The following is a 115343-nucleotide window of genomic DNA, read 5'->3' as shown; positions in this document are numbered from 1 at the left end:
TTCTCGATCGCCGGGAAGCTGGCGATACTGAACCTGTGGGTGCGTTCGCCGCACGCGTCGATTCGGGTGTCCGCCCGCCTCGGCGGCGACCAGGGCGAGACCGAACCGGTGCTCGGCGCCGTCGCCGCAGGCGCGGAGTGGCAGCGCCTCGGGCACGAACCGGCGGACGCGATCGCCGACGCCGAGGTGCTGGGTCTGAAGATCCGGCTCACCGAGGTCGTCAAGCGAGAGGGCGAGGTCATGATCCTGCTGGACGACCTGACCGCCCGCACCGCGCTGTGACGATAGGTATTTCACCCGCCTGAGCGTGCGGGCGGAAACCTGGCGCGGAAAAGTGGACAGCCCCCGGCGTGCACGCACGCCGGGGGGCTGTTCTTTCGAACGCGGTGAGCCGAAGCTCAGCCGCGAAGGGGGTGGGTGCGGTCCAGGTCGAGATTCAGCTCGACCACGTCGACGCGCGGCTCCCCGAGGAACCCGAGGGTCCTGTCCTCGGTATGCGCCTCGACCAGCATGCGCACCTCCGCTTCGGAAATGTTGCGCTCCTCGGCGATCCGCGGGACCTGAAGCTCCGCGTAGGCGGGGGAGATGTGCGGATCGAGGCCGCTGCCGCTCGCGGTAACCGCGTCGGCGGGGACCACCGGAACGGCGGGGGCGTCGCCGCGGATCGGCACGAGACGGCCGACCGAGTAGTCCACGCCGGGCTCGGCGCACTGGACCCGCACTCCGAGATAGGCGTCGAGGAAGGGCGCGGCCGGGCATGCCTGGTTCACGCTGATCACCTGCACCGGCCGTGAGACCTCGCCGTCGGCGTCGCGCGGGCCGATCACCGAGAGCACCGCGCCGACACCGTCTTTCGTGCAGAACGGGCGGGAGCCGTCGACCCCCTCACGGTCGCCGATCTCCTTGCTTCGCGCGCACACGGCGGTCAGCAGGCTCGCCCGTCCCTCGGGATCGAAGACGTTCTGATCCACGATGTCCTCGGGCCCGAGGTTGCTCGCCGCCGTGGACAGCGGGTCGTAGCCGTCCCCGGCGGCCGAGGGGCGGCTCTGGAAGTACTGAACGAGCGCGTTGCCGTCGGCGTCGGTGAACGACTGGCCGATCAGGCTGCTGCCCACCACCGTTCCGTCCGACGTGAGCAGTGAGCCGTCGGCCTTCTCGTTCAGCCCCGGCAGTTGGCCGACCGCGAAAACCGCCAGCGGATAGACGATTCCGGTGATCGCGGTCAGCACGAGCAGGGCACGCAGCGCGGCAAGGTGCTGGCGGATCCAAGTGGACATACGCATGTCAGGACATCCCGGGGAGGAGGTGGACGACGAGATCGATGAGCTTGATGCCGACGAACGGCGCGACGATGCCGCCGAGGCCGTACACGGTCAGGTTGCGGCTCAACAGTTTCGACGCGTGCGACGGGCGGTAGCGCACGCCGCGCAACGCCAGCGGGATCAGCGCCACGATGACGATCGCGTTGAAGATCACCGCGGACAGGATCGCCGATTGCGGACTGGCCAGCCGCATGACATTGAGCAGGTCCAGGCCGGGGAACAGCCCGACGAACAGCGCCGGGATGATGGCGAAGTACTTGGCGATGTCGTTGGCGATGGAGAACGTGGTCAGCGCGCCCCGGGTGATGAGCAGCTGCTTGCCGATCTCCACGATCTCGATGAGCTTGGTCGGATCGGAGTCCAGATCGACCATGTTGCCCGCTTCTTTGGCCGCGGAGGTGCCGGTATTCATCGCGACGCCGACGTCGGCTTGGGCCAAGGCGGGAGCGTCGTTGGTGCCGTCGCCGGTCATGGCGACCAGACGTCCGCCGTCCTGTTCCTTCTTGATCAGGGCGAGCTTGTCCTCGGGAGTGGCCTCGGCGAGGAAGTCGTCGACGCCCGCCTCGTCCGCGATCGCTTTGGCGGTCAACGGATTGTCGCCGGTGATCATGACGGTGCGGATGCCCATCCTGCGCATCTCGTCGAAGCGCTCCCGCATGCCTTGCTTCACCACGTCTTTGAGGTGGATGACGCCGAGCAGTCGTGCGGTGCCGTCCTTGATCTCGCCGACGACCAGCGGGGTACCGCCGGAGGCGGCGATACCGTCGACGGTGATGCCGACCTCCTCGGGCACCGAACCGCCCTTGCCGCGCACCCATTCGGTCACCGCGCTCGCCGCGCCCTTGCGCAGCTGGTGTCCATCGGCGAGGTCGACGCCCGACATGCGGGTCTGCGCGGTGAATTCCACCCAGGTCGCGCCGGTCAGCTCGCCGGGGGTGCGCTCGCGCTTGCCGTAGGCCTGCTTGGCGTACACCACGATCGAACGGCCTTCGGGTGTTTCGTCCGCGAGACTGGACAACTGCGCGGCGTCGGCCACTTCGTCATCCGAAATACCGGGCATCGGAAGGAATTCCGAGGCCTGCCGGTTGCCGAGGGTGATGGTTCCGGTCTTGTCGAGCAGCAGCGTGTTCACGTCGCCGGCGGCCTCGACCGCGCGGCCGGACATGGCGAGCACGTTGCGCTGCACCAGCCGGTCCATGCCCGCGATGCCGATCGCCGACAGCAATGCGCCGATGGTGGTCGGAATCAGGCAGACCAGCAGCGCGACCATGACGATCCCGGTGATGCCGTCGGCGTTCAGCGCCGCCGTGTCGGGCACGCCAGGGTTGTTCGCCTTCGAGAAGATGGCCAGCGGCTGCAAGGTGGCGACGGCGAACACGAAGATGATCGTGAGCGCGGCGAGCAGGATGTTCAGCGCGATCTCGTTCGGCGTCTTCTGCCTGCTCGCGCCCTCGACCAGGGCGATCATCTTGTCGATGAAGCTCTGGCCCGGCTCCTGAGTGATCCGGACGACGATCCGGTCCGAGAGCACGGTGGTGCCGCCGGTCACCGCGGAGCGGTCGCCACCGGATTCTCTGATGACCGGGGCGGATTCGCCGGTGATGGCCGATTCGTCCACCGAGGCAATGCCTTCCACGACATCACCGTCGCCCGGGATGACCTGTCCCGCCTCGACCACCACGTAGTCGCCCCGGCGCAGTTCCGTTGCGGCGACCCGCTCTTCGACCACCCGAGCGCCGGGCGACCAGTCGGCGAGGCGCCGCGCCACCGTATCGGTCTTGGCCTTGCGCAGCGTGTCGGCCTGCGCCTTGCCGCGTCCCTCGGCGACCGCCTCGGCCAGGTTGGCGAACAGCACGGTGAGCCACAGCCAGACCACGATGGCCCAGGCGAACACGCTCGGATCGGCGATCGCGAGCACGGTCGACCAGACCGCGCCGATCTCCACGATCAGCATCACCGGATTGCGCCACAGCGTGCGCGGGTCCAGCTTGCGTACGGCGTCGGGCAGCGAGGTCAGCAGCAGGGCGGGGTCGAGCACGCCGCGGGCGACCTTGTGGTCGCCGCGTTCCGGCGCGGTGCCGGGCCGGGCGGCGGGTTCGGTTGCGGTACCGATCATGTCAGTCGATTCCTTCGGCGAGCGGCCCGAGCGCGAGCGCGGGCAGGAAGGTGAGCGCGACCAGGATCACGGTCACGCCGACCACCAGCCCGACGAACTGCGGGCGATGGGTCGGCAGCGTGCCGATCGAGGCGGGCGTGGTGCCCTGCTTGGCGAGTGATCCGGCGAGCGCGAGCACGAAGATGATCGGCAGGAACCGGCCGAGCACCATGGCCAGACCGAGTGCGGTGTTGTACCACTCGGTGTTGCCGGTGAGGCCCGCGAAGGCGGAGCCGTTGTTGTTGGCGGCCGAGCTGAACGCGTACAGCACCTCCGACAGGCCGTGCGGCCCGCCGTTCAGCATGCTCGCGCGCTGGCCGGGCAGCGCCATGGCGATCGCGGTGAACGTCAGCACCAGCAGCGGGCTGATGAGGAAATACGAAGCGGCCAGCTTGATTTCGCGCGGCGTGATCTTCTTGCCCAGGTACTCCGGGGTGCGTCCGACCATGAGGCCGGCGACGAAGACGGTGATCACCGCGAGGATCAACATGCCGTACAGGCCGGAGCCGACGCCGCCGGGCGCGACCTCGCCTAGTTGCATGTCGAACATCGTCATCAGGCCGCCGAGGCTGGTGTAGGAATCGTGGAAGGAGTCCACCGCGCCGGTGGAGGTGAGCGTGGTCGCGGCCGCGAAGGTGGCCGAATTCGACACGCCGAAGCGAGTTTCCACGCCCTCGGTGGCGGCTCCGATGGCCGTCGGCACGGTCCCGTGGTTCTGCAACTGGAAGAGATTCGTCAGCGCGATGCTCGTCAGCGCGATCGTGCCCATCACCGCCACGATCGCGTAGCCCTGCTTGGTGCTGCCGACCATGCGGCCGAAGGTGCGCGGCAGCGAGGAGGCGATGACCAGGATCAGGAAGATCTCGATCCAGTTCGTCCAAGTCGTCGGATTCTCGAACGGGTGGGCGGAGTTGGCGTTGTAGAAGCCGCCGCCGTTGGTGCCGAGTTCCTTGATGACCTCCTGGCTGGCGACCGGGCCGCCGGTGATCGTCTGCTGCGCGCCCGCGATCGTCTGGGCGACCTGATCGTGCAGCTGGAAGTTCTGGATGACGCCGCCCGCCACCAGCACGATCGCGAACACGAACGCGATCGGCAGCAGGATGCGCAGCGTGCCGCGCACCAGGTCGACCCAGAAGTTGCCGAGGTCGCCGGTGTGCCTGCGGGCGAACCCGCGCACCAGCGCGATCGCGACCGCCATGCCCACCGCCGCCGAGACGAAGTTCTGCACCGCGAGCCCGGCCATCTGCACCAAGTGGCCCTGGGTGGTCTCGCCGGAATAGTTCTGCCAGTTGGTGTTCGTCACGAAGCTGACGGCGGTGTTCCAGGCCAGCGCCGGGGTCATCTCGGTGGCGGGATCGTTCAGGTGCAGCGGCAGTCTGCCCTGGATCAACTGGAAGAAGAACAGGAACAGGATGCTGACCGCCGAGAACGCGAGCACACTGCGGGCGTAGACGGCCCACGTCTGCTCGACCTCCGGTTGCGCGCCGATGGCGCGGTAGACGAGCCGCTCCGCGCGGGAGTGCTTGGCGCTGCTGTAGACGCGGTACATGTAGTCGCCGAGCGGGATGTGCACCAGGGCCAGCGCGAGAACCAGGGACGCCACGAAGACGATCCCCGCGGTTGTCGTGTTCACCTAGAACCTCTCGGGGAAGAGCAGGGCCGCGACCATGTAGACGGCCACGGAAACGGCGAGCGCGAGACCGATCAGGTTCGCGGTCACAGCTTCTCCACCCCTCGTTGCACCAGACCCAGCAGTGCGAACACCGCGACCGTGAGCGCCGTGAACACCACGACAGACATGACTTTTCGACCTCCTTGCGGCTCCCGGATGCGGAGCGCACAGCGAGTCAAGCGCCCATTCGGGGGCGTGGCCGCTTCCCTGACGAGTTCTTAGCGCCTCTTGGCGCGCCATTGACGGTCCGTTAACGGGTCGGGCGCGCGGTGGCCGCGCGGGCGGGACACCGGTCTCGGGCACGAGCCGGACCGGTGTCGTGTCTCCCGCGCAGGGTGCGCACAAGGAGGACGTCAAGGACCGGGGCGGGACCGTCAATAGACCGTAAAGATCCGCCACTGGCGTCCGTGGCGGCGGTATTCCTGGTGGGGCCGGTCGGGCGGTGTATCCGCGCGACCGACGCCTTGCTCACCGTGTGGAAAGGTTCGATATGTCCCCCGTCACCGTCGCGGTGCTGCTCGGATTCGTGTGCTGCGCGCTGGTCATTCGCGTGTTCTCGCTGCGCGCAACGGAGTCGCGGCCGGTGACCGTCGCGTCGCCGAGTGCTCGGCAGGGAGACGCCGCGCCGGGCTTCGATGCGTGAAGGCCGGTGCAGCACGCCGCCTGATCAGAGGGATTCGCGGCGTGGATGCTGGAAAGCGCGATGATGGACGTGTGAAGCGCGGTCAACTACGGATCTACCTCGGTGCGGCGCCCGGTGTCGGCAAGACCTACGCCATGTTGGGCGAGGCCCACCGGCGGCTGGAGCGTGGTCGCGACGTGGTGGCGGCGGTGGTGGAGACGTACGGCCGGGCCAAGACCGAGAAGTTGCTGGCGGGTATCGAGCGGATTCCGCCGAAGATCATCGAGTACCGCGGCGCGCGGTTCCCGGAACTGGATGTGGACGCGGTGCTGCGGCGCGCGCCCGCGGTCGTGCTGGTGGACGAACTCGCGCACACCAACACGCCGGGCAGCGCCAATCAGAAGCGATGGCAGGACGTCGAGGAGTTGCTCGACGCGGGCATCGACGTCATCTCGACGGTCAACGTCCAGCATCTCGAGAGCCTCAACGACGTCGTCGAGCGGATCACCGGGATCACGCAGCGCGAGACGGTGCCGGACGCCGTGGTCCGCGACGCCGAACAGGTCGAACTGGTGGACATCACACCGGAGGCATTGCGGCGCAGGCTTTCCCACGGCAACGTCTACGCGGCCGACAAGGTGGACGCCGCGCTGCGCAACTACTTCCGTCCGGGCAATCTGACCGCGCTGCGCGAACTCGCGCTGCTGTGGCTGGCCGACCAGGTCGACGCCGCACTGGCGAAATACCGCGCCGACCACCACATCACCGAGCTGTGGGAGGCGCGCGAGCGCGTGGTGGTCGCGGTGACCGGCGGCCCGGAGTCGGAGACGATCGTGCGCCGGGCGAGCCGGATCGCGACGAAGTCCAGCGCCGATCTCGTCGTCGTGCACGTGGTGCGCGGGGATGGGCTGGCGGGCGTGTCGACCGAGCGGCTGGCTCGGCTGCGCGAACTCGCAGGCAGCCTGGACGCCTCGCTGCACACCGTCACCGGTGACGACGTGCCTGGCACGCTGCTGGAATTCGCCCGCGAGGTGAATGCGACCCAGCTGGTGCTCGGCACCTCACGCCGTTCCCGGTGGGCGCGCATCTTCGACGAGGGCATCGGCTCGGCCGTCGTGCAGCGCTCGGGGAAGATCGACGTGCACATGGTCACCCACGAGGAGGCCCACCGCGGTCTGCGCTGGCGTGCTCTGGTGCCGCGCCAACCGGCGCTCGCCTGGCCCGCCGCGATCCTGGTCCCGATTCTCGTGTGCGTGCTCAGCGCCGTGGCGCTGGACGGCTACCTCCAGTTGGGCGGGCTGAGCGCCGTGTTCTTCATCGGGGTCGTCGCGGTCGCGCTGCTCGGCGGCGTGCTGCCCGCCGCGTTCTCGGCGCTGCTGTCGGGATTGCTGCTGAACTGGTTCTTCACCGATCCGCGCTACAGCCTGACCATCGCCGAACCGGACAACTTCGTCACCGTGGTGGTGATGCTGTTCGTCGCGCTCGCGGTGGCCGCGTTGGTGGACGTCGCCGCCAAGCGAACGCGACAGTCGCGCAAGGCGTCTCGGGAGGCCGAGCTGTTGACCATGTTCGCCGGTGCGGTATTGCACGGGGCCGATCTGCCGAATCTGCTCGAGCAGGTGCGTGAGACGTTCGGGCTGCGGGCGGTGAGCATGGTGTGCGCGGGAACCGTCGTCGCGCGGGTCGGTATGGAGCCGCCGGAGCGGCCGGGCGCCGCCGACACCGTCATCGAGGCGGGGGACGGCACCAGCCTGCTGTTGCTGGCCGGGCACCCGCTCGACGCCGCCGACCTGCCGGTGCTCACCGCGGTGGCCAACCAGGCGGCGGGTCTGGTGCGCCAGGCCAGGCTGGCCGAGGAGGCGAGCGCCGCGGCGGCGCTGCTCGAGGCCGACCGCTTGCGCCGCGCGCTGCTCTCGGCGGTGAGCCACGATCTGCGGACGCCGCTGGCGGGCGCCAAGGCCGCGGTGTCCAGCCTGCGCAGCGACGACATCGAGTTCTCGCCGGAGGACACCACCGAATTGCTGGAGACCATCGAGGAATCGGTGGACCAGCTGACCGCGCTGGTGGGCAACCTCCTCGATTCCTCGCGACTGGCCGTCGGCGTGGTGAGCCCGCAGCTGCGACAGGTGTACATGGACGAGGTGGCGCACCGCGCCTTGGTGAGCGTCGGGATGGGCGCGCGCGGCCTGCGCCGCGCAGCGTTGAATCGGGTGGAGGTATCCGTCGACGAGGTGTCGGTGCTGGCCGACGCGGGGCTGCTGGAGCGCGTGCTGGCCAATTTGATCGACAACGCGATTCGCCACTCACCGCCCGACACCCACGTCCGGGTCACCGCCGAACACGATGGCGACCACGTCGCGATCGCGGTGGTCGACCGCGGACCCGGCGTGCCGCCCGGCGCGGAGGAACAGCTCTTCGAGCCGTTCCAGCGGCTGGGCGACCGGGACAACACCACCGGCGTCGGGCTCGGTCTCTCGGTGGTGCGCGGCTTCGTCGAGGCGATGGGCGGCGTCGTGCACGCCGAACCCACACCGGGCGGCGGACTGACGATGCTGGTCGACCTGCCCGCCGCGGAGTCGGCCGTCGCCGTGGGGAGTGCAGCTCTCGAAGCGTCGGACGTCGGCGACCAGGGCGGTGCGGCGGGCGACGGGGACGGGTCCGGCGAAGCGTCGGAGCAGAGTCGCGACCGGGCGTCGGCGGGCCGCGACACTACGCCCGCGGTGGACGGGGGCATCGCGCCCGAGGCGGGCTCGGGCGTCGTGCCTGCGACGAGCGGAGGGACCGGGGCGAGCGCGCGGCGCGCCTCCGACGCCGGGATCGGGCGTGTGTCGTCCGGCGCGGCTTCGGGGGAGCGCGTCGGTGCGGGGGACGATGGCAGAAATAGCAGGGACGGCGAGGACGCGGCGCGGACCGGGGGCGCGCACGGATGACGAGGGTGGTGGAAGGTGTCGAATCCGACGGGGCTGCAAGGGAATTCGTGGTGAACGAGGACAGGCCGGAAGCCGGAGCCGCGCAGGCTCCGTCGATCAGGGTGCTCGTGGTCGACGACGAACCGCAGATCGTGCGCGCGCTGCGGATCAACCTGTCGGTGCGCGGATACGAGGTGATCACCGCGGGAACCGGAGCGGCGGCGCTGCGCGCGGCCGCGGACAAACATCCCGACGTGGTGATCCTCGATCTCGGCCTGCCGGATATGGACGGCATCGAGGTGCTGGGCGGACTGCGCGGCTGGACCAGCGCGCCGGTGATCGTGCTCTCGGCGCGCACCGACTCCACCGACAAGGTGGAGGCGCTCGACGCGGGCGCCGACGACTACGTGACCAAGCCGTTCGGCATGGACGAGCTGCTGGCCCGGCTGCGCGCGGCCGTGCGCCGCGGGGCGACCGACGGCGAGACGTCCGATCCGGTGGTGGTGACCGATTCGTTCACCGTCGACCTGACCGCCAAGAAGGTCACCAAGAACGGCGAGCCCGTCCATCTCACCCCGACCGAGTGGGGGATGCTCGAGATGCTGGTCCGCAACAAGGGCAAGCTCGTCGGCCGCAAGGAATTGCTGCGCGAGGTCTGGGGTCCGTCCTACGCGACCGAAACCCATTATCTGCGGGTCTATCTCGCGCAATTGCGGCGCAAGCTGGAGGACGATCCCGCACGTCCGCGGCACCTGCTGACCGAGGCGGGCATGGGGTACCGCTTCCAGGTCTGACCGCGTCCGGCAGCGACGGCCGGGAGTGTGGCCGGGGTCGCAGCCAGGAATGGTGTCCGCCCGAGCGATGTTGGCAGGCGTGAGCCGTTCCCGACGAAGATGGCAGGATCGAACCCATGGCTGAACCAACCGTTGCCCCTGCGACCGCCACTACGGCATCGACCACCGCGGAGCCGACCACCCTCTGGGTCGAGCGCACCGGCACCCGTGCCTACACCGGCCGCAGCTCCCGCGGCGCCGAGGTGCTGATCGGATCGCAGGGCGTGCCCGGTGTGTTCACCCCCGGCGAGCTGCTGAAGATCGCGCTGGCCGCCTGCTCCGGGCTGAGCGCGGACTTCCCGCTCTCGCGCAAACTGGGCGACAACTTCGACGCGACCATCCGCGTCTCCGGCGACGCCGACCGGGAGAACGAGGTCTACCCGCAGCTCGACGAGGTGTTCGAGCTCGACCTGAGCGAACTGGACGAGCAGGCGCGCGAGCGGCTGCTGGTCACCGTGCAGCGCGCCATCGACAAGGTGTGCACCGTCGGCCGCACGCTGAAGGCGGGCAGCAAGGTCACCCTCTCCTTCGACGTCGACTCCTGAGGACGAAGTCCGCTCGCTGTGGTGGCAGCGCGGACAAGCTCTGACGACATCCCGGACGCCCGGCCGCGATGATGCGCCGCCGGGCGTTCGCCACGTCCTGCCCCCTGCGCCGCGCGCGGCGGCGGGTACGGCATTCTGATCGGATGACTGAAACTCCGCACGGCGCGGCCGCATCCACCGACCGGGTCCGGCTCGGCGCCTGGGTGCACGGCACGGTGCAGGGCGTCGGTTTCCGCTGGTGGACGCGGGCGCGGGCGCTGGAGCTCGGTCTGGTCGGATCCGCGCGCAACACCAGCGACGGCCGAGTGCACGTGATCGCGGAGGGCAGCCGCGCGGCGTGCGAGCGGTTGCTGGAACTGCTGCGATCGGGCGATACTCCTGGTCGGGTGACCTTGGTTGTGGAAAGCTGGGAGCCCCCGCGGGGAGATTCGACCGGATTCGAGGAGCGCTAGTGGTGGGTCCGAAGGGCATGGGGAGGGATCGGTGAGCACGCGGAATTCGGGCGACGGGGACCAACAGCGTCCCGACGAGCCCGCCAAGGAACCGGAGTGGACCACCCCCCAGCTGAACGTGCCCGAGCCGCCGGACCTACCGAGCCCGCAGGAACCACCGCCGCCCCTCGGTCCGCGGCCGGGCAGCATCCAGCGACAGGAGCCTGGCGTCACCCAGCCGCGCCCGCCGACCGTGGCCGAGGCGCGAGCCAGGGACAAGGCTCGCAAGCGCGCCGCCGACGCGCAGCGCGCGGCGCAGGCGGCGGCCGACGCCAAGAAACGCACCCGCAACCGGGTGCTGATCGGCGGCATCGCCATCGTGGGCGTCGCGGGACTCGTCGGCGGCGGATATCTGGCGTACCGGGCGCTCACCGCGCCGGACGAGGTCACCGCCTACTGCGTGCAGACCGAGAACGGCCAGGAGCTCGTCGTCGAGGACAAGTACTGCGGGCCGGGCCAGGCGGGTTTCGTCGACGACAGCGGCGGCTCGCACAGCCACGCGGGCCCGATCATCATCTACGGCGGCGGTCCGCAGTACCGCTACTACTACGGCGGCAGCAACACCGTCGGCAAGCCGCCCGTCGGCGGCTCCACCCTGAAACCCAAGGGCGCCCAGATCACCACCAAGTCCGGCACCACCATCCAGCGCGGCGGGCTCGGTAGCAAGAGCACCGGCGGCGGTGGTTCCTGATGCGTCGCGTCCGCGGCACACCGCGCCAGGATTGGCAGCGAATCATCGAGGGGCAGGGCCTGGTCTACGGCGCACCGGGCCGTGACGCGAGCGGTCTGCCGCGCCCGTACTGGGACGAGTCGGTGCACTACGAGTTCGACATGCCGGAGATCCTCGCGCTCGAGGCCGATGTCGAACTGCTGCACTCGATGTGCCTGAACGCCGTCGAACACGTCGTGCTCACCGAGCGGTTCCGGGATTTCGGTCTGCCGGAATGGAGTTGGGCGCCGATCGCCGAATCCTGGCGGCGCGGCGACCCGCACGTGTACGGCCGCTTCGACCTGCGCTACGACGCGCGCCGCCCGGCGAAACTGCTGGAGTACAACGCCGATACGCCGACCTCGCTGCTGGAGGCGGCGATCGTGCAGTGGCACTGGCTGACAGCGCTGTACCCCGACGACGACCAGTGGAACTCCTTGCACGAGAAGCTGGTCGAGCGCTGGGGCGTGCTGCGCGACACGTTGCCCTCGCCGCAGCTGCATTTCACCTGGTCCTCGGCCGACGCCACCGGCGAGGACAACGTCACGACGGCCTACATGCAGGAGACCGCCGCGGAGGCGGGCTTCGACACCATCGCGCTGCCCATCGAGGAAATCGGATTCGACACGGAGCTGGAGCGTTTCGTCGATCTGGCCGAGGCGCCGATCGAGTCGATCTTCAAGCTCTACCCGTGGGAGTGGGTGCTCGACGACGATTTCGGCAAGCGCGTGGTGCAGAGCCTGCCGCAGACCATGTGGATCGAGCCGCTGTGGAAGACGCTGCTCAGCAACAAGGCGATCCTCGCGATTCTGTGGGAGATGTATCCCGGGCACCCGAACCTGCTGCCCGCTTATCTCGATCAGCCCAACGAGCTCACCGAGTACATCCGCAAACCCAAGCTCGGCCGCGAGGGCGCCAACATGACCATCGTGGGCGCGGGCTTGGAGACCGCCACCGGCGGCGTCTACGGCGCAGAGGGTTTCGTGTACCAATTGCTCGACCCGCTCCCGGAATTCGACGAGATGCGGCCCGTGCTCGGCGCCTGGATCGTCGGCGACACCGCCGCGGGACTCGGCATCAGGGAGACCGCGGGACTGATCACCGACGACGGCGCGGCGTTCGTTCCGCACCGCATACCCACCGAATAGACCGGTGCGCGAGCACCACCGACCACCACACCAGCACCGAACCTTTCCGGAAGGACCACGATGACCGCAGTCGCCCTCGAATCGGGGTACTGGAGCGCGCTCGGCGAAGGCGTAGGGGCGATCGTCCTCTACGCCCTGGTCGGCCTCGTGCTCATGCTCGTCGGCTTCTACGCCATCGACCTGACCACACCGGGCGCCCTGCGCGGGCTGGTGGCCGAGGGCAAGCCCAACGCGATCATCGTCACGGCGGCGGGCATGCTCAGCATGGCGTTCATCGTCGTGCTCGCCATCTACTCGTCCGGCGGCAAGCTGGCCGAAGGGCTGATCGCCTCGCTGGTGTTCGGTCTGGTCGGCATTGTCGCCCAGGTCGTTTCGGTGCGGGTGGTCGAACGCGTCCTCGGCATCGATATCGGCGCCGCGCTGCACTCGGAGACCTTCACCACCGAGGTGCTCGTGGTCGCGGCCGCCCACTTCGCGCTCGGCCTGGTCGTGGCCGTCGCCATTCTCTGACCGGCGGGCGGCGCGGTTCGTTCCCGGAGCCCGCGCCGCGCTCAGTGGCCGCGGGCGATCCAGTCCGCCAGCGCGGGCTTCTCGGCGCCGATGGTGGTGCCCTCGCCGTGCCCGGTGTGCACCGTCGTCTCCTCGGGCAGCGTGAGCAGCCGGTCCCGAATGGAATCGATGATGGTGTCGAAGTCGGAATAGGAGCGGCCGGTCGCGCCGGGGCCGCCTGCGAAGAGCGTGTCGCCGGTGCACAGCGCGTGCAGGTCCGGCAGGTACAGGCAGACCGAGCCGGGCGAGTGTCCCGGCGTGTGCAGGATCTCGATCTCGGTGCCCGCCACCGAGATACGGGTGGTGTCGGCGAGCGAGCGATAGCCCGCGTCCGGATGGGTCATCCGCCACAGCGGATCGTCCGCGGGATGCAGCAGGACGGGCGCGTCGAATCGATCGCCGAGTTCCGGCGCGACGGTGACGTGGTCGTTGTGGCCGTGCGTGCACAGCACCGCGACGACGTGCCGCCCGCCGACCGCGTCCGCGATGGCGTCGGCGTCGTGCGCCGCGTCCACCACCAGCACCTCGCGGTCGTCGCCGACGAGCCAGACGTTGTTGTCGACCGCCCATGTCCCGCCGTCGAGGGAGAAGGTCCCCGAGGTGACCACCCGGTCGATGCGCGCGCTCACCAGACCACCACCGAGCGCAGCACCTCGCCCGCGTGCATGGCGGTGAAGGCCCGCTCCACCTCGTCGAGCGCGATCCGCTCGGTGACGAAGCGGTCCAGCGGCAGCCTGCCCTGCCGGTGCAGGTCGACGAGCATCGGGAAGTCGCGCTCCGGCAGGCAGTCGCCGTACCAGGAGGATTTCAGCGCGCCGCCGCGGGAGAACAGGTCGATCAGCGGCATCTCGATCGTCATGTCGGGCGTGGGGACGCCGACCAGCACCACGGTGCCCGCCAGATCGCGGCCGTAGAAGGCCTGCTTCCAGGTCTCCGGACGGCCGACCGCGTCGATCACCACGTCGGCGCCGAAGCCGTCGGTGAGCTCCTGGATGCGAGCGACCACGTCCTCCGCGCTCGCGTCGACGGTGTGAGTGGCCCCGAACTCGGTGGCCCAGGCCAGTTTCCGTGGGTCGCGATCGATCGCGATGATGGTGCGAGCCCCGGCCAGCCGGGCGCCTGCGATGGCGGCGTCGCCGACCCCGCCGCAGCCGATCACCGCGACGGTGTCGCCGCGTGAGACGTTGCCGGTGTTCAACGCGGCGCCGATGCCCGCCATCACGCCGCAGCCGAGCAGGCCCGCGACGGCCGGATCCGCCTCGGGATCGACCTTGGTGCACTGTCTTTCGTGCACCAGCGTTTTGTCGGCGAAGGCGCCGATGCCGAGCGCCGGGCTGAGCTCGGTGCCGTCGGTGAGGGTCATCTTCTTGCTCGCGTTGTCGCTCGCGAAGCAGTACCAGGGGCGCCCGCGCTTGCAGGCGCGGCATTCGCCGCAGATGGCGCGCCAGTTCAGCACCACGAAATCGCCCGGAGCCACGTGCGTGACCGCGGCGCCGACCGTCTCCACCACGCCCGCGGCCTCGTGGCCGAGCAGGAACGGGAACTCGTCGTTGATGCCGCCCTCGCGATAGTGCAGATCGGTGTGGCAGACGCCGCAGGCCTGCACCCGCACGACGACATCGTGCGGACCGGGATCGGGGATGACGATGTCGACCAGTTCGACCGGAGCGCCGATGGCTCGGGCGATGACGCCGCGCACGGTTTCGGACACGAAATCCTCCTCGAAGCTCGCATGCCGCCGTCGGCACCCGAACCATCTTGCCGTGCCGCGCGGCGCGCGGGGGCGCTGTCGGGCGAAGTCGGGCCGGAGCCCGCGCGTACCCAACAGGTAGGCGACGCGCCGTGCGGGGTTGACATTCCACATTGGAGGGTGCACGATTAGCGAATATTCCACTGTGGAGGGTGGAATCGTCGATAGGAACTGGCATGGACATCTCGACCGGTACCCGCGCCTCCGACGCCGAACGCGACCAGATCGTGCGGCTGCTCGGCAGGCACATGGCCGACGGCCGCATCGACTTGGCCGAATACGACCAGCGGGTCGCGCGCGTCTACGGCACCGCCACCCGCGACGACCTGCAATTGGTGCTCTCCGACCTGCCGAAGCTGTCGAAAGAGGCCGCCGCGCAACCGAAGCCACGCCCGCGCATCCCCATGTGGCAGCGCATCGAGGGCAGCAGCTGGCTCGGCGTCAGCATCCTGGTGCTCGTCATCTGGGCCGCCATCTCGATCGGCGTCGGCGAATTCACCTACCCGTGGCCGGTCTGGGTCATCGGCCCGTGGGGCGCGGTCCTGGCCTTCCGCATGCTCACCGGCTGGGAATCGGGACGCGGCGGCAAGCGGGCGGGGTAGTCGGCTTCCGTCCGAACCGATCGCGGGCAAGTGCGCGGAGAGAGCTGAACTGCCCGGGTGAAGCGCTGCTTACCGGTAGCGGTGCGCGCGGCGCTCGGACGTCGGCGGTGGATAGCTGCGCTCGGGTGGTTCCGAGGTGTGTCGGTCTTCGGAGGTCGCCTCGTAAGCGGCCGCCGCGGCGGGTCTACGCCGCGGGGGGACGCTTCGGTCGGAGGCCGCCTCGTAGGCGACTGCCGCCGCGGGCATGCGCTTCGGCGGTGCGGCGGACGGGGTCGAAGCGGCCGCCGTATGACGGCTCTGCGGCGCCGCGCCGCGATCGCGCGACGGTAGGTCCGCGGCGGATGGACGACCGTTCCGTTCCGGTGCGATCGGGTCGACGGGTACGGAGGGCGGCGCGTCCAGCGGGCGCGACCGGCGAGCGGCGCGTTCGGGTGCCCGCCTTTCGGCTGCCGGTTCCTCGGCTGGGCGCGGAGGTTCGTGGGCGGAGCGCGTGCGCCGGGTTGCCGACCGCTCCGGAGCGTCTGTGGTGCGGCTGCGCCGGGGCAGCGCGGGGCGGTGGTCCGCAGGTTCGGCTTCCGGTGTGGCGCGGCGGGATTCAGTGTCCTTCGCGGACTGCCGTGATTCGGTGACCTGGGTGGACCGCCGTGATTCGGTGACCTGGGCGGACCGCCGAGATTCGGTGACCGGGACGGACCGCCGGGATTCGGTGACTTGCGCTGACTGACGGGATTCGGTGACCGCGGCGGACCGCCGAGATTCGGTGACCTGCGCTGACCGTCGGGAGGCGGGGGCCGATGCCGCGCGACGGGACGCGACGGCGCTCCCGTCGGCCCGCGGGGCGACCGTCTCGCGGGCCGTTGCGGGTCGTGCCCGCTCCGGCGCCGCCTCGTCCGTCGCACGGGTAACTCCGGCGCGGGGGAGCGCCGCGGAACGGTCGGCCTCGGGCACGCGCCGCATGCCGACACGGAAGATCGGCAGTTTGGTGGTGACGCGGCTCGGGTGATCCCCCTTCTCGCGATAGGCGGCGGCGATGCCGTGCGCGCGCAGCCAGGCGCCGGGGTCGTCCCTGATCTCCGGCCCCGCCTCGAGAACGACGTCTTCGAGGAGTTCGATCAGATCGCTCTCGCTGTCGCCGCCCAGCGCCGCGCGGATGGCGGAGAACGTTTCGGGCCGGAAGGTCCAGGACCATTCGTGGCCGGGGTGCCGCCCGTCGTGGTCGTGGCCGTGCAGCACGAGGTTGCCCGACTTGGCGATGCGAGCGCGCACCGTGCGCCCGTCGGACTCGATGCGGCACTCGTTCGGCGGCTCCGCCCGGCGGGCCTCGTCGGCGGCGGGTTCGAGATCCTCTTCGTCTTCCAGTTCTTCGGCGCGGACGATCTCGAACCAGGCCACGACCATGGCGGCGACGCCCAGCGCGGCGGCGATCGCCAGCTCGATCCAGACGTCGGCCGGGATGACCCGCCTGGTGCGTTCGCACGCGTGCAGGAACAGCAGACAGCCGACGACGAGCGCGCCGATCCGGGCAAGCCGGAGAGCCGTGCCGGTGTCGACCGAAGGTGCGCGCATCCGCTGATAGCTCCCGAACAAGACTTGCCGCTGCCGAATCAGACAGGATCGTAAGCGCAGGAGCCCTCCGGTGGGAGACCGTAAGCGCCAGGGACGACAGGCGGTCGCTAGCCCGGCGGATGCCGGTCGATTACCAGCTCTCGGCAGCTAGGCTCGGGTCCAGATCCGCCCAAGCGGCCTCGCGCCCCTTGTGATGCGGCGCGATGTGGCCGATCCGGGTGCGACCGGCCCGGAGGCGACCAGGTGCGATGGTGCCGGAACGCGCCTGTGGCAAACCTCGAGCACATCGAAATGCGAAACATCGCCTGCCGACTCGTTAACCTGGATCGCACCGGTCGCCTCGAAGCCCACCCGCGACGCGGTGCGCCGCCCGCCGACGAACCCAGCCGCGACCGGCGGATACCATGGCTGGTCGCCCCGCGGGGACGCGTCCGACCACCGCGCACGGAAAGGTCGTCGAATTTGCACCTGAAGAGTTTGACGTTGAAGGGCTTCAAGTCCTTCGCGTCCGCGACGACGCTGCGCTTCGAACCCGGTATCACCTGTGTGGTCGGCCCGAACGGTTCCGGCAAGTCCAACGTCGTCGACGCGCTCACCTGGGTGATGGGCGAGCAAGGTGCGAAGGCGCTGCGCGGCGGCAAGATGCAGGACGTCATCTTCGCGGGCACGACGGGACGGGCTCCGCTCGGCCGCGCCGAGGTCACCCTGACCATCGACAACTCCGACGGCGCGCTGCCCATCGACTACGCCGAGGTCTCGATCACCCGGCGCATGTTCCGTGACGGCGCGGGCGAATACGAGATCAACGGCAGTTCCTGCCGTCTGATGGACGTGCAGGAACTGCTCAGCGACTCCGGCATCGGCCGGGAGATGCACGTCATCGTCGGACAGGGCCAGCTCTCCGCGATCCTGGAATCGCGCCCCGAGGACCGCCGCGCCTTCGTCGAAGAGGCGGCGGGCGTGCTGAAACACCGCAAGCGCAAGGAGAAGGCGGTCCGCAAGCTGGACGCGATGCAGGCCAACCTGGCGCGCCTGACCGACCTCACCACCGAACTGCGCCGCCAGCTCAAACCGCTGGGCAGGCAGGCCGAGGTGGCCAGGCGCGCGGCGACCGTGCAGGCCGACCTGCGCGACGCACGCCTGCGGCTGGCGGCCGACGACCTGGTGACCCGCCGCGGCGAGCTGGAGAGCCAGCAGAGCAAAGAGGCCTACGCCCGCGAACAGCAGATCACCGTGCAGACCGAGCTGGACGCCGCGAACGCCGCGCTGGCGCAGCAGGAATTCCAGCTGTCCAAGCTCACTCCGAGCGCGGAGGCCGCGGCCCAGATCTGGTTCCAGCTCTCCGCGCTGGCCGAGCGGGTGAACGCGACCATCCGCATCGCGAGCGACCGGGCCCGCCATCTCGACACCGAGACGCCGGTCGGCACCGGCCGCGACCCCGATCAGCTCGAGGCCGAGGCCGATCGCGTCGAGGCCGAGGAGGCCGAGCTGCGCGAGGCGGTCGAGATCGCGGTGGAGACCTTGGAGGCGGCCAGGGATCAGCTGGCCGAACGGGAGCACGCCGCGAAGGCCGCCGAACAGGCGCACCTGGCCGCCGTCCGTGCGATCGCCGACCGGCGCGAGGGTCTGGCCAGGCTCTCCGGCCAGGTCGACACGCTGCGGACCAGGGCGCAGTCGGTGGACGCGGAGATCGCCCGGCTGTCGGTGGCGATCGCCGAGGCCAGGCACCGCGGCGAGGCCGCGCAGGCCGAATTCGACAGCGTGCAGGACGAACTCGGCGAACTCGACGCGGGGGAGGAAGGGCTCGACGCCCAGCACGAGCACGCCGTGCAGGCGCTGGAGCTGGCCGACCAGCGGGTCACCGAGCTGCGCGAACAGGATCGCGACGCGGGCAAGCGGGTGGCCTCGCTGTCCGCGCGTATCGAGGCGCTCGGCATGGGCCTGGCCCGCCGCGACGGCGCCGCCTGGCTGGTGGAGAACCGCGCGGACGGACTGCTCGGCCCGCTGTCGGGGCTGCTGCGGGTGCACACCGGGTTCGAGGCCGTCGTCGCGGCGGCGCTCGGCCCGCTCGCCGACGCGGTGGCCGCCGACACCGAGGATGCCGCGCACGCGGCGGTGCGCGCGCTCAAAGCGGCCGACGGCGGCCGCGCCGCATTCGTTTTCGGCGCCGCGGAATCCGCGCGCTCGACCGGCGATCCGCTGCCGGGTTCGGCCCGGTGGCTGGCCGACGTGGTGGAATGCCCGGAGTCGGTGCGGGCGGCCATCGGCGCGCTCACCGCGGGTATCGCGGTGGTCGACGACCTCACGGCCGCGACCGAACTCGTCGCGGCCCGCCCCGAGCTGCGGGTGGTCACCCGCGACGGCGATCTCACCGGCACCGGCTGGCTGCTCGGCGGATCCGACCGCGCCCCCAGCCAATTGGAGATCCAGGCCGATATCGACGCGGCCGAATCTCAGCTGGTCGCGGCGCAGCGGCGCGCGGAGCAGCTGGAGGCGGCGCTCTCCGGCGCGCTGGCCGAACAGGCCGACCGCAAGGAGGCGGTGGACCACGCGCTGCTCTCGCTGCACGAATCCGATCAGGCGCTGATGGCCATCTACGACCGGCTCGGCAGGCTCGGCCAGGCGGCCCGCGCGGCACAGGCCGACAGCGACCGGCTCGCCGCTCAGCGCACCGAGGCGGAATCCGGGCGCGAGGAGGCGCTCGCCGCGCTGGCCGAGCTCGAGGACCGGCTGCGGCACGCGGAACTCGAACAATCCGAGATCGACGCCGACGGCCTCGGCGCGGCGGGCACCGAGACCGCCGGCCGTGACCGCGAGGAGGCGGCCGCCGCCTTGGCCGAGGCCCGCTCCATGGAGGTGGAGGCCAGGCTCGCCGTGCGCACCGCCGAGGAACGCGCGGAATCGGTTCGCGGCAAAGCGGATTCGCTGCGCCGCGCGGCCCGCGCCGAACGCGAGGCGCGGGCCCGCGCCGAACGCGCGCAGGCCGCGCGACGGCAAGCCGCGGCGGTCGCCGCCGCCGTCGCCGAGTCGGGCGCGCGGGTGGCGGGCGAGCTGGAGCGGGTGGTGGCCGAGGCGAGCACCCGCCGCGACGACCTGGTGCGCCGCCGCACCGAATGCGCGGCGCAGGTAGACCAGGTCAAGGAGCGGGCGCGCGCGCTGAGCACCCAGCTGGCCCAGCTCACCGACGCGGTGCATCGGGACGAGGTGGCCAAGGCGCAGGCCGCACTGCGGATCGAGCAGCTCGAGGCGACCATCGGAGAACAGTTCGGCATCGCGCTGAACGACCTGATCGCGGAGTACGGTCCCGACGTGCCGCTGCCGCCCTCGCCGCTGGAATGGGCGGAGTACGAGCAGGCCAAGGAGCGCGGCGAACAGGTCAGCGCGCCGCAGCCGATGCCCTACGATCGGGCCGGTCAGGAACGCCGCGCCAAACGCGCCGAGAAGGACCTGACCACCCTCGGCAAGGTGAACCCGCTGGCGCTGGAGGAGTTCGCGGCGCTGGAAGAGCGGTACAACTTCCTGTCCACGCAGCTCGAGGACGTCAAGAGCGCGCGCAAGGACCTGCTCGACGTGGTCGCCGAGGTGGACGCGCGCATCCTGCAGGTCTTCACCGAGGCATACGCCGACGTCGAGCGCGAGTTCGTCGAGGTGTTCGCCAAGCTGTTCCCCGGCGGCGAGGGCAGGTTGCTGCTCACCGATCCGTCCGACATGCTCACCACCGGTATCGAGGTGGAGGCTCGCCCGCCGGGCAAGAAGGTCAAGCGCCTGTCGCTGCTGTCCGGCGGCGAGAAATCGCTGACCGCGGTCGCCCTGCTGGTCGCCATCTTCCGCGCCCGCCCCTCGCCCTTCTACGTCATGGACGAGGTGGAGGCCGCGCTGGACGACACCAACCTGCGCAGGCTGATCGGGCTGTTCGAGCAGCTGCGCGAGAAGAGCCAGCTGATCGTCATCACGCACCAGAAGCCGACCATGGAGATCGCCGACGCGCTGTACGGCGTGAGCATGCGCGGCGACGGCATCACCCAGGTCATCTCGCAGCGATTGCGCGGCGAGAACCTCGCGCCCGCAACGGCTTAGGCGTACCTCCGCATCCGCTGCGGCCGTGCGCGGCTCGAAGAGGGACCGGCGTCCGGCAGCATTGGTCCAGGTGTACCTAAGCGCGGACCCCGGTCTCGATCACCTCGTGGACCGGGCGGCGTGGGGTGGACGGCAGCGGAGCGACACTGGCCGGCATGAAGCCGAGCCGGATCATCGCCTGCGGATGGGCGCAGTCGTGCAGCACGTCGGCGCGGATGGCGGAGCGCAATTCGGCCACGCCGAGCGGTTCGGTCTGCAGGCAGCTGGCCATGCCGAGGCTGGTCGCGGTGAGCAGCAGGGCGCTGGCGGCCTCACCCGCCCGCAGTTCGGTGCGGCGATCGTCGTCGGCCGTGCCGATCACCAGCCATTCCGAGCCGTCGGTCTCGAAGGAGGTATCGGCGAGTTCCGGCTCGAGGAAGGCGCGCTGCGAGATGTGGTCATCGGGACGCGGTCGCGGGGTGTTGGCCGCGGGCACGCCGTCCGCGGTGCCGTGCCTGCCGCTCCACGCGGCGAGCTCGGCGAGATAGGCGCGATCGTGAGCGTGCCGACCGGCCGCCGTGCGCGTCACCTGGCCGAGGGGCGTGCGCAGCGGCGGCGGGACCACCCGCGCCACCGCGCCGAACGGCACTGCGCGCTGCGCGACCTGGCGCAAGCGGCCGTACGGGACCCTACGGTCGCAGTAGTGCCTGCGATCGGATTGACGGTGCGCGATGGCGGCCCCGAGATCGATGTCGTCGCGGGTCGGGCTGTCCGTGTCCACCGAGATGCGGGCCAGATGATCGTGGTCGGCCGGATCGGGCAGGTAGTCGACCTCTGCGCTCCAGCCGTGCACCGCGAGCGCGACGCGCAGGTGGTGCAGCGCGGCGCCACAGCTGAGCAGCAGCGCGCGGCCGGTCGGGTCGGTCGACGGCAACCTACGGCGCGGGTCGGCGTACAGGTCGACGGATCGTTCGGATATTCGCCACCGCCACGGCTGGGTGTTGTGCACCGACGGTGCGCGGACCGCCATCGCCACGGCGTTTTCGAAGACCTCCGCGGTGGGTTGCCGCTGCTCCATGAATTCGGGTGATCCTTCCGGGGGGCCGGCGGCGATCGTGGCGCCGCGATATTTCCGGTTCGAAGCAATCTTCCCTGTTGACGACAGCCCGCACAGCCGAACAATTTCTCCGGGAGATATGTCACAAAGCTATGGACGTCAGCGGGCCCGTGCGGGCGCGAGCAGCCTGACCACCCCGGATTCCAGGTCGACCAGCGGATCGTCGCCCGCCTGCCGGTCGTCGAGCTTGGCGACCGCTACCCATTCTTTGCGTTCGTGGATGTGCTTGCGCGAGGGCCCGAAGATCTCGTCGATCTCGGCGCCGACCGGATCCCGTCGCTTGCGTGCGGTCCACCGCTCGAAGAGATTCACCGCATCCAGCGTATGGTCACCGGGCTCGATCCGCCGCAGCGAATCGGTGCGGCTGCCAGATGTGCCCGGCGGTGGCCGGGACGGCGCTGCCGAACTGGACGTCCGCGAAATGGCAGCCGTAGCCGAGGGTGCCGGGCGCGGCGAGTTCCTCGACGAGACCGTGCCGCACGTCCGCCGACCGCACCGGGTCGCGGTCGGCCACGGCCGAGAGCTCCGGGTAAGCGATCTGCAGCGACGAGTGCAGCGCGTCGCCGAACGCGACGAGCCGGTGCTCGCCCGTGCCGATGACGAACCCGGTGTGGCCGGTGGTGTGCCCTGGCAGCGCCAGCACCCGCACGCCGGGAAAGACCTCGTCGCCCTCGGCGACGGTGCGGATCTGGTGGGCGAACACGTCGAGCATCTCGGCGGTGGTGCCGTTGGCAGCGGCGAGGTCGCGGTGATGCCACTCGACTTCGGAGATCAGGACCCGCGCGTGCGCGAACGGTGTCCGGCGCGCACCGGGCGCCGCCTGCCAGAGCCAGCCGAAATGGTCGGCGTGCAGGTGGGTGACGGCGACGGTCTCGATCTCCGCTGGTTCGCGGCCGACCCGGGCGAGGTTGTCGAGCAGCGCGCCGCCGCGCAAGATCCCGACCCCGGTACGGAACGTCAGCGGGCCGAATCCGGCATCGATCAGCATGGCCCGCTCGCCGTATTCGATCAGCAGTCCGCCGACGCCGGCGACGAAGGAGTCGGCGTCGAGGTATTCGCTGTGCCTGCTCCAGAACCCGTCGGGCGCGGTGGGCAGCCAGGCTCGCGCGTTCATGGTGGTCAGGCCGTCGGGTAGGTAGGTGACTTGTAGAGCGCCGACCTGCACGGTGCGGAGTGAGGCGGGTTGGATCAAACGCTCGGCGACAGAGAAGGTCATCACGACTCGGCTTTCACGGGCGTCGGTGTGGGAGGTGCTCGTGACTCTATCGACGTTTCCGCGTCGCGTCGCGGTGAACGAACATCGAATAGGACTGTCGGAGAACGCTTCTCACATCGTCGCGGGCGGACCGCCGAAGTGCTGCGCCTTCGCGGGCGGGAAGGTGCGAATTTTCCCGTGGCGCCGCCTAGCCGATGATCGGCGAGGCGGCGCCGAGTTCGCCCGTGTGCCGAGTTCGCCCGTGTGCCGAGTTCGCCCGTGTGCCGAGTTCGCCCGTGTGCCGAGTTCGCCCGTGTGCCGAGTTCGCCCGTGTGCCGAGTTCGCCCGTGTGCCGAGTTCGCCCGTGTGGCGTGATGGTCCGAGTATCCCGGTCGTACCGGACGCCGAAGCCCGGCGGATCAGCGTGCGGCGCTGGCCTTCTGGGCGTCGAGCAGCGCCCCGATCCGGTCGGCCCCGCCGGATGCGAGCCAGGTGTCGAGGGTCCACAGCCCCGGGTGGAGTTCGCGCAGCGCGGGAAGGTCGGCGTGCCAACCGCCGGTCTCGCGCGTCACCCGCCAGACGTTGACGATCTCGGGGCCGATCGCCTCCGCCTCGGCCTCGCTCACCTCTTCGTACCGCACCGGATGTCCGGTGGCGCGAGCGATCGCCGCCGCGGCGGCGACGGGAGTGACCGCGTCGCCTGCCAATTCGAGGATCTGGCCGTGGAATCGGTCCGGATCTGCGAAGGCCAGCGCGGCGAAGACCGCGATATCGTCGACCGCGATCATCTGCAGCGGCCGGTCGGCGGGGAACAGATGGCGGTGCACGCCGTGCGCGATGCCGTCCACCGGAGAACCCTGGAGCAGGTAGTTCTCCATGAAACGGACCGGCCGCAGGACGGTGTAGCGCAGGCCGCTGGCGACCAAAGCCTCCTCGATGCGCTGTTTGCCGTGCGCGCCCCACGCGATGTCGTCGCCCAGCGAGCCGACGCCGGTGAAGACGACGTGGTCGACACCCGCGGTGCGCGCGGCCTCGATCAGCGCGATGCCACGCCGGGCCTCCAGGTCGCCGTCCCAGCCCGCGACGCGGTAAGTCGCTGGGGGAACGGCGAATACGCCGCGGGCTCCGGTCGCCGCGGCGAGCAGGGTGTCGGGCGCGTCGAAGTCGCCGATCGCCAGTTCGGCGCCTGCCGCTGCCAGCGCTCGCGCGGCGGGCGCGTCGGGGTCGCGCACCAGGACGCGCACCGGGATGCCGTCGGCCCGGAGCCTGCGGGCGGTCACGCCGCCCTGCTTTCCGGTGCCGCCGGTGACGAGGATCGGGTCGTGCTGAGAGGACATGTTCGCCTTCTTCTGGTGAATCGTCTCGATAGAATCGGGTCGGTCGACCCGTTTTCGGACGTTACGGGTGGCCCCACCCGGTTGGCCAGGCCATATATGGAAGGTGCGTAACGAAATGACGGTCCCCGTGGCACCCTCGACCCTCGCGGCGCGGGCCGACGCACAGCGCAATCGCGCGCTCGTGCTCGCCGCCGCGCAGCGGGCTTTCGCCGAGCGCGGACTCGCGGTGTCCCTCGCCGAGGTCGCGCGCCGAGCCGGTGTCGGCGCGGGCACGGTCTATCGGCACTTCCCGACGAAATCCGATCTGCTGGAAGCGGTTATGCAGCAGCGGGTGGACCGGCTGGCCCGGCTCGCCGCCGCGCAGGTGGGTGCGCGGGATCCGGGCGCGGCGTTCTTCGAGTTCTGCGTGGATGTGGTGTTGTCCACGCCGCGTAACCAGGCGCTGTGCGAGGTGGTGCAGTCCGACGACGGGTGGCCGCGCACGCTGATGCGCGGTGCGGGACTGCGATTCCACCGCGCGCTCGAGGCGCTGCTGCTCGCGGCGCAGCGGCAGGGCGCGGTCCGCGCCGACATCGTGCTGGCCGACGTGCTCGACGTCTTCACCGGATGCGTTGCCATCCAACGGAACAGGCCCGCGGGGAGTGAACTCGCGCGCGCCGCGGTGATCCTGCTCGACGCGCTGCGCGCCACCCCCGGCGGCACGAGCGTAACGAAACTCCGCGCTGTCCCGGATTCGCGTGACGAAACAGAGGCTCATAACGAAACTGCCGGGGGTTCGCGCTGCCCGGTCTGCGGCTCGGCACTGGCCGCACCCGGGACCGGTCGTCCCCGTCGCTACTGCTCGGCGGCTTGCCGTCAGAAGGCGCACCGTTCCCGTGCCGCCGCCCGCGCCATGGGCTGAACTGGCCGCGACATCGCACCGCGCGAATCGTGCGATGCCGAAGTCCGCGACGACCGATGGCGGTCGAAGCACAGGATGTCGGTGGCGTCACCCGGCATCGTGATCGACGCGGTGGCGCGATACCGGCGCGGATTGCCGAGCGCCCACCAGGCGGGGCTCGGCGCGGAAACAGCCCGGCCGCGAGAGACATTCGGGCCGACGGTGGCTGCGGTTGCCGTTCACCGCCGATCGATCAGGAACGGGTAGCCGCGATCGGACGCGTGGTGCGAGGAAGGACCGGGATAGCCCCGGGCAGGCCTACAGCAGATCGCTCACATCGTCGGGGACGTCGACGGCGTACTTGCGCAGGATGTCCATCGAGATCACTTCCAGGGCGTTCTCGTGGGTGGCCGCGAGCACCACGGGTGCGGCGACGCCGTCCTCGTGGGCGTGCAGCCAGCGCACCGCCACCACGCACCACCGGTCACCCGGCTGCAGGCCGGGGAAGTTGTTCTCCGGGCGCGGCGTACTGAGGTCGTTGCCGATGGACGCCTGATGTTCGAGGAACTCGGCCGTGACGACGGTGCACACGGTATGGCTGCCCAGATCCTCCGGCCCGGTGCTGCAGCAGCCGTCCCGGTAGAAACCGGTCAGAGGATCGGTGCCGCACTCTTCCAGCGGCCCCCCAAGCACGTTTCGATCGGTCACGTCGCCGATCCTATTGTCAGTTCGCGAGAAGTTCCGCAGGACAAGAAATCTCGGGGGCTGTGTCTCGGTCTCGCGCGTGGCGTGATAAGGCGCGGTTGCGCCGCTGCTCCGGCCGGGTGCGGGTGTCCGGAGGACCGGGTGCGACCGCGCCGGTCGCGTGCCGCCGCCTTCGCTCCCGCCGTGTGCGGACCGTGGCGGGACCATCTCGGGCCGCGCGTGTAATGGGATGGTCGCGCCGGTGATCGGACTCACATGGCGCGTCGGCGCGAGCCCGGCGTGGGCGCGGTCGGCGGACCGCGCCTATCAGCGGCGATGCGACGTTCTGCAAGGATGGTCGGCGTGAGTTCCGAAGTCTGGATTCTGATAGCCGCGATCGCCGCCCTGCTACTGGTGGCGTTCGTCGGCGGATTCGTGCTGCACAGGCGCCGCCGCGTCTCGATCACGGCGTCGGCGCCGGAGAAGGAGCTGACCGATCGGTCGGGCGGCTACACGGCGGCGGGCGGGTTCAACTTCAGTCAGGGCGGCGCGGCGACCGCGACACGCCCGGAACCGAGCCCGCAACCGAACCTGGAACGGACCGACACCGAGGGGCAACCGCACGTCGGTGACGACGCGGCCGTCCCGCGCGACGCCCCGCGGCGCGGCATCACCAATGTGGCGCTGCCGGACGCCGACGTCCTCGCGGAACCCGAGGGACCGACGGCCGAGCCGGTCGAATCGGCGCAGGACGGCACGTCCGCCGCGACGCAGGCCGCTCCGGAATCGCAGGCTCCCGCCGATCCGGAGACCCTCGCCGATACGCAAGCGACCGACCAGGCCCCGGCCGACCAGCTCCCCGTCGACGAGCCGGCGACTTCGGTCGAGCCGCCCGCACCGTCCGACACGGCGGTCGCCGAGCCCGAGACGACCGTCGGACCGGCCCCGGTCGTGCCCGACACCGCGGCCGCCGCCGAGACCGCTCCCGCACTCGAGGAGATCGAGCCCACCGCGGGCCGCCTGGTCCGTCTGCGCGGCCGACTATCCCGTTCGCAGAACGCGGTCGGCAAGAGCTTGCTCGGACTGCTCGGCGGCGGCGACCTGGACGAGGACTCCTGGGAAGAGATCGAGGACACCCTCGTCCTCGCCGATCTCGGCACCGCGAGCACCAGCGCCGTGGTCGGCCGCCTGCGCGAGGAGATGGCCGCGCGCAGCGTGCGCACCACCGACCAGGCCCGCGCCGTGCTGCGCGACGTGCTGGTCGAGGCGCTGCGTCCCGAGCTGGACCGTTCCATCCGCGCGCTGCCGCACGCCGACCATCCGTCGATTTTGCTGGTCGTCGGCGTCAACGGCACCGGGAAGACCACCACCACCGGCAAGCTGGCCAGGGTCCTGGTCGCCGACGGCCGCCGGGTGCTGCTCGGCGCGGCCGACACCTTCCGTGCCGCGGCCGCCGACCAGTTGCAGACCTGGGGCGAGCGGGTCGGCGCGGAGACGGTGCGCGGCAAGGAGGGCGCCGACCCGGCCGCGGTCGCGTTCGACGCGGTCAGCGCGGGCATCGAGCGCGGTGTCGACGTGGTGCTCGTCGACACCGCGGGCCGCCTGCACACCAAGACCGGCCTGATGGACGAGCTCGGCAAGGTCAAGCGCGTCGTGGAGAAGAAGGCCGAGGTCGACGAGGTCCTGCTGGTGCTGGACGCCACCGTCGGGCAGAACGGCCTGATGCAGGCGCGGGTGTTCGCCGAGGTCGTCGACATCAGCGGCGTGGTGCTGACCAAGCTGGACGGGACCGCCAAGGGCGGCATCGTCTTCCAGGTGCAGCACGAGCTCGGCGTGCCGGTGAAACTGGTCGGTCTCGGCGAAGGCGCGGACGATCTGGCGCCGTTCGAGCCCGGCGCCTTCGTGGACGCGCTCCTCGGCTGAGCCCGGTTTCGGCATCACGTCGGACGGCCGAGCGGACACCGCTCGGCCGTCCGACATTTGCGCATCGATAGCGGACGATCGAGGTCCGAGTCCGCTTTCAGGCCGCTTTCACGCCCTTTCTCTCGAGCATTCCGCCACCGATCTCGAGAGTTCCGCCGCGCAGGTCGGTGAACGGAAAGTTTGCGGTGTCCTACTCGCAGGTAACCGGTCGCCGCGGTGCGCCGACACAAACCTCACACCAGGCGGGAAACGTGTGGTGTACACCACGAAACGTGGTAGCAACACAACGGCGCTATCCGTTCACGCAGGCGCAACACGACAGCTCAACGGATGAAACACCGAATGGCGACCCTTCTGTGCAGGTCCATTTGCCGAAGGCGGCTGGGCCCGAGATGAGGAGGACATTAAGGTGGCATTTCCCGTAATCGGCGCGCCGGACGCCGGTGACACCGCATGGATGCTGGCGAGTTCAGCACTCGTGCTTCTGATGACACCCGGACTCGCGTTCTTCTACGGCGGCATGGTCCGCAGCAAGAACGTGCTGAACATGATCATGATGAGCATCAGCGCCATGGGACTGGTAACGATCCTGTGGTCGCTGTACGGCTTCTCCATGACCTTCGGTGAGGACAAAGCGAACCTCATCGGTGACCCGGGACAGTATTTCGGCCTGAAGAGCGTTTTCGGCGGTAGCTACCTTGCCTCCACCGACCCGGCGGCCCCGGCCGCGGTTCCCCTGAACGGAACCATTCCGCTGTCGGTGTTCGTCGCGTTCCAGCTCATGTTCGCGATCATCACCGTTGCACTCATCTCGGGCGCGGTCGCCGACCGCTTGAAGTTCGGCTCCTGGCTGGCGTTCGCCGGTATCTGGGTCACCGTCGTGTACTTCCCGGTCGCGCACTGGGTCTTTGCCTTCGATGGCTACACCGGTGAAGAGGGCGGCTGGATCGCCAACAACCTGAAGGCCATCGACTTCGCCGGTGGTACCGCGGTCCACATCAACGCCGGCGCCGCCGGTCTGGTGCTCGCGATCGTGCTCGGCAAGCGCAAGGGCTGGCCGGGCACGCCGTTCCGCCCGCACAACCTGCCGTTCGTCATGCTCGGCGCCGGTCTGCTGTGGTTCGGCTGGTACGGCTTCAACGCCGGTTCGGCGGTCGGCTCCAACGGCATCGCGGGCGCGACCTTCCTGACCACCACCATCGCCACCGCCGCCGCCATGCTGGCCTGGCTCCTGGTGGAGAAGATCCGCGACGGCCACCCCACCTCGCTGGGTGCGGCCTCGGGCATCGTCGCCGGTCTGGTGGCCATCACCCCGGCCTGTTCCTCGGTGAACGTCGTCGGCGCGCTGGCCATCGGCGTGGTCGCGGGTGCGCTGTGCGCCCTCGCGGTCGGCCTGAAGTTCAAGTTCGGCTTCGACGACTCGCTCGACGTGGTCGGCGTGCACCTGGTCGGCGGTCTCGTCGGCACCCTGATGGTGGGCCTGGTCGCCGCGCCCGAAGCTCCGGCGGCGGTCGAAGGCTTGTTCTACGGTGGTGGGATCGAGCAGTTGAAGCTGCAGGCTGTCGGTGCGTTCACCGTGCTTGCGTACTCCCTGGTCGCGACGGCGGTGATCGCTTACATCGTGAAGTTCACGATCGGTCTGCGCGCGACGGACGAGGGCGAGTCGGTGGGCCTGGACGAGTCCGAGCACGCGGAAACCGCATACGATTTCGCTGCTGTGGGTGGCACGGCACGCTCGCTCGTCAAGGAGGCATGACGACATGAAACTGATCACCGCAATCGTCAAACCGTTCACGCTCGAGGACGTCAAGTCCGGGCTCGAGCAGGCTGGCGTGCTCGGCATGACCGTCAGCGAGGTGCAGGGTTACGGGCGGCAGAAGGGCCACACCGAGGTCTACCGCGGCGCCGAGTACTCGGTGGACTTCGTGCCGAAGGTGCGCGTCGAGGTCGTCGTGGACGACGCGTCGGTCGACAAGGTCGTCGAGGTGATCGTCGAGGCCTCGCGCACCGGCAAGATCGGTGACGGCAAGGTCTGGGTCACTCCGGTGGAGTCGATCATCCGCGTGCGGACCGGCGAACGCGGTACCGACGCGCTGTAACCGCGGCGTGAGCATCGGGCCCGGAGGCGGTAGCGCAGCGTGACCACGAAGGGCCCGTGAGCGGCGCGCATGCGATACGGGACAACGAGCGGCGGCCCCGCTCCCACCGGAGACCGGTAGGGGCGGGGCCGCACGCATTGAATTGGGCGGTGGGTTGTGGGCAGCAGTAGCGGAAACGGCAAGCAGGACAACGGCGAACGGGTCTCCAACGGGGCGGCCGATCTGGTCGCCGCGCGAGATCAGCTGCTCGACGGCGGCATGCCGCGCAATCCGCGATTGGACGCCGAGTCCCTCCGGTCGGCGCTGGTCGACCTCTTCGAACTGTGGCTCACCAGCAAGGGCGCCGAGCTGGGTATCACCGCCGACAGCGGTCTCGCGGTGGTGGCGGTCGGCGGGCTCGGGCGCAGGGAGATGCTGCCCTACTCGGATCTGGATCTGGTGTTGTTGCACGACGACGTCGATCCGGCCAGGGTGGCCGAGGTCGCCGACCAGCTCTGGTATCCGCTCTGGGACGCCCACATCAAACTCGACCACAGCGTGCGGACCGTCCCCCAAGCGCTGCGGGTCGCCAACGACGATCTGATCGCGGCCCTCGGCATGCTCGAGGCCCGGCACATCGTCGGCGACGTGGAGTTGAGCAACCTGCTGATCGGCGGGGTGCGCCGCGAGTGGCGCACCGGAATCCGCAACCGCTTCGACGAGCTGATCGCCCAGGCACAGGCCCGCTGGCAGCGCAGCGGCGAGATCGCGCACCGCGCCGAGCCCGATCTGAAGAACGGCCGCGGCGGGCTGCGCGACATCCAACTGCTGGACGCGCTGGCCGTCGCCCAGCTGACCGACGCCATGCCGGGGCTGGGTCCTGATGTGCCCGGCGGCGGCGTGAAACAAGCGCAGCGTCGTTTGCTCGACGTTCGCACCGAGCTGCACCGTGTCGCGGGACGATCCCGCGATCAGCTGCGCGCGCAGGACGCCGACGAGATCGGCGCCGCCCTGCGCATCGGCGATCGGTTCGATCTCGCTCGCACGCTGAGCGATTCGGCGCGGACGGTCAGCTACTCCGTCGACGTCGGACTGCGCACGGCCGCCAACGCGCTGCCGCGCCGCGGCCTCGCTCGACTGCGCCGCATGCCCGTGCGACGACCACTCGATGAGGGGGTGGTCGAACACGCGGGCGAGGTGGTGCTGGCCAGAGACGCGCGGCCGCAACGCGATCCGGGGCTCATCCTGCGGGTTGCCGCCGCATCGGCGCAGACCGGGCTGCCGATGTCGGCCACTACGCTGAACCGCCTCTCCGAGGACGCGCCCGAGCTGCGCGAGCCGTGGCCGAAGGACGCGCTCAACGATCTGCTCGTGTTGCTCGGCGCCGGGCGCGGCACCATCGACGCGATCGAGGCGCTGGATCGCACCGGGCTGTGGGGCAGGCTGCTGCCGGAATGGGGCGCGGTGCGTGATCTGCCGCCGCGCGACGCCTTGCACACCTGGACCGTCGACCGTCATCTGATGGAGAGCGTCGCGTACGCGAGCGCGCTCAGCACGCGGGTGGCCCGCCCCGACCTGCTCCTGCTCGGCGCGCTGCTGCACGACATCGGCAAGGGCCGCGCCGGCGATCACAGCGTGGTCGGCGCCGAGCTGGCCACCCACATCGGCCGCAGGCTCGGGCTGTGGCCCTCCGACGTGCGCACGCTCAGCGCCGTGGTCCGCCACCACCTGCTGCTCCCGGAGACCGCGACCCGCCGCGACCTCGCGGACCCGGACACGGTGCAGCTCGTCGTCGACGCGCTCGACGGCGACGTGCAGCTGCTGGAACTGCTGCACACGCTGGCCGAGGCCGACTCGCTGGCCACCGGCCCCGGCGTCTGGGGCGACTGGAAGGCCTCGCTCATCGGCGATCTGGTGCGGCGCTGCCGCACGGTCATGGCGGGCTTCGAACTGCCGACCCCCGAGCCCATCGCGCCGGAGTTGCTGGCCAAGGCGGCGGCGGGCGGCGTTCACGTCGACCTGAAGCCAGGCGAGGGCAAGTACACCTATGTGGTGACGGTGATCGCGCCGGACACGCCCGGTTTGCTCTCCGACGCCGCGGGCGTGCTCGCGCTGCATTCGCTGCGGGTGCTCTCCGCCTCGCTCGGCGGCGAGGGCGCGTCGGCCGTCAACACCTTCGTGGTCTCGCCCAAGTTCGGCGACCCGCCGGACGCGGGTTTGCTGCGCCAGGAACTGATCAGGGCCATCGCCGGGGACCTCGATCTGCCCGCGCTGCTCGCCAAGCGCGAACGCGAGGCGAGCGGAGTGGGCCCGAGCCCGTACGCCCAGGCCCAGCCGCGGATGATCTGGTCGTCGACCTCGACGCCGGGCCAGGTGATCCTGGAGCTGCGCGCCGAGGATCGCGTGGGGCTGCTGAGCCGGTTGGCCGCGGCGTTCGCGGGCTGCGGAGCGAACGTGCGCTGGGCGAAGGTGGTCACCATGGGTTCGGCCGTGGTCGACTCGTTCTGCCTCGAGCTGGGTGGCGAAGACGCGCCGCAGCGCCGCGACGCCATCGAGAAGGCGGTGCTGGACGTGGTGCCGCGACCCGCGCCGAAGACGCCGGACCCGGCGCTTCCCGACAACGTTTCCTGAGCCGCGACGGGCCGTGCCTCGGCGCGGACGACGGCGTTGCACGCGATTTGCTGGATCTTCGCTCCGTGCGCCGTGACGCACCCTACTATCAGAGCGTCTGGCTATCGCGAGCACGAGGGGAGCAGGTCGGTGGCAATTGAGGTTGTTTCGGCTTCGATGATGACGAGCGACGAGACCACGCACATGGCGCGGTGTGTCGGCGGAGATCGATGGGTCGTTTCCTGGTTGCCCGGCCGGACCTTGACCGGACGGCAGGCCGTGACCGCGATGACCATCGCCTCCACGGTTTCCACCACGCCCGACGCGCCGGAGGGCGCGGACTGGGCGATGCTCGACGATCTGGCGCTCGAGCTCGGACTGACCGGCCGGGAGGCCGCGTACATGGTCCGGCTGGAGAACCACGACTACCGCAAGACTTCCAAACCACGCCGTCGCGCACTCGAATAAATACCGCGCTCCGCTCGAAGGACGCACCGCCTGCGCGAACACGCAGGCGATCCCATTACGCTGGGAGGAAGTTGACGTCACTCGAGATCAGGAGCGCGATCGGTGTTCGAATCCCTGTCCGACCGGCTTACCGGTGCCCTCAAGGATCTGCGTGGTAAGGGGCGTCTGTCACCGGCCGACATCGACGCCACGTGCCGTGAGATCCGCTTGGCGCTGCTCGAGGCCGACGTCGCGCTGCCCGTGGTGCGCGGTTTCATCGCCAAGATCAAGGAGCGCGCCAAGGGCGCCGAGGTCTCCGGGGCGCTGAATCCGGCCCAGCAGGTCGTCAAGATCGTCAACGAGGAACTGATCGGCATCCTCGGCGGCGAGACCAGGCGGCTGAACCTGGCCAAGAACCCGCCGACGGTGATCATGCTCGCCGGTCTGCAGGGCTCCGGTAAGACCACGCTGGCGGGCAAGCTCGCGAAATGGCTGAAGGGACAAGGACATCAGCCGCTGCTGGTGGCCTGTGACCTACAGCGCCCCGGCGCCGTCACCCAGCTGCAGGTGGTCGGCGAGCGCGCGGGCGCGCCGGTGTTCGCCCCGCATCCCGGCACCTCCGTCGGCGGTGGCGACAACCCGCTCGGCATCTCCGCCGCCGACCCGATCGAGGTCGCGCGCGCCGGTGTCGAGGAGGCGCGCGTCAAGCAGTACGACGTGGTCATCGTCGACACCGCCGGTCGCCTCGGCATCGATCAGGAGCTGATGCGCCAGGCCGCGGGCATCCGCGACGCGGTGCAGCCGGACGAGACGCTGTTCGTGCTCGACGCCATGATCGGTCAGGACGCCGTCAACACGGCCGAGGCGTTCCGCGACGGCGTCGGGTTCACCGGCGTCGTGCTCACCAAGCTCGACGGCGACGCGCGTGGTGGCGCGGCCCTTTCGGTCCGCAACGTCACCGGCGAGCCGATCATGTTCGCCTCCAGCGGCGAGAAGCTGGAGGACTTCGACGTCTTCCACCCCGACCGCATGGCCAGCCGCATCCTCGGCATGGGCGACGTGCTCACCCTGATCGAGCAGGCCGAGCAGGTCTACGACGCGCAGCAGGCCGAGGAGGCCGCGCGCAAGATCGGCAGCGGCGAGCTCACCCTCGAGGACTTCCTCGAGCAGATGCTGGCGATCCGCAAGATGGGCCCGATCGGCAACCTGCTCGGCATGCTGCCCGGCGCGGGCCAGATGAAAGACGTGCTCGCCCAGGTCGACGACAAGCAGCTGGACCGGGTGCAGGCCATCATCCGCGGCATGACCCCGGCCGAGCGGGACAACCCGAAGATCATCAACGCCTCCCGCCGACTGCGCATCGCCAACGGCTCCGGCGTCGCGGTCTCCGAGGTCAACCAGCTCGTCGACCGCTTCTTCGAGGCCAAGAAGATGATGGCCATGATGGGCCGCCAGATGGGCCTGCCCGGCGCGCGGCGCGGCGGCAGCAAGAAGGGCAAGAAAGGCAAGAAGGGCGGACGCGGCCCGACCCCGCCGAAGGTGCGCGGCGGTCTGCCCGGCATGCCCATGCCGGGGATGCCGGGAATGCCCGCGGGCATGCCCGACCTGTCGAACATGCCCGCCGGGCTCAACGAATTGCCGCCTGGCCTCGACGGTTTCGACCTGTCCAAGCTCAAGTTCCCCAAGAAGTAGGCGTACGCGCTCTCGACGGGCGACGGCTCGAAGGTAGGTTGGGAGACCAGCCGAGCAGGTCCAGGAGGTCGCTGTGCATCTACGCGGGGTGGTTCTGCCGGACGACGAGGTGCGCGATCTCTGGGTGCACGACGGGCTGGTGTCCTTCGAGCCGGTGTCCGGCGCCGAAACCCTGTGTGACACAGGGTGGATCGTGCCCGGCCTGGTGGACGCGCACTGCCATGTCGGTATCCGCTACGGCGGTGGCCACGAGGACCGCGAAGGCGCGATCGCCCAGGCGGTGACCGAACGCGACGCCGGTGCGCTGCTGCTCCGCGACGCCGGGTCGCCGATCGATACCCGCTTCGTCGACGAGCACGACGAGCTGCCGAAGATCATCCGGGCGGGCAGGCACATCGCGCGGCCCAAGCGCTACATCCGCGAGCTCGGCATCGAACTCGACGACGAGCGCGACCTTCCGGAGATCGTGGCCGAGCAGGCGCGGCTCGGGGACGGCTGGGTGAAGATCGTCGGCGATTGGATCGACCGCTCCGTCGGCGACCTGCGTCCGCTGTGGAGCGACGCCGTCCTGAAGGAGGCCATCGACGCCGCGCACGCCAACGGCGCCAGGGTCACCGCGCACGTGTTCGGCGAGGACGCTCTGCCCGGCCTGATCGACGCGGGCATCGATTGCCTCGAGCACGGCACCGGGCTCACCGACGAGACCATCGAGATGATGGTCGAACACGGCACCGCGCTGGTCCCGACCCTGATCAACATCGACACCTTCCCGTCCATCGCCGACGGTGCGGGCAAATTCCCTGTCTACGCCGCCCACATGCGCGACCTGCACCGCCGCGTGCGCCGCACCGTCGCCGACGCGTACGACGCGGGCGTGCCCCTCTACACGGGCACCGACGCGGGCGGTTCCATCCGGCACGGCCGCATCGCCGACGAGATCATCGCCCTCACCGGCGCGGGCCTGTCCTCGCACGACGCGCTCGGCGCCGCCTCGTGGAACGCGCGCACCTGGCTCGACCGCCCGGGCATCGAGCACGGCGCCCCCGCCGACTTCGTCGTCTACCGCGACGACCCGCGCACCGAACCCGCGACCCTCGGCACCCCCGAATACGTCGTCCTGCGCGGCCGCGTCCACCGCTCCGCGGGCCCCGTCACCGGCCACCGCTGACCACGATCCAGCCGATTCGCGCGCTGGCCGATGAATCGGAGGCCGGGGCGTCGTCGGTAGTCGAGAAGGGCTTTTCGCACTAGGGAGGTCGGCGGATGCGGGATCTGGTGGTGACGGAGAACATCACGGTGGATGGGGTGATCGATGCGACGGAGGGGTGGTTCACGGTCGGCAACGATGCGGTGGACGATCGATCCGACATCCTGGCCGAGCTGATGACCCACACCGCGGCTTGCGATGCGGTGCTGTTCGGGCGTGTCACCTTCGAGGACATGCGCGGGTACTGGCCGGAGCAGACCGACGATCGGACCGGCATCACCGACGACCTGAACACGATGGCGAAATACGTGGTGTCGCGCTCGATGGGCGACCCGGGATGGCAGAACTCGACCGTGCTGCGCGGCCTCGACGAGGTGCGCGCGCTCAAGGAACGGCCGGGGAAGGACATCGTCAGCACCGGAAGCATCGACCTGGTGCACCAGCTGATCGACGCCGGTCTCGTCGACGAGTACCGGTTGTTCGTCTATCCCGTGGTGCTCGGCCGCGGCGCCCGGCTCTTCGCCGAGGGCGCGAAGATTCCGGCACTGCGACTGGTCGAGAGCAAGCCGTTCCGTTCCGGTGTGGTGCTGCTGCGCTATCGCCCCGCCTGATCAGCGGTACGGTCGCGTCACCGAGGTCGAGAGGCGATTTCGGGCGGGGCGGCCCGGTCTGGCAGAATGGACCACCGTCCTTCCGGACAGTGTCAGCCCGTCTCCGGTTACGTACCGCGCGGCGGTCACACACTTCAAGCGCAAAACCGGGCTCGCAGACCGTGCGAGTCGCTGAATTGCGCCGTGACCAACTATCTGAAAGAGGCAGATCAGCATGGCTGTTCGCATCAAGCTCACCCGCATGGGCAAGATCCGCAACCCGCAGTACCGCGTCGTCGTCGCGGACGCCCGCACCCGTCGTGACGGCCGGGCCATCGAGTCCATCGGCAAGTACCACCCGAAGGAAGAGCCGTCGCTGATCGAGATCGACTCTGAGCGCGTGCAGTACTGGCTGGGTGTCGGCGCGCAGCCGACCGAGCCGGTGCAGCGCCTCCTGGAGATCACCGGTGACTGGCAGAAGTTCAAGGGCCTGCCGGGCACCGAAGGCACGCTGAAGGTGAAGCCGGCCAAGCCGTCCAAGCTGGACCTGTTCAACGCCGCGCTCGCCGCCGCCGAGAACGAGCCGGTCGCCGAGGCCGTCACCCCGAAGAAGAAGGCCAAGAAGGACGAGGCCGAGGCCGAAGCCGCCACCGAGGCTGCCGAGTAATCGTGAGCGAGCGCAGCGAGCGAACCATCGACACAGCGCGCACCGCGCTCGCGACGGAGCCGAGCGCTAGCGAGGTGGAGTCGTGAGCGCGGTCGTGGCTGATGCCGTCGAGCACCTGGTGCGCGGCATCGTCGCCAATCCCGATGACGTCCGCGTCGAGCTGATCACCGGCCGCCGCGGGCGCACCGTCGAGGTGCACGTCCACCCCGAGGACCTGGGCAAGGTGATCGGCCGTGGCGGACGCACCGCGACTGCGCTGCGCACCCTCGTCGCAGGCATCGGCGGCCGTGGCATCCGGGTCGACGTGGTCGACACCGATCAGTAGATGGAACTCGTCGTAGGGCGGGTCGCCAAGTCGCACGGCGTGCGCGGCGAACTCGTCGTCGAGATCCGCACCGACGAACCCGAAGAGCGTTTCGCGGTGGGCGCCACCTTGCGTGGCCGCCTGCCGCGCTCGACGGAGGTTCGCGACTTCACCGTGGAGTCGGCCCGCGAGCACTCGGGCCGGCTCCTCGTGTTTCTCGCCGGGATCGCCGACCGCACCGCCGCCGACGCGCTGCGCGGGACGCTGTTCCTGGTGGACAGCGAAGATCTGCCGCCCTCGGACGATCCGGACGAGTTCTACGACCACGAGCTGGAGGGCCTCACCGTCCAGCTCACCGACGGCGCCGTCGTCGGAACGGTCACCGAGGTGCTGCATTCGGCCGCGGGAGAACTGCTTTCGGTGCGCGCCGCCGACGACGGGCGGGAGATCCTGATCCCGTTCGTCACCGCGATCGTGCCCACGGTGTCGATTGCCGACCGGCTGGTGGTCATCGATCCGCCCGAGGGCCTGCTCGATCCCGAGTGATGGGCACACCACGCGCTGTCGCGACCGGGCGCGGACAACTCGGTGGAACGAAGGGGCTGGGATGAGGCTCGACGTCATCACGATCTTTCCGGAGTATCTGGAACCGCTGCGGACGGCGCTGCTCGGCAAGGCCATCGACAAGGGACTGATCTCCGTCGACGTGCACGACCTGCGGCGCTGGACCCACGACGTGCACAAGTCGGTCGACGATTCGCCGTACGGCGGCGGCCCCGGCATGGTCATGAAGCCGACCGTGTGGGGCGACGCGCTGGACGAGGTGTGTCCCGCCGACGCGCTGCTCGTGGTGCCCACGCCCGCGGGCGTGCCGTTCACCCAGGCCACCGCGCAGCGCTGGGCCGCCGAGCGGCATCTGGTGTTCGCCTGCGGCCGCTACGAGGGCATCGACCAGCGCGTCTTCGACGACGCCGCGCGCCGGGTGCGCGTCGAAGAGGTGAGCATCGGCGACTACGTCCTCATCGGCGGTGAGGCTGCGGTGCTGGTCATGACCGAGGCCGTGGTGCGGCTGCTGCCCGGCGTGCTGGGCAATCAGCAGTCCCACCAAGAGGATTCGTTCTCCGACGGGCTGCTCGAAGGACCCTCCTACACCCGCCCCGTCAGCTGGCGCGGTCTGGACGTGCCACCGATCCTGCTCTCCGGCGACCACGCGAAGGTCGCCGCCTGGCGCCGCGAACAGTCCGTCGCTCGCACCCGTGAACGCCGACCGGACCTGCTGCCGCCGGATTGAGACAACGCCCACAGGGTCTTTCGTCCGCCGCGTGTCTTCGCACCGCGGAACCCGGCGGACGACCCCATGCGGCGACCGCGTGCGCCGTTGCCGCCGAACGTCGTCGGCTCGCATCGCGCGCGTGACATCGGACGGCGGCATCGGGCGGCGATCACGCGAGGGTCGGCGCCGTTGCCGCGATCGTCCCTGCGAACCTCTCCAGGGCATGCTGCGGCGAGTGCCGAATAGCATTCCGGCAGAGTAATTTTCGTGGGTCGATAACGGGCTAGTCGGGCAACTGCGCCGTCGTGATGCAGAACGGGTGACCCGCCGGGTCGAGCAACACCCTCCACCGGTCGCCGGGCTGAGTCGGCGCGGGCACGGCGCCCAGGGCTATGGCACGCTGCTCGCACGCATCGAGGTCGTCGTCGGCCGACAGGTCCAGGTGCACGATCGCGCTGCCGGGCCACACCGGCGGCTCGTAGTCGGCGATCCGCTGCGCGATGACCGCTAGACCGGACGGAATGCGGATCGCCGCGCTGCGGTCTTTGTTCCACAGCATGTGCCCGCCGAGCAGATCGAGGTAGAACCGCGCGAGCGCATCGGGGTCGGCGCAGTCCAGGGACAATCCCGCGATACGGAAAGGCTCTGTCACGCAAGGGAGTGTAGGGCCGACCACATTCCCGCGCCGACGCGGGAGGTCATCGCGGCGCTCCGCATTCCGTTGGCGGCCGGGCGAATTCGTCCGGCCGACCCGAAATGCACGGTGATCAGGGGAGCAGGCCGAGCCGCCGCGCCGTTACCACGGCTTCGTGGCGGGTGTGCGCGTCCAGTTTGGTCATGGCGTTGCGCAGGTAGCTCTTCACCGTTTCCGCGCCGAGCGAAAGGCGCTGCGCTGCCTCCTGATTGGTGCAGCCGAGCGCGATCTCGGCGAGCACGTCCAGTTCCCGGCGGGACAGGCGCGGTGCATCGGGGACGGGTTCGCCGGTGAGGACCCGGCCGAGGCGGTCGCAGATTCCGTGCAGCCGCGCCCGCATTCGTTCGTCGCCTGCCGTGCGGGCCAGGCCGCGCAACTCGGCGCCGATGTCGCGTAGCTCCTCCGCGACCGCGGGTGCGGTGTCGGGCGTGGTGGCCGACGCCTCCAGCAGGCGCAGCCGCCGATCCACCTCGTCGCGGATCGCGATCTCGGTGGCCAGCCGCTTACCCGCCTGCACCATCAGGTCGGCGGCGCGATCGCCGAGCGGGCTGGCCCCGCGGGTCGCGGCGTAGAGCACCGCGCGCGAGCGGTCGTCCACCACCACCGGCACCGCGAGCACCGCGCGGATGCCCTCGCCCGAGACCGGAGCGTCGTAGTGGTGGGTGATGGAGGCGGCGTTGCGGTAGTCCGCCACCGACGCGGGCCTGCGCATGTCCATCACCTGGCCGCCGAGGCCGGATCTGCGGAGCACGGTCAGCCCGCGCAGACCGTTGGTCATCGTGCCGACGAACTCGGTGAGCAGCAACGCATCCTCGTGCACCTCGCCACCGAATACGACAGGGACGCCCGCCCGGTGCGCCACCCAGCGAATCTCGGCGCGCAGCGCGTCCGCGTCACGGGGGCGTAGCAGCGAAGTGGTGGTCAAACGACTCACCCCTTTTCGGGGGTAGTGACGAACGTGATGTGACCCACATCCTATTGGACACGAGGGTGGCGTGGATCACCGATGAGGAGAGGCGAGATGAGCACGGACCTGGAATCGCGGGTACGCGAACTACTGGAGAGTTACGACGGACCGGAGGCGTGTGCGGCGGAACTACTGTGCGACCGGCATCCCGCCGAACGGGTCGCGTTCACGGTGGTCGAGGCGGATCTGCGCGCCACCGACCTCACCTACGGCGAACTGCGAGAGCGTTCGGCGCGGTTCGCCGCGGCGCTGGCCGGTCTCGGCGTCGGCCGGGGCGATCGCGTCGCCACCCTGATGGGCAAGTCCGCGGATCTGATCGTGGCGCTGCTCGGCATCTGGCGCCGCGGCGCGGTGCACGTGCCGCTGTTCACCGCGTTCGCGCCGCCCGCCATCGCCTTCCGGCTGGCGGCCAGCCGGGCCGTGCTCGTCGTCGCGGACGCCGATCAGGCCGCGAAGCTCGCTCCCGGCGACGACATTCCGGCCGACGCGCCGTGGCGGCTGATCGTCGCGGGCGCGCCGGCGGAGGTCGGTCCGGACACGCTGCGCTTCGCCGACCTGCTCGACGCGTACGCCGCCGACGACCCGCGCGGGGCGGCGGTCTCGGTCGGCGGCGACGGACTGCTGGTCCAGCTGTTCACCAGCGGCACCACCGGGACACCGAAGGGCGTGCCGATCCCGGTGCGCGCGCTGGCCTCCTTCCACGCGTATCAGGAGTTCGCGCTGGACGTCCGCCCCGACGACGTCTACTGGAACGCCGCCGATCCCGGCTGGGCCTACGGGCTGTACTACGCGATCCTGAGCCCGCTCGCCTCCGGAACCCGCAGCCTGCTGCTGCACGCCGGATTCTCCGCACCGCTCACCTGGCAAGTGCTGGAGCGGTTCGGGGTCACCAATTTCGCCGCCGCGCCCACCGTGTACCGGGCTCTACGCGCCGACGACACCTCGCCGCCACCGGATTTCGCGCTGCGCCGCGCCTCCTCCGCGGGTGAACCGCTCACCCCCGAGGTCGTCGCGTGGTCTACCGAGAACCTCGGTGTCGCCGTCCGCGACCACTACGGGCAGACCGAGCACGGCATGGTCGTCTGCAACGCGTGGCACGACGAGCTCAGCGCCGCAGCCCCGCTCGGGTCGATGGGCAGGCAGCTGCCCGGCTGGACCTGCGCCGTGCTCGCCGACGACGCCGACCGCGAGGCCGCGCCGGGCGAACTGGGACGGGTCGCGATCGACACCGAACACAGCCCGCTGCTGTGGTTCCTCGGCTATCTCGACGCCCCCGAGCGCACCGCGCAGCGCTACACCGCAGACGGTCGCTGGTACCTCACCGGTGACGCCGGATCCCGTGACGCGGACGGCTTCTTCCACTTCTCCGCCCGCGACGACGACGTGATCATCATGGCGGGCTACCGCATCGGCCCGTTCGAGGTGGAGAGCGTGCTCGTGCTGCACGATCAGGTGGCGGAGGCCGCGGTGGTGGGTCTGCCGGACGAGCTGCGCGGCGAGGTGCTCGAAGCATTCGTGGTGTTGCGCAACGAATCCGCGGGCAGCGAAGAGTTGGCCGCCGAGCTACAACAATTGGTCAAGGAGAAGTTCGCCGCGCACGCCTATCCACGCCGGGTGCATTTCGTGACGAGCTTGCCCAAGACGCCCAGCGGCAAGGTGCAGCGTTTCGTGCTGCGGCAGCAGGGAGGTGCGCGATGACCCCCGCGCTGCCGAGCTATGCCTCGGGCACCTCGGACGTGCCGCTGCTCGGCGATACCATCGGCGCCGATCTGGATCGGACGGCGGCGGCGCATCCGGACCGGGAAGCGTTGGTGGACTTGCCGACCGGGCGCCGCTGGACCTATCGCGAGCTGGTCGCGGCCGTCGACGCGCTCGCGTCCGGGCTCGCCGCCGGGGGTCTCGGCAAGGGCGAGCGCGTCGGCATCTGGGCGCCGAACTGCGCGGAGTGGTTCCTCGTGCAGTACGCCACCGCCAAGCTGGGAGCGATCCTGGTCAACATCAATCCGGCCTACCGCACCAGCGAGCTCGGGTATGTGTTGCGCCAGGCCGGGGTTCGGGTGCTGATCGCCGCGCCGGAGTTCAAGACCTCGAACTATGTCGAGATGATCGAGGAGGTGCGGCCCGAATGCCCCTACCTCGAGCAGGTTTTGATCATCGGCGACTCGGCGTGGGCCGCGGTGGCGGGCGCGGCGGTCGACGGTGAGCGGCTCGACGCCATCGCGCCGACGCTCTCGGCCGACGATCCGATCAACATCCAGTACACCTCGGGCACAACGGGTTTCCCGAAGGGCGCCACGCTCAGCCACCACAACATCCTGAACAACGGATATTTCGTCGGTGAGCTGTGCGGGTATACCGAGCGGGACCGGATCTGCGTGCCAGTTCCGTTCTATCATTGCTTCGGCATGGTGATGGGCAATCTGGCCGCCACCAGTCACGGTGCGGCGGTGGTGATTCCGGCGCTGTCGTTCGAGCCGGCCGCCACCCTCGCCGCTGTCGAGCGGGAGCTGTGCACCTCCCTGTACGGCGTGCCGACGATGTTCATCGCCGTGCTGGCCGAACTGGACGCCACGCTCGAAAAGGCCGGAGCGACACCGGATCTGTCCAGCCTGCGCACCGGCATCATGGCGGGTTCGCCGTGCCCGGTCGAGGTGATGAAGCGGGTCATCGACCGGCTCGGCATGCACGAGGTGTGCATCTGTTACGGCATGACGGAGACGTCACCGGTGTCCACCCAGACCCGTCGCGACGACGACATGGACCGCAGGACCGCGACGGTCGGCCGCGTCGGCCCGCACCTCGAGGTCAAGATCGTCGACCCAGCAACGGGGCTGACCGTTCCGCGCGGTGAGCCCGGCGAGCTGTGCACCCGCGGCTACTCGGTGATGCTCGGCTACTGGGACCAGCCGGAGAAGACCGCCGAAGCCATCGACGCGGCTCGCTGGATGCATACCGGCGACCTCGGCGTCATGGATGCCGACGGCTACATCGCCGTGACGGGACGAATCAAGGACATGATCATTCGCGGCGGCGAGAACATCTATCCCCGCGAGATCGAGGAGTTCCTCTACACCCACCCCGACATCCTGGACGCGCAGGTGATCGGCGTCCCCGACGAGAAGTACGGCGAGGAACTGATGGCCTGGATTCGCATGCGCGAGGGCGCAACTCCCCTCGACGCCGCAGCCCTGCGTGCCTTCTGCACCGGCAAACTCGCCCACTTCAAGATCCCCCGCTACGTCCACCTCGTCGACGAATTCCCCATGACGGTGACAGGCAAGATCCGCAAGGCCGAAATGCGGGAAATGGCAAAGGAGCTCCTCGGCTGACCCACGAGGCCTGCCACGACAGCAACTGATCTCGCGAGAACAAGGGCTCGGGCACGCCGAGAACTCGCCCGAGCCCTTGACCGCGGAGTCCGCCGAGGTGACAACTGTTCTGGGCATCCCCAAGGCGACAACTGATCTCGCACGGGCCGGGTAACTCACCGGGTACGCCCAAAACTCGCCCCCGTCCCCGACCTCCGGTCCGGTACGAAACTCCCGAGGCACTTACGACCGGCCTGAGACGCGGAGAGGCGGGCCTGCCAGCTAGTGTTGCGGGTCGTGACGACAGCGCCCGAGATCGCCAGTCCAGATTCGAACAGCACCGACACGACCGCCGCCGCACCGACCGGCGCCGCCCCGGCCAGCGTGGGCAGGCGGCTCGCCGACGAACTCGGGGTGCGCGAGAGTCAGGTCCGCGCCGCGGTCGAGCTGCTCGACGCGGGGTCGACCGTGCCGTTCATCGCGCGGTACCGCAAGGAAGCGACCGACGGGCTGGACGACGCCCAGTTGCGCCAGCTCGACGAGCGGCTGTCCTACCTGCGCGAACTCGACGACCGTCGGGGCGCGATCATCGAATCCATCCGTGGCCAGGGCAAACTCGACGACGCGCTGCTCGGGCAGCTGATGCTGGCCGAGACCAAGGCCCGCCTGGAGGACATCTATCTGCCGTACAAGCCGAAGCGGCGCACCAAGGCACAGATCGCGCGCGAGGCGGGTCACGAGCCGGTGGCCGACGCGCTGATCGGCGATCCGTCCACCGACCCAGCCCAGTACGCCGCCGAGCAGCTCGACGGCGCCCGCGCGATCCTGGTCGAGCGGTTCGCCGAGGACGCGGATCTGGTGGGCGAGTTGCGCGAGCTGATGTGGAATCGCGGCCAGATCACTTCGAAGGTGCGCCCCGGCAAGGAGGAGGCCGGCGCGAAGTTCGCCGACTACTTCGAGTTCGACGAGCCCTTCCACAAGCTGCCCTCGCACCGCGTGCTCGCGCTGTTGCGCGGCGAAAAGGAGGACGTGCTCAGCCTGCACCTGGAGCCGGACACAGACGAGCCGGAGCCGGGGGAGCGCACCGTCTACGAAGGCCGGATCGCGGTGCGTTTCGGCATCGCCGACCGTGGCCGCCCCGCCGATTCCTGGTTGCTGGACACGGTGCGCTGGGCGTGGCGCACCAAGCTTCAGGTCAGCCTCGGCATCGACATCCGGATGCGGCTGCGCCAGGCCGCGGAGAAGGACGCGGTCGACGTGTTCGCCGCCAACCTGCGCGATCTACTGCTGGCCGCGCCCGCGGGCACGCGGACCACGATGGGCTTGGACCCGGGCTACCGCACCGGCGTGAAGGTCGCGGTCGTGGACGCCACCGGCAAGGTCGTCGCCACCGAGGTGATCTACCCGCACAAGCCGCAGGGGCAGACGGAGAAGTCTCTCGCGGTGCTCGGCGCGCTGGTCGCGCGATTCGGCGTCGAGCTCATCGCGATCGGCAACGGCACCGCGTCGCGCGAAACCGACGCTCTGGCCGCCGAGCTGATTTCACGCATCGCCGCAACGTCGGAGAACGGGGCGAACAAGCCGACCAAGATCGTGGTCTCGGAGGCGGGCGCCTCGGTGTACTCGGCCTCCGCTTACGCCTCCCAGGAACTGCCGGACATGGACGTGTCGCTGCGCGGCGCGGTGTCGATCGCGCGCCGCCTCCAGGATCCTCTCGCGGAACTGGTGAAGATCGACCCGAAGTCCATCGGCGTCGGGCAGTACCAGCACGACGTCTCCGAGACGCTGCTCGCCCGTTCGCTCGGTGCGGTGGTCGAGGACGCGGTGAACGCGGTCGGCGTCGACGTCAACACCGCTTCGGTGCCGCTGCTCTCCCGGGTCTCGGGCATCGCGTCCTCGGTGGCGGAAAGCATTGTGGCGCACCGGGACCAGCACGGTCCGTTCCGCAGCCGCACCGCGCTGCGCGACGTGCCCCGGCTCGGTCCGAAGGCGTTCGAACAGTGCGCGGGCTTCCTGCGCATCCGCGGTGGCGAGGATCCGCTGGATACCTCCGCGGTGCACCCCGAGGCCTATCCGGTGGTCCGGCGCATCCTGGAATCCACCGGGCGCGGGGTGGCCGAGCTGATCGGCAACACCGCGGTGCTGCGCGCGTTGCGGGCCGCGGAGTTCACCGACGAGACGTTCGGCGTCCCGACCGTCACCGACATCATCAGCGAACTCGAGAAGCCGGGTCGCGACCCGCGCCCCGAGTTCAAGACCGCCGAGTTCGCCGCGGGCGTCGAGAAGGTCGCCGACCTGAAGCCGGGCATGGTGCTCGAAGGCGTGGTGACCAATGTCGCGGCGTTCGGCGCGTTCGTCGACGTGGGCGTGCACCAGGACGGTCTGGTGCACGTCTCGGCCATGTCGCACACCTTCGTCAAGGATCCGCGCGAAGTCGTGAAGTCCGGTGACGTGGTGAAGGTGAAGGTGCTCGAGGTCGACGTCGCCCGTCAGCGGATCGGGCTCTCGCTGCGCCTGGACGACGAGCCGGGCGCGCCCGCGAAGACCGAGCGCGGCGGAAATCGCGGCCAGGGCGGCGGGCGGCAGGGCGAAGACGGCAAGCAGCGGCAGAATGGTCGAGGACGGCAGCAGCAAGGCCGCGGTCAGGGTAATCAGCGGCGCAATGCCCCCGCGCCGAGCGGTTCCATGGCCGACGCGCTGCGCCGGGCCGGTTTCGGCCAGTAGACCTCAGCGCGGGGGCGGAGGGATGTAGGCGGCCATGCGACGGTGGCTCGAAGAAGACGTGATCGCGCAGGGCCGCCTACCCCTGCTGTTCTTCCTCTTCGGCTTCATCATCGGGTTCCTGTTCATCCGGGTCAGCGTCCGGATGATCAGGGCCAAGGTGCGCTGGTGGCCGGGCAATCTGCGCGCCGGGTCGGTGCACGTCCACCACATGGTGTTCGGCGTGATCCTGGTGCTCGGGTCCGGGCTCGGCTTGGTCGCCGTCTTCGAAGACGGGAGCAATGCCGCCGGAGCCGCGCTGTCGGCGGCGTTCGGCGTCGGCGCCGCCCTGGTGCTGGACGAGTTCGCGCTGATCTACTACCTGCGCGATGTGTACTGGGAGGAGCAGGGCCGCACCTCGGTGGACGCGGTGTTCGTCGCGCTGGCGGTGACCGGGCTGCTGTTGCTCGGCTTCCATCCGTTGTCGCTGCTGGAGATCAACGACTTCCGCGCTTCCGTCGGCACCGGCGCGCGGATCGTGGTGACCGTGTTCGCCATCGTGAATCTGATGCTCGCCGCGATCGTCATCGCCAAGGGCAAGATCTGGACCGGCCTGTTCGGTATGTTCTTCCCGCCCCTGCTCATGGTCGGCGCGCTGCGGCTGAGCAGGCCGAGCGCGCCGTGGGCGCGGTGGCGCTATGCCGAACGGCGGCGGCTGATGTCCCGGGCGATCGTGCGGGAACGCCGATATCGCAGGCCGGTCATCCGGGCCAAGATCTTCGTGCAGGACCTGGTCGCGGGCAAGCCGAGTGTCGAGCATGTCCGCACCGCGACGGAGGCTGAGCTGGCCAGGACCGTGATGGCGGCGCCCCCTGCGCCGTATCGGGAGCACCACCACCACCTGCCGTGGGCGGCCGAGCACGCCGAGGAGCACTTTTGATCGGCGTTGGTGCTCGATAGCGGGGCTCACCGGCCGGGCGGCCGTTTGTGCCCGCAGGTCTCGTTCGGTCGGCCGGACAGCGACCCGATCCTGCGGGCCCGATTTTCGGCGAGGCCCTCTGGTCTGGCACAATGCACAGGTTGCCCTGGGTGCATGTCGACCCCGGGAGCATCCCTTAATTCGGAGCATGAACCGGTCGAGCACGTCCGTGCCGCCAGGGTCCTCTGTTCGCGCGAACTCCAGAAGGATGGAAATGAACACCCTTGACTTCGTCGACGAAAAGTCGCTGCGCAGCGACGTCCCCGACTTCCGTCCGGGCGACACCCTCAATGTGCACGTGAAGGTCATCGAAGGCTCGAAGGAGCGCATCCAGGTCTTCAAGGGCGTCGTGATCCGTCGCCAGGGCGGTGGCATCCGTGAGACCTTCACCGTCCGCAAGGTGTCGTTCGGTGTCGGCGTGGAGCGCACCTTCCCGGTGCACAGCCCCAACATCGACCACATCGACGTCTTGACCCGCGGTGACGTCCGCCGGGCGAAGCTGTACTACCTGCGCGACCTGCGCGGTAAGGCGGCCAAGATCAAGGAGAAGCGCTGAGCGCTTCGCCGTGACCCGGCACAAATGATCTTCACTGGCCCGGCACCGGACGCGAGTCATGGTGCCGGGCTAGTCTGTTCCGCGTGGCAGACGAAAGTGGGTCGGTGTCGGTGTCCGGATCGGGCGACGAGGGGGCGGGACGCCGCGGCAGGCGGCAGGCGAAGAAGGCGAAGAAGCAGCGTCCGTTCTGGCAGGAGCTTCCGGTCCTCATCGTGATCGCGGCCGTCATCGCCGCACTGATGGTCAGCTTCGTCGGGCGGCCGTACGTGATCCCCTCCCAGTCGATGGAGGAGACCCTCCAGATCGGCGATCGCATCTACGTGCAGAAGGTCAGCTACTACGGCAGCGACCCGCAACCCGGTGATGTGGTGGTCTTCGTCGGACCGTCCTCCTGGAACACCCGCTACCAGTCGATCCGCTCGGACAACGCGGTGGTGCGCGGGGTGCAGAACTTCTTCTCCTTCTTCGGGCTCGTGCCGCCCGACGAGAACGATCTGGTCAAGCGGGTCATCGCGGTCGGCGGCCAGACCGTGCAGTGCTGCGACGCGCAGGGCAGGGTCATGGTGGACGGCAAACCACTGGACGAGCCGTACGTCGAGAACGACTACCGCTGGCTGCCCGGCCAGCAGAACGCCACGTATCCCGCGGGCCGCGTGTTCGGTCCGGTGAAGGTTCCGGAGGGGCACCTGTGGGTGATGGGCGACAACCGCAACCAGTCCGCGGACTCCCGCGCCCACGTCGGCGACGAACTGCAAGGCACCGTCCCCATCGACAACGTGCGCGGCAAGGCCGTCATGAAGATCTGGCCGCCGAACCGGATGGGTCTCATCCGTTCTCAGGACCCTCAGACGAACTGAGGCGCGCGGCCGCAGGATAATTGGACGGTGGGGCAGGCCGGAGCAATGGGTAACCGAATGACGGTGAGCAACGGGTGGCCGCCGCGCGTGGTGATGCGCAAGGCGGGCGGCCTTCGCACGCTGGAGGCGGCGCTGATCCGCAGCGGGCTCGGCCCGGTGGCCGGCGTGGACGAGGCCGGTCGTGGCCCGTGCGCCGGACCCTTGGTCGTGGCGGCCTGTCTGCTCGCTCCCAAGGCCTACGACAGACTCGCGGGCCTCGACGACTCCAAGAAGCTCACCGAGGCCACCCGCGAGCAGCTGTATCCGGTCATCACCCGGCTGGCGTTGTCCTGGAAGGTCGTGGTGATCCCGGCCTGGGAGATCGACTCCATCGGTATCCACGTGGCCAATATCGAGGGCATGCGCCGCGCCGTGGCGGGCCTCGGGCACACTCCTGGCTACGTGCTCACCGACGGGTTCCGCGTCCCGGGCATTCCGGTGCCGTCGCTGCCTGTGATCGGCGGCGACGCCGCGGCGGCCTGTATCGCGGCGGCCAGCATCCTGGCCAAGGTGACCAGGGATCGGATCATGGTGGAGATGGATCAGCGATTCCCCGGTTACGGATTCGCGGCGCACAAGGGCTACAACACGCCCGAACACACCGCAGCGCTCAACGCCCTCGGTCCGTGCAGCGAGCACCGGCGGTCGTGGCGCAATGTGCGCGAGACGGCGGGATTACGGCCACTCGATCCGGTCGTCGAATACGCCGGCGCGGTGCTGGCAGACGGCCTCGAGGACGGCCGGGTAGCTACCGATGCCGCCCATGCGGGATGATTGAGCAGAGACGACCAGGCGGTGTGAGCGTCAGGCCACGAGGCAGGAGCGCGGGGTAACCACGCAGGCCACGCGAACGCCGCCGATACGATGCAGTGCGGCGAGAAGGAGGACGTCCCACCCGATGAGTGCCGAGGACCTCGAGAAGTACGAAACCGAGATGGAGCTCTCGCTGTATCGCGAGTACAAGGACATCGTCGGCCAGTTCTCGTACGTGGTGGAGACCGAGCGCCGCTTCTACCTCGCCAATTCCGTGGAGCTGCGCCCGCAGAACGCCGACGGTGAGGTGTATTTCGAGGTGCGCATGAGCGACGCCTGGGTGTGGGACATGTACCGGCCCGCGCGCTTCGTCAAGCACGTCCGGGTGATCACCTTCAAGGACGTCAACATCGAGGAGCTGGAGAAGCCCGACCTGCGGCTTCCCGAGTAAGCCCGCGGCTCGACCCGCTGTCGGCGCCCGTTAGCACACCGCGCCGACAGAGCGGCCCGGCGACGAGCGCCGCGACGGCGTGTCGTCCACAGCGAAGGCGTCGTCCACAGGACTGGTATCGGCCCAGGTCGTCGCGGCCGGGCCGCGGCGCGGTGCGGTCACGATCGTCGGGTGGCAGACAAACAGGCGCTCGGCGCGTACGGGGAAGAGCTGGCGGCACGGTTCCTGCAAGACGCGGGCATGGAGATCGTGGTTCGCAACTGGCGGTGTCGGTACGGCGAACTCGATCTGGTCGCGCGTGACTCCGACACCACCGCTTTCGTCGAGGTGAAGACCCGCAGCGGCCTCGGCTTCGGCACGCCGGCCGAGGCCGTCACCTTCGTCAAGCAACAGCGGATACGGCGGCTGGCGCTGCTCTGGCTGGCCGAGCAGGACGGCCCGTGGCGGCGAGTCCGCTTCGACGTGATCTCGGTGCTGCTCGCGCCCGGCGGACGCCCGGTGATCGACCACCTCGAGGCGGTCTTCTGATGGCGCTCGGGCGTGCCCATTCGGTCGCGGTCGCGGGCGTGGACGGGCAGTTGGTCGAGATCGAGGCCGACATCGGCCAGGGCCTGCCCTCGGTGCATCTGGTCGGACTGCCCGACACCGCGCTCTCGGAATCCCGCGACCGGGTCCGCTCCGCGGTGGCGAATTCGGGAGAGAAGTGGCCGGACGGACGGGTGATTCTCGCGTTGTCGCCCGCGACCCTGCCCAAGATCGGCAGCGTCTACGACCTGGCGCTCGCGATTTCGGTACTGGACGCGGCGGGCGCGGTGCCCTCGGAGCGGCTGGCGAAGACGGTGCTGCTCGGCGAGCTCGCACTGGACGGGCGGGTGCGCCGGGTGCGTGGCATCCTGCCCGCGGTGATCACCGCGCGCAACGCGGGCTGGTCGACGGTGGTGGTGCCCGAATGCGCCATGGCCGAGGCGGGTTTGGTGGAGGGCGTCGAGGTCTTCGGCGCGGCCAGCCTGCGCGCCGTGATCGCCTGGCTGCGCGGGGAGGGCGCGCTGCCTGAGCCGAACGGTGAGTTGCCCGACACGGCGCGTTCCTGCGGCGATCTCAGCGAGGTGGTCGGTCAGGACGAGGCTCGATGGGCGCTCGAGGTCGCCGCGGCGGGTGGGCATCATCTCCTGCTCACCGGGCCGCCCGGGATCGGCAAAACAATGTTGGCGCAACGTCTTCCTGGTCTGTTGCCGCCGCTGTCGGAAGCGGAGGCGCTGGAGGTGACGGCGATTCACTCGGTGGCGGGCGCGCTGTCCGGCGATCATCCACTCGTCACCGAGCCCCCGTTCGTCGCGCCGCACCACTCCACCTCGGCGACCGCGATGATCGGCGGTGGCTCGGGCTCGGCCCGTCCCGGCGCGGTGAGCCGCGCCCACCGCGGTGTGCTCTTTCTCGACGAATGCGCCGAGATCGGCGGAAAGGTACTCGAGGCGCTGCGAACACCGTTGGAGGAGGGCGAGGTTCGCATCGCCCGCCGCGACGGGGTGGCGCGGTATCCGGCGCGCTTCCAGCTCGTCTTGGCGGCCAATCCGTGCCCTTGCGCGCCCGCCCGCGACGTGGACTGCATCTGCGCGCCCCTCGCGCGCCGCCGCTACCTCGGCAAGCTGTCGGGTCCCCTGATGGACCGGATCGACATCTGGGTGCAGATGCACGGCCAGTCCGGTGCGACGTTCAGCGCCGACGCCGCCGAGAGCAGCGCGGTGGTGCGCGAACGCGTCGCCGCCGCCAGGAAGGCCGCGCTGCACCGCTGGCGGGAGGACGGCTGGCTCACCAATGCCGAGGTGCCGGGACACGCACTGCGCCAGCGGTTCCGGCTGCCGCGCGAATCCGTCGCTCCGGTCGAGGCGGCCCTGCGCATGGGCCGCATGTCCGCCAGGGGCGCCGACCGCGCCATTCGTGTTGCCTGGACGGTGTCCGATCTGCGCGGGGCCGACGTTCCGAGCGCCCAAGACGTCATGCTCGCGCTCAACTTCCGCCAGCGGGGTGTGCAGTGAACGAGCTGCGTGGAAAGGACGAGTGTGTCGTGGAGATCGGGGTTCGAGACCGTTTCGATCGCAGTGATTCGCGACAGTCGCCGGGCACGGCGGCGCGGGCGCCGAGCGGTGTGGGTGCGGTGGATGCGGACGAGCGGCGGCTGGCTTGGGTGTATCTGTCGCGGGTCGTCGAAGGGCCGTGTGCGGCGCTGTCCGCGTTGATCGAATCGGTTGGGGTGGTGGAGGCCGCGCGGGCGGTGCGGGAATGCGATCTGCCGGAGTCGCTGCGCGGGCCGACGCGGCGGCGACGCGAGATCGACTCGGCGGCACGCGATCTGACGGTCATCGAGCGGATCGGCGGCCGCGTGGTGACACCCGACGACCCCGAGTGGCCCGCGTGGCGGCTGCTCGGACTGAGTCAGCTCGAAGCGGGGCGCGATCCGGACGGCGCGGCGCCGCTGGTGCTCTGGGTGCGGGGACCGCGCTCGCTGCTGGAGTCGAGCGAACGGGCGTTGGCCGTGGTCGGGTCGCGGTGCAGCACGGGATACGGCAATCGGGTCACGGCCGAGATCGCGGGAGAGCTGGCCGCGCAGGGCTGGACCATCGTGTCCGGCGCGGCGTTCGGCATCGACGCGATGGCGCACCGGGCGGCGCTGGCGGTCGGCGGGCCCACCATCGCGGTGCTCGCGTGCGGTGTGGATCGCCCGTACCCGGCCCAGCACGAACGGCTGCTGGCCGAGATCGCGGAGGTCGGTCTCGTGGTCAGCGAGTACCCGCCGGGCACGGTGGCGAGGAAGCATCATTTCCTGGCCCGCAATCGGCTGGTCGCTGCATTCGCCGACGGCGTGCTCGTCACCGAGGCCGGGCTGCGCAGCGGTGCGCGCAACACCGTGAAATGGGCGCGGCGACTGGGTCGTCCGGCCCTGGCGGTCCCCGGACCGGTCACCTCGGCGGCCTCGACAGGATGTCACCGGATGATCCGCGACGGTGAGGCGCTGCTGGTCACTCGCACCGAGGAAGTCGTCGACGAGGCCGGACCGCTGCGCCTGTCCCTGCCAGGCAGCGCGGGTCGGGTTCCGGACACCCCCGAGCAGCTCACCGGCGACGAGGCCGCCGTCTTCGCCGCGCTGCCCGCGATAGGCTCCCGCCTGCCCCACGAACTGACCAGGCACTGCGAACTCCCGCTGCCCGCGATCCGCGCGGCCCTCGTCGCGCTCGACCTGGCGGGATTGATCGGTCTCGACGAAAGCGGTTGGCACCGTAAGCAGGTGAGACGATGAGGAGACTCGTGCGATGCGCGACACTCCTGGACGCGCGGCCCGGCGCGGGTCCTTGCCAACCGCCGCGTTCACGGCAACCGTGGTGGGGTGGAGGATTTGCCGGAGGACCTGGACGCGCTGCTGTCGGAATACGGGCGGCACCTGCGGCTCGGCCGCAACCGCTCGGCCCACACCGTGCGCGCCTACCTCGGCGACGCCCGGTCTCTGCTGGCCCACCTGTACGCCCGCTCCCCGGATTCCGCGATCCGGGAACTGGACCTGGCCTTGCTGCGCTCCTGGCTCGCGGAGCAGTCGGCGAACGGCGCGGCCCGCACGACGATGGCGCGGCGCGCGTCCTCGGCGCGCACGTTCACCGGCTGGCTCACCAAGACCGGCAGGCTCGAGGTCGACCCCGGCCTGCGGCTCGGTTCGCCCAAGGCGCACCGGACGCTACCCGCCGTGCTCGGCAGGCAGCAGGCGGTGGAGGCCATGGACGCTGCGGAATCCGGTGCGGCGCAGCACGATCCGATGGCGTTGCGGGACAGGTTGATCGTCGAGTTGCTGTATTCGACCGGGATCAGGGTGAGCGAACTCTGCGGCCTGGACATCGACGACGTGGACCGGGAGCGGCATCTGGTGCGGGTGCTCGGCAAAGGGAACCGGGAGCGCTCCGTCCCGTTCGGCGCGCCCGCCGACCGTGCCGTCGCGGAGTGGCTGCACTACGGCCGTCCCGCGTTCGCGATCGCCGAATCGGGGCGCGCGCTGCTGCTCGGCAGGCGCGGTCGCCGTCTGGATCAGCGGCAGGCCAGGAGCGTGGTGCACGAGGTGGTTTCGGCGATCCCCGGCGCGCCCGATCTCGGCCCGCACGGACTGCGCCACAGCGCGGCCACCCACCTGCTCGAGGGTGGCGCGGATCTGCGCGTGGTGCAGGAAGTGCTCGGCCACGCCAGCATGGCCACCACCCAGCTGTACACGCACGTGTCCATCGAACGACTGAAGAAGGTGCACGACCAGGCGCACCCGCGCGCCTGAAGCGGCGGAAAGGCGCGACCTGGTAGGGAATCCGTGATACCTCTGTAACGAGTTCTAGTTGTGGAGGATTCGGATGCCGGAGAACGCGGGCGAGCCGACGACGAGCGCCCACACCGTGCTGGGCAGGCCGGTTCCGATGCCGGTGCGGATCCGGAGGGCGCGGGCGTTCATGGCGTCGTACCGCGTGCCCGCCGGTGTGGCGCAGGAAGTGATCGCCTACTCGGGTCTCCGGGTGATCCAGCTGCCGCGGGATCGCGCGCTGTGCACGCTGGTCTTCGTCGAGTACGTGGACGGCGACCTCGGTCCGTACCACGAGTTCGGCGTGGCCTTCATGGTCCGGCACCACACGGCGGCGGAGGTCGGCGGACTGGCCGACCTGCGGGCGTTGTCCGGTGGCACCGCGGGCGTGTTCATCCATCGGCTGCCGGTCGACGGCGAGTTCACCCTCGCCGCGGGCCGGGGGATCTGGGGATTTCCGAAGGAACTGGCCGATTTCGAGGTCGAGCACGAGGGCGCCCGCCGCGGCGTGCTGCGGATGGACGGCAAGCTGGTCGTCGATCTGACGGTGCGTCCGGGTCTGCGAACGCCGTCGCGTCGTGGCGCGGGCGGCGCGTACGACGCCTACGCGCACATCGACGGCGTCACGCGTCGCACGCCGTGGCGGATGGAGCAGTCGGGCATGCGCGCTCGCGTGGGCGGGGCCGAACTGATCCTCGGCGACCATCCGCTGGCCGCCGAATTGGCCGCGCTGGAACTACCCACCCGCACACCGCTGACCTCGACCGTGGATCGGCTCGCGATGATCTTCCACGACGCCGCGCCGGTGTGATTCCGGGTCGTCGCGGGCGTGTCGCACGCTTCAGCGAGGTTCGTGGACGACCGTTCGGTCTGCCGATACGCTGACGTTGCGGAACGTTTGCTTGCGGCACGAATCGGACCAGAGACGGAGTGGTGCCCGTGCACCCTGAACGAAGCGTGACCCCGGACGCTCTTCAGCGCCCGGCCGATTCGGTCGCGGCCGTGCTCGTTCCGCACTCGTTCCCCGGGGAGGTGGCGTGACACTGCCGGACGTCGGCGCGGAATCGGAGGACGGCGAGGAGAACGTCGACTATCGCTTCACGCTCGCCAACGAGCGGACCTTCCTGGCGTGGATGCGCACGTCGCTCGGCCTGCTCGCGGGCGGCGTCGCCGTGCACACCTTGGTGCAGCCGTTCCACATGGCCGGTCTGCGTAGGCTGCTCGCGGTCAGTTGCATCGTGCTCGCCGTCGTCGTCGCGCTCGGCGCCTACCTGCACTGGCGCCGGATCGGACGCGCGATGCGCCGCGGCGAGCCGCTGCCGCAGACGCTGTTGGTGCCGATCCTGTCCGTGGGCATCGGCGCCGTGTCGATCATGGCGTGCATCGCGGTGCTGCTGCGATGACGGCCAGGGACGCGGGTCTGGCCGCCGAGCGCACCGCGCTGGCGTGGCGCCGCACCGCCATCAGCGCCATGGTCGTCGCCGCGCTGTGCATCGATCACGTGGTGAGCTCCGGTTGGCGGGCGGCCGCGATCGCCCCCGCCGTCGCGGCGCTGACCATGATCGCGGTGGCGGTCGCGGGTTATCTGCGCAGCCGGTGGCTGCGCCACGGCCACCGCGGCAGACCCGACGGCGTCATCGCCGCGACGACGCTGGCGATCCTGTTCGCCGGCTGTGTCGCGGCCGCACTCGGTTTCACGGAACCACCGAGGTGATCCATTCCAGGACAGACGAGTTCGGCCGAGACGAAGGAGGAGGACGATGCCCGAAGTGACGGAGCCGACCGAGGTGATCGTCGCCGCGCACCAGCGCGCCGCGGCGATGCTGCCGTTCGCCGACGAGGCCGACCTGGCCGACTCCCAGCGCGGATTCGTCGCCGCGCTGGAGCCCGGCGTGGTCGCCCAGGACGACGAATCCGTGGTGTGGGACAACGACTCCTACGGTTTCCTGCGCGAGCCGTGCCCCGCGTCCGTCCATCCCAGCCTGTGGCGGCAGTCCGGGCTGGTCGCCGCACAAGGACTGTACGAGGTGACCGACGGGATCTATCAGATCCGCGGCTTGGATCTGTCGAATATGACGCTGGTCGAAGGCGAGCGGGGCGTCATCGTGATCGATCCGCTGATCTCCGCCGAGACCGCGGCCGCGGGGCTGCGTTTGTATCGCGAGCACCGCGGCGAGCGCCTGGTCACCGGGCTCATCTACACCCATTCGCATGTCGACCACTTCGGCGGCGCATTCGGGGTCGCGAGCGCGGAAGACGCCGCGGAGGGCCGCATTCCGGTCGTCGCGCCCGCCGGATTCCTGGAACACGCGGTGTCCGAGAACATCTTCGCGGGCACCGCGATGGCGCGCCGTGCGGCCTACATGTACGGCGCCGTGCTGCCGAGGGGTCCACTGGGCCAAGTGGGCGCCGGTCTCGGGCAGACCACCTCGCTCGGCACGGTCACCCTGATAGCGCCGACCGTGGACATCACCGACACCGGCCAGGAGATGACGATCGACGGCGTGCGGATCGTCTTCCAGGTCACGCCGGGCACCGAGGCGCCCGCCGAGATGAATTTCTACTTCCCCGATCGCCGCGCGCTGTGCATGGCCGAGAACGCCACCCACACCCTGCACAACATCGTGACCCTGCGCGGTGCGCTGGTCCGCGACCCGCACGTGTGGGCCCGGTACCTGACCGAGGCCATCAATCTGTTCGCGCGCGAGTCCGATGTCGTGTTCGCCTCGCATCACTGGCCGACCTGGGGCACCGAGCGCCTGGTGGAATACCTGGCGCTGCAACGTGATCTGTACGGATACCTGCACGATCAGACGTTGCGGATGCTGAACCAGGGGTACGTCGGCGCCGAGATCGCCGAGCAGCTGACAGTGCCGCCCGCGATCGAGAACGCCTGGCACGCGCGCGGGTACTACGGTTCGGTCAGCCACAACGTCAAGGCGATCTACCAGCGCTATCTCGGCTGGTTCGACGGAAATCCGGCGCACCTGTGGGCGCATCCGCCCGTCGAATCGGCCCGCCGCCACGTGGAATTCATGGGCGGCGCCGAGGAAGTGCTGCGCAAGGCGCGCGAGTCCTACGCCGAGGGAGACTTCCGCTGGGTCGCGCAGGTGGTCGACTACGTGGTGTTCGCCGAACCGGGCAACGAGGCGGCCAAGGACCTGCTCGCCTCGGCCTACGAGCAACTCGGCTACGGCGCCGAGAACGCGACGTGGCGCAACTTCTATCTCAGCGGAGCCTACGAACTGCGCTACGGCTCGTTCGGCACCCCGACCAAGGTCGACTCGATGGCCATGCTGACCGCGTTGACCGTCGAGCAGATCTTCGACGCCATGGCGCTGCGCGTGGACGGTCCGAAGGCGTGGGACATGCGGGTGATCACCGACTGGCACCTCACCGACGAAGGCCGCGTCTACCGGCTGGAACTGCGCAACGGCAGGCTGACCCACTACGACCGGCCCGAGGGTGTCGCGCTGCCCGCCGCGGACGCCGAATTCACCCTCACCAGGGCGACCATGATCCGAGTCCTGTTGCAGGGCGAGGACTTCGGGGTGGCCGCCGCCGCGGGTGACATCGCCATCGAGGGCGATCCGACCAAGCTCGCCGCCTTGGTCGGCGTGTTCGACGAACCGGACCCGGATTTCGCCATTGTGACGCCCTGAGCGACCGCGGGCCGGAAATCGCTCGACCCACGGCGGCCGGCCCGCGTACGGTCGATGCCCAGGTCCATCGAAACCGTCGACAGGTCCCTGCCGCTGCGCGAGCGATTGCGCGTCGCGCTGCCCGCCGCCGTGAAGGTGCGCGACCGCCACGTAGCCGCGGCGCTGCGCTCGGCGCTCGGCGCCATCGACAACGCCGAGGCCGTCGAGATCGGTGGCGCGCGAGCGGGCGCGATCGAGGAGAGCGCGGCCGGGCTCGGCGGCGCGGAGGTCGCGCGGCGGGAGCTGAGCGAGGCCGATATCGAGGGCATCGTCCGCGCCGAGATCGCCGAACGCCTGACGGCCGCGGCGAGCTACGACGAACTGGGACGTGTCGATCGCGGCGACATGCTGCGCGCGGAGGCGGACGCGCTCACCGCCGTGCTGTAGTCCGCCGCACGCCAAGGGATTTCGCTATTCTGGCTGCTGCCGGTCGATTCCAGGCGGTTCATAGGATGGGCGTGGCGGAGTTCGAGTTACTCACCGAGAGATTCCTCTCGGCGCTGCGCCGAGGCGGGGGCGACCTCACGGCCGCTTGCCAGGCCGCCGTGCAGGTGCTCCCGGTGCAGCGGGCCGCCATCATGATCGATGAACGCGACGTGGGTGTGCAGCCGTGGTGCAGCAGCGACGAGATCGCCGCGCGAGTCGAGACGATGCAGGCGACGGTCGGGGAGGGGCCCGCGGTGGACGCGGTGGCCACCGGTGTGCCCGTCTCCGTCGTCGATCTGACCGAGAACTGCGGACGCTGGCCCGGTTTCGCCGCGGCGCTGGCCCGTGAACCGGTGTCCGGCGCGATGACGGCGATGCCGCTGCGGCTGGGAGCGGTGCGATTCGGCGCGCTGGATCTGTACCGGGTCAGCCCCGGTCACGTGGACGGGGCGGTGATCTCGGCCGGGCTGCACGTCGCCGACATCATCACCGCTCACCTGGTGTCTGCGCGGACCGGTTCCGCCGAGCACGCGGGGGAGTGGCTGCGCCAGCCGCTGACGAGCGCGTCGATCCACCAGGCCGCGGGCATGGTGATCGCCCAACGTGGTGTCGGCGCCGCGGACGCGTACGCCATGCTACGGACTTATGCCGTGCGCCAAGGGATTTCGCTGGCCGAGGCGGCCGAGCGGGTGCTCCGCAGGCGCGTCCGTTTCGACAACGGAGCCCGCTGACCCGCTACGCCCGGCGCTCGACGGGCGTGGCCAGCACGACCGCCGTGTCGACGCTGCCCGCCACCACGGCGCCCGCCAGTTCGGCCATCCGCAGTCCGCAGCGTCGCGCGTGGGCGCGCAGGCGACCGAACGCCTCGGTCATGTCCAGATCGCCGCGCTCGGCCAGCACCCCCTTGGCCTGCTCGATGACCACCCGGTCCTGCAGTGCGACAGGGAGTCTGGCCTGCATCGGCTCGACCCTGGGCCGCAGCACGTGCTGCGCGATGCCGATGGCCGCGAGGTCGGCCAGGATCTGCCCGGATCGCACGGCGGACCGGTTCAGTGCGCGCGGCGCTGCGCCGAAGATGGTCAGGGCGCCGAGATTGTCCGTGCGCAGTCGCAGCGGCAGCGCGTAGGTCGACCGGTAGCCGTGTTCCAGTGCGTGCCTGGCGAATTCGGGCCAGACCAGGGTGGCGGCGGCGAGGTCGTCCACGATCGAGGGACTGCTGGTGCGATAGGCCTGCTTGGACGGCCCGTCGACCGTTTCGACGAGCCATCGCGCTCGCTCGTCGGTGGCGGCGAGCACCCGCAGCTCGCCGCGATGGTCGCCGAGGAACAAACCGGCCTCGGCGCCGCCGGTCAGTTCGGTACACGCGTCGACCAGTTGCTGGGATAGCTCCACTACGTCGAAATCGCTCGTCATCGTGCCGACGGACCGCACGAGCACGTCCAGCAGCGGCGCGTGTGCTCCCATGGTGGGTCTCCCTGAGTGATCGCAGTGACGGCTGAGTCAAGCGGAGTGGAGCCTCGCCTTCAATGTTTGCACCCGAATAGCGTTCGTGTCGACCGCACTTGCGGAGTCGTGCGCCGAATCGCCATGACAGTGGAGTGTTTCGGCGCGTCGCCCGCCGTCCATACCATGGAGTGTTGGGCAGGTGCGGTGCGGTATCTCCGAGGTGGACGCGCGACGTTCGCCGGCAACAGGGGTGGTTCGGTATGTCTGACAGTGAGCAGCTGGTCACGGCCTTGTCCGGGATCGTCGGGCTCCTGCCCGAACCCGGCGACGTAGTCGAACCGCTCCATCGGGTGATCGACAGCGCCACCGACGCACTCGACCTGGCGGGCTGCGCGGTGCTGCTCGTGGCTGGCGGACACTCCAGCGTCGTCACCGCCACACCCGCGGCGCTGGCGGACGTCGCGCTCAGCCAGCGCAGCAGCGAACGCGGACCGGCGGTCGACGCATTGCGCCACGGCGAACCGGTCGCCGTCGCCGATGTCCGCGAGCGACACGAGGCCTGGCCGGAATACACGAGTGTCGCGGTGCGCCACGGTGTTCGCGCCGTGGCGGAGATCCCGATGCGGTCCGGCGTGACGATGGTGGGCGCGCTGGGCATGTACGCCTACCACCCGCGCCAGTGGACCGAACCCGAACTGTCGGTGGGCGCGCTGCTGGCGAGCCTGGCCGCCGGGCACATTCTCACCGCCGAACGGCTGCGCGCTCAGCAGCGGCTGGCCGAACAGTTGCAGCACGCGCTGGACTCGCGGGTACTGGTGGAGCAGGCGAAAGGCGTGCTCGCCAACGCGCGCAACACGACGCCGCAGGCCGCCTACGAGCTGATCCGGGCGCACGCCCGGCGCCATCGGGTGAGCGTGCACGCGGTCGCGGGCGGCATCGTCGAGCTCGGTCTGCGAATCTGAGCCGGGCTCGGCCGCCGGTCCCGCGGGCCTGCCGACCGAGCCCGAAGCGGCAGCGCGAGTCCGAACCGACCGGTAGTCTGGCCACTGGCGGATATCCGAAACCCATGCCCCCGGACCGGAATCCGCGGTAGACGCCATCGTCCGTGTCCTCGACGGGTGGTCCATTCGTCAGCGTCCGCTGCCATCGGGGGCATCATGGTTTCGCCAGCTCTGTCTACTCGCACGTCCACCCACCATCGGATTCCGGACACCGTCACCAACGCCGAGTTGGTGCGCCGGATCGGCGTCGGCGATCGCGACGCCTACGCACTGCTCTATGCCCGAACGCGCCCGCTCGTCTTCGGACGGGTACTCGCGATCGTGCGCGATCACGACTACGCCGAGGAGACCTGTCACGACGTCTATCTCCAGGTCTGGCGCAGTGCAGCGGGTTTCGACGAGCGTCGCGGCTCGGTGACGACCTGGTTGTGCACGCTGGCGCACCGGCAGGCGGTGGACCGGGTGCGCCGGGAACGCGCCGCCACCGATCGCGATCAGGCCTGGGCCGCAGGAGATTACGGCCGACCCGCCGACAACGTCGCCGACGAGGTGCTGCGCCGCCACGAATACCGCTGTGTGCGAACAGGACTGGCTGCCCTGACGCCACTGCAGCGCGAATCGCTGCTGCTCGCCTACTATCACGACCTCACCTACCCGCAGGTCGCCGAGCGCCTCGGCGTAGGTCTCCCCGCCGTCAAATCCCGCATCCGCTCGGGACTGGCCCAGCTGGCGTCGGCGCTCGCGGCCGCGGTCTGAACCTCTAGGCCCCCGGCTCGATCGGGCCGGGGGTCCAGGCCCTGTCTCCAAGTCCCATCCGGCGCCTCCGCGGCCCAGATCGCCGCCTGGCCGCGTTGTCGTCGTCACCGAGACAACCCCGGTATCGGCTCTTCTCCTCCGCTTGCCAGGCGGCGATCCGATCCACGGATGCATCCGGCCGAACTTCGAGACAGGGCTTAGGCCTTCGTGGGCAGGGTGGCGAGGTAGCGGCCCGCGAAGAAGCGTTGCAGGAGCCGAACCAGTGGGCCGCCCAGTGCGGTGTACCAGGTCGCGGGTTGGGAGAAGGCGGTGACGACGCCGTGGACGGAGTCGTCGGCGGGGTCGTACTCCACCGAGAACAGTTCCTCGCCGACCTCCGGGTGTCCGGGCAGCGTGCCGTAGGCGAAACCGCGCCGGTTCTCGTCCTCGTCGAGCACGTACACCACGCGGCAGGGCGCCACGAGGGCGAGCGGGCCGATCCCGAGTCGCACGGTGAGCAGGGTGCCCGGTTCGGCGGTCGGCGTGCTCGCCCGATCGAAGATGCCGACGCCCTTCTGCATCCGATAGGCGAGGATCTCCGCGCCCGCCCGCTCGAACAGCTCTCTGCCGTTGCCGAGGCGGCGCTGCAACCGGAAGTGGTAGTAGCCCTCCGGGAGTTCGCCCCTGGTGGCGCCGATCTCGCGATACGTGAACCAGGGACCGTCGAGCGCATTCTCCATCTCTCGATCATCGTCCGGTTCCGTGCGGCACGGAAGCCGACCCGCGCGGCGTGCGCTCCCGCCGAGTCGCACCGCCCGCGCTGCCGCCCGGCGTTGGGATACCGATCGTGGCAACGCTCGCACCGGGACGCGATCGGCAGTCGTTCGCGACCGCGCCGGCCTTTCCTGCGATGGGGCCCACCGGCTCGAGGCGCAGCGGTGCGACGTGCAGCAATCCGAGCGGATCGAGGTATTCGGGCCGCCCGCGCCGCCCGGCCTCCCGGCGCAGACCCCAGTGCAGACAGGCGGGAGCCGCGCACTCCGGGTGCCCCTTCTCCAACGTTCCGATCGGAGTGCCTCGCGCGACGCGCGCCCCGACCGAGACCCGCGTTTCCACCGGCTCGTACGTCGTCCGCAGGCCGCCGGGATGGTCGATCGACACGACCGGTTTGCCCGCCACCGTCCCGGCGAACACCACGATCCCCGCTCCCGCGGCCAGCACCGTTTGCCCGGGCGATCCGGCCAGATCGACGCCGCGATGGCCGGGCAGCCAGTCCTGCGCGGGCCGTTCGAACCGCCGCTCCACCCAGGGCCGAGGCCGCAGCGGCCACCCGAACTCGCCGCTCGGCGCTGCCGCCGCCGTCGCGGTCGAGAGTGCGAGCAGCGCCGCGGCAACGGCGAAAAGCGCCGCTTTCCTCCTGAACAGCGCCACCTTCATGGCTCCGCCGACGCCCGGTTCACGCCCGCTGCCACCGTGCCTGATGGGCCGAGCCGCTCGGGAGGACCGGACGGCCCGGCACGATCGACGTCCGCGTATCCGACACTCGCGGCGGCATCGGCGCGAGCTCGAGGAGCGGCAGATCCGGCGCTCGATGCGGCGGGCATGCCGACCCTGAACAGGCCATGTCGGGATCGGACCGAAACCGCGGGTGCGGCACGCGCAGCGGCATCGGTGCGGGCCGGAGGAGCGGCAGTTCCCGCGCTCGATGCGGCGGGCATGCCGACCCTGAACAGGCCATGTCGGGATCGGACCGAAACCGCGGGTGCGGCACGCGCAGCGGCATCGGTGCGGGCCGGAGGAGCGGCAGTTCCCGCGCTCGAAGCAGCAGGCACGCCGATCCCGAACAGCCCGGATCGGCGCCAGGGACCGGTCGCGCGTGCGCCGTCGCGGGGCGCGCGCCCGCCAGCGCCAGCACGAACATCAGGGGAAGAATCACGGTGATCGCGAGGGAAAGTCGGTGCATGGGTTCGACCTTCGTCGGTCCCGGCCGCGCGCACGATCCCCGATCCGGCGTGTGGGGACAACATCGGCTCCTGTGGAAATCGCCCGTTTCGCCTGGTCGCGACGTCGTGACCAGCTGATTTAGGTCAGGGACGCACCTGGTCGTAGACTGATCGAGCGGTCTGTGCCCGGCACGGACCGACTTCGCGCGCCACCCGTGCTCGTTCGCAACGGCGCCGTTCGAACCTCAGCTCCCGAATTCCGAGAGTGCTCGTTCGCGGCAATGCAGTTGGGAACAGGGAATCGTCGGCTGGTCCCGATCGGTGATCCGACCGGGTCCGACGATTCGGAGGCGCCAGGGCAGCGGGTCGCCGACCCACTGCGTCAACCGGCAACGAAAGAGAGATACGAGAGCCATGGCTGTCGTAACCATGAAGCAGCTGCTCGACAGCGGCGCACACTTCGGACACCAGACCCGGCGCTGGAACCCGAAGATGAAGCGGTTCATCTTCACCGACCGCAACGGCATCTACATCATCGACCTGCAGCAGACGCTGACCTACATCGACAAGGCCTACGAGTTCGTCAAGGAGACCGTCGCCCACGGTGGCACCGTTCTCTTCGTCGGCACCAAGAAGCAGGCCCAGGAGTCGATCGCGGCCGAGGCGACGCGCGTCGGGATGCCCTACGTGAACCAGCGTTGGCTGGGCGGCATGCTCACCAACTTCTCCACCGTGCACAAGCGCCTGCAGCGCCTCAAGGAGCTCGAGGCCATGGAGCAGACCGGTGGCTTCGAGGGTCGCACCAAGAAGGAAATCCTCATGCTCACGCGTGAGATGAACAAGCTGGAGCGGACCCTCGGCGGTATCCGCGACATGCAGAAGGTGCCCTCGGCCATCTGGGTCGTCGACACCAACAAGGAGCACATCGCCGTCGGCGAGGCGCGCAAGCTGAACATCCCGGTCATCGCGATCCTGGACACCAACTGCGACCCCGACCTGGTCGACTACCCGATCCCGGGCAACGACGACGCGATCCGCTCCGCCGCGCTGCTGACCAAGGTCGTCGCCTCCGCGGTGGCCGAGGGCGTGCAGGCGCGGGCCGGTCTGGCCTCCGGCGACGAAAAGCCGGAAGCGGGCGCGGGCGAGCCGCTCGCCGAGTGGGAGCAGGAGCTGCTGGCGCAGGCCGCGCCGGGCGCCGAGGCCTCCACCGAGACTCCGGCCGAGGCCTGAGGCTCGTAATCCGCTGTTTCAGCGGTGATCACCTAGGAGTGCCATGGTGATCACCGCTGCCCAGTAACTGAACTTCTCCAAAGGAGGCTCGCCACCGATGGCGAACTACACCGCTGCCGATGTGAAGCGGCTCCGGGAGCTGACCGGCTCCGGGATGATGGACTGCAAGAAGGCCCTCGAAGAGACCGACGGTGACTTCGACAAGGCTGTCGAGGTTCTGCGTATCAAGGGCGCCAAGGACGTCGGCAAGCGCGCCGAGCGCGCCACCGCCGAGGGTCTGGTCGTCGCGCAGGACGGCGTGCTGATCGAGATCAACTCCGAGACCGACTTCGTCGCCAAGAACGACGAGTTCCAGGGTCTGGCCAATCAGATCGTCGCGGCGGCCGCCAAGGCCCGCCCCGCCGACCTGGACGCGCTCAAGGCCGTCGACCTGGGCGGCAAGACCGCCGACCAGGCCGTGCAGGAGCTCGCCGCGAAGATCGGCGAGAAGCTGGAGCTGCGTCGCGCCGTGTCCTTCGAGGGCCCGGTCGCGACCTACCTGCACAAGCGTTCCTCGGACCTGCCGCCCGCCGTCGGCGTGCTGGTCGAGTACCAGGGTGAGGGCGATGCCGCGGCCGAGGCCGCCCGCGCCGCCGCCATGCAGATCGCCGCGCTGAAGGCCAAGTACGTGACCCGCGACGAGGTTCCGGCCGACCTCGTGGAGAACGAGCGCCGCATCGCCGAGCAGACCGCTCGCGAAGAGGGCAAGCCCGAAGCCGCGCTGCCGAAGATCACCGAGGGCCGCGTCAACGGCTTCTTCAAGGACGTCGTGCTGCTCGAGCAGGCGTCGGTCACCGACTCGAAGAAGACCGTCAAGGCTCTGCTGGACGAGGCCGGTGTCACCGTGAGCCGGTTCGCCCGGTTCGAGGTCGGCCAGGCCTGACAGCCTGTGAAGGCCCCTCAACCGTCATCGCGACGGATGAGGGGCCTTCTGCTGTCCGCGTCCGGCGGGCGCGCGGCGACGCGACACCCCGATTCCCGACCCCGCGTGGTGTCGGAGGGGGTCTTCTGCGGTCGCCGAAACCGAATAAGGCAGGATAGGCACCGCCTTGTATTGCGGGATCGCAAACTTATCCGCTGTGCCCTGATGCCTCAGCATGCTGAGAACACCACCATCACCAAAGGAGAAGAGCACCGATGACGGACCCGGGGACCGACCGCCCAGGATATCGCCGGGTACTTCTCAAACTGGGTGGCGAAATGTTCGGCGGCGGCAAGGTCGGTCTCGACCCCGACGTCGTGCAGACCGTGGCCGAGCAGATCGCCGAGGTCGTCGCGACCGGCGTGCAGGTCGCCGTGGTGATCGGTGGCGGCAACTTCTTCCGCGGCGCGGAGCTCGAGGAGCGCGGCATGGAGCGGGCCCGCTCGGACTACATGGGCATGCTCGGCACCGTGATGAACAGCCTTGCGCTGCAAGACTTTCTGCAGAAGCAGGGGATCGACACCCGGGTGCAGACCGCGATCACGATGGGCCAGGTCGCGGAGCCGTACCTGCCGCTGCGCGCCAAGCGCCACTTGGAGAAGGGCCGTGTGGTCATCTTCGGCGCGGGCATGGGCATGCCGTATTTCTCCACCGACACCACTGCTGCCCAGCGTGCCTTGGAGATCGGCGCCGACGTGGTGCTGATGGCCAAGGCGGTCGACGGCGTCTTCACCGCGGATCCGCGGGTCGACGAGACGGCGACGATGTACACCGAAATCACGCACAAAGAGGTCATCGAGCGCGACCTGAAGGTCGCGGACGCGACGGCCTTCAGCCTGTGTATGGACAACCAGATGCCCATCCTGGTGTTCAATCTGTTGACGAAGGGCAATATCGCCCGCGCGGTCGCCGGTGAGAAGATCGGCACATTGGTTCGGTCCTGAGCCCGCGAACCGCGGATCATGACGATGACGACGCTGTGGAGGAAACGGTCGTGATTGAAGAAGCGCTCTTCGACGCCGAGGAGAAGATGGAGAAGGCGGTCTCGGTGGCGAAGGACGATCTCGGGACCATCCGGACCGGACGCGCGAATCCGGGCATGTTCTCCCGGGTCGTCGTGGACTACTACGGATCGCCCACCCCGGTCACCCAGATGTCCAGCATCACGGTGCCCGAGCCGAGGATGGTGGTGATCAAGCCGTACGAGGCCGCTCAGCTCGGTCCCATCGAGACCGCGATCCGCAACTCGGACCTAGGTGTCAACCCGACCAACAACGGCGACATCATCCGCATCAGCATCCCGCAGCTCACCGAGGAACGCCGCCGTGAGCTGGTCAAGCAGGCCAAGGCCAAAGGCGAGGACGCCAAGGTCGCGATCCGCAATGTGCGGCGCAAGGCCATGGACGAACTCTCGCGCATCCAGAAGGATGGCGAGGCGGGTGAGGACGAGGTCGGGCGCGCCGAGAAGGAGCTCGACAAGACCACCGCCAAGTACGTGAGCCAGATCGACGAGCTGGTCAAGCACAAAGAAGCCGAACTGCTCGAGGTCTGACGAGAGATCCGAGGGCCCGCACGGGCGGGGGACGAGGAACAACGAGTGAGCGACGGGACAATCGTGGCCGACAATGCCGCCGCAACGGGTGCGGCCGAGGAGCCGACGCCGGGGAGCGGCGCCGCCGAAGCGACCCCGGGCCGTGCGGGTGACTTCGCGGTCGGCCAGTTCCATACCGCGCACCCCGACCATGCCGTGCCCGCCGAGCCCGTGGTCCCCGCGCCCGCCGCCACGACGTCGCGTGCTGGACGCAATCTGCCCGCCGCGCTCGCGGTCGGCCTCGGGCTCGGACTGTCGCTCGTCGCGATCCTGCTGTTCGCGCCGCTGGTGTTCATCCCGGTCGCCGCGACCGGCGTCGGCGTGGCCACCTGGGAGGTGGCCAAGCGGCTGCGCGAGGCGGACGTGCTCGTTCCGCGGATCCCGCTCATCGTCGGCGGGCAGGCGGTGTTCTGGCTCGGCTGGCCGTGGGGCGCGAGCGGTGTCGCGGGCGCCTTCGCGGCCACCGCGCTGACCTGCATGGTGTGGCGCCTCTTCGATCACGGTTTGCAGACCGCGCCGCGAAACTTCCTGCGCGACACGGCGATCGCGATCTTCGCCCTCGCCTGGATCCCGCTGCTCGCGTCCTTCGCGACGCTGCTGCTGCTGGAGCCCGACGGCAACCTGCGGGTGCTGACCTTCATGATCCTGGTGGTCTGCTCCGACGTGGGCGGCTACGTGGCGGGTGTGCTGTTCGGCAAGCATCCGATGGTGCCGTCGATCAGCCCGAAGAAATCCTGGGAGGGTTTCGGGGGCTCGCTGGTGTTCAGCGTCATCGGCGGTCTGCTGACGGTCACCCTGCTGCTCCAAGCGAATTCGATGATCGGTGTGGTGCTCGGTGTCGGACTGGTACTGGTCGCGACCGTCGGCGACCTGATCGAATCGCAGATCAAGCGCGAACTCGGCATCAAGGACATGGGCACGCTGCTGCCCGGGCACGGCGGCATCATGGACCGCCTCGATTCGATGCTGCCTTCCGCGTTCGTCTCCTGGCTGGTGCTGAGCACGCTGCTCTGACCGGAGGGCGATATACCGCCAAATCCCGGCGGCAGTGATAGCGATCGTCCATGATCGAGGCATGTCCACGAATGCCGAGCACGAGCCCGAGGCGAGCCGGCGCGACGAGCCGACCGCCCCGGCCACCCCTCCGCCGGGGCACCCTCCGCCGCCGGCGACCAAACCCGCCACGACCGGCAAGAAGCCGTCGATCTCCTCGCGGACCGGCTACGCCTGGGTCGGGCTCGTGGTGGGCACGCTGATCATGATCGTGCTGCTCATCTTCATTCTCCAGAACCTGGAGACCATCCAGGTGAGCCTGTTCTTCTGGGAGTTCCACCTGCCGATCGGCGTCGCGGTGCTGCTCTCGGTGATCTGCGGAGCGCTGGTGATGGCCTTGGTCGGGGGCATGCGCATCATTCAGCTGCGGCGCGCCGCCAAACACTGAGCTCCGTCATTCCCGTGCTCGCGCAGCCCGACGCCAGCGCAGCGGTGGCGCGCCGAACTCGCGCTGGAACACGCGGCTGAACGGCTCGCATGCCCGCCGAGCGTTGTTCTGGGTCCGACCGCATCACCAGGCGCCTTCCGGTGGCGGCCTTCGCACCCGACGCGGGGGAGAGCCCAGGGCAGATCAGCCAGGAACTGCCGCCCGCGGCCTTCGACAACATCGCGCCGGACTCCGACGGCTACCTGTGGATCAGGCAGGACAAGTTCCACGAGAGCCTCGCCCAGGACCTGTCCGACGAGGAGGCGCTGGTCATGGCCGTGACCCAGAAGGCGCCGCTGGCCTCGACCTTCGGCGACGCCGTCACCGCGCCCGCGTGGAAGGCGAAGCCGAGCTGGTACCAGGTCTCGACCGCCGACCGGATGATCAACCCCGACAACGAGCGCAGGATGGCCGCGTGCATGAACCCGCGCAAGACCATCGAACTGGACGCGAGCCACGCCTCGCTCGCCTCGCAGTCGCACGCGATCTCCGATCTGATCGAAGAGGCCGTGCGCGATCTCGGGCTGTCCTGAGCGGGCGGATCGGACCGGCGAGCATCGTCGCCCCGCGCACACCGTGCGCGGCGGCGATCGGCCCTGTGTCCTCGCGCACTGTTTCGGGCTGACCATTCGGCAGCCGGGGACGGATGAGAGACTGGGAGAACTATGACCGCCTCCCTGCCCCTGGTTTTCGATGCTCCGCGCCGTGGCATGCCGCCCCGGCATCTCGCCGATCTCGATGCCGAGGGGCGGCGCGCCGCGGTCGAGGAGCTCGGGCTGCCCAAGTTCCGCGCCGACCAGATCGCGCGGCAGTACTTCGGGCGGTTGCAGGCCGATCCGGAGCAGATGACGGATCTGCCCGCGCCGGTGCGGGAGAAGGTCGGCGCGGCGCTGTTCCCGCCGCTGCTCTCCGTGGTCAAGCACGTGGCCTGCGACGACGGCCAGACCCGCAAGACGCTGTGGCGGGCGGGCGACGGCACGCTGCTGGAGAGCGTGCTCATGCGCTACGCCGACCGCAACACCCTGTGCATCTCCAGCCAGGCGGGCTGCGGCATGGCCTGCCCGTTCTGCGCGACCGGCCAGGGCGGGCTCAACCGCAACCTGTCCACCGCCGAGATCGTCGACCAGGTGCGCGCCGCCGCGGCCGCGCTGCGCGACGGCGAGGTGGCGGGCGGCGAGGGCAGGTTGTCCAACATCGTCTTCATGGGCATGGGCGAGCCGCTGGCCAACTACAAGCGAGTGGTCGCCGCGGTGCGCCGCATCACCTCGCCCGCGCCGGACGGCCTCGGCATCTCGCAGCGCAATGTCGTGGTCTCGACCGTCGGCCTTGCTCCCGCGATCCGCAAGCTGGCCGACGAGGAGCTGTCGGTGACGCTGGCGGTCTCGCTGCACACTCCCGACGACGAGCTGCGCGACACGCTCGTGCCGGTGAACAACCGCTGGCCGGTGGCCGAGGTGCTGGACGCGGCGCGCTACTACGCCGACAAGTCCGGTCGCCGGGTGTCGATCGAGTACGCGCTCATCCGCGACATCAACGACCAGCCGTGGCGCGCCGACATGCTCGGCGCGAAACTGCACAAGACGCTCGGCTCGCGCGTGCACGTCAACGTCATTCCGCTCAATCCGACCCCGGGCAGCAAGTGGGACGCCAGCCCGAAGCCGGTCGAGCGCGAGTTCGTCCGCAGGGTCAACGCCCAGGGCGTGCCGTGCACCGTCCGTGACACCCGCGGCCAGGAGATCGCCGCCGCCTGCGGGCAGCTGGCCGCCGAGAACTGAATCCCGAGGGGGGCCATTGCTGCAGCCAAGTGACGTATTCGCCGGGTATGCCATCGAACGACTGCTGGGCCGAGGTGGCATGGGCGCGGTGTATCTCGCCGGGCACCCACGGCTGCCCCGCAAGACCGCGCTCAAGCTGCTGAATCGGGAGCTGTTCTCCGACAGTGAGATTCGCGCGCGGTTCGAGCGGGAGGCCGATCTGGTCGCGCAGCTGGATCATCCCAACATCGTGACCGTCTTCGACCGGGGCATCGAGGACGAGCAGCTGTGGATCTCCATGCAGTTCATCGACGGCGTGGACGCGTCCTCGGTGGACCCGCGCACCCTGCCGCCGCAGCGGGCCGCCCAGATCGTCGCCGAGACCGCGCTCGCGCTGGACTACGCGCACCGCATGGGCGTGCTGCACCGCGACGTGAAACCCGCCAACATCCTGCTGTCCCGCTCGGCCGGGCAGGAGCGGGTGCTGCTCACCGATTTCGGCATCGCCCGCCCGCGCGAGGACACCACGCAGCTCACCCAGACCGGCACTTTCACCGCCACCCTCGCCTACGCCTCGCCGGAACAGCTCACCGGCGCCACGCTCGATCACCGGACCGACCAGTACTCGCTGGCCTGCGCGCTGTATTGGCTGCTCTCGGGCACCGTGCCGTTCGATTCCCCGCAGGCCGTCGTGGTGATCCAGGGACACCTCAAGCAGCCGCCTCCGCCGCTGAGCTCGGTGCGGCCGGGCCTGCCGCCCGCGCTGGACGCGGTGCTCGATCGCGCGCTCGCCAAGCGGCCCGCGGATCGGTTCGACTCCTGCGCGGATTTCGCCGCCGCCGTGCAGCAAGCGTTGCGCGTGCCGGCCAGCGCGCCGCACGCCGTCGCGCAACCCACGCCGCGTCCGCATCCGGTGGCGGGACCGCAGGCCTCGGCGCCCAACCCGATGCCCGTGGCGCACCCGCCGCGCTACGCCCAGCCCGCACCGCCGCCCGGTCCGCACTATGCGAACGGCGGTGTGCGGCAGGGTTATCCGCCCGGCTACGGCGCTGTACCCGCTCCGTATCGTCCGCCCGTTCCGCCGCCGCGGCGCGGCTCGAGCGCCAAGGTGCTCCTGGTGATCTTGGGCATCGTGTTCGCACTGCTGGCCGGGTGCGGGACGTTCGTGTGGACCGACGATTCGACCTGGGTGTCCCAGGTGACCGGTCGCTCGAAGGGGCACAAAGATCTGGCGGCGTTGTCGGCGGCGTTTCCGCTGATGCTGCCGAGCGACAATCGCCAGAGCGGCCGGGGCTACAACGGCGCGTCCTGCCGTCCGGCGTCCGAATGGAAGGACTGGCAGGCCGAAAAGGGCGACGAATCGGCTTTCGATCATTGGCAGGCGCGCTGGGAATGCCTGCTGGAGGGCGGCGCGAAGCTGGCGTACGACTTCTACGCCTACCCGAGTGCGGACGCGGCACGGCGCGCGGTGACAACCTTCAAGTCCCGGGCGAAGTCCGGAGGCTCGAACACGGAGGGCACCAGGACCGACGAGCGCTTCACCTACCGCGACGCCTACGGGGAGTCCGCGCTCATCCTGTCGACCTTCTCCGACCCGTCCCGAGACCGCTGGGTGTTCACCTTCCACGGCCCGACGCGCCTGGACGACGGACTCGCCGCCAAAGTCCGCGACGCCCCGCTCTGAGCAGCCATCAGCCGCGCCCGAACAGGCCGGAGGCCTACGTAGGCCGCGCGGTCGAGACGCTACGCTAGCGGCATGAGCGAGGCTGTCGACTGGTCATGGCTGCGTACCACGATCCCGATCGTCGATATGGCCATGTACCTGGACATGCCCGAGGACATCGCCCGCGCTCTCGAAATCCGTGACGGCATGATCGTGCATTGCGAATCCCCATCGCCGAATCATGTTGCGATCAGTCACAACATCAAGGCAGCGCTGCGCGAGGCGGTGTCCAAGCGTCTCGGTGACGCGCCGTGTCTGCGGGCCAGCGGTGAGCTCGACATGCTGGTCTCCGAGGTTCCGTTCCATTACAAGCGGCCGGATGCCATCGTGTATCGCTGTATCGACGAGCCACGGGGCAAGTGGAAGACCAAGCCGACAGCGTCGGACACCCTGCTGGTTGTCGAGGTCGTGTCTCCGAATACGGTGACGGCGGATCTGGTGGAAAAACGTGCGGAGTACGCGCGACTGAGCATCCCGTACTACTGGATCGTGCGCATGGTTCAGGACGACGGGCCTGCGTCATCGATCGAGATGCTGAGACTCACCGCCGACGGCACCTATGTCCGGGAGAACATGTCCCTGCGGGCCCGTGGCGATCTGGTGGCGGTCGATGTCGCCGACCCGCTCGACGTCACGATCAGCTGGAATCAGCTCGATCTCGGCCTGGACTGACCGTCCTGATTGCCTGCTCGAATCCGTTCGGCTTCGATCGCGGCGAGATCTCGGCCCAAGGCGACCCACGCGGCGACCGTGACCTTTGATCAGGATTCAGTCAGCGCGAAATCGGTTCTTGGCCGGGCGGTTGGTGGCGGCGCGGCGTTCGGCTTCCTTCGTCTTGACGCGCTCGTTCTCGCGCTGCACGGCTTCGTAGTTCTCGCGTTCGCGGAGCAGCCATTCGGGCGGGTCGGCGAGCAGGGCGGTGATCTCGTCGGCGGTCAGCGCGTCGGAGACGCCGCCGCGGGCCAGGCCGCTGTTGGAGACGCCGAGCTTGCGCGCGGTGATGTCGCGCGGGAACGGCCCGGTACGGCGCAGCTCCGTGAGCCAGGCAGGGGGATCGTTGCGCAACCGATCGAGGTCGGCGCGGGAGATCGGCGAGTTCCGGAACTCCTCCGGCGCGGCGGGGAGGTAGATGCCGAGCTTGTCCGCCGCGGTCAGCGGCTTCATCATCTGCGGTTTCTTGTCCGGGCTCACCGGGACAGCCTAGTCGACCGCCGGAACGCTTCCGTCCGAGCCTCGGCGTCGCGGCGGCCGTCCTGACCCGTGTGCGCCGTGCAATACCCTTGGTCGAATGAGTCAGGTGGAGTCGATCGATGTCGCGCGGTTGCGCTGGTTCGTCGCGGTGGCCGAGGAGCTGCATTTCGCGCGGGCGGCGAAAGCGCTCGGGATCGCGCGTCAGCGGCTCAGCCGGACGGTCATCGACCTGGAGGACGAGCTCGGCGCCAAGCTGTTCGTCCCCGGCGCCCAGCCGACCCAGCTCACCGACGAGGGTCGCGAGCTGCTGACCGCCGCGCGGGAGGTCATCGCCCGCGCGGAGGCCGACGCGGCTCGGCCGGAGCCCGAGGAGGCCCGGCGGGGTCTGCGGGTGGGTTTCGTGCCCGGTGTCACGGTGTCGAAGTGGGAACGGATCTGGCGTGAGCGGTTTCCCGAGATCCGGCTGGAGACGATTCCACTCGCGGCCGCCGACCAGCTGACCGCGCTGGGGGAGGGCCGGGTCGACATGTGTTTCGTACGCCTGCCCATCGACCGCGAAGGACTCAGCGCGATTCCGCTGTACCGCGAGGTGCCGGTCGTCGTGGTGCCCAAGGATCACCCGATCTCGCTGTTCTCCGAGGTCGGCGCGGCGGAGCTGGCCGACGAACGCATGCAGGACGCCTCGGATCTCGACGCGGCGGCGGTCACCCTCGAAATGGTCGCCGCCGGTGTCGGACTCGCCATCGTCCCGCACTCCATCGCGCGCCTGCACGCCCGCCGCGATCTGGTGTACCGGACCGTCACCGATCATCCCGACACCGAGATCGCCCTGGCCTGGCCCGTGGCCGAGACCACGGAGCTGGTAGAGGAGTTCGTCGGTGTGGTGCGTGGTCGCTCCGAACGGAGTTCGCGCTCACCGTCGACCCGCACCGAGCAACCGGCAAAAGGCTTGACAGCGAAAAAGCCTGCGCCGCAACGGAAATCGTTGGGTTCGAAAGGCGCATCCGCGGCGCGCTCCTCGGGTGCGAAGAGCAAGCGTCGCGGGCGCTGATCCGAGGCGGTCGGGGCGCTAATCGGTATGGAACGCGCGCCAGACCGTGTGCTCCCGGCTGATCGTCTCCTCCGCACCGGATACTGCGGTGGCCCAGCGGGTTTCGTCGATGTCGCGCAGCGTGTCGGCGATGATGGCGAGCTCGTTGGACGTGAACGCGTAGACGGCGGCGGTGCGGTTGTCGCGGCGCGCGGAGGTCCATGCCGCGATGCCCGCGATGCCCGCGGCGATGACGCCCGCGAGGTCGAAGCCGATGACGTTGATCGCCTTGGCCAATGCCGCGGACACACCTCCGATTTCGAGCAGGAGCGCGACGGTGCGCAGGCGGGCGCCGCGGCGATCGTGATGCGCCGATTTGTCCGCGTACCAGCGCTGCTGCTCTTGAATGCGATGGCAGATGTATTCCTGACGGCGCTCGGCGTGCGGCAGCCTGCGCAGCTCACGCATGCGGTCGGTGATCGTGGTGGAGGTGGTCGGCCGCACGGCGATGTCGGGAAGGTCGTGGTGGAGCCGCCGGATGCGTTCGATGAGCAGCGCGTCCGCTTCGGCCGGTGCGAGGGTGCCGTCGAACGGCGCGCCGCACACCGCGTAGCGCCAGGTGAGGGTTTTGACCGACTCCGCGAGGACGCGGCCTTCGTGCCAGGTCCGGCCGGGAAGCGACTGGAGCAGGTTCACGTCGATGGTCAGGATGCCGACGAACGCGAGCGCGGTCGCTATCGCGGCGATATCGGTGCGTGCGGCGCCGACGCGCACCGTGATCGCGGCGCAGGCGGCGGCGAACAGCGCCAGCCACAGACGCAGCGCGTACGTCCGGAGAAAGGAGCGCTCCCCCGACACCGCGGCGTCATCGGCGGCCCGGAACAGCCCCGGGTAGTCCTCAGCGCGCAGCACGACGTCGACCGGCTCGGGTGACGATCATGGGGACACGGTAGCAGCGACGTACTGTCTCAGATAACGAAATTCGTTGGGGACCAGAGTTTTCTACTCCGGGCCGCGCCGCGCCCCCGTCGGCCAGACGATGTCGATCGGGATGTGCCGCCGGCGCGCGGCGTCGACGGCGTCGGCGGTGCTGCCGGTGTCGCCGCCGCTGCCATCCCACACGGCGACGAGCCGGGTGATGTCGGTCAGGACGGCGTTGTTCGCCGCGCGGTACGCGACGGGCGACGGTTCGGCGTAGGGCATCACCCGCACCGACGCGGCCCGCGCGAGCAGGTCGTCGAAGACCGCGACGCGTTCGGCCGGGACGGCCCGGTCGCGATAGTGCTGCGCGGGCAGGACGACGTTCAGCCGCCCGCCGAGAGCGAGCACCACATCGGCGAAGATCGAATCCGCGCCCGGCGCAAGGCAGCTCACCCCGACCAGTTCGTCGTCGCAGGCGCGCAACCGTTCGAACAGCGCGGCGCGGATCAGCTCGGCGGTGGCCGCGGTGAGATGGACGTGCCCGGTGATCCCGATGCGCGTCACGGCGTGCCCTCGTGGACGCGCGGCAGGATCTTGTGGCGCAGGTGTGCGCGGATATCGGCGATCACGGTGTCGTCCGGGGTGCGCAGCGGGCTGCGGACGGCGGCAGGGAAGCCGGGAATGCGTTCGGCGAGCGCGGCTTTGACGAAGGTGATGTCGGAGAGACCCGATTCGTGGCGGAGGGCGCGACATTCGTCGAACACGGCTTGCCAGCGCGCTGCCGCCTCGCGGTCGCCGGCGCGCAGCGCGGCGGCGATGCGAACGGGGATCTCGGGCACCGGATTGCCCCCACCGGAGACGATGCCGTGCACGCCGAGCTCGCCGATGCGCGCGGCGGCGCCGTCATTGCCCGCGAAGACCGCCAGTCCGGTCGCGGTGTACGCCCGGGTGACGTCGAGCCGGCCACTCGAGTCCTTGATGCCTACCAGCATCGGGTACTCGGCGGCGAGCGCGCCGAGCAGTTCGGGGGAGATCGGGGTTTGGGTGTGGCGGGGAAAGTTGTACAGCAGCATCGGCAGTTCGGTGCGGGCGAGCAACCGGCCGAAGAAGTCGCGGACACCGATTTCCGGCGGGTCGGCGAAGAAATAGGGGGCGATGGCGGCGACGGCGTCGGCGTGCTGCCGCGCGTGGTCGAGCAGGTCCATCGCGTCGCCGTACGCGGTGGCGCCGATGTGGGCGACGAGCTGGCCCGGCCACTGTGCGCGGGCCTGCTCGAGGACCTTCTTGCGTTCGGCGATCGTCAGATTCGCGAACTCGCCGGTGGTGCCGTTGACGAGGATGGCGGGCACGCCCGCCCGGTGCAGAAAGCCGAGGTAGTCGCCCAGCGCTCCGGTGTCCACGGCGTGGTCACGGGTGAACGGCGTGACCGTGGCGACGATCGGGTTGAGCTCCACGGTTCCCGGCCAGGGAACGCGCGGCACCGGCTGTCCAACTGTCATCTGCGGCACTCCTCCACATCGACACGGCAGTTGACCAGTCTATCGGATCGGGATCGATGGCCGGGGTCGTCCGTTCGCCACTACCATGGGTGACGCCGAGCGCATGGGTGACGTCGAACACGCGACGGGGAGGGCCTGCGAATGGAGTGCGACGTCTTCGTCAGTCACTCGTCGAGAGATCGGAATCTCGCCGAGGCGGTTGTCCACGAACTGGAGGCGGTCGGCGTTCGCTGCTGGATCGCGCCGCGGAACATCATGGCGGGCACCAGCTATCCCCAGGCCATCGTCGAGGCGATCCGTCACTGTGAGGTGATGGTGGTCGTGGTCTCCGACCACGCCAACGAGTCCGCGCACGTCGGACGGGAAGTCGAACGCGCCGCGGCGGGCAATCTGAGCCTGGTCCCGTTCCGGGTCGCCGATATCGAGCCGAGCGGCGTGCTCGAGTACTTCCTCAGCAGCCAGCACTGGGTGCACGCGCTGCCGCCGCCGGTGGAGGCGCACATCGCGCGCCTGGTCGAGGCGGTGCGCGCGCTGCTGGCGTTGCGGCGCGGTACGGGGCAGGACAAGCCGAACCGGCCGCTCGCGCAGACTATTACGCGACGCCGTCCACGCCACGTGCCCGCGGCGGTGGCGGTGTTCACCGGACGGGTTCGCGAACTCGCCGAAATCCGCACGGCCCTGGCCGATTTCCCGATCGTCACGCTCGCCGGGCCACCCGGCGCAGGCAAGACCGAGCTCGCTCGCGCGGCGGCAGCCGGGCTGAACGACGTCTCGGTCGCCTACGTGGACCTGTCGCAGCTGACCGTGACGAGTTCGCTCGCCGCCGCCGTCGCCGAGGCGTTCGGGCTCGACCCGGCGACCAGCTGGCAAGACACCGCGCGGACGGTCGACGGCACCGAGACCGTGCTGGTACTCGACAACGCGGAGACCGCTCTCGCGCTGCACGCGACGGACTTCCGGCGATTCGTGCGCGACTTCCTCGACCGGTGCCGCAGTTGCCGAGTGCTGGCGACTTCCCGGGAGCGACTCGGATTGAGCGGGGCCGAGACCGTGCTGCACGTCGGCCCGCTACCCGAAGCGGACGCCGGTCGGCTGCTGGACCGGCTGCTGGATTCTCATGCGGTGCCGAGGAATGCCGAGAACCGGGCCGGGCTCGCCGCGGTCCGAGCCGTCGCCGACGGGCTGCCGCTGGCCCTGGTGATCAGTGCGGCGTGGCTCAGCGAGGTCTCGGTGGAGGCGTTCCTGCGCGAGTGGCAGCGCTCGCGCACCGCGCTGCTGTGCTTCCCCGGCTTCGATTCACCCGACCGCGCGACGAGCGTATCGGTATCGGTGGCGCTGTCGTTCGAGGCGTTGACCGACACGGCGCGGCAGGTGCTCTTCGTCGTGGCGCTGCACCCGTCGGGCGTGCGCCTGGAACTGATCGGCGAGGCGCTGCCGCAGGCGGTGTCACTCGTGTCGTCCACCGCCGAGCTGGTGCGCAAATCGCTGGTGGAGAAGGAGGATTCGCGGATGCGGGCGCTGGTGCCGATCCGGGAATTCGTGCGCGAGCGAGTATCCGACGAGCAGGTGTTGCGCACGGTGATCGAGGTGCACACCCGCCTGCTGCACGAGCACGTCGCTCGCGCGTATGGGCTGGGCGGCGAGGCCGAATGGGCCCAGGTGGCGGCGAACTTGCCCAATGTCGGCGCGTTGGCCGACGAGGGGTTGCGCTCGGACACCGTCGTGGACGCGTCCGTCGACCTGGTGATCGCGGCCTCGCTGGCGTTCCGCGCCACCGGCCGCATCGAGGAGGGGCTGGCCTATCTCGATCTGGCGCTGGCGACGGTGCCCGAGGGCGGCGACCTCGCGGGAACGCTGCTCGAGGAACGAGGTCATCTGCTGCGCGCGGGCGCCCGCCTGCCGGAGGCGCTGCGCGCGTACCAAGGGGCGATCCAGGTGTGGGCGCGACGCTTTCCGCAGCGCGAGGCCGTCTGCCGCTTGCGCATGTGCGGCGTGCTGCGCGTGATGGGCCGCTACGACGAGGCCGAGCGCAGCTGCCGCGCCGGTTTGGCGCTGCACGAGGCGACGAACGCGGGCCCGCTGTCCCTCGGCGACGCCATCGAGAACCTGGGCGACGTCGCGCGATCGATCGGTCACTTCCCCGAGGCCGTCGAGCATTATCAGGACGCGCTGCGGAAGTTCCGGTCGGTGCCTGAAGGCCTGGTCGGCTTGACGAATGTCTCGTTCAGTCTCGGCGAGGCGCGGCGGGCGCAGGAGGACGTCGCGGGCGCCCGGCTCGACTATGACCGCGCGCTGCGCACGAGCAGCCGGATCGGCGATCCGCAGGGGCAGGGCAACGCGCTGCTCGGACTCGCCAGAGCCGATCTTGCGGAACAGAACCTGACATCGGCCGCGGATCGGATTCGGGCCGCCGCCGATCGCTACGACCGGATCGACGACCGTCTCGGCGCGGCGAACGCACTGGTGATACAGGGCGATATTGCGGCGGCCGAGGGCCGGTTGAGCGACGCCGACAACGCCTACGCGGAGGCGGAGTTCGCCTACGAGGCGTTGCCGTGCCCGTTGAACCGGGTGCTGGTGACCTTGCGCAGGCTGCGGTCGCGCGAACTCGGTTGGGACAGCGCGCAGATGGCCGAGGCGCGCAAGGAATTCGAACAGCTCACCGGATACGCGCTCGGCGTGGCGGAGATCCAGCGCTGGTCGCTGGAGAAGAAAGGCAGTGTCTTCCACGGGTCCCTGGAGTCGGCCGGATGATCCGCGGCGAGTCCGGGCGACACGCGGGCACGACAACGGCCGCGTCCCCGGCGTGAACCGGGGTGCGCGGCCGCGAAGAATTAGCGGGGCTTGCGCCGCAGGATCGTGTCGCGCACCAGGATGACCACGATGAGCGCGGCGAAGCCGACCAGGTAGAGGTCTTCGATCTTGCCCTTGTGGTTGCCGATGACCATGGCCACCAGGACGAACGCGACGATCCAGCCCGCGATGCGGAAGGTGCGGCGCGACTCGCCGCTCCAACCCCACGCCGCGGAGGGGACCTCGGCGGTGTCGACGTGAGTGACGATGGCGCGCTCGTTCTTGGCGGGTTCGATTTCCGTGGCGGCCACGATCGCTCCTCAGGTGGTTCGGGTACCGAACATCCGGTACACACTCGGTGGGGCTACTGCTCGATATCGTGACATACGACGCCGCGTCGTTGGTAGTCGGGCCGCGTTCGACGCGGACGGTCGGAGGGCAGTCGCGGTAGGCCACAATGGTTTGGTGTCCGACATCGTGAGAGTCCTACTGCTCGGCAGCACCGGATCCATTGGTACCCAGGCGCTCGAGGTGATCGCCGCGAACCCCGACAAGTTCGAAGTGGTCGGGTTGGCCGCGCGTGGTGGCAATACCGAGCTGTTCGCCGCGCAGATGGCGGCCACCGGGACCCGCAATGTCGCCGTCGCCGATCCGGCCGCCGCCGCGGCGCTGGACATTCCGCTGGCAGGCCCGGCGGCCGTGACCGAACTGGTCCGCCGCACCGAGGCCGACGTGGTGCTCAACGCGTTGGTCGGCTCGCTCGGCCTGGAGCCGACCCTGGCCACCCTGGAGTCGGGCACGCGGCTCGCGCTGGCCAACAAGGAGTCGCTCGTCGCCGGCGGTTCGCTGGTGACCCGCGCCGCCGCGCCCGGCCAGATCGTGCCGGTCGACTCGGAACATTCGGCGCTGGCGCAGTGCCTGCGCGGCGGCCGCGCAGAGGAGGTCGACCGGCTGGTGCTGACCGCGTCGGGCGGTCCGTTCCGCGGCTGGACCGCCGAGATGCTCGAATCGGTGGGCCCTTCCGAGGCCAAGGCGCACCCGACCTGGTCGATGGGTCTGATGAACACGCTGAACTCGGCCTCGCTGGTGAACAAAGGCCTGGAGCTGATCGAGACGCACCTGCTGTTCGGGATTCCCTACGACCGCATCGATGTCACCGTGCACCCGCAGTCGATCGTGCACTCGATGGTCACCTTCACCGACGGGTCCACGCTGGCGCAGGCCAGCCCGCCGGACATGAAGCTGCCGATCGCGCTGGCGCTCGGCTGGCCGGACCGGGTGCCCGGCGCGGCGGCTCCCTGCGATTTCGGGACCGCGTCCACCTGGACCTTCGAGCCGGTCGACAACAAGGTGTTCCCCGCGGTCGACCTGGCCAGGCAGGCGGGCACCGCGGGCGGCAGCGTGACGGCGGTCTACAACGCCGCCAACGAGGTCGCGGTGCAGGCGTTCCTGGACGGTCTCATCGGCTTTCCGGCGATCGTGCGCACGGTGGCCAGCGCGGTAGAGGCGGCCGACCAGTGGCGGGCCGAGCCGCAGAGCCTGGCCGAGGTGCTCGCCGCCGACAGCTGGGCGCGCGACTACGCCCGGCGCGTCGTCGGAGCCTGATACACCGGTTCTCGGCGCGCGCGGCCGCGCGCTGGCAGACTGAGGCGTAAGGATCGGGGATGGACTTCGTCCGGCGGCATCCATGCGGCGTACCTGCACGTGCGTTGCGGCTGTGCGCGGGCTGGGTACGGAATCGGTCCGGCCGCGTCCATTAGTGTGGTCGGGGTGCTCGCGGCCGCGCCGACGCGTGCGCGGGATGTCGACGAGCTGCGCAACGCAGGAGGGCTGGAGAGCAAATGGTGTTCGCCATGGGGTTCGTGCTGTTCGCGCTCGGCATCCTCATCTCGGTCGCCCTGCACGAATGCGGACACATGTGGGCGGCCCAAGCCACCGGCATGAAGGTGCGCCGCTACTTCGTCGGTTTCGGGCCCACCCTCTGGTCCACCCACCGCGGCGAGACCGAATACGGCGTCAAGGCCATCCCGCTCGGCGGCTTCTGCGATATCGCGGGCATGACCGCCATGGACGAGGTGCGGCCGGAGGAACTGGACCGCGCCATGTACCGCCAGGCGACCTGGAAGCGGATGGTCGTGATGGCGGGCGGCATCGCCATGAACTTCGTGCTCGGCTTCCTGCTGATCGTGGTGCTGGCCGTCGGGTGGGGCCTGCCGCGGCTGGACGAGCCGACCCCCACCGTGGGAACCCTGAGCTGCGTCGCGGACGCGAACCCCGACGGGACGTTGCAGGCGTGCACCGGTCTCGGCCCCGCGCAGCAGGGCGGGCTCCAGCCCGGCGACACCATCACCGCCGTGAACGGCGTCGCGGTCGATACCTGGTCGGAGTTCACCGAGCAGACTCGCAAGCAGCAGGGCCCGATCACCTACACCGTCGACCGCGCCGGACAGCGGGTACAGGTGACGGTCGCGCCGCAGCAGGTGACGCGCTACGCGAAAGACGGCGCGAAGACCCAGGTCAGCGCGGTCGGCGTCACGCTCGACAACCCGCCGATCGAGCAGTACAACGTCGTCACGGCCGTCCCCGCCGCGGCGTCCTTCACCGGCGACCTGTTCGTGCGCACCTTCGAGTCGCTGGCGCAGATGCCCGCCAAGGTCGCGGCGCTGTGGGACGCGGTCACCGGCGGTGCGCGCGACCCGGAGACCCCGGTCAGCATCTACGGCGCGAGCCGCATCGGCGGCGAAAGCGCCCAGGCCGGCCTGTGGCAGGTGTTCGTGCTGATGCTGGCCAGCCTGAACTTCTTCCTCGGCGCGTTCAACATCCTGCCGCTGCTGCCGCTGGACGGCGGTCACATGGCGGTGGTGCTCTACGAGAAGCTCCGCGACACCGTCCGCGGCTGGCGCGGCCTCGCGCCCGCCGGTCCGGTCGACTACCTCAAGTTGTTGCCCGCGACCTACGTCGCCGTGGTACTCGGCGGCGCGTACATGGTGCTGACGCTGGCCGCCGATATCGTGAACCCGATCCGGCTGTTTCCCTGAGTTCTCCCTGGCGGGGTAACCTGTCGCGGGCAATCGCGGGACAACCCGTTGTCAGGCCGTGTCACGGGCGTCACAGGGTGGTGGTCCATCGAGCGCGGCTAAGCTCGGTAGGCGAACGGCCCGCAGCACACGGACGAAAGTAGGCAGCCGAAAGTGACCAGCACAATCGGACTGGGGATGCCGACCGCACCCGCGGCCGTTCTCGCGCCCCGCCGCAAGACCCGTCAGCTGATGGTGGGTGGTGTCGGTGTGGGTAGTGAGCACCCGATTTCGGTGCAGTCGATGACCACCACCAAGACCCACGATGTGAACGCGACCTTGCAGCAGATCGCGGAGTTGACCGCGTCGGGTTGTGACATCGTGCGGGTGGCCTGTCCGCGTCAGGAGGACGCGGACGCGTTGGCGACGATCGCGCGGAAGTCGCAGATCCCGGTGATCGCCGATATTCATTTCCAGCCGCGCTACATTTTCGCCGCGATCGACGCCGGGTGTGCGGCGGTGCGGGTGAATCCGGGCAACATCAAGGAGTTCGACGGCCGGGTCAAGGAGGTCGCCAAGGCCGCGGGTGCGGCCGGTGTCCCGATCCGGATCGGGGTGAACGCGGGTTCGTTGGACAAGCGGATGATGGAGAAATACGGCAAGGCCACTCCCGAGGCGTTGGTGGAGTCGGCGTTGTGGGAGGCGGGCCTGTTCGAGGAGCACGGTTTCGGGGATATCAAGATCTCGGTCAAGCACAACGATCCGGTGGTCATGGTGGAGGCCTACCGTCAGCTGGCCGCGCAGTGTGATTACCCGCTGCATTTGGGGGTGACCGAGGCCGGTCCGGCGTTCCAGGGCACGATCAAGTCCGCGGTCGCGTTCGGTGCGCTGCTCAGCGAGGGCATCGGTGACACGATCCGGGTGTCGTTGTCGGCGCCTCCGGCCGAGGAGGTGAAGGTCGGTGGTCAGATCCTGCAGTCGCTGAACCTGCGTCCGCGCAAGCTCGAGATCGTGTCGTGTCCGTCGTGTGGTCGTGCGCAGGTCGACGTGTACACCTTGGCCAACGAGGTCAGCGCGGGTCTGGAGGGCATGGAGGTGCCGTTGCGGGTCGCGGTGATGGGTTGTGTGGTGAACGGTCCGGGTGAGGCGCGGGAGGCGGATCTGGGGGTGGCGTCGGGTAATGGCAAGGGTCAGATCTTCGTCAAGGGTGAGGTGATCAAGACCGTGCCCGAGCATTTGATCGTGGAGACGTTGATCGAGGAGGCGATGCGGATCGCCGAGGAGATGGGCGAGCAGGAGGGCGCGGGGGAGCCGGTCGTCACCGTCAGCTGAGACCGGTCAGGACCAGCGGGTTTCGGCGACCCGTACCGCATCGGCCGAGTTCGTGGCAGGCTGTCGATTGTGCGGAGTCTGCTGGAGCCGACGCGACGGGCGAAGTTCGCCCCCGCGCGTCAGCTCGCCAACCGGGATCTGGCGCAGGTCCTGCGAGTGCTCGACAGCGATCCGGTCGCCTCGTGCATGATCGCGGCCCGATTGCAGGAATTCGGCCTGGACGCCAGAGGCGGGCACGGTGAGCTGTGGAGCCGCGGCGGGCCCGCCGAATCCCTCTGCTTCTCCGGAGCCAACCTGGTGCCGCTGCGGGGCGACCACGACGCGTTGCGCGCGTTCGCCGACCGCGCGACCCGCTGGCCGCGCGTGTGCTCCTCGGTCGTCGGCCGCCGAGAACTGGCCCTGCCGCTGTGGGAGATGCTCAGCGAACGCTGGGGACCGGAGCGAGAACTGCGCGGCACCCAGCCGCTGCTCGCGCTCGGCCAGCCCGCGCTGGCCACGGCCGACCCGCAGGTCCGCAGGGCGCGGCCCGAGGAGCTGGACCGCTACCTGAACGCGGCGATCGCGATGTTCATCGAGGAGGTCGGCGTCGACCCGAGGGCGGGCGACGGCGGCCGCGGCTACCGGCGCCGCATCCAGCACCTCATCGAATCCGGCCGGGCTTGGGCCCGTTTCGAGGACGGCGAGGTGGTCTTCAAGGCCGAGGTCGGGTCGCTGTCTCGGCGCACCGGCCAGATCCAAGGCGTGTGGGTGCATCCGGATCGGCGCGGCAAAGGCGTCGGTACGGCGGGCACGGCGGCGGTGGCCAACGCGGTGGTGGCCTCCGGACGGACCGCGAGCCTGTACGTGAACGACTTCAACACCGTGGCCCGCCGGGCCTACGGCCGGGTCGGATTCCGCCAGATCGCGACCTTCGCCACCGTCCTGCTGGACTGAGATCTCGGACCGATCGGCCGAGATCGCCCGCGTCACCGGACGCGGGTCCCATCTCCGTCGCCGAGATGCGGTGCGCCGCAGGCGTTTGCCCGATGTTGGCCATTACCATCGGCAGCAATGTCGACACGCATGCTGATTCCGCTGGCCGTCGCGGTGCTCGCCGCCGCGGCCGCGGGCTGCTCGCCCGGTCCGCGGGGCCCCGCGCCCGCGGCCGACGCCTTCGTCGCGGCCTTCGCCGACCACGATGTGACCGCAGCCGCCGAGCTCACCACGCAGCCCGAGAAGGCCACCGCCGCACTGACTTCCGCGTGGCAGAACCTACAGGCCGAACAGCTCACCACGCGGACGGGCGCGGCCAGGGTCACCGGCGACACCGCCACCGTCGACTACACCTACGAGTGGCGCCTGCCGAAGAACCGCACCTGGACCTACGCCGGCCAGCTACAGATGGGCCGCAGTGGCGGACGCTGGATGGTGCGGTGGACGTCATCGAATATCCACCCCGAGCTCGGCGACACCCAAACGCTGGAACTGCGCGCGAACCCGGCCCCACGCGCCAGGGTGAACGAGCAATCCGGCAGCGATGTGCTGGTGCCGGGCAAGGTGTCCCGCGTCGCCTTCACCGCCGCCGACGCCACCGACCCCGCCGCGGTGGCGGCCGCGCTGTCCAGGGCGCTGTCGCGTTTCGACGAGCGGCTCACCCCCGAAGCGATCCTGAAGGCGGCGAAGAACACCAAGGGCGCCCACACGGTGCTACTGCTCACCGAGATCGAATACAACCAGGTCGGCTCCGGACTGATCGGGCTGCCCGGAGTGACGCTCACTCAGGAATGGGACCTGGTCGCGGCCGACCGCCATTTCGCTCCCGACCTGATGACGCAGGTGCGCCAGACCGTGATCGCCGAGGTGGACGGCAAGTCGGGCTGGAGCGTGGTGACCATGAACGCCAACGGCGCCGACACCGCCGTGCTCACCGAGGTGCCCGCGCAACCGGCGCCGTCGTTCGCGCTGAGCATCGACCGCTACGTGCAGAACGCCGCCCAGAGCGCCGTCGATGTGCGCACCGAGCAGACCATGATGGTCGTGCTTCGCCCGTCCACCGGCGCGATCCTGGCGGTCGCGCAGAACGAGGCGGCGGACCGCGACGGACCGGTGGCCACCATCGGCCAGTATCCGCCCGGCTCGGTGTTCAAGACGGTGACGGCCGCGGCGGCCATGGCCGCCGGACTGGCCACGCCCGATACCGTGCTGCCCTGCCCGAGCAGCATCGTCATCGGCGAGCGCACCATTCCGAACTACAACCACTTCACGGTCGGCAGCGTGCCGATGGCCACCGCCTACGAACGGTCGTGCAACACCTCTTTCGCCAAGCTGGCCAGCGAGCTGCCCGCCGACGCGCTGCACGTCACCGCCGCGAAACTGGGTGTGGGCCAGAACTATTCGGTGGTCGGACTGCCCACGGCGTCCGGATCGGTCCCGTCCGCCGACCAGATGGTGCAGCGCACCGAGGACGGGATCGGGCAGGGCAAGGTGGTGGTCAGCCCCTTCGGCATGGCCGTGATGGCCGCGACCATCGCGTACGGCACGGCGCCCGTGCCGTACCTGATCGCCGGGCGGCCCACCGCCGTCGAAGGGGAGCGGCCCGCGATAGCGCCGGAGGTGATCGAGGGATTGCGCGTCATGATGCGCAAGGTGGTCACCGGCGGCACCGCGGAACGCATCGCCGATCAGGGCGACGTGTACGGCAAGACGGGCGAGGCCGAGGTCGACGGCGGCTCGCACTCGTGGTTCGTCGGGTACCGCGGCGACATCGCCTTCGCGACGCTGCTGGTCAAAGGCGGCAGCTCGGACAACGCGGTGGCGGTGACCCGCGACATGTTCGCCGCGCTGCCCGCGGGCTACTGAGCGAAGCGGTGTGGGCGTCGCCGCCTGAGCGGCGACGCCCGCGAAATCAGTACGAGTACAACACGGCCCACGTGTCCGGCCCGACCACGCCGTCGACCTTCAGGCCGTACGCGGCCTGGATGTCCAGCACCGCCGCCTGGGTGTCCGGCCCGAAGGCCCCGTCGATCGCCACCCCGTAACCGTGCAACTGCAGCAGGCACTGCGCTTGACGGACGGCGTCGCCGCGGCTTCCGCTGCTGATGGTCGGGAACGAGTCGGTGTAGCCGCAGCCCTTGCCGCGCTGGGCGGGGTCGGCGTCGGTCGGGGCCGGGGCGGCCCACGCGGGCGCGGTCGCGGTCAGCAGACCGGCGGCGAGGGCGGTGGCGGCGATCAGCGTGCGAAAAGACATGGGAATCCTCCATTGTCGAGTGCTACGGTCCGGGAGCGATGCTCCCAATGAGCAAGCTAGGAGCCGTGCCTTCGGTGATTCTCGAGACTTTCTGCAATCGCCTGGTCAGGCCGGTGCCGCGGGTTCCTCGCTCGCTCCGTACCGCAGCCGGGTCGATCCCACCCGGATGACATCGCCGTCCGCGAGCGGAGTATCGGCACGGATCGGCACCTCGTTCACGTACACCCCGTTGGCCGAATCCCGGTCCCTGATGAAGATCCCGTCGTCGCGATGCAGGATGCGCGCGTGCTTGCGGCTGACCCGCGCGTCGTCGAGCACGATGTCGTTGTCGGACTCGCGGCCGATGCGCAGACCCGAGGGCGGCACCGGAATCCGGTCGCCGTCGCCGACGCACAGCCAGGCCCGGCGCCGGATGCGCGGCACGTCGCGGGTGGTGGCGCCCCGGGCGGAGGGCGACTCCGGCGGCAGCCGATGGTTGCGTATCGCTTCCTCCAGCTCCACGGTCTCCGGCTGCGGATCGGCGCCCAGTTCCTCCACCAGGTCGTGCCGCAGCTGCCGGAAGGCGGTCAGCGCGTCGGCCTGCCGTCCTGACACGTACAGCGCCCTGGCCAGCAGTCGCCACACGCGTTCGTCCACGGTGCGTTCGGCGGTCAACGCGGTCAGCTCACCGATCACCGCGCTCGCGCGCCCGTCGGCGATATCGGCGGCGATCCGGTCGGCGAGCACGTCGAGTCTGCGCTCGGTCATGTCGGTGGCGAAGTTGGCGGCGAAGCCGAGTTCGTGCAGGCCCGTCACCGGTGTGCCGCCCCACTCGGTCAGCGCATCCGCGAAACATGCTGCGGCCGTGCGCGAGTCGCCGTTGCGCAGGGCAGCGGCGCCACGGGTGCGCGCCGCCTCGAAACGGCCGACGTCGCACTCGTCGTCGGTGATGTCGAGCAGGTAGCCCGCGTCGACGGTGCGCAGGACGTCGCGATCGGGAATTCCGGCCCCGCGCAGGACGGTACGCAGATTCGACACGTACGCGTAGAGGCCGTCCATGGCGCGCGGTGGCGGGTCGTCGCCCCAGATCGCGTGGAGCAGTGCGGTCTTAGGGACGCCCTGACGGCGGTTGACCACCAGAATCGCCAGCAGCGCACGGGGTTTCGCGCCGGACAGCGCGATGGGCAGTCCGTCGACCAGCAGCCGCACCGGGCCGAGTATCCGCACGTCGAGCGAGGGCCGATCGGGACCAGCCGTGGCCACTGCACATGCCTCCCAACTACACTGCGCGCCAAGTCGTCTCGCGAAGCGAAGGCGACGGTGAGTGGATTCAGCATACGCATTGCCCGCGGTCGGCGGCGGAGCCCTTCGGGCCGAAACCGCCGCGCGGGGCGCGGGGCCGCGAGGCGGTTCACGCAGGTGGAGTGCCGATCTCACGGATGCGGTGGCACAGGGAGGTGCGCGGAGGGTGGTCGCTGCGGAGTTGGTCGCCGGTTCGGTGTTCGCGGGTCATCAGATCGAACGACGGCTCGGTTCCGGCGGGATGGGCACGGTGTATCTCGCCAAGCACCCGACACTGCCGATGCGGGTGGCGCTGAAAGTGGTCGGCGCGGGTCGCGACGATCCCGAGTACACCGCGTTGTTCCGTCGCGAGGCACAGCTGGCGGCCGGACTGGACCATCCGAACATCGTGGACGTCAAGGACTTCGGCGAGGAAGACGGCGCGCTGTGGATGTCCATGCGGTACGTGCCGGGCGGTGACGCGGCGGCGCTGGTCGGTGCGGGCCGGTCGGGCGTCGAGGTCGGCCGCGCGGTGCACATCGTGACCGAGGCGGCCAAAGCGCTCGACTACGCGCACGAAAACCATGTCGTGCACCGGGATGTGAAGCCCGCCAACATCTTCGTCGCGCCCGGCGACGCGGGCGCGGACCGGGTGCTGGTCGGTGATTTCGGCATCGCGCGCCGGACGGATCCCGCCGCCACCCAGATCGATACGAGCGTCAGGACGTTCACCGCGCCCTACGCGCCACCGGAACAGCGCAGCGGCGGACACGTCGACCGGCGCGCGGATGTCTACGCGCTGGGCGTCACCTGCTACGAACTGCTGACCGGCCGATTGCCCGACGCGGTGCTCGCCGACCGGGACCAACTGCCAGCGGGCATCGGTGCGGTGCTGGCCAAAGCCATGGCGGGGGAGCCGGAAGAGCGCTACGGGACGTGCGGCGAGCTGGCGGCGGCGCTGACCGAGGCGGTGCGAGCGGAGGCGGTGCCGGCCAACCCGAAGCGTCGATTCGGCACGCGCGGTCGGGTGGCGGCCGGTGCGGTTCTCGCCGTGGTGGTCGCGGGCGCGGCCGTGCTGTGGTCGCTGCGGGCCGATGCCGGTTCGCGAGCGTCGACCGAGCCTACGGGCGCGCCGGGTGTCTCGCCGCGTTGCTACTTCACCACCGAGGTACCCACCGGTGACGGATACCACATCGTGCTCCCCACCACGAACGATGGCGGACGCCGCTGCATCCTGTCCTACGTCGACTCCCATCCGGGCGGCCCCGGCGCGCCGCGGGCCGCGCCGATCGAGGGTGTCCGCGCACTCCAGGACGCGCTGCGCCGGTGCTACCAGCGGGAGCTGGCCGACGGTGACGGCGATTACAGCACCGCGACCGGCCTGGCCGTGCTCTACGTCCAGGATCTGCACGGTCTGGATCGAGACGGCGTGTTCGGGCCGCAGACCTCGGGCGCGATGCGCTGGCCGCGCTATCGCGACGCGAGCGGCGAGTTCGAGTCCTGTGTGGCGATCGGGCCGCCCTGAGTCCGCATGGTCAGGGCCTGCGGAGTCAGGCTCGGTGCAGGGTGGCGGCGAGGTGGTGGGTCATCGGTTCGCCGACCGCGGCCATCCGCAGCGTGTAGTCGATGGTGTCGCCGGTGAGCCGGAACGACCGGTTGAGCGCGGTCACCATCTTCGCCGTGCTGCTGCGCCCGATGCTGGTGGAGTCGAACTCCATGTGCAGTTCGCCGTCGGTGATGGTGAGCCCGCCCTCGCAGATCTCGGTGATGCCCGTCGGGTGGGCGAGGATCAGCTCGACGTGATCGGGCCGCGGGCAGCGCAGGTAGCCGGTCTCGGCGTGCATCGACCTGCTGCCGTCGGCCGCGCGGGTGCGCTGGCGGTAGGTGAGGAACGGGCGGCCCAGGTGACCGAACCGGATCTCCTCCAGGTAGTCGAACGATTCGATGGTCGGGTATTCACCGTGCCCGCCGCCGCGCCACGTGCCGAGCAACGAGGCGAGGGGTGCGATATCCGGGTGGGGAGCGACGGAGGGTTGGGGTGCGACCACGGCGGACAGCCTAGACCGGTGCCAGGCGTCGTGCTCCCCGAGTCCCGAAATTGCACCGGTGAGGGGTGGTGCGCGCCGCCGCGAGACCGCCGCCGAGCGGCGCGCCGGGCCGGTCCTCGGTCCGTAATCTCGGACCACGTGACAGACGCGAACCAACGTCCTCTCCCCGGACGCCGCCCGCGGCTGGTGGTCGTCAGCGGCCCGCCGGGTTCGGGGAAGACGACCCTGGCCCACGAGCTCGGCCGGGCCGTCGGGTGGCCGGTCATCAGCCGCGACGAGATCAAGCAGGGCATGGCGCACGCCGATCCCGCGTTCCGGCCCGCGCCGGAGGACGAACTCGCGCTGCGGACCCTCGGCACCTTCTTCGAGGTGCTCACCGTCCTGACGCGAGCGGGCGTCGACACCGTGGCCGAGGCGGCCTTCCAGGACCGGCTCTGGCGGCCGGGGCTGGCGCCGCTGACCGCGCTGGCCGACCTCCGGTTTCTGCACTGTGTCGTCGACCGGGATGTCGCGGTCGCTCGTATCGGTCACCGCAGGCGCGCGGAGCCGCTACGGCGCGTCCATTCCGCGCCGGGCGAACCGGATCGGGCGGCGCTCGGCGCGCGGCACGATGCCTTCCAGCGGGTGCGGCTGGACGGGCCCGCTCTCGAGGTGGACACCGCGGGGGAGTACCGGCCGGGACTGGACGTGATCGCCGCCTTCGCCACGGGTGTGTCGTCGATCGATCTTGGTTGAAGCGCCGCGGAATTCGGCCGCGGGTGATACATCTCTGGTGTACATGGCATGCGCGGGCGCGGTGGGCGGTCGGATTGTCCGGTTCCCGCCGCGGCGCGGCTCCGAGGATCACGTGGTTCGGGGAGGCGGTGCGATGTCCGAGACGACCGACAACTGGATGGTGCCCGGCAAGGAGCAGCTGGTCGCGGCCTGCCGGGGATTGCCACACGACGACCACCCGATGCTGGAGGCGGCAGGCGAGCTGGCGCAGCTGCACGTGTTGCGCGAGCGCACACCGCGCTACGAGATGGCGAAGCTGGACCGGCGGCGCGTCCAGCTGGTCCGGTCCATCGACCGGTGGATGACGCTGGCGACGCCGGTGCCCGGCAGCGGCGCGCACGCGCACAACGAGACCGTCGGTGGCATGGTGGACCGGTTGGCGCAGCTCGTCGCGCAGGCCTGCGTCCCGCTGTCGGCCGCACCGGACCCGGTGTTCTACGACGCGTGGCTCCAAGTGGTCGAACTCGCCGACCGCTATCAGGACCTGGTCGACGCGCTACAGACCGAGAGCGCGCGGTGACCGACCGTGTCCAGCGCCAGCGTTCGAAGATCCTGGCCGCGCCCGAAATCCCCTGCGCCCGCGCGTGATATACCCCAGCGCCCGTCAGAGGACTCAGCGCGCACGCCCGAAGAGCCGCAATCCGCGCCCGCGCTCGAAGACCTAGCGCCCGCGCCTGACGACTCAGCGCCCGCGCCTGACGACTCAGCGCCCGCGCCCGAATTCTCAGCGCCCGCGCCCGAAGAGCCGGAACCCGCGCCCGCGCGCTCGCGGCAGCGTCGCGTACACCATGGTCATATCGGCGAACACCTCCGCCTCCTGCTCGCGCTCCGCGCCGAACTCGTTGCGTCCCAGCACATGCTGCGCCGCCAGTGAGGGCAGCAGCGCGGCCAGCTTCGGCGACAGCGGCGCGGCGGGCTCGGAGTCGTCCCTGCCGTGCCCGAGCAGCATGTGCCCGATCTCGTGCAGGATGATGTGGTCGGCGTTGCGCTCGGTGGCCTCGGCGTCGTACACGATGATGTCGTCGAACTTGCGCGCCACCCATAGACCCTTGCCGCGACAACCGTTTTCGGCCAGGATCTCGGCGGGCACCGGCTGCAGCGAGATAGAGCGCCCGCGGTGCGCCGCCACCTCGGCCAGGTAGGCGTTGACGTTCCACGGACTGGGCAGCGGCACCGTCCGGGTAGCGTCGCCGAGACGGGCTTCCATGCTGGTCATCGGCGCTCACTCTACCGACACCGCCGCCCGGCGTCATCCCGGTGATCGGTCACACCGGGCAGGTGATCGGCTGCGGCCGACCGTATTCCGCGTGCTGCCTCGGCCCGCTCACCTGCGCGAACGTCGGTGTTTCCGGTCCGGGATCACGGCTCGGGCGTCGGTGTCGCGGGTGTCGCGGGCTCGGTGCGCTGGCGCCGGATCACCAGCTGGTTCACCAGCCAGAGCCCGACACCGATGGCCAGCAGCACGCCGGCGATCACGTACTGCTCGGGATTGCGATCGGTGAAGGGCGTCACCAGGAAGCCGCAAGACAGCGCGCCGACCACGGGCAGCGCGGTCGGCGTGCGGAAATGCTTGTGCGCGACCGGATCCCGCCGCAGCACGAGCACCGCCACGTTGACCACCGTGAACACCGCGAGCAGCAGCAGCGCGGTGGTGCCGCCGAGTTCGGGCACCTCGCCGACGAAGGCGATCAGACCGAGGGCGAGCAGCGTGGTGAAGGCGATCGCGATCTGCGGCGTGCGCCGCCGGGCGTGCACCTGCCCGAAGGCGTGCGGCACGACGCCCTGCCGCGCCATGCCGTAGAGAAGCCTGCTCGCCATCAGCATGTTGATCAGCGCCGAATTGGCGACGGCGAACATGGTGATGAACGCGAAGATGTGCGTCGGGAATCCGGGCGCGCCGACTTCGACCACCTTCAGCAGCGGGGTGTCGCCTTCGCCGAGTTGTTCGGCGGGCACAAGGGCGACCGAGGTGATCGAGACGAGCACGTAGATCGTTCCGGTGACGAGCAATCCGGTGAGCAGCACCTTGGGGAAGATCCGGGTCGGTTCCTTGCACTCCTCGGCCATGTTCACCGAGTCCTCGAAACCCACCATGGCGTAGAAGGCCAGCGTGGTCGCCACGATCACGCCGCCGAGCGCGCTGCGCTCGCCGGTCTGGAATTCGGTGATGCGGCCGAAATCGCCGTTGCCGAAGCCGAGCGCCCACAGCCCGATCGCGATGACGATCAGCAGGCCGGTCAGCTCCACGCAGGTGAGCAGCACGTTCAGCTTGACGCCCTCGCTGACGCCGCGCAGGTTGATCGCCGCGACGACGGCCATGAACGCCAGCGCGACGGCGGTGATCGCGATTCCGGTGCCGACCTCGAATTCGAAGGCCTCGGCGAAGTTCGCCGCGAACGCGCGGGAGGCGGTGGCGGCCGACGTGATGCCGGAGCTGAGCACCGCGAAGGCGATCATGAAGGTGAGAAAGTGGATGCCGAACGCCTTGTGCGTGTAGAGGGCGGCGCCCGCGGCGTGCGGATATTTGGTGACCAGCTCGAGGTAACTCAGCCCGGTGACCAGGGCGACGAGGAACGCGACGACGAACGGCGCCCACACCGCGCCGCCGACCTCGGCGGCCACCCGGCCGGTGAGTGCGTAGATGCCGGTGCCGAGGATATCGCCGACGACGAACAACAGCAGCAGGCCAGGTCCCATCACCCGATGCAGACTGGGTTCGGGCGTGGCGGGCGATTCAGCGGTCACATCGGCCATCGGAGACTCCTGTGCGCGGTTGCGGATGGGACCTTGGAGTACCCATTCTTCCGGCGAGCCAGTCGCCGGAACACCCCGGAACGCTAGCTCATTCCTGCGGCGATCTTCTCGATCAACGCGACCGAATCACGCGGGCTCAGCGCCATCGCCCTGAGCTGGTCGAAGATCACGCCGAAGCGGCGGACCTCGTTGTGGCCCTCCACCAGTGTGTCGCCCGCGATGCCCTCCACGTACACCAGTTCGGGGTCGTTGGGGTCCTCGAAGTCGAGCAGCGTGAACGATCCCGCCATGCCGGGGTGCGCGCCCGCGTCGAACGGAAGGATCTGCAAGATCACGTTTTTCCGCTTGCTCTCCTGGAGCAGCTTCTGGAGCTGGCCGCACATGGTCTCCGGTCCGCCGACCACCCGGCGGATCGCCGCTTCGTCCAGCACCACCCATAGCTCGAGCGGTTTCTCCTTGGTGAGCACCACCGCTCGGTTCAGCCGGGCGTGGACGCGGCTCTCCATGATCGCGGTCTCGACCTTCGGCATGGACGTGTCGATCACCGCGAGCGCGTACTGCGGCGTCTGCAAAAGGCCGGGGATGAAAGAAGTCTGATAGTGCCGGGCCGAGAGCGCCTCGGACTCGAAGTTGATGTAGGCCGCGTACACCTCGGTGAGATTGGCTTCCCACGGCCGGGACATGCCGGGCTTCTGCGCGTCCGACAGCAGATCCAGTGCGTACCTGCGCCGATCGGGTTCCACATCGTAGAGGTCGAGCAGCGTGTTCAGAGTGCGGCGCTGTGGACGCGCCTGGGCCTGTTCGATCCGGTACAGGGTCGTCACGTTGATCCCGGTCCGCCCGCTGACTTCCTCTTTGCTGAGCCCGACCGTGTCGCGCATCTCGGTCAGCAACGCCGCGAGGCGGCGCAGACCGGCCGTGAGAACCGTGCGCTTGCCCGCCATCTCAAATCCTTTCGTGTGACAGCGCGAGCCTACCGCCGTGTTCCGCACGGATTCGGGGGATTCCGGCCCACAGAGACTTGGGGGTTGCATGCCATCGGACCTTCGCCTTCAATGTAAGTAAGTGGTTACTTGCAGAGCGGTGGAACCGGAGGCCGGATGAGCAGGACGTCGCGGGAGCGGATCATCGACGAGGCCCTCCGGCTGTTCGGCGAACAGGGTTTCGCGCGGACCTCGGTGGCCCAGATCGAGCAGGCCGCAGGGCTTTCCGGCGGATCGGGGGCGCTGTACCGGCACTTCCGATCCAAGGACGAACTGCTGGTCGAGGCGGTGCGCACCCGACTGACCGAGCGCGCGGAATGGGAGACCTTCCTCGATCCGGACTTCTCGTTCGTCGCGCTGCTCGACGGGGCGACGCCGGGAGGTACGGTCGTCGACCGGCTGCTCGCGCTGTGCCGCGTCGGTCTGGAGCGGCTGGACCACGATCGCGACGTGACCCGGATCCTGTTGCGCGACAACTCGATCGATTCCGGCGTGCTGGAGGTCTTCCAGCGCGAGGAATACGGCGTCGTGATGTCGGTGGTGACGCGGGCGCTGTCCCAGCTGGCCGGACCAGGACACGGCGAGCAGGACTGGGCGGCCACGGCCGCCGTGCTGGTCGGCGCCCTCGCGCATTTCTGGCTGATCCGCGACATCTTCGACGGCGACCACCCGGCGTCCGTCGAGGAAGACCGCTATCTGCGTGCCACTGCGGAGCTGGTCGCCGCCCGGCTTGACTGGGCGGGCCACCGAGGAGAGGAAGCACCGTGAACACACACATCACCGTCATCGGCGGCGGATTGGCCGGTCTCACCGCGGCCATCGCGTGCGCCGAGGCAGGCGTCCCGGTCCGGCTGTACGAGGCGCACCGGACGCTGGGCGGCCGCGCGCGAGCTACAGCCGCGCCGCACGTCGCGCACGAGGGAGCGCACGTGTTCTACGCCGACGGACCGCACTACACCTGGTTGAAGAAGCGCGGTTTCGTGGCCGACCTCGGCTGGCCCTCGATGTCGGACGCGGCGAAATTCGGCTTCCGCATCGACGGCGTGCTCCGGCGGCGGCCGCCCGTCCGGATGCTGCGGGCCCAGGCGCGGCTCGGGCTCACCGCGCCGGTCGACGTCGACTTCCGGACGTGGGCGTCGGGCCGATGGGGCGAGGCGGCGGCGGACCGCATGGCGAACGCGATCAGCGTGGTCACCTACGACGCCGACACCGGCAGGCTCTCGGCGGCGTTCGTGTGGGAGCTGTTCCAGCGAGTGTTCAGCGCGCCCATCCCCGCCGTGCGGTGGGTGCGCGGGGGGTGGCAGCGCGTGATCGATCGGATGGCCGCCCGTGCGACCGAGCTCGGCGTCGTCGTCGAAACCGGTTCGCGCGTGGACGGATTGCCCGCAGGCGGCCCGGTGATCGTCGCCACCGACGTGCACGCGGCGCGCGGCCTGCTCGGCGACGACAGCCTGACCTGGGCCGGCGGCTACTGCGTACTGCTCGACCTCGCCGTCACCGCGGATCGCCGCGACCGCTCGATCGTGTTCGACCTCGACGAGGGCGGCTTCCACGAGAGCTACACCATGCAGGACGACACGGTTGCCCCGCAGGGGGAGTCGCTGTTCCAGCTCCAGATGCCGGTGCGCGACGGCGAATCCCCGCGCGGAGCGCATCAGCGCCTGGCGGACTTCGCCGATCTGTGCGTGCCAGGGTGGCGCGACCGCGTCACCTTCCAGCGCACCGCCACCGCCAAGAACCGCACGGGCGCACTGGATCTGCCCGGCTACACCTGGCGCGACCGGCCCGCCGTCGATCGGGGCGACGGCGTCTACCTCGTGGGCGACATGGTGGCCGCGCCGGGAATGCGCGGCGAGATCTCGATCAACAGCGCCCTGCACGCCGCGCGCGAGGCGACGGCCGCGCTGCGTTCGGGCGCGTCCACTGTGGTCCGGCCGTGATCGCTCAGGTCCCTGGCGAATCCAGCTCGCCGAGCTTGTGCGCGATGCCCGCGCGACCGGTCAGATCCAGTTTGCGCAGGATGCGGCTCAGATGGTCCTCGACGGTGCGTGGGCTGAGGTAGAGCCGGTGGGCGATCTCCTTGTTCGGATGGCCGCGCGCGGCGAGTTCGGCGATCTCGCGCTCACGCGGCGTCAGCGTCGCCGACCCGCCGGGCGCCCGGCCACCGGCCAGCCGTCGCTGGAGCGAGGTCGCCGCGGCCGCAGGCTGGGTCGCGCCCGCGGCCACGAACGTCTCGCGCGCACCGGCCAGGCGCCGGGTGGCCAGCGTGAAATCGCCACGCCGCCCGGCGATCTGCGCGGCGAGCAGCATCGCCCGCGCGTGATCGACCGGCATGTCGGCCAGGTCGAACCGCGCGGCGGAGGCGGTCGTCGCGGCCTCGGCGGAGTCGAGATCATCGGTCGCGCAGCAGTATTCGGCGCGAGCCAGGGACGCGGCGGCCAGTTGGCTCGGTAGTCCGAGGTGCGCGGCGGCTATCTCGGCTCGGCCGACGAGCTGGAGTGCCGTGTCGCGATCACCGTGGGCAAGAGCGAGATCCGCGTACCGCGCCAGCTGGGTCGGCTGCATCGGCCCCGGCCGGTCGCCGACGGGCGCTTCGACGCCGGGATCGAGCACACCGAGGCGCACCCCGACCTCGTGCACCGTCGACTCCACCACCTGCCGCCACCAGCGCATCACCGGTCGCGGCAAGCCCGAGATCGCCTCCCACTGCCGGAGCACGTCCTCGCGCGGCGCGGTCAGTTGCAGTGCGCGGAGAGCGAGCGCACCCGCGAACGGGACGAGATCGGCATAGCCGAACCGGCGGGCCAGGTCGTCGGCGTCCTCGGCGGCGGCCAGCGCCTCGCCGACGCGGCCCAGCTTCAGCAGGCAATACGCGCGCACCGTGTGCAGTTCGGCCAGCGCGTAGCTGCGCCCGAAGCGGCGGCTGACCAGCACCGCACGGTCCAGGTGCGCCAAACCTCGTGCCTGCGTGTCGAGGAAGTACGCCGACCAGCCCAGCGCGGGCAGCACGTGCACCACCTCTCGCAGCCCGCCGTCGTCGAGCCGCTCGAATTCCCGGTCGGCCTGCTCGAATCCCGCACGGGCCGCCTCGATGCGCAGTTCGGCCACCGCGCCGAGGCAGCGCAGCGCCGTCGCGGCCGCGCGCACCGCGGGATCGGCGACGGCCTCGGAGGCGAACAGCGCGTCCAGCCGGGCCTGGCTTTCGGCGTCTTGATGATCCTGCATCTCGAGGATGGCCAGCTCGAGCTGGACGGGTCCGTCGCCGGGCAGCAGCGGCAGCTCGGCGGCCGTGGCCAGCAGCGCCCGCGCCAGGTCGACCCGGCTGAGCATGCGTTCGCAGCGCGCCGAAAGCAACAGCGCTTCCAGCCGATTCGGTCCCGGACTCGCGATCAGGGGTTCGAGCGCTTCGCGCGCCTGAGCGCCCGCTCCCGACAGCAGTAGCGCACGCCCGAGCAACAGCCGGTCCTCGGGCGGTTCGGGCTGCCCGCCGGGAGCTGCCCGCATGGCCGCGGCGATCCACCGCGCACTGGTGGCGGGCGCACTCGGCAGCACCTCCGTCGCCGCGCCTTTCAGCTCCGCCGCGGCGACCGGGTCGGTGCCGAGGAGGCCGAGTTCGAGGTGGCGGGCCAGCGCGGGCAGGGCGGCGCCGCGATGCCGGAGCAGCACGGCGGCCCTGCGGTGCGCGGCCGTGCGCCAGCCCGCGCCCGCCAGCCGATGCGCGGCGGTGCGAATCAGCGGGTGGCCGAACGTCACCGATGATCCTGCGACGTGCACCAGGCCGCGTCGGCTCAACTCGTCCAGCGCGGCGGCGACTTCGTCGATCGGCAATTCGGCTGTGGCACAAAGTAGTTCGAGATCGGCGTGGGCTCCGCACAGGGCCGCGGCCTGTGCGACGAGCCGTTCCCGGCGCGGCAGTTGCGCCAGCTCGGCGCGCAGCGTGCGATCCAGGCCCGGGTAGTCGCCCTCGGCCGGGTCCTCGCCGTCGATCGCCCGCTGCACCTCTCGATCCGGGAGGTCGGCGAGCAGCAGCAGATAGAGCGGGTTGCCGCGGGACGCGGCGAGCAGCCGATCGCGGCGCGCGGCCGTCGCCTCCGGCAGCAGGGCGGCGACGTCGTCTTCCGAGAACGGCGGCACCCGCACCGACCGCGTCGCGGCGTGGGTCGCGGTCAGCACCCGGGTGAGGGCGGCCGGGCACTGTCCGGAGCGATAGGAGAGCAGCAGCCGGAAAGACGGCGCGGGGCGATTGCGGACGAGATAGGCCAGCGCGCGCACGGATTCGGCGTCGGCCCAGTGGGCGTCGTCGACGACGAGCAGCGTGCCGGTCGCGGCGAGATGCTTGCGCAGGGCGCGGCCGACCGGGGTGAGGTCGCCATCGGAAGGCACGTCCGACACGTCCGCCCCGGCGTCGGTGAGGCGTTCCAGCACATCGTGAATCACGTGCAGCGGCTGCGACTGCTCGTCCTCGGTGGCCGTGACCGCGAGCACCCGCAGTCCCCGGCGGGCGGCGGCCGGTGCGAGCGCGGCGAGCAACCGGGATTTGCCGATGCCCGCCTGCCCGTCGACCAGCAGCACCCACGGGCCATCGGGCGATTCCAGGGCGTCATCGAGCGTGGCGAGCTGAGCGCGGCGTCCCACGAAAGCGCGCTCGACCATGACCCTCCGCCGACTTCCGGCAAACCTGCCGCGAAACAATCCGGGCCGAGCTTAACGGGTGCTGGAACGTCACGGGGCATTCCCGTGATTTCCCGGATGCTGTCCGCACGATTGTGCGATTGGGTGTTCGAGGCCGATCGCGACCCTCCGGGGGATGCGCCGAAGGGCACGGCGACGGCCGGAGTTTTCGACGCCACGAGGGGTACTCCGGTCGGCCGCCTTCGCATCGACGAGAAAGTGACACGAATGAAATTCGTTGGTTCTGGCATTCTCACGCGGCTTCCGCTGGCGCTCGCCACGGTCGCCGCGTTGGGCGCGCTCGGCTGTTCGGCGGTCGAGAAGGGCGCCCAGGTGGTCCAGGATGCCGGGAAGTCCGACACCGCCCGCGCGAACGTGGGCGACTGCATCAACGTCATCGAGGGATCGATGATCGACTCCAAGACCGAGCCGGTGGACTGCTCGTCGGACAAGGCCGTCTACAAGGTCGTGCAGGTCTTCGACAACAAGACCGAATGCCACGAGGACTACACCTCCTACGAGGAGACCCTCAACGGCGGCACCACCGCGTTCCTGTGCCTGGCCCCGAACTTCAAGCAGGGCCTCTGCTACAACGAGAGCATGCTCACCGGCTACAAGTTCGTGGCCTGCACCGCCTCGGAAGCCAGCTTCAAGGTCGTGCAGCGTATCGACGGCCAGGCCGACGAGCAGCTGTGCGGCGAGGACGCCGACAAGTTCCTCACCTTGGCCGAGCCCAAGACCACCTTCTGCCTGGGCAGCCCCAAGAGCTGACACGCGCGACGCAAGGACCGGCCGCACCGCTTTCGGTGCGGCCGGTCGTCGTTCGTCAGCGGAAGGTGCGCCGGTAGGCGTCGGGGCTGATGCCCGTCGTGCGTTTGAAGCGGTCGCGGAAGGCGGTGGGGGAGCCGAAACCGACTTGGGCGCCGATGCGCTCGACGGTGTGGTCGGTGGTCTCCAGCAGGTGCTGGGCGCGGTGCACGCGGGCGCGGTGCAGCCATTGCAGCGGGGTGGTTCCGGTCTGCTCGCGGAACTGCCGCAGCAGGGTGCGCGTGCTGGTGCCCGCCGCGGCGGCGATCTCGGCGAGGATCAGATTGCGGGAGAGGTTGTCCTGCAACCACATCAGCAGCGGCTCCAGCGTGGAGCCGCGCGGCGTCGGCGGCAACGACTGAATGATGAACTGGGCCTGCCCGCCTTCGCGCTCCAGCGGCATGACCGACAGCCGGGCGGCGTCGGCGGCCACGGCCGACCCGTAGTCGCGGCGGATCAGGTGCAGGCACAGATCCAGACCCGCGGCCGCGCCCGCGGAGGTGAGGATCTGGCCGTTGTCGACGTAGAGAACGCCGGGATCGACGGCGATGTCGGGGTGTGCGCTCGCGAGCGCGTCGGCGGCGGCCCAATGCGTAGTGGCGCGCAGACCGCTCAGCAATCCGGTGGCGGCCAGCGGGAAGGTGCCTGTGCAAATGGATGCGATCCTGGTGCCCGCCGCGGCCGCTCGCCGCAGGGCATCGGCGATCGCGGGCGAGGGCGCGGCGGTCGGGTCGGCGACGCCGGGCACGATCACGGTGTCGGCTCCGGACAATCCGTCCAGGCCCCACGGCGCGTGCAATCTGAACGCGCCCGCGTCGACCTCCGGCCGCTCGGCGCAGACACGGACCTGGTAGGCGGAGCGTCCGTCCGGCAGGCGGGTCCTGGTGAAGACCTCGATCGGGGTGGACAGATCGAAGGGGATCACCCGATCCAGGGCCAGTACGGCGACCACGTGCATGGCCCTAACTTACCCAGGCAACGGATTCCCGCCATCCACACATCGGGTCTGGTCGCATCGATGGTGGCTTGGTTGCACTAGCTGTTCGGTGTTGGCGGTTTTCCGTTGCTGTATGGCATAAATGCCACTGGGCGACCCGAAACCGTCTCGATAACTTCGGTGGCGATCCGCAGCGGATCTCGTTCCGATCCCCGCCCCAGGAGTTGTCCCGCCATGAACTATGTCGCGCCGCTGCTCGTCGGCATCGTCTACATCACGCTGATGTCCTTGATTCGCGAACCGCATCGCCGCCAGTTCAACGCGATCATGGTCGCGGGCGCCGGCGCCGCCTACCTCAGCGGCGGCGGCCTCGGCCCAGCGGAATTCGCGTTCACCGCGGTCGTCACCTACTGCGCCTATCGAGGCCTGCGGTCGTGGACCTTCATCGGCATCGCTTGGCTGCTGCACACGGCCTGGGATCTCCTGCACCACATCGAAGGCAACCCGATCGTGCCCTTCCTGCATGACTCGTCGCTCGGCTGCGCGATCTGCGACCCGGTCATCGCCGTGTGGTGCCTGCGCGGCGGACCCGACGTGATCGCCTGGGCTCGCGGTCGCGTGCGCGCGGTCGTATCGCGGGAGCCCGTGCACCAGTCGTAATGCGTCTGCGCGCCGCGACCCGCGGCTCCGTCCGCACCGGCACCGTAACCCTGTTTCACGAGGATATGGCCGGGTAATCGGCCAGCGAACGGAGGCGAAGCGACGCTGCCTCAGCGGACCGGCGCCCTCCGCGATGAGTCGAGGCCGAGAAAGGGAGCCGACGATGAGTAGCAAGGGACGACCGGACGTCCCGCACATTCCCGATATCCTGCGGCGGGACGGGGACAAGGTGAAGCGGCGGCTCGGCGAGACGGTCGGGGGACTGACCGACAAGTTCGATGTCCCGACCGGCGCCGAGGACAAGATGCATCGGGCCGCCGACGCGGCGCGGCACCGTACCGCGGACGCCAAGCATTACGCGCGCGACACCGCGGAACAGGCACGCGTGCAAATCGAGCACCTGGTCGACCGCGCCACCGCGGGCGCGCCCCCGGTGGCGGGCGTCGGCAAGCAGGTGCTCGGCGCGGCGCGCGGGCGGTCGCTGCCCATCACGGCGGCCGTGGTGGGTGCGCTGCTGGTCTGGTGGATCATGCGGCGCAGGCGGGCGTGACGACGAGGGACGAGCACTCGGCCCGATCGTCGGCGGGCGTCGCGCGTTCGAGACTTTCCGATACGCGGGCGCCCGCCGCGTCATGGACGCCCGTCGGGGCGTGCCGGGTCGATCAGCACGCCGGGGTTGAGGATGCCCGCCGGATCCAGCGTCGACTTCGCCGCGCGCAACGCGGCGGCGAACGGGTCCGGCCGCTGGCGGTCGTACCACGGCCGGTGGTCGCGGCCGACCGCGTGATGGTGCGTGATGGTCGCGCCGTTGGTCGCCAGCGCCTCCGAGACCGCTGCTTTGATCTCGTCCCACTGCTCCACGGTGCGGCCCCACCGCCCGGCGGCGTAGATGCCGAAATACGGTGCGGGACCGTCGGGATAGACGTGGGTGAACCGGCAGCTGACCACGCCGGTCACGCCGAGCGCGTCGAAGGCTGAGGTCGCCGCGTCCAGTACCGCGGCGCGCAGCGCGTCGAAACGGTCCCAGGTGCAGGCGGTTTCGAAGGTCTCCACGATCATCGACTGCGCCGCGAGCGCGTCGCGCTGGTAGGGCATGCGCAGGAACGAGGACCGCCAGGTGTCCGCCGCGCCCGCGCTCGCCTTCTCCTCGGCCGCGTCGGTGGTGCGCACGCCGTCGGGGAATCGGCCGCCGTGGTCGCGGCAGATCTGCATCGCCCGCTGCATCGGCTCGGCCACCGGATGGTCCGCCGACTCGAACCCGAGTACCAGCACGCCGCCCGCGGAAGCGGTTCCGGCGTTGAGGAACGCCTCCACCGGATCCAGCAACCGGCAGTTGGCCGGAAACAGCCCGGACTGGGCGATGGTCCTGGTCGCGGCGACAGCCTGCGCGTAGTCGTCGAAGACGGCCGAGGCGCCCGCCCGCCAGCGCGGCCGGTCCTGCAACCGCATCCACGCCTCGGTGATCACGCCGAGAATGCCCTCGGAGCCGAGGAACATCCGGTCCGGCGCAGGTCCCGCACCCGAACCCGGCAGCCTGCGCGATTCGCTCACGCCGATCGGGGTGACCACCCGCATCGACTCGACCATGTCGTCGATATGGGTGTAGACCGTCGCGTAGTGCCCGCCCGCGCGGGTGGCCAGCCAGCCGCCGAGACTGGAGAACTCGAAGGATTGCGGGAAGTGGCGCAGCGTCAGATCGTGATGGCGCAGTTCGTCTTCCAGCGCCGGGCCGAGAATGCCCGCCTGGATCCGCGCCGCGCGGCTGGTGCGATCGATCTCCAGAACTCGGTTCAAGCCGCCGAGATCCACGGCGATCGTCGCGGGATAGTCCGCGGCGCAGCGCGGTTCGACACCGCCGACCACCGAGGTGCCGCCGCCGTACGGAATCGCCGCGACCCCGGCATCGGCGCACCAGTCCAGAATGTCGATCACGTCCCGCTCGCTGCGCGGGCGCACGACCCGATCGACCACATTGTCGACGCGGCCGAGCAGATTCCGCACCACGTCGCGGAAAGCCTGCCCGCGCGAGTGCGCGACGCGATCGACGAGATCCTCGGACGCCAACGGGGCCAACGCATCCGGCACCCGCACCCGGGGCGCGGGCAACGCCAGCGACGACAGTTCGGGCGCCTCGTGCACGGTGAGATCAGCGCCGGGCAGCATCGCCGCCACCCGGCGCGTCAACGCCGCCCGCTCCTCTCCGGTCACGGCGTCCGCCACGTTCCCCCAGCCCCACCACGACCGCGTCGCCATCCGCATCCTCTCCACGGTTCGAATTGACTCGATAGTAAATTAACTATGAGTCAATTCACAACCGTGCCCTCAGGCGTCGATCGAGCGCCCCCGCTCCGCACGAATGCGCTGCTCCAGGCGGTTCGTCAGCGACCGAACCCGCTCGTCGGTACTGAGCTGCTGATCGAGAACCACGTTCAGCGCGCCCCGCAGCATGGCGTAGGGCTCCCAGCCCGCCGGTGCGATCGTGCGGGGCGCGCGCCGCGCGATGCCGTCGGCGATGGACGCGGCGGCCTCGGTGGGGCTGATCCGCTTGTTCAGCGGCCAGGGCAGCAGGTCGCCGAGTTCGGTGCCCATGTCGTCGTCATCGAGCGTCTCGTGGGTCATCGCGGTATCGACGATGCCGAAATAGGCCACGCCCGCCGTCGCGCCGGAGGCGGCGAGCTCGACGCGCAGCGCCCGGCCGAACTGCTCGACGCCCGCCTTGCTCACCATGTACGGCGACCCGCCCATGCCCGGTGCGAAAGCCGCGCAGGACGAGACGACGACCACGTGCCCGCGCGCGGCGACGATGTCGTCGAGACTCGGGTGGACGGTGTTGAACACGCCGGTCAGGTTCACCGCGAGGACGCGATCGAAATCCGCCGGATCCATCAGCCGGATGCTCGACGGTTTCGGCACGATGCCCGCGTTGGCCACGACGACGTCGATGCCACCGAACCTCTCGCGTACCCGATCGATCGCCTCGAGCATGTCCGCGCGATCCGCCACGTCGGCTCCGATTCCGACGGCGCGAACGCCGAGTCCGGCCGCCGCGGCGGTGGCCGCCCTGCCGTCGATGTCGACCAGCGCGAGACGCGCACCCCGCGCGTACAACAGCCGGGCCAGCGCGTATCCGATGCCCGTCGCGGCGCCCGTGATCACCACGACCTTGCCCTCGACGTCGTACCCGCCCGGGCCGCCCGCCAGCGCGGACGGGACCGCCCGCAACAGTTTTCGCACGGTGTCCAGGGTGCGCGCGCTCATCGGACACTCGCTTCGTAGGACGCGACGTCGAATTCGGCCACGCGGCGGCGGTAGTGGAAGCTCCAGTCCGGATACAGACCGGCGTTGCGGCCGTCGGCGGTGGTGTAGTAGCTGTCGCAGCCGCCCTTCAGCCAGACGGTTTCCCTGCTGCGCTCCTCCATCTCGTCCAGGAAGGACCGCTGCACGCCGGGACGCACCTCCACGCGGCGGATGCCTCTGTCGCGCATCGTCTTCAGCGCGTCCACGATGTAGCCGATCTGGGCCTCGATCATGTAGATGGCCGATTGGTTCCCGGCCGCGCCGAACGGGCCCAGCGTGCAGAACATGTTCGGGAAACCGGCGGCGGCCGCGCCGAGATAGCTGCCGGGTCGTTCCCGGTACGCCTCGGCGATCGACCGGCCGTCCTTGCCGAGAATCCGCTCGTACAACTGCGGCAGCGAACCGAATCCGGTGCCCCAGACGATGGTGTCCACCGGGTATTCCGCGCCGGCGTCGGTGACGATCGATCGCGGCCGGATCTCCGCGATGCGCTCGGTGACGACCTCCACGTTGTCCTGGGCGAGCGCAGGGTAATACGCGTCGGAGAAGATGGCGCGCTTGCAGCCGATCATGTAGTCGGGCGTGAGCTTCGCACGCAGCGCGGGGTCGCTGACCTGCCGGCGCAGCTGCCACCGCGACAGCGCCTGGAACGGATGCCGGAAGCGCCGATCCACGAATCCGACCAGGCCGAAGCTCTCGATCCCCGCGAAGTACGCGCCACGGATGGCCTTGCCCAGCAAGGGCATTCGCCGCAGCAGCGCGCGCTCCACGCCCAGCGTCCGGCGATCCATCCTGGAGACGATCCATGGCGCCGAACGCTGGAATACGGTGAGCCGCCGGGTGATCGGCTGGATCTCCGGAATGAACTGCACCGCCGACGCGCCGGTGCCGATCACGGCGACGCGCTCGCCGGTGAGGTCGTGCTCGTGATCCCACTGCAGCGAATGGAACTGCGCGCCTTCGAAATCGCTGAGCCCAGGGAAGTCGGGAATCTTGGCCTCGCTGAACGGGCCGACCGCCGAGATCAGCACGTCGGCGGAGAGCTCGCCCCGTTCGGTCTCGATGTGCCACAGGAGCGCGTCCTCGTCCCAGCGCGCGCGGATCAGCGGGGTGTCGAATCGCATGTGCCGCACCACATCGTGGCGCTCGGCCACCACGCGCAGATAGGCGAGGATTTCCGGCTGGGTCCCGTACGTGCGCGACCAGTCCGGGTTCGGCGCGAACGAATACGAGTACAGGTGCGAGGGCACGTCGCAGGCGCAGCCGGGGTACGTGTTCGCCTGCCAGGTCCCGCCCAGCCTGCTCGCGCGCTCGAGCAGGACGAAATCGTCGAAACCCGCTTCGCGCAGCTTGACGGCGAGGCCGATGCCCGCGATGCCCGCGCCGATCACGACGATCGCGCGGTGCTCGGGGTCGGTTCCGCTCGGTGCGGACATGAGGAGATTTCCTTTCCGGAACGGGCGCCGTTGCCCGTGGGGTCAGAGATCGAGGACGAGGTCGTCCCCGAGCGCGCGCGACACGCAGGTGAGCATGCTGGAATCCCGTGCGGACTCCGGCAGCAACCGGTCGCGGTGGTCGATCTCGCCTGCGAAGACGCGCGTCTTGCAGGTGCCGCAGAAGCCCTGCCTGCACGAGAACGCGGTGCCGGGTCGCACGCGCAGGATGGCGGCCAGCGCCGACTCGTCGCCGCCGACCTCGACCGTTGTTCCGCTGCGCAGCAACGTGATACGGAACGGTGCGCCGTCCTGGACCGGGAGCGGGGAGAAGCGCTCGGTGTGCACCGAGGCGGTGGGGTCGGTGGCGGAGAGCACCCGTCGCGCGGATTCCATCAGCGGCGGCGGACCGCAGACGTACACGGCGGCGCCGCGCGGCGCCTCGGCCATGAGGGCATCGAGATCGGGGGCGCCGAACTCGTCGTCCGGCCGCACCTCGAGGCGGCCGCCTCGGCAGCGCTCCAGTCGTTCCAGGAACGGCATGCTCGCCCTCGATCGCCCGAGGTAGATCAACCGCCACGGCGCGCCGCGGCGCGCGCACTCGGCCACCATCGGCAGGATCGGCGTGATGCCGATGCCGCCGGCGACGAACAGGTAGTCCGGCGCCTCGACGAAGGTGAAGGCATTGCGCGGGCCCCTGATTCGCAGCAGGTCGCCTTCCCGCAGCTCGTCGTGCACCTCGCGGGAACCGCCGTCGCCGTCGGCGAGGTAGCGCACCGCGATTCGATACGTCTTGCGGTCGAAAGGATCGCCGGTGAGCGAATACTGCCGCTGGCGGCCGGATGGCAGGAACACATCGACGTGCGCTCCGGGAATCCAGGACGGGAGATCCGCGCCGCTCGGTGATCGTAGCGTCAGGCTGATCACGCCCTCGGCCTCGATGGCGCGCGCGTCGATCCGCAGCTGTAGTTCGAAACCTGTGCGGCGCACCGGATTCGGTCGCGAGAGCAGATCGGCCGTCGTCGCGGAGGCGAACGCGCGCTTGTAGGCGCCGAGCAGGCCCGCCACTGCGCGCGCCGGGAGCGGCGGACGATAGCTCCCGGTCACGACGGCGCTCACGCCTCACCCGCGCGGGCCGCTGGCGACTGCGCGAGGTAGCGAATCGCGTTGTCCATGGGGCCGAGCTGGGACGGATGGAAACCCGGCCGCAGATAGCGGGGGATCTCGGTGACGAACGTGGTGAACCGTGGAATCACGCCGCGAGCCGAAGCGCTGAGCATCTGGAGCGGCCAGTGCCGTCCCTTGTCCGGCTCGGGATCCTTGCGGAACAGGTAGCCGCCGGAGATCACGAACAGCGCGAGCAGGCCGAAGCTCGCCAGCAGACCGGTCCGCGCTTTGCGGAGGTATCCGCCGTCGACGTGCATGTACGCGTCGTAGACCACGCTGCGGTGCTCCACCTCCTCCGCGCCGTGCCAGCGGATGAGATCCAGCATCGCCGGATGCATGTTCTTGGCCTCGAGCTGGTCGTTCGTCAGCAGCCACTCACCGATGACCGCGGTGTAGTGCTCCATCCCGGCGAACAGTGCGAGCCGCTCGCAGAGCCATTCGTGCTTGGCGCGCCCGGTCAGGCCGTGATCGCCGAGCACCCGGTCGACCAGCCAGGACACGGTGTCGACCATCGGGGCGACGTCGAGCCCGATCGACTCCAGATGCTTGCGGGCCTTCTCGTGCGAACTGGCGTGCATGTTCTCCTGGCCGATGAACCCCTGGACTTCCTCGCGCAGTCGTTCGTCGTCGATGAGCGGCAGCGCTTCGGCCAGCGCCTGCGCCATGGCCCGCTCGCCTTCGGGCAGCACCAGGTGCATGACGTTGATGATGTGGGTCGCCATCACCTCGCCGGGGATGTAGTGCATGGGGACCGAATCGAAATCGAACCGCACGTCGCGCGCGTGTATCGCGTGCGCCTGGTCGTCGTACGCCGCTGTGCTCATGCCACCGTCCTCGCGTCTCGTCGTTGAAACAGGCTCCATTGACGGTATTTGTTGACATCACGTGATGTCAACACTGCGCATCCATAGAAATTTCGATGTCTCACATGTCGATTCCTATTGGCGATGCCCGGCGGAGCGGGCCTACCGTCGTCGGTGTCGCCACTGACGGATCGGACGCGGAACGTCAGTCCGTGGACATGGCGACCTGATCCGGACGAGACGACGTGCACCGATGACCGAACCCTCGCGGGTTCCGAACAATCCGAACAAGGAGACGAGAATGGCGAAAGTTCTTTTCGTGATGACCGGTGTCGACTACTGGACACTGGCCGACGGCACCAAGCACCCGACCGGATTCTGGGCCGAGGAATTCGTCGTGCCGTTCGAGGCGCTGAAAGCCGCGGGCCACCAGGTCGTGGTGGCCACCCCCGGCGGCGTCGTGCCCAGCGTGGACAAGGGCAGCCTGGCGCCCGAGGTCAACGGCGGTCAGGAGACGGCGGAGCACCGGGCGCGGGTGGTGTCCACCAGTTCCGAGCTGGCCGACGCGATCGCGCTGGCCGACGTCGACCTCGCCGACTACGACGCCGTGTTCTACCCCGGCGGGCACGGGCCGATGGAGGATCTCGCCGTCGACGCCACCTCCGGCGCATTGCTCACCGCCGCACTGGATTCCGGCAAGCCGCTGGCCGTGGTGTGCCACGCGCCCGCCGCGCTGCTCGCCGCGACCAAGGCCGACGGGACCAACGCCTTCGCCGGCTACACGCTGACCGGCTTCACCAATGCCGAAGAGACGCAAGCCGGTTTCGCAGACAAGGCCAAGTGGCTCTTGCAGGACCGGCTGGTGCAGATCGGCGCCGACTTCCGCGAGGCCGACCCGTGGTCGCCGAACGTGGTCGCCGATCGCACGCTGATCACCGGCCAGAACCCCGCCTCCTCGGCAGGCGTCGCCGAGGAGCTGCTGCGGAAACTGTTCTGATCATGGCCACCGACCGGCTCGACGAGGTCCTCGACGCCACCTACGAGTGCCTGGCGCGATACGGCGTGCGGCGCACCACGGTCGACGACATCGGCGCCACCATGGGCGTGTCCCGGTCGGCGGTCTATCAGTACGTTCGCGGCAAGGACGACGCCGTGCGCAGGCTCGCCGAGCGGCTGCACGATCAGGCGCTCACGGGCGCCCGTGCCGCCGCGTCGGCGAATGCCCCTGCGTACGGACGCATTCGGGGCGTTCTGGCGGCGAAGCTGGAGCTGGTGCTACGCCTGCGCGGGGACTCACCGCACGCGGCGGAGCTGCTCGACGCCAAGGCGCGCCTGTTCGGCGACGTCTGCGCCGCGTTCACCGGCGACCTGCGCGCGCTGCTGATCGAGCTGTTCGACACCGCGGGCGCCGCGGATTCCGTGCCGCCCGCGACCGCCGCCGACATCTGCATCGCGCTGGTGATCGGCCTGGAATCCGCGTCGGATCCCCGAGGCCTGTTCGATCCGGCGATCGACGCGGTGCTCGCCGGGCTGCTCGCTGCCGGACCATCCGCCGGTTCCTCGCGCGATGGAATCGACGAGCCCGTCGAAGCGTTCCCGGGCATGATGCGCGACGCGGGCGCGTAGCCGGCGCTGCCCGCGCGAATCGTCTTCCAGCAGAAAGGTTTCCCCATGTCAACCACGGACACCTCCCGTCCCGCCGAGTCGTCCGGCGTCTTCGCCCTCGGCGGCGACCTCCCCGTCCACCGCCTCGGCTACGGCGCCATGCAGATCACCGGTCCCGGCGTCTGGGGCGATCCGGCGGATCCGGACGAGGCCGTTCGGGTGCTGCGCCGCGCCGTCGAACTCGGCGTGAACTTCATCGACACCGCCGACTCGTACGGGCCGTTCGTCAGCGAACAGCTGATCCGCAAGGCGCTGCACCCCTACGCCGACGATCTCGTCATCGCCACCAAAGGCGGGCTGACCCGCTCCGGTCCCGGCGACTGGCGGCCGGTCGGCAGGCCGGAATACCTGCGCCAGCAGACCGAACTCAGCCTGCGCCACCTCGGCGTCGACCGCATCGACCTCTACCAGCTGCACCGCATCGATCCGCAGGTGCCGCTGGCCGACCAGCTCGGTGAACTCGTCCTGCTGCAACAGGAGGGCAAGATCCGGCACATCGGCGTCTCCCAGGTGAGCGTCGAGCAGCTGCGGCAGGCGCGTGAGATCGCGACGATCGTCTCGGTGCAGAACCTCTACAACCTGGCCAACCGCGCCGACGAGGCAGTGCTCGAGTACGCCGAGGCCGAGAACATCGCGTTCATCCCGTGGTTCCCGATCGCCACCGGTGAGCTCGCCCGGCCGGGCGGCCCGCTGGACGCCATCGCCAAGGAACACGGCGCGACGCCCGCCCAGCTGGCACTGGCCTGGCTGCTGCGCCGCTCCCCGGTGATCCTGCCGATCCCCGGCACCTCCTCGGTCGGCCACGTCGAGGAGAACATCGACGCCGCTCGAATCACGCTCACCGACGACGAATTCGCGGCACTGTCCGCCGCGGCCTGATCCGAGCCGCCGCTGCCCGGCCGTGCCCGCGAAAGGCACGGCCGGGCAATCCCGCTCGTCGCCCCGGCCTGATTCGTGTTGTACGGCCCCGGAGTTCATGGGTAGTGTCGTGGTCGAGACCAGGGGCGTTGCGCCCGAGCGAGAGCCACCGCCGAGACTCGGACGGTAGAAGGGGAAGCGGGCAATGATCACGCTCCGGAAAGAAGACGGCGCGGCGGATCTCGCCGGCATCGCCAAGCTGAGCGTCGGGGTGAGCTGGGATCCCTCGGCGGGCACCAGCGGCGGAGCGCTCGGCTGGGCGCGCCGCAAGCGCGGCGTGGACCTGGACCTGATCGCAATTCTCATGCAGGGCAGCGAGCCGGTCCGCTTCGCGGGCCTGGATTCGCTCGACCCGCTGGGCAACGGCGCGGTCCTGCACACCGGCGACGAGCAGACGGGCGCGGCCGCGGGCGACGACGAGACGGTGCACGTCACCTTCGCCGAAGTGCCGGGCGGCATCGATGCCATTGTCTTCGTGGCTGCGGCCTTCAAGAAGGGCAGCTCGTTCGAGAAGGCGAACAACATCTCCTTCAAGATCTACGACGCCACCGGCGGCAACAGCCAGCAGGTCGCCGACATCTGGCCCTCCCTGCTCGGCACCGACAACGCCAACGCCGTGGCCCGCGCCTTCCGCAACGGCGGTGCGTGGCAGCTGGAAGTCCTGAACCGCAAGGGCAAGATCAAGCAGGGCGACAAGCAGGCGCTGCTCCGCTTCGCCATGCAGTAGCGACCGGGCCACCGCGGGAACGGCTTTCGGGGCCCGCGGTCGGCGGCCGTCAACTGGTACGAGGAGCGCTGAGCGCCTCGCGAATCGTGTCGCGCAGCCAGCGTTGTGCCGGGTCCGCGTCGAGCCGCGTATGCCAGAGCAGTCGCACATCGATGTCCGGTAGGTCCGCGGGGATCGAGAACCAGCGGATGCCGAGGGTTCGGCCGTATTGTTCGGCGAGGCGCTGGGGGATGAGTCCGACGTAGTCGCTCGCGGACACCAACAGCGCGGCGACGGCCGAGGTCGGCACGACGACGGCGACGTGGCGGTGCAGGCCCGCGGCGGCGAGCGCGTCGTCGAGCGGTCCCCGAGCGCGCCCCCGGCGAGAGGCCGAGACGTGGGGATATCGGCACAGCTGCGCCAAGGTCGGGCTGCGGTGACGGCCCAGTGCGCTGCCCGCGCGGACGACGCCGACGAGCCGTTCTCGATACAGGACGGCGTTCCGGATGTCGGGAGCGTCGACATCGCCGACACCGACGTCGAGGTCGACCGAGCCGTCACGCAGCGCCTCGATGCTCTCGGTGCCTTCCGTCACGAACCGCAAGGTCACGCCGGGAGCCGCGGAGACGGCTTCGATCGCTGTCGTCACCAGCGTCGCCGCGACGCCGTCGTTGATGCGAATGGTGAACGTGCGCTGCAATTCCGCGACGGTGATCTCTCGATCGGCGCTGATCAACGCCTCGGCTTCGTCGAGAAGTGACCGCACGCGCGGAGCGGTGCGCAGCGCGAACGGTGTCGGCGCGAGCCCGCGACCGGCGCGTACCAAGATCGGGTCGCCCATCGTGCGCCGCAACCGGGCCAACGCTCGGCTGGTGGCCGGAACCGACAGATTCAGCCGTTCCGACGCCGCCGTGACGCTCCCTTCCCGCAGCAGTGCGTCGAATACACGCAGGAGGTTCAGGTCGAGCTGCCCAGGCACAATTGCATACTACGCAATCGTCAGTTGTAAAAGTTGCGTGGCACGGAGATGTCGCAGGTCAATACCGTCATCGCCATGCGATCAACTGTTCTGAGCCCACCATCACGGGCCGCGTCCGCGCGCCCCGTCGCCCGGCGCGGCTTACTCGCCGTCATGTGCGCATGCGTCGTCCTCGTCGTCGGGATGGTCGCCGCGATCAACCTCGCGGTTCCTATATTCGCCGCGAGCGCACTGCACCCGTCCGCGTCGGCGCTGGTGTGGATCGTCGACACCTACGTGATCTGCTTCGCCTGCCTGGTGATCCCCGGCGGAGCGGCGGGGGATCGCTTCGGGCGCAAGGGAATACTGCTCGCCGGGCTGGCCTTGTTCGGGGTCGGCGCGCTGATCTCCGCGGCGGCGCCGAATGTCGCCGTCCTGCTCGCCGGCCGCGCCGTCACGGGGATCGGCGCCGCCGCCGTGCTGCCGAACACGCTCGCGATCCTGCTGCACGCGGTACCCGCCGAACGCAGGAGCGCGACGATAGCGACCTGGGCCTCGATGACCGGGATCGGCGGAGTCGTCGGCAACATCGGCGGCGGAGCTCTGCTGACGAGCGGGTCGTGGCGCTGGCTCTTCGGTGCGAGCATCCCGGTCGCGTTGATCCTCGCCGCGCTCGTGGGCCTGGTCGCGCCGGTGTCGCCGCGCAGTGACCGAAGCCTCGACCCCCTCGGCACCGTGCTGCTCGTCGGAGCGTCGGTCGCGCTGCTGATCGGCATCGTTCAAGGTCCGGAGGCGGGCTGGGACAGCGCGCTGGTGATCGCCGGATTCTGCTGTGCCGCCGCGCTGTTCGCGCTCTGGACGTTCGTCGAACTGAAAGTGGAGCACCCGCTGCTGGACCCGCGAATACTCCGCCTGCCACGCCTGCGCAGCGCCTGCCTCGGCATGACGGCGGTCTTCTTCGGCATGTTCGCGCTGTTCTACGTCAACGCGTCGTTTCTCCAATACGGCAAGGGATTCGGCGTCCTGCACACCGGGCTGGGCATCATCCCTCTGACCGTCCCGGTCATTCTCGGCACCCGGCACGTCGGACGCCTCGTGCACCGCATCGGTCACGACGCCACCGTCGCCCTCGCTTTCGTGTTCGTCGGCGGCGGACTGCTGGGCATCTCCACGAGCGCCGAGCAGACGCCCTACGCCGCCTACGCCGCATGGCTTGTCGTGACCGGAATCGGTGTGACACTGGCACTTCCGACGCTGTCCGGCGCGATCGCCACGTCACTGCCGCCCGCCCAGGCCGGAGTCGGAGCCGGACTGCAGGCCACCACCCGCGAGTTCGGCAGCGCGCTCGGCGTCGCGGTCATCGGCACTGCGCTCAACTCCCGGTTCGTCGCCGCGCTGCCACCCGATATTCGCGCCGGCCACGATCCGCGCACCGTGGCCGAGGCGCTCGCCGCCACCACCTCCGCGCGTGCCCACGAGGTCGTCGCGGCGTTCGTCTCGGGCGCCGAGTTCGGATTGCGCGTGATCGGCGTGGCTGTGCTCGCCCTCGGGGCCTTGGTCGTCCTGCAATCGCTGCTGTCTCGACGCGGGCAATCGCACTGAGGGGAGCGGTCGTAAGCCGACCCCGCAGACCACCGGCGGCCCAATCGGGTCGCCGGTGAGTACGCCGAATCCTGACACTCGCCTCCCCGACGGACCACGCTGACGAGCCGGGGCGGCCGAGGTGGGATGCGCAACAAAGTCTTCATGTCGATCTTCGGCGAGAGCGGGTATGCGTGTGGCTGAGGCAAGTCGACCGAAGGAGGACAACGTGGCCGTTTCGGCTTCGCGCCCGCAGTATCGTGCCGATCGCCGACACCGTTCCGGCTCGGCCGAGCAGGCGGGTTCCATCCACCTGACCATCGCCGCATGGGTTCTCGTGCTCTGCGTGCTGAGTTTCAC

At 69.9% G+C, this 115343-nt stretch carries 109 protein-coding genes and 2 pseudogenes (2 of these 111 only partly in view); 75 read left to right on the top strand and 36 right to left on the bottom strand.

The genetic code is table 11. The annotated features are described in order from the left end of the window. Positions 1–282: the 3' portion of a hypothetical protein gene (locus AC3ERS_RS19875; protein ID WP_431969517.1), read on the top strand. 240 nt of this gene lie to the left of the window's left edge; 282 of the gene's 522 nt are visible here — the last part of the coding sequence; the start codon falls outside the window, past its left edge; its stop codon occupies positions 280–282. A gap of 116 nt (positions 283–398) precedes the next feature. Here AC3ERS_RS19875 and AC3ERS_RS19870 read toward each other — a convergent pair whose 3' ends face one another. The 4 genes from AC3ERS_RS19870 to AC3ERS_RS19855 are packed head-to-tail and all read right to left on the bottom strand — an operon-like array spanning position 399 to position 5389. Continuing rightward, entirely contained in the window at positions 399–1283 is an 885-nt protein-coding gene (locus AC3ERS_RS19870; RefSeq protein ID WP_431969516.1) for a potassium-transporting ATPase subunit C, read from the bottom strand. A 1-nt stretch (position 1284) separates the two neighbouring features. Next, positions 1285–3438, bottom strand: coding sequence for a potassium-transporting ATPase subunit KdpB (gene kdpB, locus AC3ERS_RS19865; protein WP_431969515.1), 2154 nt, complete (start codon positions 3436–3438; stop codon positions 1285–1287). Between the two features lies 1 nt (position 3439). Further along, the gene (gene kdpA, locus AC3ERS_RS19860; protein WP_431969514.1) at positions 3440–5110 is read right to left on the bottom strand and encodes a potassium-transporting ATPase subunit KdpA; all 1671 of its coding nucleotides are present in this window, start codon (positions 5108–5110) and stop codon (positions 3440–3442) included. Continuing rightward, positions 5111–5389, bottom strand: a complete 279-nt coding sequence (locus AC3ERS_RS19855; protein ID WP_431969513.1) for a potassium-transporting ATPase subunit F — start codon at positions 5387–5389, stop codon at positions 5111–5113. It lies immediately after the preceding gene. A 250-nt stretch (positions 5390–5639) separates the two neighbouring features. On the opposite strand from AC3ERS_RS19855, the gene AC3ERS_RS19850 reads away from it, so the two are divergent. From AC3ERS_RS19850 to AC3ERS_RS19815, 8 genes are all read left to right on the top strand, one after another. Continuing rightward, positions 5640–5792: a hypothetical protein gene (locus AC3ERS_RS19850; protein ID WP_431969512.1), complete on the top strand. Its 153-nt coding sequence runs from the start codon at positions 5640–5642 to the stop codon at positions 5790–5792. A 71-nt stretch (positions 5793–5863) separates the two neighbouring features. Continuing rightward, complete coding sequence (locus AC3ERS_RS19845) at positions 5864–8701, top strand: ATP-binding protein (RefSeq protein ID WP_431969511.1); 2838 nt, start codon at positions 5864–5866, stop codon at positions 8699–8701. 101 nt (positions 8702–8802) lie between these two features. Next, positions 8803–9474: a response regulator gene (locus AC3ERS_RS19840; protein ID WP_431969547.1), complete on the top strand. Its 672-nt coding sequence runs from the start codon at positions 8803–8805 to the stop codon at positions 9472–9474. Between the two features lie 116 nt (positions 9475–9590). Further along, positions 9591–10058, top strand: a complete 468-nt coding sequence (locus AC3ERS_RS19835; protein ID WP_431969510.1) for an OsmC family protein — start codon at positions 9591–9593, stop codon at positions 10056–10058. 143 nt (positions 10059–10201) lie between these two features. After that, positions 10202–10510, top strand: a complete 309-nt coding sequence (locus tag AC3ERS_RS19830; protein ID WP_431969509.1) for an acylphosphatase — start codon at positions 10202–10204, stop codon at positions 10508–10510. A gap of 31 nt (positions 10511–10541) precedes the next feature. After that, the gene (locus tag AC3ERS_RS19825; protein WP_431969508.1) at positions 10542–11240 is read left to right on the top strand and encodes a hypothetical protein; all 699 of its coding nucleotides are present in this window, start codon (positions 10542–10544) and stop codon (positions 11238–11240) included. Next, the gene (locus tag AC3ERS_RS19820; RefSeq protein ID WP_431969507.1) at positions 11240–12406 is read left to right on the top strand and encodes a glutathionylspermidine synthase family protein; all 1167 of its coding nucleotides are present in this window, start codon (positions 11240–11242) and stop codon (positions 12404–12406) included. Before AC3ERS_RS19825 ends, AC3ERS_RS19820 begins: the two co-directional genes overlap by 1 nt. A gap of 60 nt (positions 12407–12466) precedes the next feature. Then, positions 12467–12916: a DUF350 domain-containing protein gene (locus AC3ERS_RS19815; protein WP_431969506.1), complete on the top strand. Its 450-nt coding sequence runs from the start codon at positions 12467–12469 to the stop codon at positions 12914–12916. Between the two features lie 41 nt (positions 12917–12957). Here the strand turns inward: AC3ERS_RS19815 and AC3ERS_RS19810 are convergent, their stop codons facing one another. Further along, positions 12958–13584, bottom strand: coding sequence for an MBL fold metallo-hydrolase (locus AC3ERS_RS19810; protein ID WP_431969505.1), 627 nt, complete (start codon positions 13582–13584; stop codon positions 12958–12960). Next, positions 13581–14666 carry an S-(hydroxymethyl)mycothiol dehydrogenase gene (locus AC3ERS_RS19805; protein WP_431969504.1) on the bottom strand — a complete coding sequence of 362 codons (1086 nt, stop codon included), beginning with the start codon at positions 14664–14666 and terminating at the stop codon, positions 13581–13583. The genes AC3ERS_RS19810 and AC3ERS_RS19805 overlap by 4 nt, the downstream gene beginning before the upstream one ends. 215 nt (positions 14667–14881) lie before the next feature. Between AC3ERS_RS19805 and AC3ERS_RS19800 the strand changes: the two genes are divergently transcribed. Next, positions 14882–15307, top strand: a complete 426-nt coding sequence (locus AC3ERS_RS19800; protein ID WP_431969503.1) for a DUF1707 SHOCT-like domain-containing protein — start codon at positions 14882–14884, stop codon at positions 15305–15307. A 69-nt stretch (positions 15308–15376) separates the two neighbouring features. Here the strand turns inward: AC3ERS_RS19800 and AC3ERS_RS19795 are convergent, their stop codons facing one another. Beyond that, on the bottom strand, positions 15377–16873 hold the full coding sequence (locus AC3ERS_RS19795) for a hypothetical protein (RefSeq protein WP_431969502.1): 1497 nt from the start codon (positions 16871–16873) through the stop codon (positions 15377–15379). A 462-nt stretch (positions 16874–17335) separates the two neighbouring features. Here AC3ERS_RS19795 and smc point away from each other — a divergent pair, with 462 nt between their 5' ends. Next, complete coding sequence (gene smc, locus AC3ERS_RS19790) at positions 17336–20950, top strand: chromosome segregation protein SMC (protein ID WP_431969501.1); 3615 nt, start codon at positions 17336–17338, stop codon at positions 20948–20950. A gap of 76 nt (positions 20951–21026) precedes the next feature. Here the strand turns inward: smc and AC3ERS_RS19785 are convergent, their stop codons facing one another. The 4 genes from AC3ERS_RS19785 to AC3ERS_RS19770 all read right to left on the bottom strand — a co-directional run bounded on the left by AC3ERS_RS19785 (position 21027) and on the right by AC3ERS_RS19770 (position 24578). Then, positions 21027–22007: an Acg family FMN-binding oxidoreductase gene (locus AC3ERS_RS19785; protein ID WP_431969500.1), complete on the bottom strand. Its 981-nt coding sequence runs from the start codon at positions 22005–22007 to the stop codon at positions 21027–21029. Between the two features lie 138 nt (positions 22008–22145). Then, a complete protein-coding gene (locus tag AC3ERS_RS19780) occupies positions 22146–22358 on the bottom strand; it encodes a hypothetical protein (RefSeq protein ID WP_431969499.1) in 213 nt (70 codons plus the stop codon). A gap of 16 nt (positions 22359–22374) precedes the next feature. After that, positions 22375–23262: an MBL fold metallo-hydrolase gene (locus tag AC3ERS_RS19775; RefSeq protein WP_431969498.1), complete on the bottom strand. Its 888-nt coding sequence runs from the start codon at positions 23260–23262 to the stop codon at positions 22375–22377. A gap of 398 nt (positions 23263–23660) precedes the next feature. Beyond that, positions 23661–24578 carry an NmrA family NAD(P)-binding protein gene (locus AC3ERS_RS19770; RefSeq protein ID WP_431969497.1) on the bottom strand — a complete coding sequence of 306 codons (918 nt, stop codon included), beginning with the start codon at positions 24576–24578 and terminating at the stop codon, positions 23661–23663. 115 nt (positions 24579–24693) lie between these two features. Between AC3ERS_RS19770 and AC3ERS_RS19765 the strand changes: the two genes are divergently transcribed. Then, positions 24694–25479 carry a TetR/AcrR family transcriptional regulator gene (locus AC3ERS_RS19765; protein ID WP_431969496.1) on the top strand — a complete coding sequence of 262 codons (786 nt, stop codon included), beginning with the start codon at positions 24694–24696 and terminating at the stop codon, positions 25477–25479. 297 nt (positions 25480–25776) lie between these two features. Here the strand turns inward: AC3ERS_RS19765 and AC3ERS_RS19760 are convergent, their stop codons facing one another. After that, on the bottom strand, positions 25777–26166 hold the full coding sequence (locus AC3ERS_RS19760) for a DUF2237 family protein (protein ID WP_019048221.1): 390 nt from the start codon (positions 26164–26166) through the stop codon (positions 25777–25779). Between the two features lie 330 nt (positions 26167–26496). On the opposite strand from AC3ERS_RS19760, the gene ftsY reads away from it, so the two are divergent. The 12 genes from ftsY (at position 26497) to trmD (ending at position 38951) form a co-directional block, all read left to right on the top strand. Then, positions 26497–28065 carry a signal recognition particle-docking protein FtsY gene (ftsY, locus tag AC3ERS_RS19755; RefSeq protein ID WP_431969495.1) on the top strand — a complete coding sequence of 523 codons (1569 nt, stop codon included), beginning with the start codon at positions 26497–26499 and terminating at the stop codon, positions 28063–28065. Positions 28066–28522: 457 nt separating this feature from the next. Then, positions 28523–29821 (top strand): ammonium transporter, encoded by a 1299-nt coding sequence (locus AC3ERS_RS19750; protein ID WP_431969546.1) that lies wholly within the window; start codon positions 28523–28525, stop codon positions 29819–29821. Positions 29822–29825: 4 nt separating this feature from the next. Then, positions 29826–30164: a P-II family nitrogen regulator gene (locus AC3ERS_RS19745; protein WP_040868325.1), complete on the top strand. Its 339-nt coding sequence runs from the start codon at positions 29826–29828 to the stop codon at positions 30162–30164. A gap of 156 nt (positions 30165–30320) precedes the next feature. Beyond that, positions 30321–32774 carry a [protein-PII] uridylyltransferase gene (locus tag AC3ERS_RS19740; RefSeq protein WP_431969494.1) on the top strand — a complete coding sequence of 818 codons (2454 nt, stop codon included), beginning with the start codon at positions 30321–30323 and terminating at the stop codon, positions 32772–32774. A gap of 129 nt (positions 32775–32903) precedes the next feature. Next, positions 32904–33221, top strand: a complete 318-nt coding sequence (locus AC3ERS_RS19735; RefSeq protein ID WP_245668712.1) for a hypothetical protein — start codon at positions 32904–32906, stop codon at positions 33219–33221. 102 nt (positions 33222–33323) lie between these two features. After that, positions 33324–34892, top strand: coding sequence for a signal recognition particle protein (gene ffh / locus AC3ERS_RS19730; protein ID WP_431969493.1), 1569 nt, complete (start codon positions 33324–33326; stop codon positions 34890–34892). Positions 34893–34965: 73 nt separating this feature from the next. Next, positions 34966–36060 carry an amidohydrolase family protein gene (locus AC3ERS_RS19725; protein WP_431969492.1) on the top strand — a complete coding sequence of 365 codons (1095 nt, stop codon included), beginning with the start codon at positions 34966–34968 and terminating at the stop codon, positions 36058–36060. A 95-nt stretch (positions 36061–36155) separates the two neighbouring features. Next, the gene (locus AC3ERS_RS19720; RefSeq protein WP_431969491.1) at positions 36156–36710 is read left to right on the top strand and encodes a dihydrofolate reductase family protein; all 555 of its coding nucleotides are present in this window, start codon (positions 36156–36158) and stop codon (positions 36708–36710) included. A 214-nt stretch (positions 36711–36924) separates the two neighbouring features. Continuing rightward, entirely contained in the window at positions 36925–37356 is a 432-nt protein-coding gene (rpsP, locus tag AC3ERS_RS19715) for a 30S ribosomal protein S16 (protein WP_431969490.1), read from the top strand. An 82-nt stretch (positions 37357–37438) separates the two neighbouring features. After that, complete coding sequence (locus AC3ERS_RS19710; protein WP_067782143.1) at positions 37439–37681, top strand: RNA-binding protein; 243 nt, start codon at positions 37439–37441, stop codon at positions 37679–37681. After that, complete coding sequence (gene rimM / locus AC3ERS_RS19705) at positions 37682–38206, top strand: ribosome maturation factor RimM (protein WP_431969489.1); 525 nt, start codon at positions 37682–37684, stop codon at positions 38204–38206. A gap of 61 nt (positions 38207–38267) precedes the next feature. Then, positions 38268–38951 carry a tRNA (guanosine(37)-N1)-methyltransferase TrmD gene (trmD, locus tag AC3ERS_RS19700; RefSeq protein WP_431969488.1) on the top strand — a complete coding sequence of 228 codons (684 nt, stop codon included), beginning with the start codon at positions 38268–38270 and terminating at the stop codon, positions 38949–38951. Positions 38952–39216: 265 nt separating this feature from the next. On the opposite strand, the gene AC3ERS_RS19695 is transcribed toward trmD, so the two are convergent. Both AC3ERS_RS19695 and AC3ERS_RS19690 read right to left on the bottom strand, forming a co-directional pair. Next, a complete protein-coding gene (locus AC3ERS_RS19695) occupies positions 39217–39585 on the bottom strand; it encodes a VOC family protein (RefSeq protein ID WP_431969487.1) in 369 nt (122 codons plus the stop codon). 115 nt (positions 39586–39700) lie between these two features. Further along, positions 39701–40552: a helix-turn-helix transcriptional regulator gene (locus tag AC3ERS_RS19690; protein WP_431969486.1), complete on the bottom strand. Its 852-nt coding sequence runs from the start codon at positions 40550–40552 to the stop codon at positions 39701–39703. 96 nt (positions 40553–40648) lie between these two features. Between AC3ERS_RS19690 and AC3ERS_RS19685 the strand changes: the two genes are divergently transcribed. The 18 genes from AC3ERS_RS19685 (at position 40649) to AC3ERS_RS19600 (ending at position 59419) form a co-directional block, all read left to right on the top strand. Then, entirely contained in the window at positions 40649–42292 is a 1644-nt protein-coding gene (locus AC3ERS_RS19685; protein ID WP_431969485.1) for an AMP-binding protein, read from the top strand. Further along, the gene (locus AC3ERS_RS19680) at positions 42289–43923 is read left to right on the top strand and encodes an AMP-binding protein (RefSeq protein ID WP_431969484.1); all 1635 of its coding nucleotides are present in this window, start codon (positions 42289–42291) and stop codon (positions 43921–43923) included. The genes AC3ERS_RS19685 and AC3ERS_RS19680 overlap by 4 nt, the downstream gene beginning before the upstream one ends. A gap of 276 nt (positions 43924–44199) precedes the next feature. Further along, positions 44200–46626 (top strand): Tex family protein, encoded by a 2427-nt coding sequence (locus tag AC3ERS_RS19675; protein WP_431969483.1) that lies wholly within the window; start codon positions 44200–44202, stop codon positions 46624–46626. Positions 46627–46660: 34 nt separating this feature from the next. Then, complete coding sequence (locus tag AC3ERS_RS19670; protein ID WP_431969482.1) at positions 46661–47542, top strand: hypothetical protein; 882 nt, start codon at positions 46661–46663, stop codon at positions 47540–47542. Positions 47543–47795: 253 nt separating this feature from the next. Continuing rightward, complete coding sequence (gene rplS / locus AC3ERS_RS19665; protein ID WP_357400359.1) at positions 47796–48137, top strand: 50S ribosomal protein L19; 342 nt, start codon at positions 47796–47798, stop codon at positions 48135–48137. Positions 48138–48220: 83 nt separating this feature from the next. Further along, on the top strand, positions 48221–48994 hold the full coding sequence (lepB, locus tag AC3ERS_RS19660) for a signal peptidase I (protein WP_431969481.1): 774 nt from the start codon (positions 48221–48223) through the stop codon (positions 48992–48994). A gap of 63 nt (positions 48995–49057) precedes the next feature. Next, the gene (locus AC3ERS_RS19655) at positions 49058–49807 is read left to right on the top strand and encodes a ribonuclease HII (RefSeq protein ID WP_431969545.1); all 750 of its coding nucleotides are present in this window, start codon (positions 49058–49060) and stop codon (positions 49805–49807) included. A gap of 124 nt (positions 49808–49931) precedes the next feature. Beyond that, positions 49932–50237, top strand: coding sequence for a DUF2469 domain-containing protein (locus AC3ERS_RS19650; protein ID WP_011210678.1), 306 nt, complete (start codon positions 49932–49934; stop codon positions 50235–50237). Positions 50238–50408: 171 nt separating this feature from the next. Further along, a complete protein-coding gene (locus AC3ERS_RS19645; protein WP_431969480.1) occupies positions 50409–50765 on the top strand; it encodes a YraN family protein in 357 nt (118 codons plus the stop codon). After that, a complete protein-coding gene (locus AC3ERS_RS19640) occupies positions 50765–52273 on the top strand; it encodes a YifB family Mg chelatase-like AAA ATPase (RefSeq protein WP_431969479.1) in 1509 nt (502 codons plus the stop codon). The genes AC3ERS_RS19645 and AC3ERS_RS19640 overlap by 1 nt, the downstream gene beginning before the upstream one ends. 119 nt (positions 52274–52392) lie before the next feature. After that, positions 52393–53532, top strand: a complete 1140-nt coding sequence (gene dprA, locus AC3ERS_RS19635; protein WP_431969544.1) for a DNA-processing protein DprA — start codon at positions 52393–52395, stop codon at positions 53530–53532. 87 nt (positions 53533–53619) lie between these two features. Then, positions 53620–54543 carry a tyrosine recombinase XerC gene (locus tag AC3ERS_RS19630; RefSeq protein WP_431969478.1) on the top strand — a complete coding sequence of 308 codons (924 nt, stop codon included), beginning with the start codon at positions 53620–53622 and terminating at the stop codon, positions 54541–54543. A gap of 73 nt (positions 54544–54616) precedes the next feature. Then, entirely contained in the window at positions 54617–55372 is a 756-nt protein-coding gene (locus AC3ERS_RS19625; RefSeq protein WP_431969477.1) for an acetoacetate decarboxylase family protein, read from the top strand. Between the two features lie 226 nt (positions 55373–55598). After that, positions 55599–55964 (top strand): YidH family protein, encoded by a 366-nt coding sequence (locus AC3ERS_RS19620; protein ID WP_431969476.1) that lies wholly within the window; start codon positions 55599–55601, stop codon positions 55962–55964. Further along, positions 55961–56275: a DUF202 domain-containing protein gene (locus AC3ERS_RS19615; protein ID WP_431969475.1), complete on the top strand. Its 315-nt coding sequence runs from the start codon at positions 55961–55963 to the stop codon at positions 56273–56275. The genes AC3ERS_RS19620 and AC3ERS_RS19615 overlap by 4 nt, the downstream gene beginning before the upstream one ends. Positions 56276–56321: 46 nt before the next feature. Further along, a complete protein-coding gene (locus tag AC3ERS_RS19610) occupies positions 56322–58223 on the top strand; it encodes an alkyl/aryl-sulfatase (protein WP_431969474.1) in 1902 nt (633 codons plus the stop codon). Positions 58224–58277: 54 nt separating this feature from the next. Beyond that, the gene (locus AC3ERS_RS19605; protein ID WP_431969473.1) at positions 58278–58649 is read left to right on the top strand and encodes a GatB/YqeY domain-containing protein; all 372 of its coding nucleotides are present in this window, start codon (positions 58278–58280) and stop codon (positions 58647–58649) included. Between the two features lie 71 nt (positions 58650–58720). After that, positions 58721–59419: a GAF and ANTAR domain-containing protein gene (locus tag AC3ERS_RS19600; protein WP_431969472.1), complete on the top strand. Its 699-nt coding sequence runs from the start codon at positions 58721–58723 to the stop codon at positions 59417–59419. A 4-nt stretch (positions 59420–59423) separates the two neighbouring features. On the opposite strand, the gene AC3ERS_RS19595 is transcribed toward AC3ERS_RS19600, so the two are convergent. After that, positions 59424–60152, bottom strand: coding sequence for a GAF and ANTAR domain-containing protein (locus AC3ERS_RS19595; protein ID WP_431969471.1), 729 nt, complete (start codon positions 60150–60152; stop codon positions 59424–59426). A gap of 242 nt (positions 60153–60394) precedes the next feature. Here AC3ERS_RS19595 and AC3ERS_RS19590 point away from each other — a divergent pair, with 242 nt between their 5' ends. Together AC3ERS_RS19590 and AC3ERS_RS19585 are read left to right on the top strand one after the other, a co-directional pair. Beyond that, the gene (locus AC3ERS_RS19590) at positions 60395–61096 is read left to right on the top strand and encodes a GAF and ANTAR domain-containing protein (protein WP_431969470.1); all 702 of its coding nucleotides are present in this window, start codon (positions 60395–60397) and stop codon (positions 61094–61096) included. Positions 61097–61291: 195 nt separating this feature from the next. Beyond that, positions 61292–61891, top strand: a complete 600-nt coding sequence (locus AC3ERS_RS19585; RefSeq protein ID WP_431969469.1) for a sigma-70 family RNA polymerase sigma factor — start codon at positions 61292–61294, stop codon at positions 61889–61891. 197 nt (positions 61892–62088) lie between these two features. On the opposite strand, the gene AC3ERS_RS19580 is transcribed toward AC3ERS_RS19585, so the two are convergent. Both AC3ERS_RS19580 and AC3ERS_RS19575 read right to left on the bottom strand, forming a co-directional pair. Further along, positions 62089–62610 carry a DUF1990 domain-containing protein gene (locus tag AC3ERS_RS19580; RefSeq protein WP_431969468.1) on the bottom strand — a complete coding sequence of 174 codons (522 nt, stop codon included), beginning with the start codon at positions 62608–62610 and terminating at the stop codon, positions 62089–62091. A gap of 175 nt (positions 62611–62785) precedes the next feature. Further along, positions 62786–63307, bottom strand: a pseudogene (locus AC3ERS_RS19575) (M23 family metallopeptidase); the annotation flags it as partial. Between the two features lie 920 nt (positions 63308–64227). Between AC3ERS_RS19575 and rpsB the strand changes: the two are divergent. From rpsB to AC3ERS_RS19525, 10 genes and pseudogenes are all read left to right on the top strand, one after another. Beyond that, positions 64228–65043 (top strand): 30S ribosomal protein S2, encoded by an 816-nt coding sequence (gene rpsB, locus AC3ERS_RS19570; protein WP_357445920.1) that lies wholly within the window; start codon positions 64228–64230, stop codon positions 65041–65043. 97 nt (positions 65044–65140) lie between these two features. Next, positions 65141–65965, top strand: coding sequence for a translation elongation factor Ts (gene tsf / locus AC3ERS_RS19565; RefSeq protein WP_431969467.1), 825 nt, complete (start codon positions 65141–65143; stop codon positions 65963–65965). A gap of 254 nt (positions 65966–66219) precedes the next feature. Continuing rightward, positions 66220–66948, top strand: a complete 729-nt coding sequence (gene pyrH, locus AC3ERS_RS19560; protein ID WP_357445914.1) for a UMP kinase — start codon at positions 66220–66222, stop codon at positions 66946–66948. Between the two features lie 50 nt (positions 66949–66998). After that, entirely contained in the window at positions 66999–67556 is a 558-nt protein-coding gene (frr, locus tag AC3ERS_RS19555; protein WP_431969466.1) for a ribosome recycling factor, read from the top strand. A gap of 195 nt (positions 67557–67751) precedes the next feature. Then, positions 67752–68609 carry a phosphatidate cytidylyltransferase gene (locus tag AC3ERS_RS19550; RefSeq protein WP_431969543.1) on the top strand — a complete coding sequence of 286 codons (858 nt, stop codon included), beginning with the start codon at positions 67752–67754 and terminating at the stop codon, positions 68607–68609. 61 nt (positions 68610–68670) lie between these two features. Further along, entirely contained in the window at positions 68671–69036 is a 366-nt protein-coding gene (locus AC3ERS_RS19545) for a LapA family protein (protein ID WP_431969465.1), read from the top strand. 140 nt (positions 69037–69176) lie between these two features. Next, positions 69177–69608: pseudogene (locus AC3ERS_RS19540) on the top strand (alpha/beta hydrolase); the annotation flags it as partial. Positions 69609–69740: 132 nt separating this feature from the next. Beyond that, on the top strand, positions 69741–70850 hold the full coding sequence (gene rlmN, locus AC3ERS_RS19535; protein WP_431969464.1) for a dual-specificity RNA methyltransferase RlmN: 1110 nt from the start codon (positions 69741–69743) through the stop codon (positions 70848–70850). A 16-nt stretch (positions 70851–70866) separates the two neighbouring features. Further along, entirely contained in the window at positions 70867–72513 is a 1647-nt protein-coding gene (locus AC3ERS_RS19530; protein ID WP_431969463.1) for a serine/threonine-protein kinase, read from the top strand. A 72-nt stretch (positions 72514–72585) separates the two neighbouring features. After that, entirely contained in the window at positions 72586–73224 is a 639-nt protein-coding gene (locus AC3ERS_RS19525; RefSeq protein ID WP_431969462.1) for a Uma2 family endonuclease, read from the top strand. A 96-nt stretch (positions 73225–73320) separates the two neighbouring features. On the opposite strand, the gene AC3ERS_RS19520 is transcribed toward AC3ERS_RS19525, so the two are convergent. Continuing rightward, positions 73321–73743, bottom strand: coding sequence for a DUF5997 family protein (locus AC3ERS_RS19520; RefSeq protein ID WP_431969461.1), 423 nt, complete (start codon positions 73741–73743; stop codon positions 73321–73323). A gap of 97 nt (positions 73744–73840) precedes the next feature. On the opposite strand from AC3ERS_RS19520, the gene AC3ERS_RS19515 reads away from it, so the two are divergent. Beyond that, on the top strand, positions 73841–74794 hold the full coding sequence (locus AC3ERS_RS19515) for a LysR family transcriptional regulator (protein ID WP_431969460.1): 954 nt from the start codon (positions 73841–73843) through the stop codon (positions 74792–74794). Positions 74795–74812: 18 nt separating this feature from the next. On the opposite strand, the gene AC3ERS_RS19510 is transcribed toward AC3ERS_RS19515, so the two are convergent. The 3 genes from AC3ERS_RS19510 to AC3ERS_RS19500 form a co-directional block, all read right to left on the bottom strand. Beyond that, complete coding sequence (locus tag AC3ERS_RS19510; RefSeq protein WP_431969459.1) at positions 74813–75685, bottom strand: DUF4231 domain-containing protein; 873 nt, start codon at positions 75683–75685, stop codon at positions 74813–74815. 90 nt (positions 75686–75775) lie between these two features. Beyond that, positions 75776–76258, bottom strand: a complete 483-nt coding sequence (locus AC3ERS_RS19505) for a hypothetical protein (RefSeq protein ID WP_431969458.1) — start codon at positions 76256–76258, stop codon at positions 75776–75778. Continuing rightward, positions 76255–77193 (bottom strand): dihydrodipicolinate synthase family protein, encoded by a 939-nt coding sequence (locus tag AC3ERS_RS19500; protein WP_431969457.1) that lies wholly within the window; start codon positions 77191–77193, stop codon positions 76255–76257. The genes AC3ERS_RS19505 and AC3ERS_RS19500 overlap by 4 nt, the downstream gene beginning before the upstream one ends. A gap of 141 nt (positions 77194–77334) precedes the next feature. Here AC3ERS_RS19500 and AC3ERS_RS19495 point away from each other — a divergent pair, with 141 nt between their 5' ends. After that, complete coding sequence (locus AC3ERS_RS19495; RefSeq protein ID WP_431969456.1) at positions 77335–79947, top strand: ATP-binding protein; 2613 nt, start codon at positions 77335–77337, stop codon at positions 79945–79947. Positions 79948–80027: 80 nt separating this feature from the next. On the opposite strand, the gene AC3ERS_RS19490 is transcribed toward AC3ERS_RS19495, so the two are convergent. Then, entirely contained in the window at positions 80028–80297 is a 270-nt protein-coding gene (locus tag AC3ERS_RS19490; RefSeq protein ID WP_431969455.1) for a DUF2631 domain-containing protein, read from the bottom strand. Positions 80298–80451: 154 nt separating this feature from the next. On the opposite strand from AC3ERS_RS19490, the gene dxr reads away from it, so the two are divergent. From dxr to AC3ERS_RS19465, 5 genes are all read left to right on the top strand, one after another. Further along, positions 80452–81591, top strand: coding sequence for a 1-deoxy-D-xylulose-5-phosphate reductoisomerase (dxr, locus tag AC3ERS_RS19485; RefSeq protein WP_431969454.1), 1140 nt, complete (start codon positions 80452–80454; stop codon positions 81589–81591). A gap of 236 nt (positions 81592–81827) precedes the next feature. Beyond that, a complete protein-coding gene (locus AC3ERS_RS19480) occupies positions 81828–83024 on the top strand; it encodes a M50 family metallopeptidase (RefSeq protein ID WP_431969453.1) in 1197 nt (398 codons plus the stop codon). A gap of 153 nt (positions 83025–83177) precedes the next feature. Continuing rightward, positions 83178–84335, top strand: coding sequence for a flavodoxin-dependent (E)-4-hydroxy-3-methylbut-2-enyl-diphosphate synthase (ispG, locus tag AC3ERS_RS19475; RefSeq protein WP_431969452.1), 1158 nt, complete (start codon positions 83178–83180; stop codon positions 84333–84335). Positions 84336–84404: 69 nt separating this feature from the next. Continuing rightward, positions 84405–85268, top strand: a complete 864-nt coding sequence (locus AC3ERS_RS19470) for a GNAT family N-acetyltransferase (protein WP_431969451.1) — start codon at positions 84405–84407, stop codon at positions 85266–85268. A gap of 117 nt (positions 85269–85385) precedes the next feature. Beyond that, positions 85386–87173 carry a penicillin-binding transpeptidase domain-containing protein gene (locus AC3ERS_RS19465; RefSeq protein WP_431969450.1) on the top strand — a complete coding sequence of 596 codons (1788 nt, stop codon included), beginning with the start codon at positions 85386–85388 and terminating at the stop codon, positions 87171–87173. A 46-nt stretch (positions 87174–87219) separates the two neighbouring features. Here the strand turns inward: AC3ERS_RS19465 and AC3ERS_RS19460 are convergent, their stop codons facing one another. Further along, a complete protein-coding gene (locus AC3ERS_RS19460) occupies positions 87220–87561 on the bottom strand; it encodes a peptidoglycan-binding domain-containing protein (RefSeq protein WP_431969449.1) in 342 nt (113 codons plus the stop codon). A gap of 105 nt (positions 87562–87666) precedes the next feature. Then, entirely contained in the window at positions 87667–88803 is a 1137-nt protein-coding gene (locus AC3ERS_RS19455; protein WP_431969448.1) for a BTAD domain-containing putative transcriptional regulator, read from the bottom strand. Between the two features lie 205 nt (positions 88804–89008). On the opposite strand from AC3ERS_RS19455, the gene AC3ERS_RS19450 reads away from it, so the two are divergent. After that, complete coding sequence (locus tag AC3ERS_RS19450; RefSeq protein ID WP_431969446.1) at positions 89009–90346, top strand: serine/threonine-protein kinase; 1338 nt, start codon at positions 89009–89011, stop codon at positions 90344–90346. Between the two features lie 25 nt (positions 90347–90371). Here AC3ERS_RS19450 and AC3ERS_RS19445 read toward each other — a convergent pair whose 3' ends face one another. Beyond that, complete coding sequence (locus AC3ERS_RS19445) at positions 90372–90869, bottom strand: peroxynitrite isomerase (protein WP_431969444.1); 498 nt, start codon at positions 90867–90869, stop codon at positions 90372–90374. Positions 90870–91007: 138 nt separating this feature from the next. Here AC3ERS_RS19445 and AC3ERS_RS19440 point away from each other — a divergent pair, with 138 nt between their 5' ends. Beyond that, positions 91008–91604, top strand: a complete 597-nt coding sequence (locus AC3ERS_RS19440; protein WP_431969442.1) for a P-loop nucleotide/nucleoside kinase family protein — start codon at positions 91008–91010, stop codon at positions 91602–91604. A 133-nt stretch (positions 91605–91737) separates the two neighbouring features. After that, a complete protein-coding gene (locus tag AC3ERS_RS19435; RefSeq protein WP_431969440.1) occupies positions 91738–92163 on the top strand; it encodes a DUF4254 domain-containing protein in 426 nt (141 codons plus the stop codon). Between the two features lie 204 nt (positions 92164–92367). On the opposite strand, the gene AC3ERS_RS19430 is transcribed toward AC3ERS_RS19435, so the two are convergent. The 3 genes from AC3ERS_RS19430 to AC3ERS_RS19420 all read right to left on the bottom strand — a co-directional run bounded on the left by AC3ERS_RS19430 (position 92368) and on the right by AC3ERS_RS19420 (position 95341). Continuing rightward, positions 92368–92859, bottom strand: coding sequence for a hypothetical protein (locus tag AC3ERS_RS19430; protein ID WP_431969438.1), 492 nt, complete (start codon positions 92857–92859; stop codon positions 92368–92370). A gap of 143 nt (positions 92860–93002) precedes the next feature. Continuing rightward, positions 93003–94397, bottom strand: a complete 1395-nt coding sequence (locus AC3ERS_RS19425; RefSeq protein WP_431969436.1) for an APC family permease — start codon at positions 94395–94397, stop codon at positions 93003–93005. An 83-nt stretch (positions 94398–94480) separates the two neighbouring features. Continuing rightward, positions 94481–95341, bottom strand: coding sequence for a helix-turn-helix domain-containing protein (locus AC3ERS_RS19420; protein WP_431969434.1), 861 nt, complete (start codon positions 95339–95341; stop codon positions 94481–94483). Positions 95342–95497: 156 nt separating this feature from the next. On the opposite strand from AC3ERS_RS19420, the gene AC3ERS_RS19415 reads away from it, so the two are divergent. Together AC3ERS_RS19415 and AC3ERS_RS19410 are read left to right on the top strand one after the other, a co-directional pair. Then, positions 95498–96148, top strand: a complete 651-nt coding sequence (locus AC3ERS_RS19415) for a TetR/AcrR family transcriptional regulator (protein ID WP_431969432.1) — start codon at positions 95498–95500, stop codon at positions 96146–96148. Beyond that, positions 96145–97320 (top strand): NAD(P)-binding protein, encoded by a 1176-nt coding sequence (locus tag AC3ERS_RS19410; RefSeq protein WP_431969430.1) that lies wholly within the window; start codon positions 96145–96147, stop codon positions 97318–97320. Before AC3ERS_RS19415 ends, AC3ERS_RS19410 begins: the two co-directional genes overlap by 4 nt. A gap of 4 nt (positions 97321–97324) precedes the next feature. Here the strand turns inward: AC3ERS_RS19410 and AC3ERS_RS19405 are convergent, their stop codons facing one another. After that, complete coding sequence (locus tag AC3ERS_RS19405; RefSeq protein ID WP_431969428.1) at positions 97325–100033, bottom strand: AAA family ATPase; 2709 nt, start codon at positions 100031–100033, stop codon at positions 97325–97327. Positions 100034–100279: 246 nt separating this feature from the next. Here AC3ERS_RS19405 and AC3ERS_RS19400 point away from each other — a divergent pair, with 246 nt between their 5' ends. Beyond that, positions 100280–100822, top strand: coding sequence for an LppU/SCO3897 family protein (locus tag AC3ERS_RS19400; protein WP_431969426.1), 543 nt, complete (start codon positions 100280–100282; stop codon positions 100820–100822). A 55-nt stretch (positions 100823–100877) separates the two neighbouring features. Here the strand turns inward: AC3ERS_RS19400 and AC3ERS_RS19395 are convergent, their stop codons facing one another. Continuing rightward, positions 100878–101816: a GlxA family transcriptional regulator gene (locus AC3ERS_RS19395; RefSeq protein WP_431969424.1), complete on the bottom strand. Its 939-nt coding sequence runs from the start codon at positions 101814–101816 to the stop codon at positions 100878–100880. Positions 101817–102029: 213 nt separating this feature from the next. Between AC3ERS_RS19395 and AC3ERS_RS19390 the strand changes: the two genes are divergently transcribed. Then, positions 102030–102455 carry a DUF6010 family protein gene (locus AC3ERS_RS19390; protein WP_431969422.1) on the top strand — a complete coding sequence of 142 codons (426 nt, stop codon included), beginning with the start codon at positions 102030–102032 and terminating at the stop codon, positions 102453–102455. A gap of 163 nt (positions 102456–102618) precedes the next feature. Continuing rightward, positions 102619–103005 (top strand): hypothetical protein, encoded by a 387-nt coding sequence (locus tag AC3ERS_RS19385; protein WP_431969420.1) that lies wholly within the window; start codon positions 102619–102621, stop codon positions 103003–103005. Positions 103006–103085: 80 nt separating this feature from the next. Here the strand turns inward: AC3ERS_RS19385 and AC3ERS_RS19380 are convergent, their stop codons facing one another. The 5 genes from AC3ERS_RS19380 to AC3ERS_RS19360 form a co-directional block, all read right to left on the bottom strand. Beyond that, positions 103086–104714, bottom strand: a complete 1629-nt coding sequence (locus AC3ERS_RS19380; RefSeq protein WP_431969418.1) for an FAD-binding oxidoreductase — start codon at positions 104712–104714, stop codon at positions 103086–103088. Positions 104715–104777: 63 nt separating this feature from the next. Beyond that, complete coding sequence (locus tag AC3ERS_RS19375) at positions 104778–105713, bottom strand: SDR family oxidoreductase (protein WP_431969416.1); 936 nt, start codon at positions 105711–105713, stop codon at positions 104778–104780. Continuing rightward, complete coding sequence (locus AC3ERS_RS19370) at positions 105710–107188, bottom strand: flavin-containing monooxygenase (protein ID WP_431969414.1); 1479 nt, start codon at positions 107186–107188, stop codon at positions 105710–105712. Before AC3ERS_RS19370 ends, AC3ERS_RS19375 begins: the two co-directional genes overlap by 4 nt. A gap of 42 nt (positions 107189–107230) precedes the next feature. Next, entirely contained in the window at positions 107231–108292 is a 1062-nt protein-coding gene (locus tag AC3ERS_RS19365) for a PDR/VanB family oxidoreductase (RefSeq protein ID WP_431969412.1), read from the bottom strand. A gap of 8 nt (positions 108293–108300) precedes the next feature. Continuing rightward, the gene (locus tag AC3ERS_RS19360) at positions 108301–109176 is read right to left on the bottom strand and encodes a metal-dependent hydrolase (RefSeq protein ID WP_431969410.1); all 876 of its coding nucleotides are present in this window, start codon (positions 109174–109176) and stop codon (positions 108301–108303) included. Between the two features lie 280 nt (positions 109177–109456). Here AC3ERS_RS19360 and AC3ERS_RS19355 point away from each other — a divergent pair, with 280 nt between their 5' ends. The 4 genes from AC3ERS_RS19355 to AC3ERS_RS19340 all read left to right on the top strand — a co-directional run bounded on the left by AC3ERS_RS19355 (position 109457) and on the right by AC3ERS_RS19340 (position 112465). Next, positions 109457–110152: a type 1 glutamine amidotransferase domain-containing protein gene (locus tag AC3ERS_RS19355; protein ID WP_431969408.1), complete on the top strand. Its 696-nt coding sequence runs from the start codon at positions 109457–109459 to the stop codon at positions 110150–110152. Positions 110153–110154: 2 nt separating this feature from the next. After that, positions 110155–110781, top strand: a complete 627-nt coding sequence (locus tag AC3ERS_RS19350; protein WP_431969406.1) for a TetR/AcrR family transcriptional regulator — start codon at positions 110155–110157, stop codon at positions 110779–110781. Positions 110782–110826: 45 nt separating this feature from the next. Beyond that, positions 110827–111699: an aldo/keto reductase gene (locus AC3ERS_RS19345; RefSeq protein WP_431969404.1), complete on the top strand. Its 873-nt coding sequence runs from the start codon at positions 110827–110829 to the stop codon at positions 111697–111699. 184 nt (positions 111700–111883) lie between these two features. Beyond that, a complete protein-coding gene (locus AC3ERS_RS19340) occupies positions 111884–112465 on the top strand; it encodes a TerD family protein (protein WP_431969402.1) in 582 nt (193 codons plus the stop codon). A gap of 49 nt (positions 112466–112514) precedes the next feature. On the opposite strand, the gene AC3ERS_RS19335 is transcribed toward AC3ERS_RS19340, so the two are convergent. Further along, positions 112515–113423 (bottom strand): LysR family transcriptional regulator, encoded by a 909-nt coding sequence (locus tag AC3ERS_RS19335; protein ID WP_431969400.1) that lies wholly within the window; start codon positions 113421–113423, stop codon positions 112515–112517. 75 nt (positions 113424–113498) lie between these two features. On the opposite strand from AC3ERS_RS19335, the gene AC3ERS_RS19330 reads away from it, so the two are divergent. Both AC3ERS_RS19330 and AC3ERS_RS19325 read left to right on the top strand, forming a co-directional pair. Further along, entirely contained in the window at positions 113499–115004 is a 1506-nt protein-coding gene (locus AC3ERS_RS19330; RefSeq protein ID WP_431969398.1) for an MFS transporter, read from the top strand. Positions 115005–115212: 208 nt separating this feature from the next. Further along, positions 115213–115343, top strand: the 5' portion of a protein-coding gene (locus tag AC3ERS_RS19325; RefSeq protein WP_357400409.1) for a hypothetical protein. 16 nt of this gene lie beyond the right edge of the window; only the first 131 of its 147 coding nucleotides appear in the window; its start codon is at positions 115213–115215; its stop codon lies beyond the right edge, outside the window.

This window comes from Nocardia sp. bgisy134, assembly GCF_057708325.1.
Note: the sequence above shows the minus strand (reverse complement) of the source record. Positions and strands in the feature narration are given on the sequence as shown.

Bases quoted from the DNA above. Each gene is read 5' to 3' on its own strand.
- AC3ERS_RS19595 (WP_431969471.1), bottom strand. From the start codon at position 60,152: ATGGGAGCACACGCGCCGCTGCTGGACGTGCTCGTGCGGTCCGTCGGC.
- AC3ERS_RS19770 (WP_431969497.1), bottom strand. From the start codon at position 24,578: ATGTCCTCTCAGCACGACCCGATCCTCGTCACCGGCGGCACCGGAAAG.
- AC3ERS_RS19430 (WP_431969438.1), bottom strand. From the start codon at position 92,859: ATGACCAGCATGGAAGCCCGTCTCGGCGACGCTACCCGGACGGTGCCG.
- ftsY (WP_431969495.1), top strand. From the start codon at position 26,497: ATGGTCGGCGTGAGTTCCGAAGTCTGGATTCTGATAGCCGCGATCGCC.
- AC3ERS_RS19400 (WP_431969426.1), top strand. From the start codon at position 100,280: ATGAAATTCGTTGGTTCTGGCATTCTCACGCGGCTTCCGCTGGCGCTC.
- AC3ERS_RS19745 (WP_040868325.1), top strand. From the start codon at position 29,826: ATGAAACTGATCACCGCAATCGTCAAACCGTTCACGCTCGAGGACGTC.
- tsf (WP_431969467.1), top strand. From the start codon at position 65,141: ATGGCGAACTACACCGCTGCCGATGTGAAGCGGCTCCGGGAGCTGACC.
- AC3ERS_RS19835 (WP_431969510.1), top strand. From the start codon at position 9,591: ATGGCTGAACCAACCGTTGCCCCTGCGACCGCCACTACGGCATCGACC.
- AC3ERS_RS19465 (WP_431969450.1), top strand. From the start codon at position 85,386: ATGTCGACACGCATGCTGATTCCGCTGGCCGTCGCGGTGCTCGCCGCC.
- AC3ERS_RS19625 (WP_431969477.1), top strand. From the start codon at position 54,617: ATGCCGGAGAACGCGGGCGAGCCGACGACGAGCGCCCACACCGTGCTG.
- AC3ERS_RS19390 (WP_431969422.1), top strand. From the start codon at position 102,030: ATGAACTATGTCGCGCCGCTGCTCGTCGGCATCGTCTACATCACGCTG.
- AC3ERS_RS19370 (WP_431969414.1), bottom strand. From the start codon at position 107,188: ATGTCCGCACCGAGCGGAACCGACCCCGAGCACCGCGCGATCGTCGTG.
- AC3ERS_RS19355 (WP_431969408.1), top strand. From the start codon at position 109,457: ATGGCGAAAGTTCTTTTCGTGATGACCGGTGTCGACTACTGGACACTG.
- AC3ERS_RS19585 (WP_431969469.1), top strand. From the start codon at position 61,292: ATGGTTTCGCCAGCTCTGTCTACTCGCACGTCCACCCACCATCGGATT.
- kdpB (WP_431969515.1), bottom strand. From the start codon at position 3,438: ATGATCGGTACCGCAACCGAACCCGCCGCCCGGCCCGGCACCGCGCCG.
- trmD (WP_431969488.1), top strand. From the start codon at position 38,268: ATGAGGCTCGACGTCATCACGATCTTTCCGGAGTATCTGGAACCGCTG.
- AC3ERS_RS19650 (WP_011210678.1), top strand. From the start codon at position 49,932: ATGAGTGCCGAGGACCTCGAGAAGTACGAAACCGAGATGGAGCTCTCG.
- AC3ERS_RS19460 (WP_431969449.1), bottom strand. From the start codon at position 87,561: ATGTCTTTTCGCACGCTGATCGCCGCCACCGCCCTCGCCGCCGGTCTG.
- AC3ERS_RS19350 (WP_431969406.1), top strand. From the start codon at position 110,155: ATGGCCACCGACCGGCTCGACGAGGTCCTCGACGCCACCTACGAGTGC.
- AC3ERS_RS19855 (WP_431969513.1), bottom strand. From the start codon at position 5,389: ATGGCGCGCCAAGAGGCGCTAAGAACTCGTCAGGGAAGCGGCCACGCC.
- AC3ERS_RS19340 (WP_431969402.1), top strand. From the start codon at position 111,884: ATGATCACGCTCCGGAAAGAAGACGGCGCGGCGGATCTCGCCGGCATC.
- AC3ERS_RS19685 (WP_431969485.1), top strand. From the start codon at position 40,649: ATGAGCACGGACCTGGAATCGCGGGTACGCGAACTACTGGAGAGTTAC.
- rimM (WP_431969489.1), top strand. From the start codon at position 37,682: ATGGAACTCGTCGTAGGGCGGGTCGCCAAGTCGCACGGCGTGCGCGGC.
- rpsB (WP_357445920.1), top strand. From the start codon at position 64,228: ATGGCTGTCGTAACCATGAAGCAGCTGCTCGACAGCGGCGCACACTTC.
- AC3ERS_RS19750 (WP_431969546.1), top strand. From the start codon at position 28,523: ATGCTGGCGAGTTCAGCACTCGTGCTTCTGATGACACCCGGACTCGCG.
- AC3ERS_RS19820 (WP_431969507.1), top strand. From the start codon at position 11,240: ATGCGTCGCGTCCGCGGCACACCGCGCCAGGATTGGCAGCGAATCATC.
- rlmN (WP_431969464.1), top strand. From the start codon at position 69,741: ATGACCGCCTCCCTGCCCCTGGTTTTCGATGCTCCGCGCCGTGGCATG.
- AC3ERS_RS19495 (WP_431969456.1), top strand. From the start codon at position 77,335: ATGGAGTGCGACGTCTTCGTCAGTCACTCGTCGAGAGATCGGAATCTC.
- AC3ERS_RS19850 (WP_431969512.1), top strand. From the start codon at position 5,640: ATGTCCCCCGTCACCGTCGCGGTGCTGCTCGGATTCGTGTGCTGCGCG.
- AC3ERS_RS19515 (WP_431969460.1), top strand. From the start codon at position 73,841: ATGAGTCAGGTGGAGTCGATCGATGTCGCGCGGTTGCGCTGGTTCGTC.
- AC3ERS_RS19425 (WP_431969436.1), bottom strand. From the start codon at position 94,397: ATGGCCGATGTGACCGCTGAATCGCCCGCCACGCCCGAACCCAGTCTG.
- AC3ERS_RS19385 (WP_431969420.1), top strand. From the start codon at position 102,619: ATGAGTAGCAAGGGACGACCGGACGTCCCGCACATTCCCGATATCCTG.
- AC3ERS_RS19375 (WP_431969416.1), bottom strand. From the start codon at position 105,713: ATGAGCGCGCGCACCCTGGACACCGTGCGAAAACTGTTGCGGGCGGTC.
- rpsP (WP_431969490.1), top strand. From the start codon at position 36,925: ATGGCTGTTCGCATCAAGCTCACCCGCATGGGCAAGATCCGCAACCCG.
- AC3ERS_RS19480 (WP_431969453.1), top strand. From the start codon at position 81,828: ATGGTGTTCGCCATGGGGTTCGTGCTGTTCGCGCTCGGCATCCTCATC.
- AC3ERS_RS19420 (WP_431969434.1), bottom strand. From the start codon at position 95,341: ATGGCGGGCAAGCGCACGGTTCTCACGGCCGGTCTGCGCCGCCTCGCG.
- AC3ERS_RS19360 (WP_431969410.1), bottom strand. From the start codon at position 109,176: ATGAGCACAGCGGCGTACGACGACCAGGCGCACGCGATACACGCGCGC.
- AC3ERS_RS19785 (WP_431969500.1), bottom strand. From the start codon at position 22,007: ATGGAGCAGCGGCAACCCACCGCGGAGGTCTTCGAAAACGCCGTGGCG.
- rplS (WP_357400359.1), top strand. From the start codon at position 47,796: ATGAACACCCTTGACTTCGTCGACGAAAAGTCGCTGCGCAGCGACGTC.
- AC3ERS_RS19670 (WP_431969482.1), top strand. From the start codon at position 46,661: ATGCGACGGTGGCTCGAAGAAGACGTGATCGCGCAGGGCCGCCTACCC.
- AC3ERS_RS19775 (WP_431969498.1), bottom strand. From the start codon at position 23,262: ATGACCTTCTCTGTCGCCGAGCGTTTGATCCAACCCGCCTCACTCCGC.
- AC3ERS_RS19435 (WP_431969440.1), top strand. From the start codon at position 91,738: ATGTCCGAGACGACCGACAACTGGATGGTGCCCGGCAAGGAGCAGCTG.
- AC3ERS_RS19640 (WP_431969479.1), top strand. From the start codon at position 50,765: ATGGCGCTCGGGCGTGCCCATTCGGTCGCGGTCGCGGGCGTGGACGGG.
- AC3ERS_RS19330 (WP_431969398.1), top strand. From the start codon at position 113,499: ATGCGATCAACTGTTCTGAGCCCACCATCACGGGCCGCGTCCGCGCGC.
- AC3ERS_RS19395 (WP_431969424.1), bottom strand. From the start codon at position 101,816: ATGCACGTGGTCGCCGTACTGGCCCTGGATCGGGTGATCCCCTTCGAT.
- AC3ERS_RS19815 (WP_431969506.1), top strand. From the start codon at position 12,467: ATGACCGCAGTCGCCCTCGAATCGGGGTACTGGAGCGCGCTCGGCGAA.
- pyrH (WP_357445914.1), top strand. From the start codon at position 66,220: ATGACGGACCCGGGGACCGACCGCCCAGGATATCGCCGGGTACTTCTC.
- AC3ERS_RS19800 (WP_431969503.1), top strand. From the start codon at position 14,882: ATGGACATCTCGACCGGTACCCGCGCCTCCGACGCCGAACGCGACCAG.
- AC3ERS_RS19605 (WP_431969473.1), top strand. From the start codon at position 58,278: ATGCCCAGGTCCATCGAAACCGTCGACAGGTCCCTGCCGCTGCGCGAG.
- AC3ERS_RS19380 (WP_431969418.1), bottom strand. From the start codon at position 104,714: ATGCGGATGGCGACGCGGTCGTGGTGGGGCTGGGGGAACGTGGCGGAC.
- AC3ERS_RS19765 (WP_431969496.1), top strand. From the start codon at position 24,694: ATGACGGTCCCCGTGGCACCCTCGACCCTCGCGGCGCGGGCCGACGCA.
- AC3ERS_RS19345 (WP_431969404.1), top strand. From the start codon at position 110,827: ATGTCAACCACGGACACCTCCCGTCCCGCCGAGTCGTCCGGCGTCTTC.
- AC3ERS_RS19500 (WP_431969457.1), bottom strand. From the start codon at position 77,193: ATGACAGTTGGACAGCCGGTGCCGCGCGTTCCCTGGCCGGGAACCGTG.
- AC3ERS_RS19610 (WP_431969474.1), top strand. From the start codon at position 56,322: ATGCCCGAAGTGACGGAGCCGACCGAGGTGATCGTCGCCGCGCACCAG.
- AC3ERS_RS19830 (WP_431969509.1), top strand. From the start codon at position 10,202: ATGACTGAAACTCCGCACGGCGCGGCCGCATCCACCGACCGGGTCCGG.
- AC3ERS_RS19615 (WP_431969475.1), top strand. From the start codon at position 55,961: ATGACGGCCAGGGACGCGGGTCTGGCCGCCGAGCGCACCGCGCTGGCG.
- AC3ERS_RS19415 (WP_431969432.1), top strand. From the start codon at position 95,498: ATGAGCAGGACGTCGCGGGAGCGGATCATCGACGAGGCCCTCCGGCTG.
- AC3ERS_RS19590 (WP_431969470.1), top strand. From the start codon at position 60,395: ATGTCTGACAGTGAGCAGCTGGTCACGGCCTTGTCCGGGATCGTCGGG.
- AC3ERS_RS19405 (WP_431969428.1), bottom strand. From the start codon at position 100,033: ATGGTCGAGCGCGCTTTCGTGGGACGCCGCGCTCAGCTCGCCACGCTC.
- AC3ERS_RS19795 (WP_431969502.1), bottom strand. From the start codon at position 16,873: ATGCGCGCACCTTCGGTCGACACCGGCACGGCTCTCCGGCTTGCCCGG.
- AC3ERS_RS19525 (WP_431969462.1), top strand. From the start codon at position 72,586: ATGAGCGAGGCTGTCGACTGGTCATGGCTGCGTACCACGATCCCGATC.
- AC3ERS_RS19720 (WP_431969491.1), top strand. From the start codon at position 36,156: ATGCGGGATCTGGTGGTGACGGAGAACATCACGGTGGATGGGGTGATC.
- AC3ERS_RS19580 (WP_431969468.1), bottom strand. From the start codon at position 62,610: ATGGAGAATGCGCTCGACGGTCCCTGGTTCACGTATCGCGAGATCGGC.
- AC3ERS_RS19545 (WP_431969465.1), top strand. From the start codon at position 68,671: ATGTCCACGAATGCCGAGCACGAGCCCGAGGCGAGCCGGCGCGACGAG.
- AC3ERS_RS19870 (WP_431969516.1), bottom strand. From the start codon at position 1,283: ATGCGTATGTCCACTTGGATCCGCCAGCACCTTGCCGCGCTGCGTGCC.
- AC3ERS_RS19680 (WP_431969484.1), top strand. From the start codon at position 42,289: ATGACCCCCGCGCTGCCGAGCTATGCCTCGGGCACCTCGGACGTGCCG.